This window comes from Faecalibacterium intestinale (assembly GCF_040096575.1).
Classification (GTDB): domain Bacteria; phylum Bacillota; class Clostridia; order Oscillospirales; family Ruminococcaceae; genus Faecalibacterium; species Faecalibacterium intestinale.
Map to the genome: position 1 here is coordinate 1 of NZ_JBBMEN010000001.1, position 115,343 is coordinate 115,343.

Below are 115,343 nucleotides of genomic sequence, written 5' to 3' on the forward strand. Positions count from 1 at the left end.
AGCGGAACGCCCGCAGGCGTTCCGCTACTCCGAAATCTAAAATACTAATTTCTGCTGACTATGCCCAGCAACGACGACGACCGCCGCCAGTGGCGGAAGCAGGGAGGAGTTGTTGGGGCAGCGGCCAGCAAGACGCGCGTGCCGTCCAAGGCACGATGCGGATGCTGGGTGCCGCAACCCGTAAGACGCGGAAGGCATTTTAAATCGTCCTTCTTACAATATAAACATACCGCTACTGGGCGGCGGCTCTGCTTACATCACCATGGTGATGATCAGCGCACACAGCGGCAGGGTGACGATGCTGAGCAGGGTGGTCAGTACCACGCTCCCGGCGGCAAAGTGCTCATCGTGGCCGAACTGCACCGCAAATACCGAGGTGATGGCGGCGGCCGGGCAGCATTCCAGCAGCGTTACCACCTGCGCGGCAGTGCCGTGGAAGCCCAGCACCCCGAACAGCGCCAGCGTAGCTGCCGGGATCAGCAGCATACGCACAGAGGCAAGCTTCCAGATGTGCTTGTCGGTCACGATGCTGCGCACATCACCGGCGGCAATCAGCATACCGGTAATGAGCATGGACAGCGGGGTGTTTACCCCAGCCAGCAGCTCCAGCGGCTGGGTGATCAGGGTGGGAAGCGGGATCTGCAGCAGATAGATGCCCAGCCCCACCACAATGGCATACAGTACCGGGGTGCGTACCAGACTGCGGGCAACCTCTTTTACACTGGAACCGCCGCTGACAAGGCCATAACCCAGCGTCCACAGCAGAATGTTGAACACGGTAACGTAGGCACTGGCATACAAAAGACCTTCGGAGCCGAACAGCGCCGAAATAAGCGGGAAGCCCATGTATGCTGCGTTGGAAAAAATGCAGGCGAACCGGAAAATGGGCATCCTGCTGCCAGTCTTGCGTGCCGTGAGCAGCAGAGTGATCACAGTGCCCAGCAGCACGGACAGGACGCTCATGCCGAAAGCCGCCAGCAGATTGTGCAAGATCTGGGCGCTGAACTCCATGCGGTAAGAGTTTACCACCATGGCCGGCACAATGATGTACACCAGCAGATTGGAAAGCGCCTGCTTGTTTTCCAGCTTGAGCACGCCGGTTTTGACCGCCACCATGCCTGTGCCGATCAGCAGGAACAAGACCGCGACCTGCTGCGCGGTGATGAGAGCCAGTTCCATAAAATTCTCCTCCTCTAGGCCATAACGCGTATACCACGAAAGATACAACACAGGTATAGCACAAACCCCTGCGGATAGCAAAGCTGAACGCAGGGCTTTGCAAGATTTTGCAGTTAAAGCTTACAAAATGACATTTTTGATCAGCAGGGAAATGCTGCCGTCATCGGCGTGCAGGAACTCTACCTCCGATTCGGCGTTCAACAGTTCGGTGGGGATCTTTACTTCAATGCCGTTGGCGGTGCGCAGGCTGCGGCTTTCCATCCGGCGGATGCGGGCAGGGGTCACGGTCACCGGCTGGGCGGCGCTGTCAATGACATCGCTCTTTTCCACATAATCGTCAAAGGGCACGGCGGCAAGAGGATATTCCTCTTCCAATTGCTGGCGCACCTGCTGGATGGACACCTGATTGTCGTTGTCGGCAGCCTGATTGGCAATCATCATGGCCACCTGTGCCTCCACATGGGGCGTTTCAGCGTAGTTCTCCTGCACAGCCTGCACGGCAGCTTCCTGAATGGCCTGCAGCTTTTTCTTTTCCGGCTGGGCGGTGGTGTACTGGAACACCACGGTGGAAAGGTAAAACTCCTTGTGGCCGTCAATATCGTACTTCTTTTCCAGCAGCCGCATGGAGTAATCGGTCAGGTCTACCAGTGCGCCCTCCTCCACCTTGCCGCTCTGGGTAGGCAGGCAGGCGCGCTGCTGGATGATGGAGTTCACCGGTGCGCCCTCCACAGTCTCCGTATAGTGGGTGTAGCCGTTTTTATAGTTCAACTTCAGGATGCCCAGCCACGGCGCACCGTCCCGGGTAAAATCCACCACGGCAAGGTCTGCCCCGGGGATGGTGGTGTGGGCGTGCATATAGTCGAACAGCACCCCGGCAATGCGGCAGGAAAGATCCACAAAGTCCTGATTGTGTTCCAGCTCATTTTTAAAGGCTGAGTCCGGCAGCGGGCGGCACTGGCGGATGTCGTCGCTGGCCAGCAGCTTTTCAATGTGGTTTTGCAGGTAGGCGTTTTTTTCGGCGGTCAGCTCCATGGGCCCGCCGCTGAGCACCGGCGCATCCATGGTGGTATCCAGAACGTGCAGAATGGCCTGATGAATGATGATCTCCATTGTTGCTCCTCATTTCGTGACGTAGTGTTTGCGCCCAGTATAGCACAACCGCCGGAAAAAGGCGAGAGCCGCCCGGGGATTTTGCGGATTCTACAATTTACAAATCCCGCCAAAAGGGCTATACTTATAATATCTGTGCAAAAGGAGGTGGAGCTGGTGGACGAGCAGCAGCTGGAACAGATCGAAGGCGTCGTGGAGGATATCATCTACGAGAACGAGGATAACGGCTATGTGGTGTTCGAGATCTCCGGCGGCGGGGTGCTCACGGTGGTCTGCGGCATCGTAGGCGAGCTGCACGCAGGCGAAAGCGTTATCTGCCGCGGCAGGTACGAAAACCACGCCACCTATGGCCGCCAGTTCCACGCGCAGGAATGCGAGACCGATATGCCCAAGGATCTGGAAGCGGTATATGCTTTTCTGGCCAGCCGCTCCCTGCCGTATATCGGCGCACGAACTGCGGATAAGATCATTGATATGTTCGGCGCTGAGGCGCTGGAGGTCATCGCCAACGACCCCGCCCGGCTGACCAGGATTCCCGGCATCTCGCCGGATAAGGCCGACCGCATCCAGCAGGAGTTCAAGCGGATGTTCGGAATGCGGGAACTCATCGCCTATCTGGCGCAGTTCGAGATCAGTCCCCGCAAGGCTATGGAGGTGTTCAAAGCCTTTGGTGTGGGGGCGATGCAGGCCATTGCGTCAAACCCCTATCTGCTGTGCGGGGAGCCGCTGCAGCTGGACTTCCGCCACGCGGACAGCATCGCCCAGTATTACCACATGGAAGGGGACTGTGCCCAGCGGTTGGAAGCTGCCCTGCTGCGCACTTTGCGCCATAATGCGGGCAACGGACACACCTGTCTGCCCCGGGCACAGCTGCTGGCAACTGCCTCCAACTTTATCCACCAGCCGCCGGAAAAGCTGGCGCGTGCGCTGGATCATTGCATCGAAACGGAAGAACTGTGCGTAAAAATGTTCGATGCCGTGCCCTATATCTACCTGCCAGATCTGCTGGCTGCAGAGCAGGACATTGCCGACCGGCTGAACCTGCTGGCAAAGCGCGGCAAGAACACGGCCCGGGATCTGGATAAAAACATCCAGATCTTGGAGCTGACACAGGGCTTTGCCTACGCCCCCCTGCAAAGGGAAGCCATCCGCAAGGCTATGACTGAGAACTGCCTTGTGCTCACCGGCGGCCCCGGCACGGGCAAGACCACCACGGTCAACGCCATTTTGCAGCTGCTGGAAAATCAGGCCGAGCGGGTAGCCCTGTGCGCGCCCACCGGCCGCGCTGCCAAGCGGCTCAGCGAGCTGACCGGCCGCAAGGCCAGCACCATCCACCGCCTGCTGGAGGTGGACTACACCGGCGGCGTGGTCAGCTTTATCCATAACGACAAAAACCTGCTCAAGTGTGACGTGGTCATTCTGGACGAGATGAGCATGGTGGACGTCAAGCTGTTTCAGGCGCTCATTGCAGCGCTGCGCTACACCTGCCGTATTATTATGGTAGGCGATGCCGACCAGCTGCCCAGTGTAGGTGCGGGCAACATCCTCAGCGAGGTCATCCGCTCCGGCTGCGTGCCCACCGTCTGCCTGAACGAGATCTTCCGGCAGGCAAAACGCAGTCTCATCGTGGAAAACGCCCATCACATCATCTCCGGCGAGCCGCTGCAAAAGGGCAGCAAGACCGATGACTTCTTCTTTTTGGAGTCCGACGGCGAGGCCGCCCAGCGTCTGGTGTGCGATCTTGTCACCACCCGGCTGCCCCGGAGCTACGGCTTTGACCCCATCCGGGATATTCAGGTGCTGTGCCCCACAAAGCTTGGCCCCACCGGCACACAGGCACTGAACGTGGAACTGCAAAACCTGCTCAACCCGCCCCAGAAGGGCAAGCCCCAGCTGCAAAGCGCCGCCCGGGTGTTCCGGGTAGGGGACAAGGTGATGCAGGTGCGCAACAACTACGAGATCGTCTGGAACCGCATCGGCGGTGAGCAGGGCGTGGGTGCCTACAACGGCGATATCGGCATTGTGGAAAGCATCAACGTGCGGGAGCGCTCCATGGTGGTGCGCATGGACGACCGGCGGCTGCTCTACCCGGCGGAAAACCTGAACGAACTGGAGATCGCCTACGCCATCACGGTGCACAAAAGTCAGGGCAGCGAGTTCCCGGCGGTGATCCTGCCGGTGGCGCAGGTGCCGCCAAGGCTGTGCTACCGCAACCTGTTCTACACCGGCGTTACCCGCGCACGCAAATTGTGCGTTGTGGCGGGCCGCAGGGACGTGGTGAACAGCATGATGAGCAACATCCGGCAGAACTTGCGTTACAGCGGCCTGTGCGCCCTGCTGCAGGCTGGACAGCCGCCGGAGCAGCTCAGCACAGAAGGGAAGAGCTCCTGATAAAACCGCGCAGAACAGCGGCAAAGCTTGTATACTTTTTGCCGCAACTATGTTATACTAAAGCAGTCTTTGTTTTTTTGCCCGCAGCTGCGGGCGTTACATACATGATAGAGGAACGCAGAGAAAGGATTCAGGCAATTATGGCACAGAATGATATCGGCATCGACCTTGGTACTACTACCATCATCATCGCGCAGGAGGGCAAGGGCGTGGTGCTCAACCAGCCCAGCGTTGTGGCAATGGATACCCGCAAGAACACCGTGCTGGAAGCCGGCGACAAGGCACTGGCTATGGTGGGACGCACGCCCAACTATATCTCCGCCATCTTCCCGCTGAAGGACGGCGTCATCAGCGACCACACCATGACCCGGGAGCTGATCTGCCGCTTTGTCAAGCAGGTGTACAGCTCCCACATGGTCAAGCCCCGGGTGGCAGTGTGCGTGCCCGCCGCTATTACCGGCATTGAGAGCGATGCCGTGGTAGAGGCTGTGGTGGCAGCCGGTGCCCGTCAGGTGTACCTGATCGACGAGCCTATCGCCGCAGCCCTCGGCTCCGGCATCGACATCACCCTGCCGGATGGCCGCATGATCATTGATATCGGCGGCGGCACCACGGATATCGCGGTGCTGAGCCTTGGCGGCAAGGTCAAGGCCACCAGTGTGCGCGTGGCCGGCAACCACTACGATGAGGAGATCCTCAAGCACGTCCGCAACAAATACAGCATCGCCATCGGCCAGCGCACCGCTGAAGAATTGAAAAAGCACGTTGCCTGCTGCCCCCAAAAGACCGATTTCCACGAGAGCATGGAGATCAAGGGCCGCAGCCTGCTCACCGGTCTGCCGGTGCGCGTGACCGTTTCTACCGACGACCTGTACGAGCCGGTGATGATGCTCAGCGAGCAGATCGGCACCGCAGCCCATCAGGTGCTGGAAAAAACCCCGCCGGAGCTGGCAGGCGATATCTACCGCAACGGCGTCATGCTGACCGGCGGCGGTGCCCAGCTGCACGGCCTGACCGAATATCTGAGTCAGGAACTGAAGGTGGAAGTGACGGTCTCGCCGGACCCCGTGAACTGTGTTGCACTGGGTACGGCACAGAGCCTTTCCCTCGGTGATAAGCTGGAAACCGGCTTTACGGACGCTACCCCGCGCATCGGCCGCCGCTAAGTCAGGCTCGTTTTGTCCATGCCATATCACAAAGCGGCAAAAAGAAAAATTGTTAATTTTTGTTGAAATGAATGGCAAAATACGGTATACTATATCCAAATTGATTTTCTGCTGACGATGTTGTATCGCTTGCAGTATCCAACAAACAGGAGGAAAAACCATGGACTTAGGTTTCGATGTGGTCGTTACCATTACTGGTATCGTGCTGGTGTTCCTGATCCTCGTGCTGCTGATGGCTATCATCACGCTGGAGGGCAAGATCTTCGACTCGATGAATGCCAAGAAGAAGGCCGCTAAGACTGCTGCGCAGGCACCCGCCGCAAAGCCCGCTGCCGCTCCGGTACAGCAGGCTGCGCCCGCTCCTCAGGTAGAGGAAGGCATCCCCGGTGATGTGGTGGCCGCTATTATGGCTGCTATCCATGCAATGGGCAACGGCAAGTACACCCTTAAGGCAGTGCGTCGTGGCAAAAATGGCTGGGGCAAGGCCGGCGTGAACGACACCACGGCCCCGTTTTAACACAGGAGGAAGAGCATGACACAGTTTATTGATACTCTGGTCGGTATTTTCCAAAGTTCCGGCTTTGCACAGTTTGGCCAGCCCGGCGGCTGGCTGTACGCCGTGATGATCTGCGTGGGCTGCTTTCTGCTGTACCTCGCTATCGTCAAGGAGTTCGAACCCCTGATCCTGCTGCCCATGGCATTTGGCATGATCCTTGCCAACCTTCCCGGCAGCGGCATCATCCATATGCAGTACTTCGTTGGTGACGGTCTGGAGCACCCCGAGTGGATCGAGATCCTGAACAACGGCGGTCTGGCCGATATGCTCTATATGGGCGTTAAGCTGGGTATCTACCCGCCGCTGATCTTCCTCGGCATCGGCACCATGACCGACTTTGCACCTCTGATCTCCAACCCCAAGAGCCTGCTGCTGGGCGCTGCCGCACAGTTCGGTATCTTTGGTACTTACATGGGCGCCCGTCTGCTGGCCGCTACCGGTCTGGTAGACTTCACCCAGAAGCAGTCCGCTGCCATCTCCATCATCGGCGGTGCCGACGGCCCGACTGCTATCTTCGTTACCTCCCGTCTGGCGCCTGAGCTGCTTGGCAGCATCGCCGTGGCAGCGTACAGCTACATGGCACTGGTGCCCGTTATTCAGCCGCCCATCATGAAGGCGCTGACCACCTCCAAGGAGCGCTCTGTGGTCATGAAGCAGCTGCGCACCGTCTCCAAGACCGAGAGGGTCATCTTCCCCATCATGGTCGCTATCATTGTTTCCCTCATCGTGCCGGATGCCGCCGTTCTGGTCGGTATGCTGATGCTGGGCAACCTGATGAAGGAGTGCGGCGTTGTGGATCGTATCCAGAAGACTGCCGGTAATGAGCTGATGAACATCATCACCATCTTCCTTGCTCTGTCTGTTGGCTGCACCACCAGCGCAAACACCTTCCTGAACACCCGCACCTTGTTCATCATCGTGCTGGGTCTGATCGCCTTCTCCTTCGGCACCGCAGCCGGTGTGCTGTGCGGCAAGGTCATGTACAAGCTGACCGGCGGTCAGGTGAACCCCCTGATCGGTTCTGCCGGCGTTTCCGCCGTGCCTATGGCCGCTCGCGTTTCCCAGAAGGTTGGCCAGAGCGAGAACCCCTCCAACTTCCTGCTGATGCACGCCATGGGTCCCAACGTGGCCGGCGTTATCGGCTCTGCCGTTGCTGCTGGTATCCTGATCAACATCTTCGGCTAAGCAAAACCTGAAGCACTATCCCAAGAGCCACCGCACAAGTCTGTGCGATGGCTCTTTTTGTGCAGAACGATTTCAAATGGCCGCCGCTGTGCTTTGGCCATATTCAGCGGAATTATGATTTATTATTTCGGGATAACGGAGCGTCTGCGGACGCTCCGTTATCCCATTTTCACGGGAGAGGACGTAAGAGGTAACAGCAGCCGTTTCCAGTTACGACCCCTTCTGTGAAAATGAGGTTCTGAAACGCCCGCAGGCGTTTCAGAACCTCAAATATTAAAATATACTTTCCTTGAACAATGGCCAGAGCGGCAGCGGAGGCCATTCAAAATCGTTTTTGCAATAAGGATGATAGTAACTTTTTCCTGTTTGTGTTTGTCAGTTCTTTGTGCTATCATAGAGAAAACAGGGCGCAAAACGCCCCAAAACAGGAGGGAGCCGTTATGGAAAAAATCAAGCTTGAGGTTGCAGGCATTCCGGCTGTCCTGTACGGCAAGCGCAGCCGCAGGGTCTATCTCTATGTCCACGGCAAAAACGGCAGCGCAGCCGAGGCCGCCCGCTTTGCCCGCACAGCCTGCCCGGCAGGCTGGCAGGTGCTGGCTGTCGACCTGCCGGAGCACGGCGCCCGGAAAGACAGCCCGGAAAAGCTGGTGCCGTGGGTGGTCACCCGAGAGCTGCAGGCAGTCTACGCCCGGATGCAGCCGGTGTGGAAGCATATCCGGGTGTATGGGGTCAGCATCGGGGCATGGCTTGCTATGCAGGCGTTGCAAACGCAGCAGCCGGAAAAGGCGCTGCTTGTCTCCCCGATCGTGGATATGGAAAATCTCATCCTTGACCTGATGCAGCAGGCAGGGGTAACGGAGGAGCAGCTGCGCACGGCAGGGGAGATTCCCACCGCCATGGGCGAGACCCTCTCGTGGCCGTATCTGTGCTGGGTAAGGGAACACCCCTTGCACTGGAAAGTGCCCACACAGGTGCTCTATGCCGATACAGACCCCCTTACCGGGCACACCGCTATGGAGCGGTTCCGGCAGCAGACCGGGGCGCACCTGACCATTCTGGAGGGCGGGGAACACTGGTTCCACACCGAGACTCAGCTTGCCGCCCTGCAAGGCTGGGAAAGCTGTCACATATAATAAGCAGCTTCTCTTTTCTCTAGCCTGTGAAAACGTAAGCCCGGAAGATCCGCAGATTTTCCGGGCTTACAATATGAAATACGCTTCCACAACAAAACGCCGCTGACGGCTTTGTGTATCGTCAGCGGCGTTTTGTTTATTGAAAACAGGATTGTGAATGGTGGAATTAAATCAGACCTTTGCTTCGCTGTTGTGCTCAGCCTTCTTATAAGCGGAGAAGGAGTGGAACACAATATTCAGACCCAGCACGATCAGCAGCACGGCAAGGATCAGCTGCAGGCCGTTTGCGATGAACACAGCGCCCCAAGTGGTCTCACCGGCAGGGATAGTAACAGAAGCGGCGGTGCTGATGGCCTTGACCATAGCGATCAGGCGCTGCACCAGTGCGGTAAAGGTGACGCACAGCATGATGATCAGCGGGGGGAACAGCATCTTGTTGCTGCGGCCGGTCACCTTCAGGAATACGCACAGGGTAGCCAGCACCAGTGCGCTCAGCAGCTGGTTGGCAGAACCGAACAGCGGCCAGATGTTGGCGTAGCCGATCTTGGTCAGGATGAAGCCGAACACCAGCGTGATGAAGGTGGAGAAGTACACATTGCAGAACAGCTTGCGCCAGCCCTCAGCGTGCTCCATGTCGTCCACGCTGAACAGCTCCTGGAAGCTCATGCGGCCAATGCGGGCCACGGCATCCAGACTGGTCAGAGCCAGTGCGGAAACGCACATGGTCATAAACACGGTGGCAGCGTAGGCGGGCACGCCGAACATCTCAAAGAAACCGGCAACGCCGCGGCTGAAGATCTGGAACGGGGTACCGGCGGCAGGGGTGCCGTCGGCAGCTGCGGCAGCACCGGCCACGCACAGAGCCAGAACAGCCAACAGGCTTTCAAGGATCATGGCACCGTAGCCGACCTTCAGCATATCCTTCTCGTTCTCAACGGTCTTGGAAGAAGTACCGGAGGAAACAAGGCTGTGGAAGCCGGAAACTGCACCGCAGGCCACGGTGACGAACAGGATGGGGAACATGGTGCCCAGCTTTTCGTTGGTAAAGCCGGTGAATACAGGCAGGTTCATGGTGGGGTGTGCAACCAGCAGGCCAACCACAGCGCCCACGATCATGGCCACGAACATAAAGGTGGTCATGTGGTCACGGGGCTGCTTGAGCAGCCACATGGGCAGCACGGCAGCAAAAAAGATGTACACAAAGGTGATGTAGCTCCAAGCGGCCTTGCCCAGGATCAGGGGCAGGTTTGCGCCGATGACAAAGGACAGCACGATGAACACGATGCTGATAACGCTTTCCTTCCAGCCGGAGAAGTTGAACTTTTTCTGCAGCAGGCCAAAGACAACGGCGAACACCATGAACATGATGGAAACCATACCGGCAGCGCCGTTGGTCTTGGCAGCCTCGACCATTGCGCCGTCTGCGCCAAAGGCGTTGAAGGTGCCGGCGACCATGTCCGCAAAGGCAGCGATGACGATGCCGCAGAACAGCCAGCAGAACAGCAGGAACAGCTTGCGGCCGGTCTTGCCGATGTACTTTTCGATCAGCATACCCATGCTCTTGCCGTCGTTCTTAACGGAAGCATACAGGGCACCAAAGTCGGTGACAGCGCCGAAGAAGATACCGCCCAGCAGCACCCACAGCAGCACCGGCAGCCAGCCGAAAGCTGCGGCCTGAATGGCACCGGTAACAGGGCCTGCACCGGCAATGGAGCTGAACTGGTGAGCAAACACCGTCCAGCCGTTGGTGGGCACATAGTCCCGGCCATCCTCGTGGACGACTGCCGGGGTCTTGGCTGCGGGGTCGATGCCCCATTTGTTAGCCAGCCAGCGGCCGTAAAGCACATAAGCGCCAAACAGGCACACCGCTGCGATCAATACGATGACCAGCGTATTCATAGTTTTCTACCTCTTTCCTTTTTTCACTCCGCAACAGGTTCGGAACGTTAGGCTGCCGTCCGGCAAAACGTTGCCCCGGAGCGTAAAAAACCTTCGTCCTCAGCACATGACCGATGTCCCGATCACACTCCGAAGACGAAGGCTTTTGCACCCGCCTGCCAGGGCAGATGCAATACTCCGCGGTACCACTTCGCTTGCTGTGTAAAACAGCCACTCTCCCACGCATGGTACGCTGACCATGCTGCCCGATAACGTGGGCTGGACGGCACCGTGCTACTAAGGGGCACAAAACCCGGTTCACACAGGCTGCTCCCAGGCGAGGGTCCTCTGCTCCTGACTGCCGCTTTTTCACCCGAGAAGCGGCTCGCTGAAAGAGGGTGATGCAGAAGATCATGTCCTGTTCCTTGCATTTGCTGAATGATTGTGTCCTACTTTATTCCCGTTTTCATCAATTGTCAATATTCTTGTCACAAGTTCAGAGGATGCGCCAATTCAAGCCATTTTCTGGGAATAATTTTTAGATGATTTTCTTTCATGTGTGAAGAGAATAAAACTGAATAGCACATTAATTGAAAACCATTCACCCACAGGTCTTGACTTTCACACTTTGAAGTGCTAAAGTAATAGCGTGCAGAATATTCCGCGCGGCAGCACTGTCTGCTTTGCCCGCTGCCGCCGCTGTTATAATAAGGAGAAAAACAATGGCTGAGAAAAATTCCAGAAGAAATGAGACAACGGACGCACTGTTTGATGCTATCCTCAGTCTGGAGAGCCGGGAGGAGTGCTACGCCTTTTTTGAGGATCTGTGCACTGTAAAGGAAATCTCGGATATGGCACAGCGCCTGCAGGCGGCAAAGCTACTGCTGGACGGTGCCACCTATGAGCAGATCGTTAAGGCAGTGGAGATCAGCACTGCCACCATCAGCCGTATCAACCGTTGTATCCAGTACGGCTCCGGCGGCTACCGTGATACCATCGAGAAGGTGCGCGCACAGGCAGAAAAGCAGTAACAGCCGCACCTGCCGCAGCATAGGATAGGGCACACGACCGGAAAGGAAGGTTTTGCCCTATGATGATCGATACACCCTGCGCCCGTTCTCAGTGCCCGGAAATGCCCAAGGTCAGCCTGGATCAGGCTGTTGTGGACCTGATGGAAAGCATTGCCCTGCAGGAAACGGCGCTCAGCCACATTCTGTGCGCCGAAAGCCGGAAGATGCAGAAGGCCATGGATCTGGATGGTCTGGATCTTTGCAAGCTGCTGGAGGTGAACGACTCCGCCACCAATATGGTGCACGCCGTCGCAAACCTTGAACTGGTGCTCAAGGATAAGCTGGAGTTCGTCTCCAACAACCTTTATGTCCCGGGGGACAGCAGCTGCCCATCACCTGCGCAGTAATGTTTTTTGGGGCGGGGCGCTCTCCGCTGCAATTTGACCCGTGAAAATGCAATGCCGGGCAGCCCGCAGGCTGCCCGGCATTGTTCTAATAAAATGTTTTTTCCTCTAAATAATGCCCAGAGCGCACGCGGAGGGCATTCTAAATCGTTCTATTGCAAGGGAGACTGCTGCGCATAATACGGTACAGCGGCCTCCCTTTTCAGGAAAAATCTGCATAAGAGACAGAAAAATCTTTTGTTGGAATTGCTGATGTATCAAATCTGTGCTATACTATTGGATGTATCACCATGAAAGCGAGGAATAAAACATTGCTGCATTATGATGCGATCCTATTTGATGTGGACGGGACGCTGATCGATTCGGCTCCCGGTATCATTCATACATTGCAAGAGGTTTTCTGTACCATGGGTGTGGATGTATCCGGCATAAACCTGCGCCGGTATCTGGGCCCGCCGCTGCGCAAAAGCTTCGGTGAGCACTTCACCGACCCGGCGCTGATCGAAAAAGCTACCGACCTTTACCGCACGAGCTACGCGGTGAAGGGCAGCCACGAGTGTGCCGTGTTCCCGGGCGTTCCGCAGATGCTGCAAACCCTGAAGGACGCGGGTTTTCTCCTGTGCACTGCCACCTCCAAGCCCACCAAGGTGGTCACGCCCATTCTGGAAGAGCAGGGGCTGGCACCGTATTTTGATTTTATCGGTGGTGCCTCCATGGACGAGAGCCGGGATACCAAGACCGAGGTCGTGCGTTATGTGCTCAGCCAGCCCGCCTTGCAGGGCAAGCGGGTGCTGATGGTGGGCGACCGCAACGATGATATGCGGGGCGCTGCCGACTGTGGTCTGGATGCTGCCGGTGTGCTGTACGGCTACGGCAGCCGGGAAGAGCTGGAAGCCTTCCATCCAGTGCTGCTGGCTGAAAGCTGCGCCGACCTTACCGACCGGCTGCTGGCAGCCCGGGTATGACAGGAAGTTTCATTCCTTCGGAAGGAGAATGGATAGAATATGAGAAGCAATAACCAGAAGGAGAATCAGGCGCTGACCCCGATGCAGAAGCAGGCGGTGCTGGTGTGCATCGTGTGCGCACTGGCGGCGCTGCTGACCATCGGCATCACCCTTACCATGCTCAAGCGGGGCAAGAACCCGACGGAGCAGCCGGGGGATTCTTCCATTATTACCCCCGCGCCCGCCCCGGAAGGGGAGGAGGATATCTCCGACCACTACCAGATCAACGAGACCTCCAGCGCACTGCTCACCGGGACCGCCGATGCCGGCAATGCCTATCAGGAGCAGACCCTTTTTATCGGCGATTCCAACACGGTGCGTCTGTATGCCAATGGCCTGATCTCGCTGCAGCAGTTCTGTGCCAAGGAGGGCATTGGCACCGGTGCCGCCCTGAACGAAGGCATCGTCACCTTCAAGCGTGACGATAACCGCTACACCATCGCACAGGCAGTGGCAAAAATGAAGCCCCGCCGGGTGGTCATCATGCTGGGCACCAACGATAACGGCATGAATACCGAGGATTTCATCAGCAACTACACCGCACTGGTGCAGGCCATTCAGGCCAGCTATCCTTATACCGACATCATCGTCAACACGGTGCCGCCGGTCCCGTCCAACCACTCTAATTACCCTAATATGGACCAGACCCGCATTGATGATTTCAATATGGCGCTGCTGACCATGTGCGAGCAGCTGGGCGTCAAGTTCCTCAACTCTGCCGAGGCGCTCAAGGACGCCAACGGCTACGGCAATGTCGATTACTACCAGAGCGGCGATATCCACCTCAAGCCCGCAGGTCTGAAGGTGCTGCTGAAGTATCTGCGCACCCACGCCTATGAGACCGAGGATCGCCGCCCGGATACCAATAACATCCCCACCCGCGCCGAGTATACCGCTAACCCCAGCTCTGCCGTGGAAGCACCCAGCAGCTCGGAGGAAGTCTCTTCCTCGGCCGTTGAGGAGAAAACGGAGTATCAGGCCGGTTACCGTGTAGATAAAACCGGCGGCGGCTCCCTGACCTGCGGCAATGAGAGCGGCAAGTCCCTTACCGTCAAGGTGACCAGCGCCACCCAGAGCGTTACCGTTACCGCTGTGCCGGAGGACGGCTATGTGTTCGTCAAGTGGAGCGATGGTGTGACCAAGCGCACCCGCACTGATACCAATTTTGACCAGAATGTGGATGTGACCGCTGTGTTTGCAGCCGCTTCCATCCAGATCAGCAGCAGCGGCAAGGCTATGCTGGGGGACTCCTACACCTTCAAAGCTGCCCTCAAGGGCAAGTATCTGGATGCTTCCAGCATCCGCTGGTATGTCAACGGCAGCGAGGTGACACAGGCTGCCGGCAAGACTTCCGTAAAGGGTGAGGTGGATCCCTCCATGCTGGGCAGCACCTTCCGGGTGTACGCCACTGCCAGCTATAACGACTGCACAGTGACCAGCAATAAGCTGGAGTTTACGGTCAGCGGTGCACCGTCCAGCTCGTCCACCAGCTCCAGCAGCTCTGATGCTTCCTCTAAGGAGGATAAGCCTGCTTCCTCCAAGGAAGAGACGTCTGCCTCCTCCAAGGAGGAAAAACCGGCTTCTTCTAAAGAAGAAAAACCTGCTTCTTCCTCCTCGAACGGCACCTCTGAAAGCACCGGCAGCTCCTCTAAGGCGGAAAAGCCGGCTTCGTCTCCTGCTTCCTCCAAGGAAGAAAAGCCCGTCTCTTCTTCACAGAGCAGCACCTCCTCCAAGGAAGAAACAACTGCTTCCTCTAAGCAGGAACACACAGCTTCCTCCAAGGAAGAACAACCGGCTTCTTCTAAAGAAGAAAAGCCTGCTTCCTCCAAAACGGAGGCAAGCGCCAGCAAGGAAGCCGCCAACTGAGCGCACACTCCGCTCCCGCGCCGCATAGGCTGGCGTGAGAGGAAGGTGGAGCCCTATGTACTGGCAAGCGATGCGCACGCCCGCCCTGCCCGGGGAAAATGACGTGACCGACGGCAGCGTGGACTACTACGACACCAACTGGGAAAACGTGGATAACAGCGCACTGGAGGAAGAAATGCAGAAATGCGGTCTGACGCCCTGCGAAGGAAAGGCAACGTGCCCGGACAATACCCCGGCACAAACAGACCTGTCTGCGTATGAAATCGTTTCTGAATAACGAGAAGCCAGCTCTGCCGGGGGGTGGGGCTGGCTTCTCCCTGTTGATACACCAAAGTGGGAAATGCTGAAAAGAAAGTGAGATACTATGGCAAAATACTATTGCATCCTGTTCGATGCGGACAATACGCTGCTCAACTTTGACGCAGCCGAAAACAAGGCGCTGGCCGAAACGCTGGTGAACTACGGCATCGAGCCGGACGCCGAGACCGTGCAGACCTACCGCACCATCAACGAGGAACTGTGGCGGCAGCTGGAAAAAGGCCAGATCCGCCGCGAAAAGCTGTTCGGCGAGCGGTTCAGCCGCTTTTTAAAGGCCATCAATGCCGCCGGCGACGGCGTGGAGATGAACCGCTGCTATCTGGAGCAGCTGTCCACCCACCCGGACCTGATGAGCCCGGAGGTGCTGGACGTGCTGCGGGAGCTTTCCGAGGTGGCAACGCTGGCCATCGTCAGCAACGGTGCCCAGAAGGTGCAGACCCGCCGTCTGGCGGAAAGCGGCGTGATGAACTTTATGGAAGATGTGTTCATCTCTGAAAAAATGGGCTGCGAAAAGCCCAATGCCCGCATCTTTGATGCAGCCCTGCGCGCGCTGGGTGTGGAGAACCGGGAGCACGTTCTGATGGTGGGCGACAGCCTGTCCAGCGATATTCAGGGCGGCAGCAACGCCGGGCTGGATACCTGCTGGTACAACCCCAACCACGCCGAGAACCCCGGCAAGGTGATCCCTACCTACGAGATCGCCAGTCTGGAAGAGCTGTATCCGCTGGTGATGGAGCAGGAGGAGCTGGCCAATGTTGGCCTGAAGAACCGCCGCCATCAGTGCTGAAATATGAAAAAGAACGGATAACGGATCAAAACTATGCTGATACATTTGGAAAAACTGGGTAAGACCTTTGGCGAAAAGGTGGTGTTGCACGATGTGACCGCCAGTGTCGAGCGGGAGGATCGCATCGGCATCGTGGGACAAAACGGCGCAGGCAAGACTACTCTGCTCAAGATCCTTACCGGCGAATATCAGGACTACGAGGGTGAGTTCAGCGTGACCCACGGGGTAACGCTGGGCTATCTGGAGCAAAACGCAAAGCTGGACGCCACGCTGGATATCTACGGCGAGATGCGCGCCACCTTTGCCCCGGTGCTGGACGCCATGGCGCAGATGCAGATCTTAGAGCGCCGCATGGCTGCCCAGCCCGATAACGCCGACCTGCTGGCGCAGCACGATGCTTTGCAAAACATCGTAGATGCTGCCGACGGCTACAACATGGATGTGAACATCAAAAAGGTGCTGTCCGGCATGGGCTTTGCGCAGGATACATGGCAAAAGAACATTGCGGTGCTCTCCGGCGGCGAGCTGACGCGGCTGCGTCTGGCGAAGCTGCTGCTGGAAAAGCCGGATGTGCTCATTCTGGACGAGCCCACCAACCACTTGGACTTTGCCACCATGGAATGGCTGGAGAATTACCTCAAGGGCTACTCCGGCGCGGTGCTGGTGGTCAGCCACGACCGCTATTTCCTCGATAATGTCTGTACAAAGATCTGGGAGGTATCCTTCCAGACCATGACCACCTACAAGGGTAACTTCTCGGCCTATCTGCCCCAGAAGGAAGCCGCCGATGCCCTGCGCCAGAAGCAGCACGATGCCGATGTGGCACTGGCTGAAAAACTGCAGGACTATGTGGACCGCAACCTTGTGCGCGCTTCCACCACCAAAATGGCGCAGAGCCGCCGCAAGCAGCTGGAAAAGCTGGAGATCACCGAGGCACCCAAGGACGAGACTAACCAGCTGAAATTCCGCTTTGAATATGACGTAGAGCCGTGGAACGAGCTGGTGCTGCTGAAAAACCTCAGCATCAAGATCGGGGAGCGCACCCTGCTGGAGCCCTTTACCTATACGGTCTGCCGCGGGCAGCGGCTCATCATTGCCGGCCCCAACGGTGCAGGCAAATCCACCCTGATGCAGGTGCTGGACGGCAAGCGCCGCCCCTCCGGCGGCATGGTGCGGCTGGGCACCGGGGCGCGTCCCAGCATTTTTGCCCAGCAGCAGAACCGTCTGGGGCAGGGCAGAGTCATTGATGTCATCTGGAACAAGTACCCCCGCATGACCGAGCTGGAGGTGCGCAGCCACCTTGCAAAGCTGGGGTTCCGGGGAGATACCGTGTTCAAGCCCTGCGAAGCATTGTCCGGCGGCGAGCTGGCGCGTCTGCGCTTTGCGGAGATCGTGCTGGAACGGCCGAACCTGCTGTTTCTGGACGAGCCCACCAACCACTTGGATATCTACACCCGCGAAAACCTGACCGAAGCACTGATGGCGTACACCGGCACGCTGCTGCTGGTCACTCACGACCGTCACCTGATGAACAGTCTGGCCTGTCCCATCCTCTATCTTGAGGACGGCAAGGCGGTGCTTTACCCCAGCTACGATGCCCTGATGGGACGTGCCGCCCCGGTGCAGACTGCGCAGAAGGCTGCCGAGCCCGTCAAGACTGGCTACGGCAAGGAGCAGCGCCGCCGCCGCGCCGAGCTGCGCGCCAAGATCAAGGCCTGCGAGGACGAGATGGAGGCCTGCGGTGCACGCGAGGTGGAGCTGGACAACGAGATCAACTCCCCGGAGGTATATAACGACCCTGACCTGCTGCGCCAGAAAAGCGATGAACTGAGCGACCTGCGCTTCCATCAGGAAGAGCTTTTTGCCGCATGGGAAGCCGCCATGGAAGAGCAGGAAGCCTACGAGCAGACGCAGCAGCCCGAAGAATAAAGGAGCGTATCCTCTATGCCTAAAAATCACCGCAACTATCAAAAAACACGGCACATTGCCCTGTCCGGCCTGCTGTTTGCGCTGGCCATGGCGCTTTCCTTCATCGAGGGCACGCTGGTCATCCCGGGGCTTTTGCCGGGCATGAAGCTGGGTCTTGCCAACATCGTGGTCATGTACGCCCTATTCTTCATGGGCGCTCGGCAGGCACTGGTGCTGGATGTGCTCAAGGCGCTGTTCGTCTTTCTGGTTTCCGGCTTTACGGCGGGCTTCCTCTCGCTGTGCGGCGGGCTTTTGTCCCTTGCGGTGATGTGGGTGCTGTATTATCTTTTGCCGGTGCGGCCTACATGGTTCATCCTGTCGGTCTGCGGCGCTCTGGCGCATAACGTGGGGCAGCTGCTGGGCGCAGGAGTCATCATCTCCTCGTCTTTGTCGCTGTACTACGCGCCGGTCATGCTGGTGCTGGGGCTTGTCATGGGTGCGCTCACCTCGGTCACCCTGCGGGCGCTGCTGCCCGCACTGGGCAAAATGGGCTTCAACACCCAGGAAAACCGCCCCGAATGACCGACCATTCCGGCAAGGCAGTTGCATTTTGGCCGGAAATCTGTATAATAAGGAAACAACTGTATTTTTATCTAGGGTGTATCTGAAAAGTCGAAAATTTAGTCTATTTCTACAAACACAGCTGGATTTTGCGTGAATCAGCCTTGAAATCCACAAAGGATTCCTGCGGCTATTTGCCTTAAATCCCGCTTGTGCTTGCGAAATATTCGTCATTTCCTTTGTTTTCAGATACACCTTAAAAGACCCCAAAGGATAGCGCTGCCGCAGTATAGGGATTCAAGCGGCAGTCGGGAGGTGTTTGTATATGTCTGAAAAAGTTACCATCAAGGTCGAGCGGAAGGAACTCCATCTGCCCACCATCGCACTGCGTGGGCTGGTGGTGTTCCCCAACAACCTTGTTCATTTTGAAGTCGGGCGGGAAAAGAGTATTGCTGCCGTGGAGTGGGCTATGGCCAATAACTCCAACGTATTTCTGGTAGCCCAGAAGGAGATGGAAACCAGCGAGCCCACCCAGCAGGATCTGTACACCTACGGCGTAGTAGCCGAGGTCAAGCAGGTGCTGCGCGTGTCGGACGAGCTGGTCAAGGTGCTGGTAGAGGGCAAGTACCGCGCCAAGCTGACCGAGCTGGATACCACCGGTGATTTTTTGCTGTCTGCCGTGCGCTCCGCTCCGGTGCGTGCCGCAAAACCCGAAGAAGCTGTGGAGACCGAAGCACTGCTCCGCGCCCTCAAGACTGGCTTTGACGAGTATCTGGGCATGAACCCGCGCCTTGCAAAGGACGTGGTGTTCACTATCGTTTCCAGCGATGACCCTATGTTCCTCACCGAGTATATGTCGGCAAATCTCTTGTTCCGCTACGAGGACAAGCAGGCTGTGATGAACGAGAACACCCTCAACGGCCGTTTGCAGCGCCTTGTGGAGATGCTGCGCCGCGAATGTCAGGTGATGAAGATCGAAAAGGAGATCGCGGAAAAGGTCAACGAGTCCATGGACAAGAACCAGCGCGATTATTACCTGCACGAGCAGCTGCACATCATCAACGACGAGCTGGGCGAGGGGGACGATACCCACGCCGAAGCCGATGATTACCGCCGCAAGATCCGGGAGCTGCACCTTGCCGAGGACAGCGAGAAAAAGCTGCTCAAGGAGGTAGACCGCCTTTCCCGGATGCAGAGCAGCAATCAGGAAGCCACGGTCATCCGCACCTATCTGGATACCTGTCTGGACCTGCCGTGGAACACCATGACCGTGGATGATCTGGATATCCACCGCGCCCAGCAGATTTTGGATCGGGACCACTACGGCCTGAAAAAGGTCAAGGACCGCATTCTGGAAACGCTGGCTGTGCGCAAGCTGGCACCGGACGTGAAGGCGCAGATCATCTGTCTGGTTGGCCCTCCGGGTGTCGGCAAGACCAGCATCGCACGCTCCATCGCCGAAAGCCTTGGCCGCAAGTATGTGCGCATCAGTCTTGGCGGCGTGCGGGACGAAGCCGAGATCCGCGGCCACCGCCGCACCTACATCGGTGCCATGCCCGGCAAGATCATCAGCGCCATGATCACCGCCAAGTCCTCCAACCCTTTGATGCTGCTGGACGAGATCGACAAGCTGGCAGGGGACTTCCGGGGCGACCCGGCGGCAGCTCTGCTGGAAGCGCTGGACCCGGAGCAGAACAGCACCTTCAACGATCATTTCATCGATATCCCGTTTGACCTGAGCCATGTGCTCTTTATTACCACCGCTAACGACTTGGGCAGCATCCCCGGCCCGCTGCGCGACCGCATGGATGTCATCGAGCTGCCCAGCTATACCCGCGTGGAAAAATACAATATTGCCCGCAAGCATCTGCTGCCCAAGCAGCTCAAGGCCTGCGGTCTGACCGGCAAGGTCACCATGAACCAGAGCGCGCTCTACGGCATCATCGACGGCTACACCCGCGAGGCCGGTGTGCGTAATCTGGAGCGCACCATCACCAGTGTGCTGCGCAAGTGTGCCCGCAAGATCGCTTCCGGCGAGGTAGAAAGCGTAGCCGTTACCGCTGCCATGCTGGAGGAACTGCTGGGTCCCCGCATCGTCAAGCCGGACTTCCTCAACCGTACCAACGCTGTGGGCATCGCCAACGGTCTGGCATGGACGAGTGTAGGCGGCGAGACCCTGCCCATCGAGGTGCAGGTCATAGACAACGGCACCGGCAAGATCACCGTTACCGGCTCTCTGGGCGATGTGATGAAGGAGAGCGCACAGCTGGCAGTCACTTGGGTGCGCGTCCATGCCGAGGAATACGGCATCGACCCCGAGCGGCTGAAAAAGTGCGACCTGCACATCCACGCCCCGGAGGGTGCTGTGCCCAAGGACGGCCCCAGTGCAGGCGTCACCCTGACCACGGCACTGGTATCTTGCCTGTCCGGCGTGCCGGTGCGCGGCGATGTGGCCATGACCGGCGAGATCACCCTGCACGGCAACGTGCTGCCCATCGGCGGCCTGCGGGAGAAGAGCATGGCTGCTTACCGCGAGGGCATGAAGACCGTGCTCATCCCCAAGGACAACGAGCCTGATCTGTATGACGTGGACGAGGAGGTCAAGAAGAATCTGACCTTCCTGCCTATGCAGAATCTCTCGCAGGTGCTGGCTGCTGCTCTGCTCAAGCCGAAAGCTGCCAAGAGCACCGCAGGCCGTCCCCGCACCAAAAAGTCCAAGGCAGGGGAGAGCCGCATCCCCGCCGCGCCTGAGAAAAACCAGCCGGGCGCTGTCTGCTGAAATAATAGAAAGGAACACGCAATGATCTTCAATAAAGCTGATTTTATTGCCAGCTATGGCATTTCCAGCCAGCTGCCCGAAAGCGACCGCCCGGAGCTGAGCTTTTCGGGGCGCTCCAACGTGGGCAAATCCAGCCTGATCAACAAGCTGTGCAGCCGCAAAAATCTGGCGCGCGTGTCCAGTACGCCGGGCAAAACGGCTACCATCAACTTCTATTCCGTGGACGACTGCTACTTTGTGGACCTGCCGGGTTACGGCTATGCCAAGGTGAGCAACGCCGACCGCGAGCGCTGGGACGACCTCATCAACAGCTACTTCGAGGCGCCCCGCCACCACACCCTGCTGGTACAGCTGCTGGACTGCCGCCACGCCCCCAGCGCAGACGATCTGCAGATGCTGCGCTATCTGCACTACCACCGCATTCCCTATGTGGTGGCACTGACCAAGGCGGATAAGCTGAAAAAGAGCCAGCTTGCCAAAACGCAGGAGGACTTTGAAAACATCTGCCGCCCCTATGGCTGTCAGAAGGTGGTGCTGACCAGCGGCGAAAACGGTTACGGCATCCCGGAACTGCAGGCAGTGCTCAACGCCGCAGTGGCTGCGGAAAACGAGGAAGCGGAGTAACGCCATGGCTTACAACGAATTTGCCTATTTCTACGATGAATTCAACGGCGAAGCGGACTACGACGCCCTGTACAGCCAGATCCATGCAAAGCTGGAAGCCCACGGCATCCATGACGGCATTGTAGCCGACCTTGGCTGCGGCACCGGGGAACTGACCCTGATGCTGACGCAGGCAGGCTACGATATGATCGGCATCGATCAGTCGGAGGAGATGCTCTGCGTGGTGCGGGATAAGGCCGAGCAGTTGGGGCTTTCCGGCCGCCTGCTGCTGCTCCGGCAGGATCTGCTCAAGCTGGATCTCTACGGCACCATCCGGGCGGCGGTATCCACCTTTGATACCTTCAACCACATCCCGGATCTGGATACCGCCATTGCCAACGCAGGCTTTTTTATGGAAAAGGGCGGCGTGTTCCTGTTTGATATGAACACCCCCTATAAGCACCAGAAGGTTCTAGGCGATAACGCGTTCACCTTTGAGGAAGAGGACGCCTCCTGCGTGTGGCGCAACCACTATAACGCCGCCGACCGCAGGGTGGAGATCACAGTGGATATTGATTATCACGAGACCGGCGAGCATTTCCACGAGGAATTCTGCGAGTATACCTACGATCTGGACACCATCCGTGCGGCGCTGGAAAAGCACGGCTTTGCGCTGGAAAGCGTCTGCGACGGCGAAACTTTCGGCCCGCTGACCGAGGAAAGCCAGCGCTACTTCTTCTGCGCAACAAAACAGTATACACAACTGGAGGAATAACCTATGGCAAACCTGATCCGCGGCCTGTCCGAGAACGGCGGTGTCGTGTTCTGCGGTGTGGATTCCACCGATATCGTCCGTAAAGCCGAAAAGCTTCACACCACAAGCGCCACCTGCAGCGCGGCACTGGGCCGTCTGCTCACGGGCGCTACCCTGATGGGCTCCATGCTCAAGGATGACCGCGACCGCATCACCCTGCGTGTGGCGGGCGGCGGCCCTGCGGGCGTGCTTATTGCCTGCACCGACGGCACCGGCAACGTGAAGGGCTGCATTGACAACCCGCTGGTGGAGCTGCCCGCCAAAGCCAACGGCCACCTGGACGTAGGCACTGCTGTGGGCAAGAACGGCGTGCTGACCGTCATCCGCGATAACCGCCTGCAAAAGGAGCCCACAGTCGGGCAGGTGCCGCTGGTATCCGGCGAGATCGCCGAGGATCTGACCAGCTACTATGCCTACAGCGAGCAGGTGCCCACCGTGATGGCGCTGGGCGTTCTGGTGGACAAGGATCTGTCCATCCTCTGCGCCGGCGGCTTTATGGTGCAGCTGCTGCCCGGCGCTACCGATGCCGAGATCGACCAGCTGGAAAAGAACATCAGCGCCATGCCCTCCGTCACCGAGCTGCTCCATGCGGGCAAGACCCCCGAGGACATGATGCAGATGGCACTGGCAGGCTTTGCCCCCAATGTGCTGGACGAGCGTACGGTGCAGTACCAGTGCGATTGCAGCGCCGAGCGTACCAAAGAGATGCTGCTCAGCCTTGGCCGTGCCGAGCTTGCGCGGATGCGGGACGAGGACACCACCTGTGAGGTGGTGTGCCACTTCTGCCACAGTAAGTATCAGTACGACCTCAACACTCTGCTTGCCGAGTATGATGCACAGGCCGCCGAAGCCGCCCAGTCCAAAGAATAACCACACCGAAGAAGCGATGATACGTACCCCCAATGCCGGATATCCGGTACTGGGGGTGTTTTTATGAAAAAATCAGTGTGCCGAACACTGCCAGCAAGAAAAATGCGCAGAAACGCCAGCAGGTGTAAACAAAAAGCGGACTTTTATAGAACGTGCCGGCTGTTTTGCACAAAAGAACTGTCGCTTTTTTAGCAATTCAATGTATTTGCGGGGCAAACGGTAGAACTTTGCGGTGGGATATGCTATACTATACTGTAATTGCTAGCCCCGGGAAAAGGGGCTGCCAAAGGAGAAAGGACTTGTTATGAAGATCATTCTGGTGGGCGGCGGCAAGGTCGGTACGGCTCTGGCACGCCAGCTCAGCGAGGAAGGCCACAACGTGACTGTGGTGGACACCAACAAAGCGCGCGTGGAGCACCTGACTGAAAGCTACGACGTGCTGGGCATCGTGGGCAATGGCTCGTCCATCACCACCCTGTCCGAGGCGGGCATTGAGGATGCGGACGTGTTCATTGCGGTCACCGGCTCGGACGAGCTGAACCTGCTTTGCTGTATGTTTGCCAAAAAGGCGGGTCACTGCCACGGTATTGCCCGTGTGCGCAACCCGTCTTACAGCCACGAGCTGGACTTTATCAAAAAGCAGATCGGCATTTCCGCCATCATCAACCCGGAAATGGCAGCGGCAAAGGAGATCTCTCATCTGCTGCGGTTCCCCGGTGCCAGCAAGATCGATACCTTTGCGGACGGCCGTGTGCGGCTGATCAAGTTTGCGCTGCCCGATGCACTGGACGGCGTAGCCATCCGCGAGATCCCCACCCGGCTCAAGAGCGATATTCTGGTGTGCGCGGTGGAGCGTGACGGCGGGGTCATCATCCCCAACGGCAACTTTGTGCTGCAAAAGGGAGATCAGGTCACTTTCCTTGCCACACAGGAAAAGGCGCACGCCTTTTTCCAGCAGCTGCATCTGCCGGTGCAGCCGGTGCGCAACGCCCTCATCGTGGGCGGCGGTGCCATTGCCTACTATCTCAGTCAGGAACTGCTGGAAAACCATGTGCGGGTGCGCATCGTGGAGCGGGACGCCGCCCGCTGCGTAGAGCTGGCCGAGCAGCTGCCCGGCGCACAGATCCTGAACGAGGACGGCTCCAACCGCGAGTTTTTGCTTTCCGAGGGTCTGGAATCCACCGAGGCTTTTGTGGCGCTGACCAACATCGACGAAGAGAACGTACTGCTGACCCTGTTTGCCAAAAAGCACTCCAACGGCAAACTGGTGACCAAGGTCAACCGCCTAGAATTTGACGATATTCTGGCCGGGCTGGATCTGGGCAGCGTGGTCTACCCCAAGTACATGACCTGCGACTACATCGTGCAGTATGTCCGCGCCCTGCAGAACGAGGCAGGCAGCAACATCAAAACGCTGTACCGCATTCTGGATGACCGCGTGGAGGCACTGGAGTTTACGGTGCACGAGGAAAGCGCCGCCACCGGTGTGCCCCTGAGCCAGCTGCACCTGAAAAAGAACCTGCTGCTGTGCTGCATTACCCGCGGCAGCAAGATCCTGATCCCCCGCGGCGGCGACCAGATCCAGGTGGGCGACAACGTCATCGTGGTCACGCTGGAGCATGGCCTGCACGATCTGCGCGATATCGTGGAGCACTGACGGAGGCAGACTATGAATTATGCGATCGTTTTCCGTCTGCTGGGCTATGTGCTGATGATCGAGGGCGCATTGCTGCTGCTGCCCGCCGCCGCCAGCTTAGTGTATGGCGAGTGGATGGTGCTGGGCGTGTTTCTGCTCACAGCAGCCGTCAGCGCCGGCATCGGCTACGCCCTGCACACCATCAAACCCCGCAGCAAGGTGTTCTATATGCGCGAAGGCTTTGCAGCTACCTCGCTGTGCTGGGTGTTCATCTCGGTGATGGGCGCGGTGCCCTTTGTGCTCACCGGCTGCATCCCGAACCCCGTGGACGCCCTGTTTGAGACGGTCTCCGGCTTTACCACCACCGGTGCCAGCATTCTGCCCGGCGTGGAGGATCTGCCCAAGGGCATTCTGTTCTGGCGCAGTTTCACCCACTGGATCGGCGGCATGGGCGTTCTGGTGTTCCTGCTCTCGCTGCTGCCGCTGACCGGCGGCTCCCACGTCAACCTGATGAAGGCGGAAAGCCCCGGCCCGCAGGTGGATAAGCTGGTGCCCAAGGTGCAGTCTACCGCTAAAATTCTGTACGGCATCTATTTTGCCCTCACCATGCTGGAACTGGTGTTCCTGCTGATTGGCAGAATGCCCCTGTTCGAGGCACTGCTCACCGCCTTTGGTACGGCGGGCACCGGCGGCTTTGGCTTCCGCAACGACAGCTTTGGCAGCTTTTCGCCCTACATCCAGTGGGTCGTGACCATCTTCATGATCCTGTTCGGCGTCAACTTCAACGCCTACTTCCTGCTGCTCATGCGCAAGTTCCGCCGCGCTGCTGCCAGCGAGGAGGTGCGGGGCTACTTTGTGGTCATCGCGGTGGCAGTGGGCATCATCACCGCCAATATTTATAGTATGTACAACAGCTTCGGCGAGGCGCTGCGGCAGGCCGCATTTCAGGTGGGTTCCATCATCACCACCACCGGCTTTTCCAGCTGCGACTTTGACCTGTGGCCGACCCTCTCCAAAGAGATCTTGGTCATGCTCATGTTCATTGGTGCCTGCGCCGGCAGTACCGGCGGCGGCATGAAGGTGAGCCGCCTCCTCATTCTGGCCAAGACCCTGGCCAAGGAGCTTAAGACCGCCCTGCACCCGCAGGTAGTAGCGCCCGCCCGCATGGACGGCAAGCTGCTGAACCACGAGACCATCCGCACCACCAATGTGTTTGTGGCGGCATATATCTTTATTTTTGCGGGCTCCTTCTTCCTCATCAGTCTGAACGGCTTTGATATGGTGACGAACTTTACCGCCGTGGCCGCTACCCTGAACAACATCGGCCCGGGTCTTGTCAAGGTAGGCCCTATGCAGAACTTCGGCTGCTTTGCAGACCCCGCAAAGCTGGTACTGATCTTCGATATGCTGGCCGGCCGTCTGGAGATCTTCCCCATGCTGGTGCTGTTTATGCCGGATACATGGCGGAAGTTCTGAGCCTTTTGCGGCGCGGGACAGGCAAAATATTATTTCGGAACACCGGAGTGTCTATGAACGCACCGGTGTTCTTTTTTGTAAAGAAAGCCGGAATGGCAGGTAGCAACGGTTAGAAATGCCTTGCGTTCAGCGCCGCATTGCAGTATGATTATAATATCAATTATCTGACCCTTACCCCTGAGCAGGCAGAACCTTTTTACAAACGAAATCGTTCTGCATGATAAAAAAGAAGAAAGCAAAACAATAAAACGTACAGGAGGAAATTACTATGGGTTTGATCAAAGCAGGTATGGGCGCATTGGGCGGAACTCTTGCAGACCAGTGGAAGGAATTTTTCTACTGCGATTCTCTGGATAAGGACGTGCTGATGGTCAAGGGCCAAAAGCGCACCTCCCGCCGCAGTTCCAACCACGGCGATGATAACATCATTACCAACGGCAGCGGCATTGCCGTGGCAGACGGTCAGTGTATGCTGATCGTGGAGCAGGGCAAGGTGGTGGAGGTGTGCGCCGAGCCGGGCGAGTTTACCTTTGACGCATCCACCGAGCCCAGCGTGTTCACCGGCAACTTCGGCGACAGTCTGGCAGCTACCTTCCAGACCGTAGCCAAGCGCTTTACCTATGGCGGCGACACCGGCAAGGATCAGCGCGTGTACTACATCAACACCAAGGAGCTGGGCGAGATCCTGTACGGCACCGCGACGCCCATCCCATTCCGGGTGGTGGTCAGCGAGGAGCGGGGCTATAAGCTCTCGGTGAATATCCGCTGTAACGGCAGCTTTACTTACCGCATCTGCGACCCGCTGCTGTTCTACACCAATGTGTGCAGCAATGTCTCCAACCAGTACGATGCCTCGGAGCTGGCTCCCCGCCTGAAGAGCGAACTGATGAACGCTTTGCAGCCGGCGCTGGCCACCCTTTCCGCCAACAAGGTGCAGTATTACGAGATCCCCGCCCACACGCTGGAGATCTCGGACGCCCTCAACGAGCAGCTGTCCAACGTCTGGCGCAAGAAGCGGGGTATTGAGGTGTTCTCCTTCAACATCAACTCTCTGTCCATCCCGGAGGAACAGCAGAAGAAGATCACCGAGTGGGAAGAGAACGCCATGACCACCGACCCCACCACCGCTGCCGCCCGTCTGGTGGGTGGTCAGATCGACGCCATGAAGACCGCCGCCGGAAACACCGCCGGTGCCATGACCGGTTTTATGGGCATGGGCATGGCAGCCGGTGCAAACGGCATGAACGCCCAGAATCTGTTTGCCATGGGTCAGCAGCCCGCAGCGCCCCAGCAGCAGTCTTCTGCCGCTGGCAGCTGGCAGTGCAGCTGCGGCGCTACCGTTACCGGCAAGTTCTGCCCGGAATGCGGCAGCAAAAAGCCGGAGCCGAAGCCCGCTGCCGACAGCTGGACTTGCAGCTGCGGTGCCACCGTCACCGGCAAGTTCTGCCCGGAGTGTGGCAAGCCCCGCCCGGCGGCAGCAGAGGGCTGGACTTGCAGCTGCGGTGCGGTGAACAAGGGCAAGTTCTGCTCCGAGTGCGGCAAACCCCGTCCCGCCGGTATGCCCAAATATAAGTGCGACAAGTGCGGCTGGGAACCGGCTGACCCCGCACACCCGCCCAAGTTCTGCCCGGAGTGCGGCGATCCTTTCGACGAAAACGACCGCAGCTGAATCTGCGTACAATGACCGATCACGCTGCGGGGCAGGGAAGGACTCCTTGCCCCGCAGACTATAGGAGGAAACACTATGGCAGGAATGCTGGAATATAAGTGCCCCTGCTGCGATGGTGCGATCAAATTTGACAGCACCACCCAGAAGCTGAAATGCCCCTACTGCGACACCGAGTTTGAGGTGGACGCACTGAAGGGTTACGATGAGGATCTGAAGGATGCGAAGCCCAGCAGGATGAACTGGACTACCCCCGGCGGCGGCTGGGCAGAGGGCGAGACTGCCGGTCTGCATACTTATGTCTGCAAGAGCTGCGGCGGCGAGATCGTGGGCGATGACACCATGGCCGCTTCGGCCTGCCCCTTCTGCGGCAACCCCATCGTGCTGACCGGACAGTTTGCCGGAGACCTGCGCCCCGACCTCATCATCCCCTTCAAGCTGGACAAAAAGGCAGCTAAGGAAAAGCTGCAGGAGCACCTCAAGGGCAAGACCCTGCTGCCCAAGGTGTTCCGCAGCCAGAACCATATCGACGAGATCAAGGGCGTGTATGTGCCTTTCTGGCTGTACGACAGCGATGCCGATGCCCAGCTGCGCTTTACCGCCACCCGCACCCGCTGCTGGTCGGACGATGACTACGACTATACCGAGACCAGCTACTACTCCGTGCGCCGGGACGGCGTGCTGGGCTTTGACGCAGTACCGGTGGACGGCTCCTCCAAGATGGCAGATGACCTGATGGAATCCATCGAGCCCTTTGCCATGCAGGATGCAGTGGCCTTCAACACTGCGTATCTGGCAGGCTATGTGGCCGATAAGTACGATGTGGACGCCAAAAAGAGCATCGAGCGCGCCAACGAGCGTATCCGCCAGTCCACCGAGGATGCCTTTACCCAGACGGTCACCGGTTACGACTCGGTCAAGGTGGAGAACAGCAGTATCCAGCTCCACGGCGGCAAGGCAAAGTATGCCCTGTTCCCAGTCTGGGTGCTGAGCACCAGCTGGCGCGGCGAGAATTACATCTTTGCCATGAACGGCCAGACCGGTAAGTTTGTAGGCAATTTGCCGGTGGATAAGGCCGCTGCCCGCAAGTGGACGCTGGGGCTTACGGCAGCCGTTGGCGCCGCGTCCTATGCGGTCATGTGGCTGCTGTGGCTGGCAGGGATTCTGTAAAGGAGGGAACGGAAGATGAAAAAGACTGTTACCCCGCTGCGCTCCCTCTGTGCTGCGCTGGCAGCACTGGTGCTCTTGCTGGCGCTGGCCGTACCGGCTTTTGCTGCCGAAAATGGCTTTGCTGACCTATACTACCGCCTGAACGACAGCGCAGAAGTCCTGACCGAGGACGAGGACAGCGAACTGGAAGCTTCACTGGAGGAGCTGAGCGTCCGCCAGAGCTTTGATGTGACCATTGCCACCATCGACTCGCTGGAAAGCGAGGGCTACACCAGCATGGAGGAATATGCCGATGACCTCTATGACTACTGTCAGTTCGGCTACGGTGCAGACCGTGACGGTGTACTGCTGCTGGTAAGCACAGGCGACCGCAAGTGGCACATCTCCACCTGCGGCTACGGCATCACCGCATTTACGGATGCCGGCATCCAGTACCTTGGCGAGCAGATGACCCCCGATATGGCAGACGGCGATTACGCCGCCGCCTTCCGCACCTTTATCCAGTGGACGGATTCGTATGTCACCGCCGCCCGCGAAGGTCAACCCTATGACGTAGACAATATGCCCAAGGAGCCGTTCTCTATCGTGTATCTGGGCGTGGCGCTGGTCATTGGTCTGGTGACGGCGCTGATCGTGACCGGCGTGATGAAGGGCCAGCTCAAGAGCGTGGCACCGCAGCGGGACGCAACCGATTATGTGCGGCAGGGCAGCATGAAGCTGACCAACCAGCGGGATCTGTTCCTGTACCGGGACGTGCACCGCACCGAGCGGCCAAAGGAGACCAGCTCCGGCGATTCCGGCGGCAGTTCCACCCACACCTCCTCCAGCGGCTCGACCCATGGCGGCGGTGGCGGTTCATTCTGAAAAAATATAGAGGGCTGCTGTAAACTGTCCCTCCCATAGCAATGCAACGCCGGAAGGTCTGCGGACTTTCCGGCGTTGTTCTTTTATCGCAATTTTCAATAATAGTGCCTATCAAAACAGCATATTTGCGATATGCTGTTTGCGGATGTTGTTTGGGCATTAAAAACGCAAGCTGCTATAGCCATCACTTTTCTGCCGCCCGACACAAACGACTGATTTTTTCTGCGCCTTTGGGGCTATACTTCCAGTGCAGACGATTTTATATGCAGCAAGGAGCAGACACATGGGCATTTGGAAAAATCTGGGCATGGGCGGCTACCGGGGCTTTTCGCGCCCGGCGGCGCGGCTGTTACAGCAGGCGGTGCAGCTGGCGGGTGATCTGGGCTGTGAACAGGCGGATACCGGCCACCTTTTGCTGGCAATGTTACAGCAGCAGGGCGCTGCGGCGCAGTTCCTCACCCGGAAAAACATCACCGAGCCGGAGGTGCGCCGCCAGCTGGCGCAGCGGCGCAGCGGCCCGGCACAGCGGCTGGACAGGCGGGCTATGGCACCGGATCTGCGCCGCACCATGGACTATGCGCTCATCGGGGCGCAGAACGCCCATGTCAGCCGGGCAGAGCCGGAGCACCTGCTTTGCGCCATGCTGGAAGATGACGGCTGCGCCGCCGGACTGCTGCTGGCGGAGATGGGGCTTCCGCTCACCGAGGCGGTGCGGGAGTGCCGCCAGCTGAGCGGACAGTTCGTGCTGCCCGCCCAGCCACGGGTGTCGGCCAGCATCCCCCGGGGCAGCCGTGCCAGCGATAAATATTGCCGCGACCTGACCCGCCGCGCCGCCGAAGGGGAGCTGGACCCGGTGTTCTGCCGGGAAGCCGAGCTTGACCGCATGGTGGAGATCCTGTGCCGCCGCCAGAAAAACGACCCCTGCCTGATCGGCGAGCCGGGCGTGGGCAAAACGGCGCTGGCCGAGGGTCTGGCGCTGCGCATTGCTGCCGGACAGGTGCCCAGAGCGCTGCAGGGGCGGCGGCTGCTGGCGCTGGATATGGCCAGTCTGGTGGCGGGCACCAAGTACCGGGGCGATTTTGAGGAGCGGCTGAAAAACCTGCTGGAAGAGCTGGTGCGGGATGGCACTGCCATCCTGTTTATCGACGAGTTCCACACCATTGTGGGTGCCGGTGCCGCCGAGGGCGCTATCGACGCCGCCAGCATCCTGAAACCGGTGCTTGCCCGGGGCGAATTGCAACTCATCGGCGCAACTACCAATCAGGAATTCCGCACCCACATCCAGAAGGACGCCGCGCTGGAACGCCGCTTTGGCAGGGTGCAGGTGGAGGAACCTACCCCCGCACAGGCAGTGGAGATCCTCAACGGTCTTGCGCCCCGCTACGAGCGGTACCACAATGTGCGCCTGCCGCCCCAGACCTTGCAGGCGGCGGTGGAGCTTTCGGTGCGGTACCTGCCCGGGCGCTGCCTGCCGGATAAGGCTATCGACCTTGTGGACGAAGCCTGTGCAGCGGCGCGCATCCTTGCCGAAAAGGAGCAGCGCACCCAGCCGGTGCTTACCCCGGAGGATATCGCCCGGGTGGTGGCAGCCGCCAGCGGCGTGCCTGCCCAGCGGGTGGGCGAGCAGGAGCGGGAGCGGCTGGACAAGCTGGAAAGCCGCCTGAACGCGGAGATCGTCGGTCAGCAGCGGGCAGTGGCAGCCGTGGCAGGGGCCATCCGGCGCAGCCGCACCGGTCTGGGCGAGCCGGGGCGTCCCATTGGTGCCATGCTGTTTTTAGGCCCTACCGGCGTGGGAAAGACCGCACTGGCACGGGCGCTGGCAGTCAGCTGGTTCGGCAGCGAGAAAGCGCTGCTCAAATTTGATATGTCGGAGTATCAGGAGCAGCACACCGCTGCCCGGCTGCTGGGCGCGCCGCCGGGCTACCTCGGCCACGATGAGGGCGGGCAGCTGACCGAGGCTGTGCGCCGCCGCCCGTACAGCGTGGTGCTGTTTGATGAGATCGAAAAGGCACACCCGGATATCCAGAATATCCTGTTGCAAATTTTGGAGGACGGTCAGCTGACCGATGCCATGGGGCGCAAGGCGGATTTCCGCAACACCATCGTGCTGCTTACTTCCAACTTGGGCGCACGGTTTCTGGCAGGGCAGAACGCGCCGCTGGGCTTTGCCGCCGGGGCAGAAGCCGTGTTTGAAAAGCAGTCCGCGCAGGCTGTGGAGGAAGCAAAAAAGTGGTTCCGCCCAGAGCTGCTCGGGCGGCTGGATGAAGTGATCGTGTTCCGTCCGCTGGGGGAGGAAAACCTCTGCGCCATTGCAGAAAAAATGCTCTGCCAGCTGGAGCAGCGCGCCGCCCGCAGCGGCTACCGGCTGCGCCACACCCCGCAGGTAGGAGCGGCACTGGCTGCCCGGGCTCGATCGGCCTACGGCGCGCGGGAGCTGCGCCGTCAGGTGGACAGGGCAGTGGAGCAGGCACTGGCAAACCGCATTGCTGCTGGGACTGCCTGTGTGGGACAGCACTGGACGGCAGACTGTGCCGCCGATGGCAGTATCGTTTTGCGGGAGGATGAGATCGTAACCCTATAAGAAAATAGCAAAATAGCATTTTTGCTTGCAACCGGCGCGGTTTTCGACTATTATAGAGGAAATAGAGTTACAACAGGGAGGATCCCCGATGCACACGCTGTTTCTTCTGAACCCCACAGCCGGAAAGGCCGACTGTACCCGCACCCTGCCGCAGCAGATCGCGGCGGCTGCTGCCGGTGCCGGGCTTGCCCCGGAGGACTACACCATTCGTGTTACCACCCACGCAGGCCACGCCCGGGAGCTGTCCCGCGCTGCCGCCGCTGCCGCCCAGAAGGCCGGGGTGGAGCTGCGCATTTTTACCGCCGGCGGTGACGGCACCTTCAACGAGGCGCTCACCGGTGCCCACGGCTTTGATAAGACCGCCGTGGGCTGCCTGCCCTATGGCAGCGGCAACGACTTTCTGCGCACCTACGGTACAAAGGAGGAGTTTCTGGATCTGGACGCCCAGCTGGCAGGCGGGGCAGTGCCCATCGACCTGATGCGCACCAGTCTGGGGCTTTCTGCCACCATCTGCGCCGCCGGTCTGGACGCACAGGTGGCCTATGGCATCCCCAAGTTCCGGCGCATCCCGCTGTGCGGCGGCGAAGCAGCTTATGCACTGTCCATCGTACAACAGTTGTGCGGGCATATCGGCCGCAGGGTGGAGTACGTCATTGACGGCGAGGTGCTGACCGTGGACTGCCTGATGTGCGCGGTGTGCAATGGCCGCGCCTACGGCGGCGGCTTTATGGCAGGGCCGGAGGCACAGCCGGATGACGGCTGGCTTGATGTGTTCATCGTGCGCAAGGTCAGCCGCCGGGTCATTGCAAAGCTGCTGATGCTGTACAAAAACGGTCAGCACTTTCAAAACGGCCAGCTCACCGAGGCCGCAAAGCCTTACTTTATCTATCGCCGCGCAAAATCGGTCAGCCTGCGGGCAGCAGATGGCCGCGGGCCGATCATTGCCACCGTGGACGGCGAGTGCGCTCCCTGCAAGCAGGTGTCGGTACAGGTGCAGCCGCTGGCAGGCCATGTGCTGCTGCCGCTGCCTGCATATCAGCGTTTTACCGCGAAAAAGGCAGGCGTGAAGTGACTGGAACCGAAGTGATAGCAGAATGATCGTTATCGCAAGTCAAGAAATTAGTGCAACATTCAAACAGCATATCTGCGATATGCAATGCAACGCTGTTGCTGTTGCGTTAAAAAGTTGAATTGCTATAAAATAAGAAGCCGCCAGAGTACCGTGTGATAGATATCACATGATACTCTGACGGCTTCATTTTTTCATTTTACTGGGTCAGAAAGCTCTTCACGGTCAGCGCCAGACGGTAGAAACCGTACCCATAGGCCAGCTGTGCCGGCCAAGCCCAACTAGCAATCTTTTTGCCGGTGTCCACCACAGGCTGTACATTCAGTTGCTGCATACTGCCCCACGTTGCATTGCGGATATCGGAAAGCAGCATATCGCGGAACCAGTCACCAAACAGGTAGTTGAATGCATCCAGCGCTGAACCACCAGCGATATAGACCATTTCTTCTTCGCGGAGAAGATCGTAATTGCAGGGGTATTTCATAATTCCACCTCGTGATCGTTGTTTGTTATCGCGATTTTCAAAAAAGTGCCTATAAAACATCATGCTTGCGATATGCAGTTTGCGGGTGCTGCTTAGGCACTAAAAAAGCAAACTGCTGTAGATACAAATTATCATTCCAGCCGATCATACAGCCAATGCCCGGCCGAACCGCTGCCATCGCCGCCGCTGTAAGTCTGACGGATAAGTTCCTGCTTGAGTTCTGCTTTTTTATCGGTGTATGTCTTTTTTACTTCCCGCACGATGGCAGTATCCCGACCATTTGCCTTGAGAATAGCCGTCATCTGGCTGCATATATTATTCACTTCGGCATCGCAGTCCTTTTCCATCGCCGTCAGAACATTTGTTTTTCCAAGAACGACCTGTACTTTCAAAATCAGGCTGCGCTGATCTTCTGGGTAAGCAACATACTCCTGATGTGCCTGCCGGATGATCTCCAGCAGTTCCCGTTCATAGCGCTCCTGCTGCTGGTACAGCTGCGCTACCAACGCTTCGATCTGCGCGTCGCATTTGTCCTGCTGTGGCTGAGAAGCAGCAGCGGATGTGCTCTGGCTTTGCGATACAACAGAACTGGAGACCGCAGCCGTGCTGGTATCTGCACTGGAAGCCCCCTCTGGACGGGATGAACTGGCTGCAGCAGATGCTTCGCTTCCGGCAGCGTTTTCTTCCTGTGCGGCGATCTTTTCAAGCAGTTCTTCCACTTCCGAGCTGCTCATGTTCTCGCCGTCTTGGATCAGGGTCTCCACGTCTTCTTTTGCTGTATCTGTCAACGAATTGCTTTCCGGCTCAGAGACCGCACTCTGTGCAGCCGGAGGTTCACTGACGGGCAAAGGCGATGGCTCTGTATGAGCTCTAAAATACAGCAGACCACCTGCCACTACCGCACACGATCCGATCCCACACAACGTTTTTTTCAGTGCATTCTTCATAAACGCTGCTTCCTTTTTACAAGTTGCCTTACTGCCTTACTTTACACCGGACTTCCGCAGCACTGCGCCTACGGTTTTGAACAGGATACGGATATCCAGCCAGGGGGAGACATTCTTTACGTAGTACATCTCCATGGCCTGACGTTCCCCGCTCTGATAGGTTGCATCGTTGCGGGCATACGCCTGCCAGTACCCGGTCAGACCGGGCTTGACGCTCTGAAATGCTGCGGTTTCCGCCGGAGTATAAAATTCAAATTCCCGCTCCATAATGGGCCGCGGCCCCACAAAGCTCATATCGCCTTTCAGGATGTTCAGCAGCTGCGGCAGCTCATCCAGACTGGACATCCGCAGCTTGCTGCCGATCCGGGTCACACGGGGATCGTTTTCCAGTTTGAACTCCTGCTGCAGCTCCACCTGCTGCTCCGGGGTCAGAACGATCCTCCGGTCCTGATACATTGTGCGGAATTTGTACATCTGAAATGTTTTTCCACCCTTGCCCACCCGGGTGTGTTTGTAAAAAACCGGTCTGCCGTCTTCTGATAAAATCAAAATGGCGATCACCAGAAAGAGCGGGGACAACACCGCCAGAGCCGCAAGACTTGCCAGAATATCAAAAAGGCGTTTGACTGCCTGATAGACACCTGACCTCTCCGTGCATTTGATCACGACTTTCTCTCCTTTATGCAGTGATCACCACAGTCGATATGGCAACACTTCGTTTTTGTTCAGCAGCACTACAGCTACCAGAGTTTCTGCCGCAAAGGCAACTGCCACCAACCCGGTCAGGATGCGGCGGCGGTGCGGGTCTGTTTCTGTCTGCAGCGCTTCCGGAAGCAGCAGGAACTGCGGGGCTGCATAGTAGTAATTCAACCGTTTCATCAACGGCAGCACCCCGGACAGTGCCAGTGCAAAAGTCCCTAACAAGGTCATGTTGTACCAAATAACGTAATAGGGACAGCGCTGCTTTGCTGCATTCCAGTAATGCCCGCAGAACAGCAGAACGCACAGGTTTATGACAAAGAACATCGTCTCAAAGCCGTCTTCACTCCATGCAGAACCCAGATAACGGGCATAATATCCCAGCCCGATCCGCGGCATCAGCCAGGCAGCAGCCGTACCCAAAACACCAGAACAGACCAGCACGCCTGCTGTCAGCAACAGGGCATAGCGGGGGTTCAGCTCGACCCGGCACAAAAAATAACACGGCAGCAGTACCACCGCTGTAGTGTGGAACAGCATTGCCACCGCCACGCAGGCCAGAAAAGGGAAGAGCCGCTTCTCCCGGATGAACTGTACGGCCACCAGCCCGATGCCAATGGCAATGTACTGCCGGATGATGTTCATGCTGAGGAAATAATTGCTGCTGGCTACATAGAGGTAGATAGCCAGAACCGGAGCAGAACACTGGGTGAATATGGCATAATAAACACACAAACCTATTATAACAGATGTTGCCGCGATTACAAGACGAAAGTTTCCACCCAATGCCACAGCAGCTTCCATCAAGACCCGATACCCTGGCTCGCAATTGTCCAGCACACCCAAAAAGAACTGCAAAGCAGACTCTGGACTCTCATACAGCCCCCACCGGGTAAGATCTTCGCGCATCGGCGCAAACAGCTCCTGACACAGCGCATCGCCACCGCCTGCCCGCAGCCACTGCAGAGCCCGGAATTCCGGCAGATAGGTATAAAGGAAATCTGTGCCCACGCCCCACCGCGCCGCACTTACTAATATAAGCGGCAGGGAACAGAGCACAAGTGCTCCCCAGCGCTGTTTGCTGTCAATAGCGTTCAGAGCATCGGTGTTCCGTTTTTCGCACCAGACTGCCAACAGGCAGGAGATCAGCGTGGCCGCAATATAAACCAGCATTCGTTACGGTCTCCTATATCGAATTTTACGGCTGAGAAATGCGGTGCCCTTTTTGAGCCAGTGCTGATTTTCCAAAAACACCACGGGCAGTTCCGTATACGCAATATGGTTCGTTTCCATCCAGACGTCCAGCAGCCGCTCGGCCAGAAAACCGTAAACACGGCCATTGTACGCATCATAACGGTCCGCATCGATACGCTTTTCGGCTTCTGCCAGCACATCGAACAACCATGTGCAGTATGCATCCAGAATGTCCCTGCGCATGACGAACATATTGAACCGATGCCCGCTGGTGCGCCCCATGACAGCTGCGTAGGCCGGCAGGTAGGCTGCGTATTTTTCTGCAAGGATACTCTGTACAGCATCCAGATCTTCCTTATGATGGGCGTGAATGTACTGGGTATAGGTCGTTTCGATCCAATAATTGCGCTTTTTCGGCAGGATCACAGGGGCTTTTTCCAGTGCAGCATGGATCTCGGTTCCTGATGCGATGCGGTCAAACTTTCTGCCGCCGGGCATTCTGCGGGCAAAATAACGCCGGTAATGCACCAACCCCAGATAATCTGCCTGCAGGTTTTTCCAGCCCCAGTAAAGAGCAGTCAGCTCACAATAGGATCTGTTTTTGTTTGAGATATTCTCTCCGGTGTCGTCTCTCAGCGCGTTTTCCATGCCCGGAATATGTACACCGCCCACCTGAATGGGCGCATAAACTGCATCTTCCGGCAGACAGTACGCTTTGTGCATCGCCACCAACAGCTTGATGTTCTCCATATATCACCCTGCCGTCTTACATCTTCCAGTAGTTGGCCACGGTCTGCCCTAACCGGACACCGCCGTACAGAAAGGTCGCTTTTCGCAGGAGGGACATCTGCCAGAAGTCTTTTGCCCAGTCTACCGTCGGCTGCAGGCTTTTTTGCAGCAGGCAGTTCCACACGGCAGTGCGCATACTGCCCAGAAACTGGTTCTGAAACGTATAAGCGGTCACGCGGTCAAAAACATCCAGCAAGCCGCCGCCGGATACCTCCGGCAGCTCGCCCTGTTCCAGTACAAAATACTTGGCAGGATAGTTCATTTTTCCTTTAACCTTTCGTTGTGATTTTGGTGAAGTCATTCTGGGAAAGAGGAGTGCTTTTGATCTACAATATATTTTTGCAATAAGGGTTTTATTTGCTGAAAAATAGTGATCTGTTACAGCACCAATTTCGCCCTGTCCCGCAATATAAGCAAAAGCTCTGGGTTTCAATGGATCCCAGTGCAATCATTTGTGCCCTATTGAATCATCTCATTCTGAAAGACAGAATGAGCCTATACTTGCAATAGTTTACCTCGTTTCCTGTCCTGCTGTCAAGTGTTTGTAGGATCATTGACCTATCTATGCAGACAGAAACGGGAAAATCTGTTTTCTCGGTTGTTCATATACATTGCTCCACGATCAAAAGCGTAATATAAAGATAGCACCATCGTGAGGACAACTTCTTTTTTGAAACAGGCGGTCAGTAAAAAGCGTCGCATCAAGCGGTGTGACATACCACTTTTGCCAAAGGTCTTGATTTCAAAAAAATCCATGGTATATTAAAACTGGAAAGCTCCAAACATGGAGTGGCATTACAATTTTGGAGACAAAGTGTTTTCGCTTATACAGCGAGGGTGCCTTATGAAAATCAAAGAAAGTCCATCTATCATTCTGGCGTTTCATGGGATGCTTGGCCGCAAGAAGCAGACCAGCCTATTGCTGCTTTTGCTGACACTGGTTTTCTCGTTCCTGACGGCGGCGGTGATCTACTCGGTCAGCTCTGCACAGGTATTGCAGGACACCCGCTGTGAACTATATGGCGAATGGCAGTACCTGCGTTTGTCGGATACTGCTGCGGACGCTGCACAGGCACAAAACACCTTGCCCGCATCCGCACAGGTCAGCACAGTGATCCAAAACGGAATCGTTCTCGGCGCAGACGATGGCGTGGCGGGCGGGATCGGAACGATAGACGATACCTTTGCACAGCTGGGACGTATTGTGCCGATCAGCGGTGATTTCCCCACGCAGCCCGATGAGATTGCCATGACGACGACTCTGCTGGATGCGCTGGGCTGCTCCTATGACGTAGGGCAGACGGTCACGCTGAAGGTCGCTGCCAATGATTACGACCCGCTGGCAGGCTCCGGCGCAGTGATGGAAAAAGCCTATACCCTGTGCGGTGTTTTGCCTGCCTATGATGTTTATTGGAATCTGAACGGCAATCTGACCGTCAGCGGCATTGTGACAGAGCCGCTTGCCTTGGACGGGCAAAAGTTCCAGACGTTTTATTACCTGAATACAACCGCACCCGTGACCGCTTCGACCGACCCTGCTTTAGTGGCAAACGAGTATGCCTACCCGCAGGAGGATACCGTCTCGTCCTCCCTGCGCTTTTTGCTGGTCGCAGCGATTCTGGTCAGCTTTTTTGCAGTGGCGCAGTATTTCCTGATCGTTCTGCACAAGCGTGTACATACTATCAATACCTTCCTGACGCTGGGGGCTAAAATCGGGATCTCCGGCTCATGTGCCTGTGGGAAGCGCTTTTTGCCGGGCTTGCAGCAGTTGCTGCAGGGTTTGCACTGGGCTGCGGTGCTGCGGCCGTCGGTCTGGGGCTGCAGAAGCACCTTTCGTTCTTGGTGATCCCCGCTGCATCTCTTGCGCCGCTGGCAGTGCTGTTTCTGCTCTCCGTACTGCTGGGCGCACTTTTGCCTGCGGTGCTGGTTCGCCCGCAGACCGCAAAACCCAAAGAGAAGCCTGCAAAAAAATTCCGCTTGGCACAGCTGCCGCTTGCACCGCAGATCGGTGTCGGCTGCGCGGTATTGCTGATCGCCGTCAGTTGTCTGTATGTCGGCTGGCGTGTCATGCTGCCGTATGATCTGGATGCACCGTATGCCTGTTTGTCCATCAAGATGAACGGAACCTCCGGGATGCCGTTTTCTCTGAAAGAGGATCTCGCTGCATTGCCCGGTGTGGAAGAGGTTTCCGCTGCAATTGATCTGACCGATACCTATACCGTGACATCAGACAAGATCCAGTCCAGCCAAATGCTCGCCGATATCTGGGTCAAGGACAACGGCAAAATCCCGAGTTTATTAATGCACAATGCCTCAAAAGGAACACTAAATACGACAGTCTGTGCTTTGCCGGATGATGAACTACGCCGCATTGCCGCAGATGCCGGCGTTTCGGACGAGGAAATAGAGACGCTGCTGGCAGGGGATTCTGTTTTGACCCTGTGGAGAGATTGCTATTATGACCCCGCTGCGGATGAGTATTATCAGGGCTTCCAACCGGATGGCAGTACGTTGGTTGAACCGGTTTTCGCAGCCGGAGACAAGTTGAGCATCCAATACCAGCGTTATACAGGGCAGGATGAAGCCGGGAATGAGGTCTACCGGACGTACACCGCCCAGCTGCCCATTGCCGGGGTCGTAAAGTCTGCAAGCAATTACACACTGCTGACAACAGACCGGATCCTTTTCAGCGGCACGATTTTTGTCAGTACGGCTCTTTACCATAAAATGTTTGAGAGCGCAGGCAGCTACTTTATGGAAAAGGAAGGATACAGCAGCCTGAACGTGAAACTGTCCGCTGACAGCAATTTCTCGTTGCGGCGGTCTATTTCCTCCATTGCGACGCGCAGGAATGGTATCCTGCGTGCAGATAACTACGACCTGATCAGCCAGAGCTACACCGAGGGCACACAGAGCGCTTTCCTTGTCGGCATCCTTGCGGTATTCGGGGTCCTTCTGGGGTGTGCGCTGCTGGTGGTTTTGAATCTTTCGGCTTATGAAGTCCAGCAGCAGCGGCTGTCGCTTCTCCTGACGCTGGGTGTTTCCCCGAAAAAACTGGTGCTGTCCTATGCAAAGCTGCTGCTCCCGGTCATCGTTGGGACAACGCTGCTTGTGAATATCGTTGTCTATGCGGCGGTCTCGCGTATCGTTCCGATCCAGAGCATTCTCGACCTGATCCGTATCCATACAAGCGGACGGGTGTTTGAATTCCATAAACCCGTGGGAAGTCAGATCATGGTCAGCATTCTGCTGATGGTATTCTGGCTGTCCGCAGCATTACTGCCGATCTTCTCCTTTATTCGTAAAAAAGCATCCAAGGGGGATATCTTATGAAAGATAAAATTCTGGAAGCGGTGCAGATCTCTAAAACCTACGGGGAAGGAGAAAGCGCTGTTCACGCCCTCAGAAATAGCGACCTGACCCTTGAAAACGGTACATTTGCGTCCATCATCGGTTCCAGCGGCAGCGGAAAATCTACGCTCCTGAAAATTCTGGGAGGACTTTTGCCGCCCACCACCGGTAAGGTGCTGCTGGACGGTCAGGACATTTATGCAATGAATGCGGAGCAGCTGGCACAGGTGCGGCGGCAAAAGATCGGCTTTATTTTTCAGGATTTCCGCCTGTTCCCGGAGTACACGGTGCAGGATAATATTCTGACCCCGTTTTATCTGGACCATAGAGCACCGGATGAACAGATGCTCCATAAGCTGACCGGAATCTTGGGCATTGCGGGCAAGCTGCATTCCCGCCCCGCACAGCTTTCCGGCGGACAGCAGCAGCGTGTGGCAATCGCCCGTGCGCTGATTGCAAAGCCCCACATCGTTTTTGCAGACGAGCCTACCGGAAATCTGGATACGCGGACGGGTGAGGATACGATGCGGCTGCTGATGGAATGTGCTGCGGAGTTCGGGCAAACGCTTATCGTTGTCACGCATAACCCGGAAATTGCGCAGAAGGCGCAGCAGGTCATTCGGATCGAGGATGGGCGGATCTTTTATAGCGCAATACTACCAATGAGTGTTAAGTCTCGCGGGAATAGCGGGGTATAAGAAAGGGGAATGGATATAGGTTTTGATCAGTGGCGCAAGGTGATGCAAAAATAGCACGGTGCATTTCTGTATCGTGCTAAAAATGGACAAACAAAAACCACGGTGCGTGTGCATCGTGGTTTAATCAAACGGAAGATATTTCTGCGCAAGACGTTTTTGCTCGGATATAAAGCCAAAAGCCGCCGCACCCTGCCCGGAAACTCCGGCAGCAGAATGCGGCGGCGTACTGTTACAAAAAACTTACTTGGAGATCTTCTGGCCGATCCAGATGCAGATGCAGGCACCGATCACCGAGATGGCAAAGGAAGAAAAGCTGCCGGAAGCGTGGATGCCCAGCAGGCCGAACAAAAACTCGCCCACAAAGCTGCCCAGCACACCCATCAGGATGTTGCGGCCAAGGGAAGTTTCCGTGCCCATAAAACGCCCGGCCAGATATCCGGCCAGTGCACCCACCAGTACGCCCACAAAAAGGGAAGCCAGCACGCCTACCAGCGACAGCAGACCGGTCAGACAGCCCACCAGTACACACAGCAGGGCAACGATAAGTAAAATGGTTAAGGTGATCATAGATTATACCTCCTTGAAAATCACGGCTCTGCCTGCTGCCCGGCGGCTTCGCGGGCGGTGCGGCAGATGTCTTTCAAACAGCATTTTTCGCATTCCGGCTTGCGGGCATTGCACACCGCACGGCCGTGCATCACAAAGCGGTGGCAAAGGTCGCTGCCTTCCTCCGGCGGGATGATCTTCCACAGGGCCATCTCCACCTTCTGCGGCTCCTTGATGCCGTCCACAAGGCCGATTTTATTGCACAACCGGATGCAGTGGGTGTCGGTAACGATGGCGGGCTTGCCGAACACATCGCCCATGATCAGGTTTGCGCTCTTGCGCCCCACGCCGGGCAGGGCAAGCAATTCGTCAAAGGTGTCAGGCACCCGGCAGTCGTACTTGTCCCGCAGCATCCGCATACAAGCCGAGATGTCCCGCGCCTTGGAGTGTCCCAGCCCGCAGGGCTTGACGATGGCTTCAATGTCCTCCGGTTCGGCGGCAGCCAGCGCCGCCACACTGGGGTATTTTGCAAACAGCTCTTCCACCACAATGTTCACCCGGGCATCCGTGCACTGGGCGGCCAGCCGCACGCTGACTAGCAGCTGCCATGCGTGGTCGTAGTCCAGTGTGCACCCTGCATCTGGGTATTCAGCCTTGAGACGCCGGATGACTTCCAGCGCCAGCGCTTTTTTTGCGGTAAGGTCCTCCGGGGCCTTTTTTCGTACCGGCATGGGACAAACCTCCTTTGAAAGGGAATACTTGAATCATACCATGTTTGACAGGATTTGTAAATGTTTACGGGACATTATCTGAGAATGATTTTCAGAAAAGCCCTTGTCCTCCTTTTCTAAATGCGTTATACTATATAAAAAGTGCCTTGCGGGCAGGGAAGGAGAAACCACCATGAACGAACCTCTTGCGCAGCGCCTGCGTCCCAAAACGCTGGCGGATGTGTGCGGGCAGCAGCATCTGCTGGCCCCGGGGCGGGTGTTCCGCCGCACCATCGAGAGCGGACGCATTCCCAACATGATCTTTTACGGCCCCTCCGGTACCGGAAAGACCACGGTGGCACGTATCATTGCCGAGAACAGCGGCATGACCCTGCACAAGCTCAACGGCACCTCCTGCGGCACAGGGGATATCAAGGCGGTGCTCAAGGATATCGGCACGCTGGCAGCGGCGGGCGGCATTCTGCTGTATCTGGACGAGATCCAGTACCTGAACAAAAAGCAGCAGCAGAGCCTTTTGGAATGCATCGAGGACGGCAGCGTCACCCTGATCGCCTCCACCACCGAGAACCCCTATTTTTACATCTATAATGCCCTGCTTTCCCGCTGCACTGTGTTTGAGTTCAAGCCCCTTGCCGCAGCGGATGTGGAGCGCGGGGTGCGCAACGCCGTGCAGCGCCTTTCCGAGGGGGAGCAGGTGCCGGTGTGCATGGACGAGGACGCCTGTGCCTATCTGGCCGAAAGCGCCGGGGGCGATCTGCGCAAGGCGCTGGGCTGTCTGGACTTTGCAGTCACGGCAGCACCGGTGGAAAACGGAGAAAAGCGCATTACTCTGGATATGATCCGGCAGGTCACCCGCCGCACCGCCATGCGCTACGACCGGGAGGGCGACGACCACTACGACATCGTTTCTGCCTACCAAAAGTCCATGCGCGGCTCCGACCCGGACGCGGCACTGCATTATCTGGCACGTCTGTTGGAAGCGGGAGATCTGCCCTCTGCCTGCCGCCGCCTGATGGTGTGCGCCTGCGAGGATGTGGGGCTTGCCTACCCGCAGATCATTCCCATCGTCAAGGCGGCGGTGGATGCCGCCAACATGGTGGGTCTGCCGGAGGCGCGTCTGCCGCTTGCGGACGCGGTCATTCTGGTGGCCACCAGCCCAAAATCCAACAGCGCCCACGACGCCATCAACGCAGCCATTGCGGATGTGCAGGCCGGGCGCACCGGCCCCATCCCACGCCAGCTGCAAAACAAGCACTTTGATGGCGAGGATGCGCTGGTGAAGGGGCAGAACTACAAATATGCCCACAGCTACGCAAACCACTGGGTACAGCAGCAGTACCTGCCGGATGTGCTGAAGGATACCAAATACTACACCTTTGGCGACAACAAGACCGAGCAGGCCGCCCGGGCGTACTGGGCAAAGATCAAAGGGGAAGAAAACGTCTGAACCGTGTAAAAAAGGAGGATGGATATGCGCTACTCAAAACAGCGGGAGCTTGTCATGCAGACGGTGGAGCGGCTGTGCGACCACCCGACTGCGGAAGAGATCTACGATAAAGCCGCACAGGAGTGCCCGAACCTGAGCCTTGGCACCGTGTACCGCAACCTGAACAGTTTGGTGGAGGCCGGGCGGGTGCGCCGGGTGTCCATTCCCGGCAAGGCCGACCGTTTTGACCACACCCTGCCGTGGCACAGCCATTTGTACTGCACCGTCTGCGGCGGCGTGACCGATGCAGATGTGGACGGAAAACAGGTGATGGAACTGGTCAAAAACCAGAAGGGCAGGGTGCAGGACTGCGCCGTGGTGCTGCTGGGCGTGTGCGAAGAGTGCTGCCGCAGACAGGATGCAGAGGTTGCAGCGGCCAAACAGGCATAAAATTTGCGTGTTTCCTCTTGCCCGCAGCGGCCAAACAGGGTATACTAAAGAGTGTCTTTTATAAAATAACAGAAAATAGAGTTTCGCCGCATGGGGCTACCCTGCCCGGCGGAGAAGGATGGTTTTTTTGGAATACATTAACTTTGAACATAATACCGTTGCCGCCGAGCTGGTGCGGCAGACCTACGACACCCCGCCGCTGGCCTTTGTGCACAGCTACGGCTGTCAGCAGAACGTCAACGACGGCGAGCGCATCAAAGGCGTGCTGGTGGATATCGGCTACGGCCTGTGCGATAAGCCCGAGGACGCCGACCTGATCCTGTTCAACACCTGCGCTGTGCGTGAGCACGCCGAGCAGCGGGTGTTCGGCAACGTGGGCGCGCTGAAGGGGCTCAAGGAAAAAAAGCCCGGTCTCATCATCGGCCTGTGCGGCTGCATGGCTAACCAGAAGCACGTTGTGGAAAAGCTGCGCAAGAGCTACCCCTATGTGGATCTGGTGTTCGGCGTGGACGGCATCGACACCCTGCCGCAGCTTGTTGCCCAGAAATTGCAAAAGCATAAGCGGGTGCTGCTGGACCCTGCCCAGCGTCCGGTCATCGTGGAGAATATCCCCATCCGGCGCGAGAGCGAGTTCCGCGCATGGCTGCCCATCATGTACGGCTGCGACAACTTCTGCACCTACTGCATCGTGCCCTACGTCCGCGGCCGCGAGAAGAGCCGCAAGCCCGGCGATATCCTTGCGGAGTTCCGCAGCCTTGTGGAAGCGGGCTATAAGGAGATCACCCTGCTGGGTCAGAACGTGAACAGCTATGGCAAGGGTCTGGAAGAGCAGATCGATTTCTCCGACCTTCTCAACCTGCTGTGCACCGTGCCCGGCGATTATCACATCCGCTTTATGACCAGCCACCCCAAGGACGCCAGCCATAAGCTCATTGATACCATCGCCGCCCAGCCGAAGCTGTGCAAGCACCTGCATCTGCCGGTGCAGTGCGGTTCCGACCGGCTTTTGCAGCAGATGAACCGCCACTATACGGTGGAGCAGTATCTGGAGCTCATCGAATACGCCCGCAAGACCGTGCCCGGCATCACCTTCTCCAGCGATATCATCGTGGGCTTCCCCGGCGAGACCGAGGAGGACTTTGTAAAAACGCTGGAACTGGTGCGCAAGGTGGGTTATATGCAGCTGTTCACCTTTATCTACTCCAAGCGTACCGGTACCAAGGCTGCCGAAATGCCGGACCCCACCCCCCGCAAGGAAAAGACCGACCGCATGACCCGCCTGCTGGCTACGCAGGACGAGATCGCCATGGCGCTGGTCAAGGCGCAGGTAGGGCAGACTGTCCGGGTGCTGGTGGAAGGTTACGGCCGCAACGAGGGCACCCTTTCCGGCCGACTGGACAATAATTTGACCGTGGAGTTTGCCGCCGACCCGGCACTGCTGGGCAGCTACGCGACCGTACATCTTACCGGTGCCCGCGCCACTGTGCTGCTGGGCGAAGTGGAAGCATAAAAACGTGATTCCGGGGTAAACTGCCCCAGAAAGAATAAAAACAACAAGGAGAACCCAATCATGGATTGCATTGATCTTTTCAAGCGTGCCGCTATGGCACTGCAGACCGACCCCCGCTACGTCATTCTGGATCAGGCCCGCAAGGCAAACGATAAGGATGAGGAGCTGCAGAACCTGATCGGCGAGTTCAATCTGGCCCGCATGGATCTGAACAATGAGATCGGCAAGAACGAGCGCGACGATGCCCGCATCGCTGAGCTGAACGAGAAGGTGAACAGCCTTTACGGTCAGATCATGGGCAACGAGGGTATGGTGGCATATAACGAGGCCAAGCGCGAGTGCGAGAATCTGGTCAACTATATCGACGCCATCATCAACACCGCCATGAACGGCGGCGACCCCATGACCGTGCAGGAGCCTTCTGCCTCCTGCACCGGCAGCTGCTCCACCTGCGGCGGCTGCCACTGAGCAGAGTTTTCATCGGAACGCGGCTGTGCAACACAGACCGCGTTTTGTTTGCACCGGCGGTTACAGCCCGCAAACCGGCTGACGGAACCATACAAGGGAAAGAGGAAAAACCATGGCAGAGCTTTCGCCCATGATGCAGCAGTATCTTGAGATCAAAAATCAACACAAGGACGAAATTCTTTTTTACCGCATCGGCGATTTTTACGAGATGTTCTTCGATGATGCCGTCACGGCGTCCCGGGAGCTGGATCTTACCCTTACCGGCAAGCAGTGCGGCCTTGCGGAGCGCGCCCCCATGTGCGGCGTGCCCTTCCACAGCTACGAGGGCTATGTGGCGCGCCTGATCGCCAAGGGCTATAAGGTGGCCATCTGCGAGCAGGTGGAGGACCCCGCTAAAGCCAAGGGGCTTGTCAAGCGGGACATCATCCGGGTGGTCACCCCCGGCACGGTCATTGAAAGCAGTATGCTGCAGGACGACCGCAACAACTACATTGCCAGCCTGTACCTCAAGGGCAAAAAGGCCGGTCTGTGCTTTGCGGATGTTTCCACCGGTACGGCGCATATCACCGAACTGACGGCGGATAAGATCGCCCCGGCGGTCATTACCGAGCTGTGCCGCTACCACCCCAGCGAGGTACTGCTGAACCCCGGTCTGCTGGACTGCCGCGAGGTGACCGCTTACATCAAGAAGAATATGAACTGCTCGGTGGAGCTGGTCGAGGACGAACGCTATGCGCCGGGGCTGGTGGCGTCTGCGCTGGAAGAGCAGTTTGGCCGCGACTGGCCGCAGACCACCGGCATAGCTGCCGAGGGTCTGGTGCGCTTTGCCATGGCCGCGCTGCTGGAATATCTGCACGATACCCAAATCAAGGGCGTGGAGCGGCTAAAGACCGTCATTACTTACAACGAAGCCCAGTTCATGCGGCTTTCACCGGTCACCCGGGCAAACCTTGAGCTGACCGAGACCCTGCGCGGACGCGAAAAGCGCGGCACCCTGCTGTGGGTGCTGGATAAGACCAGCACTGCCATGGGCAAGCGGATGCTGCGCAGCTGGATCGAGCAGCCGCTTATTTCCAGCCCGCTCATCAACCACCGCCTGAACGCCGTGGAGGCACTGGTGCGCCAGACCATGGTGCGCGGCGATTTGACCGAGGAACTGCATTACATCGCGGATCTGGAGCGCCTGATGACCCGCACGGTGTACGGCTCTGCCACCCCCAAAGAGATCTACACCCTTGCCCAGACCTGCGACCGTCTGCCCGGTCTGCGCAAGCAGGCGGAGGGCTGCAGCTGCCCGGAGCTTTCCGAGCTTGCCGCCAGCATCGACCCGCTGGAGGATATCAAGGCGCGCATTTATGCCGCAGTAGACCCGGACGCACCCTCCACCCTCAAGGATGGCGGCGTCATTGCCAAGGGTTACCATGCCGAGGTGGACGAGCTGCGCTCCATCCGCGACAACACCAAGGGGGTGCTGGCGCAGCTGGAAGCCCGCCTGCGGCAGGAGACAGGCATCCCCAAGCTGAAGATCGGCTATAATCATGTGTTCGGCTACTTCATCGAGGTGAGCAACTCCTACAAAAACCTTGTGCCGGAGACCTATATCCGCAAGCAGACCCTCACCTCCGGCGAGCGGTACATCACGCAGGAGCTGAAGGAGCTGGAAAGCAAGATCCTTGGCGCACACGAGCGGCTCATCTCGCTGGAGCGCCGCCTGTTTGACGAACTGCTGGAGAGCATCGGTGCCCAGCTGGACCGTATCCAGCGCACCGCCAATGCTATCGCCCAGCTGGATGTACTGGCTGCGCTGGCGCAGGTTGCAGCGGAAAATAACTACTGCCGCCCCATGGTGGACGACAGTGATGTGCTGACCATCACCGAGGGACGTCACCCGGTGGTGGAGCAGGTGCTCAAGGGCAGTATGTTCGTGCCCAACGATACCACCCTCAACTGCACCACCGACCGCTGCCTGATCATCACCGGCCCCAACATGGCGGGCAAATCTACCTATATGCGTCAGAATGCCCTCATTGCGCTGATGGCACAGATCGGCTCCTTTGTGCCGGCTGCCAGCTGCCATGTGGGCGTGGTGGATGCCATTTTCACCCGCATCGGTGCATCGGACGACCTTGCCGCAGGCCAGTCTACCTTTATGGTGGAGATGACCGAGGTGGCCGAAATTTTGAAAAACGCCACCGCTAAGAGCCTTGTGGTGCTGGATGAGATCGGCCGCGGCACCTCCACCTTTGACGGCATGAGCATTGCCCGCGCTGTGGTGGAGCATATCGCAGACCCTGCCAAAGGACTGGGCTGCAAGACCCTGTTCGCCACCCACTACCACGAGCTGACCGAGCTGGAAGGCACCGTAGAGGGCGTAAAAAACTACAACATCGCGGTCAAAAAACGCGGCGAGGACATCACTTTCCTACGGCGCATCGTGCGCGGCCCCGCCGACGACAGCTACGGCATCGAGGTGGCAAAGCTGGCCGGTCTGCCCGGCAGCGTGACCCGCCGCGCCCACGAGGTGCTGCGCACGCTGGAAGCATCTGCCCCCAAAAACAAGGTGGAGCAGATGGATTTTGACGCCTTGCAGGAGTACAATTCCCCGGCAGTGCCCAGCGAGATGATGGAAAAGCTGGAGACCGTGGATGTGGAAACGCTTACTCCCATTGAAGCGCTGAACTTTTTGTACGAGCTGAAAAAGACCCTCAAGGGCAGCCTGAACGGCTGACCATAAAATCAACCACAGGGGAGGGAAAATACCATGGCAGTCATCCATGTTCTGGATAAGCATACCGCTGAGCTGATCGCCGCCGGTGAGGTGGTGGAGCGCCCGGCATCGGTGGTCAAGGAGCTTTTGGAAAACTCCATCGACGCCGGTGCAACGCAGGTTACCGTCAGCATCGAGTCCGGCGGCGTAAAGCTGATCGAAATCAGCGATAACGGCACCGGCATTGATGCTGAGTATATCCCGACAGCCTTCATCCGCCACGCCACCAGCAAAATCGAAAAGCCGGACGACCTGAACAGCATCCATACGCTGGGCTTCCGCGGCGAAGCACTGGCTTCCATTGCCAGCGTGGCGCGGGTAGAGCTGCTCACCCGCACCGAGGTGGACGAGTTTGCCACCTGCTACCGCATCGCCGGCGGCGAGGAGCAGGGCAGGGAGCCTGCCGCCCGTGCTGTGGGCACCACCATCCGGGTGCAGGACCTATTCTACAATACCCCCGCCCGCATGAAGTTCCTCAAAAAGGACTCCAGCGAGGGCACCTTTGTGGCAGATAACGTAGGTCATGTTGCACTCAGCCACCCGGAGGTCAGCGTCAAATTCATCCGGGAGGGCAAGCTGCAATATGTCACCCCCGGCGATGGTCAGCTGCGCAGCGCCGCCTATGCGGTGCTTGGCCGGGAGTTCAGCCGCGACCTCATCGAGGTGCACTCCGAGGAAGGGTTGTACCGGGTCAGTGGTCTGATCACCCCGCCCAAAAGCTGCCGCGCCAGCCGCAGTATGCAGCATTTCTACATCAACGGCCGCTATGTGCGCAACCGCACCATCATGGCGGGCATGGAAATGGCCTTTAAGGGAACGACCATGCAGGGCAAGTTCCCGGGCGGCATCCTGCTGCTGGAAATGCCCACCGATCTTGTGGACGTCAATGTCCACCCAGCAAAGATCGAAGCCCGCTTTGCCCGGGAAAACGACGTGTTCGATGTCGTTTATCATGCGGTCAAGCTGGCACTGGCACAGCCCGGCACCGGGGAACGCCGCTTTACCTTTGAAGCGGACAAAAATGAGAAATCCGAAAAAGAAAACGATACAAAGAACGAAAATTCTGTAAAGAATAATCACTTTACGGGATTTTCTGCCGTGATTCCGGGTCAGGCAGACCCCGGTACGCTGCCCGCGCAGCGCTGGGAAGCCCCGGCTTTTACGGCAGATACCCCGCCGGTACAGCCCGCACAGCCTGCCCGCGTGGCTGCTGCTGTGCCCTCGTGGCGGCAGTCTGCCCCCGCAGAGGACATTCTGGATCCTGTGGTCACCCTCCACAGCCCGGAAAAACCGGATGCAACCGAAGTCCAGCCCGCGCTGCAGCCCTTCCGGGCAGCTGCCGGTGAAGCGCAGCTGGATGTGCACCCGGAAACGGACACCGCAGCCGACCCGCTGCTGGATCACATGGCGGCATGGAACACCGTACCCGCCGCTCCGGAGATCGAAGCCGCCACGGTGCCCTATCAGCCGGAAGAACCCGAACAGCCGGAACAGCCGGAGCAGCTGGGCTTTGATGTACCGCAGGGAGAAGAGCCGCTGCGGTATGTGGGCGAAGTTTTCCGCACCTATATTCTGGCCGAGCGGGGTGACGAGCTGTGCCTGATCGACAAGCACGCCGCCCATGAGCGCCAGCTGTACGAAAAACTTGCTGCCAACTACGGCAACGTGCCCAGCCAGCTGCTGCTGCAACCCGCCGCCATCGACCTTTCCGCAGAGGAAAAGCAGGCGCTGCTGGAAAACCAGCCCCTGCTGGAAAACGCCGGGCTGGATGTGGCGGACTTTGGCGGCAGTACCGTGCTGCTGCGCGCCGTGCCTGCGGACGTAGAGCCGCAGAACGCCGAGGACTTGCTGGTGGAGATCGCCGACCGCCTGCTCAAGGGCAGCCGGGACGCACTGAACGAGCACACCGAGTGGGTGCTGCACTCCATCTCCTGCCGCGCCGCCATCAAGGCGGGGGACAAGTCCTCCCCGCAGGAGCTTATGGCACTGGCCGAGAAGATCCTCTCCGGCGAGGTGCCGCCTTTCTGCCCCCATGGTCGTCCCTGCGTGCTCAAACTTACCCGAAAGGAGTTGGAAAAGCAGTTTGGACGCATCGTGTAATGCAAAACCCGCCGTGGTGGCTGTGGTAGGCCCCACCGCCACCGGCAAGACCGCGCTGGGCGTTGCGCTGGCGCAGCGGTTCTCCGGCGAGGTCATCAGCGCCGACTCCATGCAGATCTATAGAGGTTTGGATGTGGGCACTGCCAAGATCACCCCGCAGGAGACCTGCGGCATCCCGCACCACGGCGTGGACATCCTCACCCCGGAAAAGACCTTCAGCGTGGCGGATTTCACCGCGCTGGCAGGGGAGTATATTCAGGATATCACCGCCCGGGGGCATCTGCCGCTGCTGGTAGGCGGCACCGGACTGTATGTGCAGAGCCTTTTGTACGGGGTGCGCTTCACCGCCGAAAAAGCCCCGGACGGCCTGCGCGAGCAGCTGACCGCCGAGTTGGAAGCCATCGGCCCGGAAGCCATGTATGCAAAACTGCAAGCCGTGGACCCGGAAGCCGCCGCTGCCATCCACCCCAATAATAAGGTGCGGGTGCTGCGGGCGCTGGAGCACTACCGCGCCACCGGCAAGCGTCTTAGCGAACAAAAGGCCGATTCGCTGCCGCCGGAGCGTCCCTACCGCAGCCTTGTGCTGGGACTGGACTTCCCGGACCGTGCAGCGCTGTACCGCCGCATCGACCTGCGGGTGGACAAAATGCTGGAAGCCGGGCTTTTAGCCGAGGCGGAATACGTCTGGCACAACCGCGAAGCCTTCCGCACCGCCGCACAGGCCATCGGTTATAAAGAATTTTTTCCGTATTTTGAGCAGACTGCAGCGCTGGATGCCTGCACTGAAAAACTCAAACAGGCTTCCCGTAACTACGCCAAGCGCCAGCTGACATGGTTCCGCCACATGGACGGGGTCACATGGCTGGATGCCGGGGCTGAGGACGTGCGGCAGACCGCCCTGCGCCTGACCCAAGACTTTTTATCGAAAGGATGATCCTTATGCCGGAAACCCCTCAGGAACCGCGCCACAAGCTCTCTGCGCTCACCACGCTGGCAGTTGTGATGGCCACCTTTTTGCTGGCGGCGGCAGTGTATGTCTGCTGGCAGGCGGCGCACATCCTTTTCCCTCAGAACGTCTACGAAACGGCGCTGCCCATCACCATCTCCGATACCATTGAAGCGGACGGCGTGCTGCTGTTTGACGAAACCTGCATTTCCGGTAACGGCAATCTGGGCTACCTTGTCTCGGATGGCGAGCGGGTGTCGGCGGGCACTGCCGTTGCAGAGCTGTACACCGACGCCAATCAGGCGGTGCTGCGCCAGCAGCTGACCCAGCTCACCAGCCAGATCGATCTGTTGCAGCGCTCCCAGAATACCGCAGCCACCCAGCTGGACGGTCTGCTCAAGGAGCGCTCCGGCGCACTGTACGATCTGCTGGATGCATTGGACACCGACCGCTACAGCGATGTGGACAGCAGCGCCGATGCTTACCTGTTGGCGCAGAACAAGCTGTGGATCACCACCGGCGATACCGCCGGCTTTGCGGATCAGATCGCGCTGCTTGCCCAGCAGGCACAGACCGTGCAGGCCCAGCTGGGCAACCCCACCCAGATCACCGCCCCCACCACCGGCTACTTTGTCCGGGCTGCCAGCAGCGGACGGCTGAACGCCGGTGCTGCGGACATTCTGGCGCAGAGCCCGGAGCAGCTCAAGGCCTATCTGGACTCCGACCCCGAGATGCCGCTGGATGGCTGTGTAGGCAAGCTGGTGGCCGGGTTCAGCTGGCAGTACGCCGGTGTGTGCTCGGCAAAGCAGGCCGAAAAGCTGCTGGGTTCGGACGGCAAGCCCCTGCGCACGGCAGTGGAGATCAGCTTTCCCGGCCAGAGCGATGCCGCCTTGCGCGCTACCGTCACCGAGGTGACCGTTGATGCAGAAAAGGATGTTGCCCGCTTTGTGCTGCACTGCAATTCCATCAACGGCGACGTGCTGTGTCTCAACCACGCCCGTGCCCGCATCAGCACCGGGGAAAGCACCGGTCTGCGGGTGCCTGCTGCAGCGGTGCACTACCTGAAGGAGGACGGCACCGAGGCCGAAACGCAGGGCGAAAACTATATCCCCGGCGTGTATGTCAAGTACGGCAACATTGCCCGCTTCTGTAAGATCGACCCCGTGGATGCTGACCATCCGCTGGTCACGGAAGGGGATTACATCCTTGTTTTGCCCAAGGGAACGGACGGTTCTGTCAGTCAGGTAAGGCTTTATGACGAAATAATCGTCTCGGGACAAAATTTATATGACGGAAAACTTTTGTAGTTATTGACATCTGCTGCAAAAAATCAGATAATAGTAAAAGCTATTTGCATTCTTTTTGCAAAGAACGCCAGGCAGCCGGGCGCTGCCCGAATGAAAGGAGCAGATAATTATGTCTTTGCTGGATAGCATTAAAAAGGGCCTGATGGGTGAAGGGGACGAGTACGAGGATCAGTACATCGATGACGGCCCCCAGATGGTGAACAACAACAGCGGCGTCGGCATCGGGATGGATGAAGAGACCGAAGAGCCTGCCGAGGGCACCAGCAAAAAGAACAAGGTGGTCAATATCCACGCTACCACCCAGCTCAAGGTGGTTTTGGTCAAGCCCGAGCGGTTCGAGGATGCCAGCACCATTGCCGACCATCTGAACAACAAGCGTACCGTGGTGCTGAATCTGGAGTCCACCAACAAGGAAGTCTCCCGCCGTCTGGTGGATTTCCTGTCCGGCGTGGCTTATGCCAACAACGGTCAGATCAAGCGCGTAGCCAACAGCACCTTTATCATTACCCCGTACAACGTGGATATCATGGGTGACCTGCTGGACGAGCTGGAGAACAATGGCGCATTCTATTGATCCGGCGGCCGGTGCGGTGCGCGGCTTTGTGCCCGCCCGCAACGATGAGGAACGCTATCTCATGCGGCATATCGAGGATCTTGCCGATGCGGCTTTTTCCCGCGGCATAGCCCGGTACTCCGCGTTCCTCAGCGACCGGGAACAGGATCTTGCCCGGGCGGCACTGGGGCGTGCCGGTGTGCGGGACGGCTGGCGTTTTGATGGCGGCTGGCCCGAAGCCGAGCGCCGGGTGCTTTGTCTGGAGCCGGAGTACAGCTACGGCGAGTGTCCGGTGCGCTGCGTACAGCTGCAGTGCCGGGCGCTGCCCGGTGCGGCGCTTCCGGCGCACAAGGACTATCTGGGCAGCCTGATGGGGCTTGCCCTCAAGCGCGAAGCACTGGGCGATATCCTGCTGCCCGCCGATGCGCCGGGCACAGCCTATGTGTTTGCGCTGGAGCCGGCGGCAAAGCTCATCTGCCGGGAGCTGTGTCAGGCGGGGCGCACCGAGGTGTCCACCCGTCTTTTGGAGCCGGAAGAGATCCCGGCTTTCCCGGCACCGGAGCGGCAGCTGCTCACTGCCACCGTGTCCTCCCTGCGGCTGGACGCGGTGCTTTCTGCCATGCTGCACGTCAGCCGCGGTACTGCTGCGGAGCTGATCGAAGCGGGCAGGGTAGAAATCAACCATCTGCCGGTAGAAAAGCCCCATGCCCCCGTATACGAGCAGGATGTGTTCACCGTGCGCGGCAAGGGCCGCTTCCGGCTGACCGCATTGCCCGGGAAAAGTAAAAAAGATCGTTCGATCATTGAGTTCTTTCAATATTAAAAGCTATGGGAGGAAATGACTATGCTGACTCCGCAGGATGTCCGCTCTGTACAATTTGAAAAAAACCTCCGCGGCTACCGTACAGAGGACGTGGATCGTTTTCTGGACAAGGTCGAGGAGCAGCTGCAGCAGAACGATGCGCAGGCAGAGCAGCTGCGCAAGCAGATCGCAGATCTGACCGCAGAGAATCAGAAGCTCAAGGGCGAGCTGCAAAGCTTTGAGGCTGACGGCGATATGCTCAAGAGTGCGCTGATCAATGCTCAGCGCATGGGCGAAAACGTGATCCGCGAAGCAAACCAGAAGGCTGAGGAGATCATCCACCGCGCAAATCTGCGGGGCGACGATATCATCCGCGATGCCAACGAGCTGCTGCAAAAGGCAAGCGACCGCGCAGACGAGATCGAGAACGAAGCTAATGAGAAGCGTATGGCGGAGGAACGGGAGTACGACCGCGTCCGTCTGGAGGTCACCCGCTTCAAGGCCGATGTGCTCAATTTGTACCGCAGCCATGTGGAGTCTTTGAGCCGTCTGCCGGAGTTCCAGAAGGAAACCAAGGAAGCTGCACAGGACGCCCCCGCACAGGACGCAGAGCCTGCGCAGGAGACTGCCGCAGAGCAGCCCGCCGCACAGCCTGATGCTGCCCCCGCAGCCGACGCTGCAGCAGCTCCGGCCGAGCAGCCTGCCGAAACGACCAAAACCACCGAACCTGCCGCCCCTGCCGATGACGACAAGGCGGCTGACAGCAGCGAGGATTTCTGGGCAAAGGACGAAAGCCAGCTCAAGCTGGACCCGCCTCCTGCTGATATGAAGCCGGACGAGCCGGACTATGATGCTTTTCAGGGCGTCAAGTTCAGCGAGTAAGGCACCCAACGCAAAAATAGAGGAGAGTGTAAACCATTGGCTAAGAACAAATCGCAGTACGACAGTACGTTGAATCTGCCCAAGACCCTGTTCGAGATGCGTGCCGGCCTGCCCAAAAAGGAACCGGTCATGCTCAAGGATTGGGACGACAACGACCTGTACAACCAGCTCATGAAGCACAATGAGGGCAAGCCCCAGTTCATTCTGCACGACGGCCCTCCGTATGCAAACGGCAATATCCACATGGGCACTGCCCTGAACAAGATCATCAAGGATATCATCATCCGCGAAAAGAACATGGAGGGCTATCAGGCTCCCTATGTGCCCGGCTTTGATACCCACGGCCTGCCCATTGAGCTGAAGGCTCTGTCCTCGGTCGGCGACAAAAAGAAGGACATCTCCAAGCTGGAGCTGCGCCAGATCTGTGAAAAGTTTGCCACCGAGCATATCGACATCATGAGCGACCAGTTCAAGCGTCTGGGCGTTATCGGTGACTTCGAGCACCCCTACCTGACCCTGAAGCCTGAGTTTGAAGCGCGTCAGATCGAGATCTTCGGCGAGATGGCCAAGAAGGGCTACATCTACAAGGGTCTCAAGCCCGTGTACTGGTGCCCGGACTGCCGCACCGCGCTGGCAGAAGCCGAGATCGAGTACGGTGAGGACGACTGCGATTCTATCTTTGTGCGCTTCCACGTCTCGCAGGATCCCAACGGTGTGCTGGCAAAGTACGGCATCCCCATGGATAAGACCTACTTCGTCATCTGGACCACCACCACCTGGACCCTGCCCGCCAACGAGGCTATCTGCCTGAACGGTCAGTTCGAGTATTCCTTCGTCAAGATCGGCGAGGAGTACCACATCATGGCCACCGATCTGGTCAAGAGCGTCATGGACGCCTGCCACATCGAGAACTACGAGATCGTGGGCGAGCCTGTTTCCGGCGCTGAGTTCGAGCTGATGCGCTACAACCACGTCTACCTGCCCAAGGAGGGCTGGGTCATTCTGGGCGACCACGTCACGCTGGAAAGCGGTTCTGGTTGCGTGCACACCGCAGGCGGCCACGGCGTGGACGACTTCAACGTCTGCCAGAAGTATCCGCAGGTGCCTATCACCGTGCCTGTGGACGACGGTGGTTACCTGACCGAGCTGGCCGGCAAGTACGCTGGTCAGCGCGTGTGGGCAGCCAACAAGACCATTCTGGCCGACCTGACTGCTTCCGGCGCTGTGATGGGTCAGGTGCACATCAAGCACCAGTACCCCCACTGCTGGCGCTGCCACAACCCCATCATCTTCCGCGCTACCGAGCAGTGGTTCTGCTCCATTGCCAAGTTCCGCGAGGACGTGTACAAGGCAATTGATACCGTCACCTGGATGCCGGATTGGGGTCATGACCGCATGACCGGCATGGTGCGTGACCGCAACGACTGGTGCATCAGCCGCCAGCGCACTTGGGGCGTGCCCATCCCCGCCTTCTACTGCAAGAAGTGCGGCACCTACCACATCACCGACGCTACCATCAAGGCTGTCAGCGCCCTGTTCCGCAAGGAAGGCTCTGACGCATGGTATAAGTACGATGCCGAGCAGATCATCCCCGCAGGTGAAGTGTGCGAGAAGTGCGGCGCTTCCGAGTGGGAGAAGGACACCGACATCATGGATGTCTGGTTCGACTCCGGCTCTACCCACGCCGCCGTGCTGGACGAGCGTCCCGAGCTGCGTTTCCCCGCCGATATGTATATGGAAGGCGGCGACCAGTTCCGCGGTTGGTTCCAGTCCAGCCTGCTGACCAGTGTTGCAAGCAAGGGCTGTGCACCCTATAAGTCCGTGCTGTGCCACGGCTGGGTGGTGGACGAGCAGGGCAAGCAGATGCACAAGAGCGCCGGCAACGGCGTGGAGCCCAGCGAGATCATCAAGGACTACGGCGCCGATATCATCCGCCTGTGGGTGGCTTCTTCCGACTACACCGTGGACGTGCGCGCCGGCAAGAACATCTTCAAGCAGCTCAGCGAAGCTTACCGTAAGATCCGCAACACCGCCCGCTTTATTCTGGGCAATCTGGACGGCTTTGACCCCAACACCGATTGTGTGGCAGACGACCAGCTGCAGGATATCGACCGCTGGGCACTGGCTGCGCTGGATGACCTGATCGTCAACACCAACGCAGGCTACGCTGTGTACGACTTCAACAAGGTCTACCACGCCGTGTACAACTTCTGCGTGGTGGCTATGTCCAACTTCTATCTGGACGTCACCAAGGATCGTCTGTACTGCACCAACGGCACCGCCCGCAAGGCAGCCCAGACCACTATGTACAAGATCCTTGTCGCTTTGGACAAGATCATTGCCCCCATCCTGTGCTTCACCAGTCAGGAGATCTGGGACTTCATGCCCAAGACCGAGGGTATGAACAAGTATGTGGTGTTCGAGCAGATGCCCAAGGCCGGCCAGTACGCCGCCGACGATGCCTTCAAGGCAAAGTGGGCACAGCTCATCGCCGTGCGCGACGAGGTCAAGAAGGTGCTGGAGCAGGCCCGTGCTGAAAAGCTGATCGGTGCTTCTCTGGAAGCTTCCGTCACCCTGTACTGCAACGATGCCGTCTATGACCTGCTGAACAGCATCCCCATGGACGAGCTGGCCGACCTGATGATCGTCTCCCATGTGGAGCTGGTCAAGGGTGAGGGCGGCGCTGCCAGCGCTGTCGAGGGCTTGGGCGTTGCAGCTGCACACGCCACCGGCGACAAGTGCGAGCGCTGCTGGAAGTACTCTGCTTCCATCGGCAGCCATCCTGCACACCCCACTCTGTGCGCACGCTGCGCCAGCGTTGTGGAAGCATAAGCGTCCCGCATCAATACAAATCTGTTTTGTAAAAGGGCGGCGCTCCCTTGACCGGGGAGCGCCGTTTTTTATAACAGAAACGAGGTAGCTAATGGCATTTGTTCTCTTTAATCTGGCGGCTGTGGCGGCACTGGTCGGCATCGACCAGCTGATCAAACTGTGGGCGGTGCAGGCGTTGCAGCCGGTAGGCGCTATGCCGCTCATCCCCCATGTGGTGGAGCTGCGGTTCGTGCTCAATCAGGGCATGGCTTTCAGCCTGCTCAGCGGCAAGCAGCTGTTCCTTATCATCGCCACCAGTGCGGCGCTGCTGGCAGTGGCCTATGGGCTGTTCTTCCGCAGCCGCGGCAAGCGCTTGCAGCAGGCAGCACTGGTGCTGGTGCTGGGCGGTGGTATCGGCAACCTGATCGACCGTGTGCTCAACGGCGAGGTAGTGGACTACATCAACCTGCTGTTCATGCGGTTTGCTGTGTTCAATTTTGCGGATATCTGTGTTTGCGTGGGCGTGGCACTGTGGGTGCTGGTGATCTTTCTGGATGAGCTCCATGCCGATGATGCCGCCAAGGAGCAATAAACCATGGAACAGCGTGAATTTATCGTAGAGCAGGAGACTGCCGGGCAGCGCATCGACCGCTTTCTCAGCGGCGAGGACACCGGCCTGTCCCGCTCGGCGCTGCAAGCGCTGGTGGCCGAGGGTCATGTGCAGTGCAACGGCAAGGCTGTGGCCAAAAGCCTGAAACTCAAGGCAGGAGACACCGTGCTGCTGGAGATCCCTGACGCAAAGCCCATCGAGGCTGTGCCGCAGGATATCCCGCTGGATATCGTCTACGAGGATGCCCACCTGCTGGTGGTCAACAAGCCCAAGGGCATGGTGGTGCACCCCGCACCCGGCAACCCGGACGGCACGCTGGTCAACGCCCTGCTGTGGCACTGCAAGGGCAGCCTTTCCGGCATTGGCGGCGAGATCCGCCCTGGCATCGTCCACCGCATCGATAAGGACACCAGCGGCCTGCTGGTGGTGGCAAAGGACGACGCCACCCACATCGGCCTTTCCCGGCAGATGGCGGTGCACAGCGTGGAGCGTGCCTATCAGACGGTGGTCTACGGCGGCTTTGCGCAGGACGAGGGCTTTGTGGAAGCAAACCTTGGCCGCAGCAAGACCGATCGCAAAAAAATGGCAGTCTACCCGGCCAGCGAGCCTCACACCAAGTACGCCTACACCGGCTACAAGGTGCTGGAGCGGCTGGGCGAGTTCACCCTGCTGGAATGCCGCCTAAAGACCGGCCGCACCCATCAGATCCGCGTACACATGGCCTCCATCCACCATCCGGTAGCGGGGGACCCGGTGTACGGCCCTCACAACTGCATCACCAGCCTGCACGGCCAGTGCCTGCACGCCAAAACGCTGGGCTTTATCCACCCCATCACCGGGGAGCAGCTGCGGTTCGATTCCGAGCTGCCGGACTACTTTACCCATTTTCTCGCAACACTCAGGAGGAAAAACACATGAACGATTCTCTGGCATCCACTCTGGTGCTTTGTGATCTGGATAACCTGCTGCTGGGCGAGGATGGCAATCTGACCCAGGTGGTGCGGGATGTTTTGCAGCTGTTCAGCAGCCGCGGCGGCAGACTGACTGTTTTTTCGCAGCGCTCTCCGCGCGCCGTGCGCTCCATTCTGGGCAGCGTGCGTCTGGCAGCGCCTGCGCTGGTGTGCGGCGGCACCATGGCCTACCACTATGCCGACGGCAACCGGGTACCCCTGTGCAGCTTTGCCCAGCAGCAGGAGCTTTTTACCTGCCTGCCGGATACCCCCGGCGTGGGTGTCGCCGTGCAGATGCAGGACGGCACCACCCGGGTGCTGCGCATGAGCAATGCGTTGGAGCGCCATCTGCGGCAGGAGTGGACCCCGTATCTGCTGGCAAACGCCGCCGACATCCGCCCCGAGCAGGTGCTGCGGGTGCTGCTGTATCAGGACAGCAAGTCTGTGCCCCTGATCTCGCTGGCTGAAAAGGCCATCGGGGATCGTGTTGCCCTGCTGGGCGAGCGTATCGCCCCGGACACTCTTGTTCTCACCCCGAAGCGAATCTCTGGCCGGGAAATGCTGGACACCGTCTGCGCCATGGCGCAGGTGGGCGCGGAGCAGGTTCTTGCGCTGGCGGGCGGTCAGCCCATGCTGGAACTGGTGCAGGCTGTAGAGCATAGCGCAGTGGCAGCCGATGCCCCGGCAGAGCTGCGCCTTGCCGCCGAGCAGATCACCCTGACGGATGCCGCCGGTGGCGCTGCTGTGGAGGTTTTGTACCGCATGGTGCGTGCTGCTGAAAAATCCGTGTAAAATTTGTGCAAAGCCCTCTGCTATTTTCCCGCAGAGGGCTTTCTTTTTAGCAAAAAATCAGGTAGAATGGGGAGGAGGACCTATGCCGAACCAAAAGCACCGCGAGGGGCTGTTTCTTCTGCTGTGCCTTGCCGCCGCAGGGATCTGTGCAGGGCTGGCGTTCCGGTTTGCAGTGCCGCTGCAAGCACAGACCCCGCAGACACTGCCGGACACAAAGGCGCTGGCGGAGTACACACAGGTGGAGCTGAACACAGCCGATGCAGATGCCTTGTGCACCCTGCCCGGCGTCGGTCCCCGCAATGCACAGGCTATTCTGGACTACCGGGCGCAGTACGGTCCGTTTGCACAGGTGGAGGATGCCGCGCAGGTGCCGGGCATTACCCAAGCAATGGTGGATTCATGGGCAGGGCAGGCGTATGTCCGCTAGGGCGCAGCCCGCTTTCTGCCTTGGTCAAAGAGGAAATACGGAGATATATTGTTATGAGTGACGAATCGATCTTTATCAACCGCGAACTGAGCTGGCTGGATTTCAACCGCCGCGTTCTGGCGCTGGGCAAGGACAAAAACGTCCCGCTGGGCGAGCGGATCAAGTTTCTGGCAATTTACGGCTCCAATCTGGACGAGTTTTTCATGGTGCGCGTGGGCTCCTTGCAGGAGCGCGCAAACCTTGAGCAGAGCAAGACCAAAAAGGAAAAGCGGGAAAACAAGACCAACATGACCGCCGCCGAGCAGCTGGCCGCCATTATGCCCAAAACGGCGCAGCTGCAGGAGGAATGCGATAAATTCTACGCAAAGGCGCTGGAAAATCTGGCAGAGAACGGCTACCATAAGGTGGATTTCGACCACCTGACCAAGGAAGAAGAGCATCTCTGGAAAAAATACTTCCAGTCGGAACTGTTCCCCATCCTCAGCCCGCAGATCGTAGATAACCGCCACCCGTTCCCGTTTTTGCGCAACAAGGAGATCTACCTTGGCGTGCTGCTCAAGGAAAAGCACACACAGGAGCAGAGCCTTGGCATCGTGCCCATCTCCAGCCAGATGGAGCGGATGCATTTTATCAAAAAGGACGGCGCTGTGCAGTTTGCCCTCACCGAAGAGCTGGTGCTGCACTATGCGTCCAGCATCTTCGGCAAGGATTCCATTCAGGAAAAATGCCTGTTCCGGGTCACCCGCAACGCGGATATCGACGTGAAAGAAGGTATGATGGATCACGATATTGATTATCGCGAGATCATGACCGAGCTGCTCCGGCGCCGCCGCAAGCTGGCCGCTGTCCGTTTGCAGATCACGCCCGCCCCCGCACCGGAGGTGGAGCGGCTGCTGTGCAGCCGTCTGGAACTGACCCGCAAGCGGGTGTTCTTGCAAAAGAGCCCGCTGGACCTGAGCTTCTTCTTTAAGCTTTCCGGCCGCATGGAGGCCGAGGGCCACCCGGCGCTGTTTTACACCCCCGCACGCCCCATGCTGCCGCCGCCGGACTATGATCTTGCCACCGAGGTGCAGAAGCATGACGTGCTGCTCAGCTATCCGTACCAGTCCATCCGTCCCTTTATCACCATGCTCAAAAAGGCCGCACAGGACCCGGATGTCATCTCTATCAAGATGACCCTCTACCGCATGGCGCGGGAGTCCCAGATCGTGCAGGCGCTGATGGAAGCCGCCGAAAATGGCAAGGAAGTAGTAGCGCTGGTGGAGTTGCGCGCCCGCTTTGACGAGCAGAACAACATCGACTGGTCCAAGCAGCTGGAAAGCGCTGGCTGCACCGTCATCTACGGCTTCGAGGACTACAAGGTGCACTCCAAGCTGACCCTCATCACCCGCAAGGGCGCAGAGGGCTACTCCTACATCACCCAGATCGGTACCGGCAACTACAACGAAAAAACCAGCGAACTGTATACCGATTATTCCTTCATCACCGCAGACGAGCGCATCGGCGAGGAAGCCTCCAAAGTGTTCCGCAATCTGGCCGTGCAGCAGCTCACCGAGGAAAGCGACAAGATGCTGGTTGCCCCGCTGCGCTTCAAGAGCGTGCTGCTGGACGAGATGGATCACGTCATCGCTGCCGCCCGCATGGGCCGCCCGGCTTCCATGATCCTGAAAAACAACTCCATCAGCGACCGGGATATCATCCTGAAATTGCAGGAAGCCAGCTGCGCCGGGGTGCGCATTGATATGATCGTGCGCGGCATCTGCTGCGTGCGCGCAGAGGTGCCCGGCAAGACCGAGAATCTGCACATCCGCAGTCTGGTGGGACGGTATCTGGAGCATGGCCGCATTTACAGCTTCTTTGATGGCACCCACACCCGCATCTACATTGCTTCCGGTGACTTCCTCACCCGTAATACTGAGTGCCGTGTGGAGGTAGGCGTGCGGGTGGAGGATCCTGTTCTGGTGCAAAAGCTCACCGATATCCTTCAGCTGCAGCTGCGGGATAACGTCAACGCCCGGGTCATGGATGCCAGCGGCAGCTATCAGAAGGTGAAGCCCGCCGAGGGTGAGCCGCTGGTCAACGGCCAGATGGGTATGTACGAGCTGCTGCGCAACGACTGGCAGCGCCCCGAGCCGTGGAAGTGCACCACCTCCGCCCCGGAAACGGAAAAACCGGCGGCAGTCTGTCAGGAAGTTACCGTGGAACAGCTCAAACAGGAGCTGCCCCATGTGTTCCAGCCCGCACCGGAAAAGACAGAGAATGCCGCCCCGGCGGCGCAGCAGCCCGACCACTACGAGGCACTGGAACAGATGCTGAACAACAAGCCCCGCTCTGCGCAGCCCGCGCCGAAAACGCCCGCTGCACCCCGCCCGGCTGCAAAGCCTGCTGTCATCGCGCCCAAGAAAAAGAGCCTGCTGGAACGCATCGGGAGCTTTTTCCGGCGCTGATCTGTAAAATCATATAAACAAAAACCAGAGCTGCTGCGCAGAAATTTGTGCGGCGGCTCTTTTTTGTTTGTATTCTCCTGCCTGCCGCTTGTGCATACACTTTTCAGGATAGGGGGGACAGCGTATGCGGGCAAAACGGAGCGGACAGGCAGCAAAAATACGCAGACGGCGGTGGGGTATCATGGCACTTGTGCTGGCAGGGCTGGCACTCTGTCTGCTGGCAGCTTTGCCGGTGCAGGCTGCCCGGAACACGCAAAAGCACTGCTTTCCGCTGGATACCACGGCGTGGCGCGTCTCGGACGCCTACGGCGCGCGGACAGACCCCTTTACCGGCAAGTCTGCGTTCCATCGGGGACTTGACCTTGCCTGCGCGGCGGGCACGGCAGTGCAAGCGGTGCAGGGCGGGGTAGTGACTGCAGCGGCATACAGCCCAAGCTACGGCAACCATCTGCGCATCCTGCACCCGGACGGCTGCGAGACCCGCTACGCACACCTGCAATACCTCTATGTCCGCCCGGGAGAGGTGGTGCAGGCCGGGCAGACACTGGGCACAGTAGGGCAGACAGGCCGCGCCACCGGTGCGCACCTGCATCTGGAACTGTGGCAGCAGGGCGCTGCCTGCGACCCCGCCGCCCTGTTGGAGAATGCCCCGTGAACCGGCTGCGGGTGGGGAAGCTTGTATTCCGGGACCCGGTGCTGCTGTGCGGTGTGGTGTACCTGCTGCTCTACTTTGATGCCAGTGGCTTTCTGCGGCTGGGACTGCTGGCGGCTGTTTTGCACGAGCTGGGGCACATCCTTGTCTACTGCATCCAGCAAAGGCGTCTGCCGGTCATCGAGGTGACCATGACCGGTTTTTGTATGCGTACGGCAGGGGAGAGGTTCTCCCCACTCCAGAGGTTCGTGCTTGCTGCCGCCGGGCCCGCAGTCAATTTTGCCCTTGCCGGGGTATGGGCGGTGCGTTTTGCGCAAGCTGCCACCATCCGCGGCAGCGCGTTCTGGGCAGCGAATCTTCTGACGGGACTGTTCAACCTTTTGCCAATCCCGCCGCTGGACGGTGCACAGATGGCGGCGTGCGCAGGGGCGCTCTGGCGGCAAAAATACGGAAAGTGTACACAAACCGCCGGAAACGATTGCAAAACCGGCACATTTGGGGTAAAATAAAAAGAACGCAAAAAACGGATTGTTTATGGAGGACCCGATGTTTGATCCCAAACTGAAAGAAGCGCTGGGACGGGTGCAGAAGCCCGGCCGCTATACCGGCGGCGAGCCCGGCAGTATCTATAAAGAAAAGGATAAGGTGGATGTGCGTTTTGCCTTCTGCTTCCCGGATACCTACGAGGTGGGAATGTCCTTTCTGGGCGAAAAGATCCTGTACGAGCTGCTCAACAGCCACGAAAACTGGTGGTGTGAGCGCGCCTTTATGCCCTGGCTGGATATGAAGGCAGAGATGGAGCGCCTGCAGCTGCCGCTGTACACCATGGAGAGCAAAGACCCTCTTACGGCCTTTGATGCTGTGGGCTTTACCTTGCAGTACGAGCTTTCCTATACCAATATCCTTGCCATGCTGGACTTGGCTGGCATCCCGTTCTATTCCAAAGACCGTGACGACCGCTGGCCGCTGATCGTAGCGGGCGGCCCCTGCGCCTGCAATGCGGAGCCTATCGCGGATTTCTTTGACGTCATCCAGCTGGGCGAGGGCGAGAACCAGCTGCCCGCCATCTGCGCCGAGATCGAAAAGGCGAAAAAAGAGGGCATCTCCAAAAAGCAGCTGCTGCTCAACATTGCAAAGATCCCGGGCGTGTACATCCCGGCTTTCTACGATGTCACCTACCACGAGGACGGCAGAGTAAAGGCCATCACCCCCAACGAGCCGGGCATTCCGACGCGCATCACCAAGGCCATCATCAAGGATCTGAACCAGTTCGCCCCGCCCACCAACTTTGTGGTGCCCATGGTGGGTGCCATTCAGGATCGCGCCAGCATCGAGGTGCTGCGCGGCTGCGTGCGCGGCTGCCGGTTCTGTCAGGCGGGCTTTCTGTACCGCCCCATGCGCCAGCGCGATGCCAGTTTGCTGAACAAGGCCGCACAGGATCTGTGTGCCAACACCGGTTACGAGGAGCTGAGTCTTTCCAGTCTTTCTACCTCCGACCACGGTCAGCTGGAAGAGCTGCTGGATGATCTGAACGAGTGGGCACCCAAGGAGCACGTCAGCCTGTCGCTGCCCTCCCTGCGCGTGGACAACTTCTCCCAGAGCCTCATTGAAAAAACCACCAAGGTGCGCAAGAGCGGACTGACCTTTGCCGCCGAAGCCGGTACCCAGCGTCTGCGCAACGTCATCAATAAAAACGTCACTTGGGACGAGATCGAAAAGACCTGCACCATCGCTTTCAATGCGGGCTACACTTCGGTCAAGCTCTACTTCATGATGGGTCTGCCCACCGAGACCATGGAGGATATCGAGGGCATTGCCGAGACCGCCCAGAAGGTGGTAGACCTCTACTACAAGAACACGAACCACGCCAAGGGACGCGGCGTGCAGGTGACCATCAGCTGCGCCTGCTTTGTGCCCAAGCCCCACACCCCCTTCCAGTTCGTGCCCATGGATACCGCCGAGACCCTGCAGGCCAAGCAGAAGCACCTGCTGGAAAGCGTGCACAGCCGCAAGATCAAGGTGAACTACCACGACAGTACCACCAGCTTTTTGGAGGGCGTGTTCGCCAAGGGCGACCGCCGCCTTGCCCCGGTCATCGTGGAGGCTTATAAGCGCGGCTGCTACTTCGACGGCTGGGAGGAGTGCTTCAAGTACGATACCTGGATGCAGACCTTTGCAGATCTGGGCATCGACCCCGCCTTCTACTGCCAGCGCCCCATCGCGCTGGACGAGGTGACCCCGTGGTCGCATATGGACTACGGCATCACCCACGAGTATCTGGTGCGGGAGTACAACAAGGCTCTGGCTGCCCAGACCACCCCGCCCTGCAACCGTGCCTGCAACGCCTGCGGTGCCAACCATCTGTTAGGAGGTCCCTGCTTTGATTACAGTCAGAATCTCGTTTGAAAAGAAAAATGAAGCCTCCTATATCTCCTTGCTGGACTTGCAGCGGGTGATGCAGCGGGTGCTCAAGCGCAGCGGTCTGCCGGTGTGGCATACGCTTGGCTTTAACCCCCATATCTACATGACCTTTGCCTGTCCGCTCTCGCTGGGGCAGGAGAGCGAGTGCGAGTGCGTGGACGTCAAGACCGAAGCCGAAGCCCCGGATTTTGCCCAGTGGCAGTCCGCCCTCAACGCCATCATGCCCGCCGGTATCCATGTTACCCGGGTAGCTCCGGTGGAGATGAAGGCGGACAGCATCGCCTTTGCCTGTTACCGCATCAGCTACCCGGCGGCTGCCGCTGCGGTGCTGGAGCAGTATAATGCACTGGAAACAGCCCCTGTGGAAAAGCACAGCAAGCGCGGCAAAAAGATCATAGACCTTAAAGAGCATATCCCGCAGCTGCGCTATACCGCACTGGGGGACACTGTGCAGCTGGAACTTTGCCTGCCCGCCGCGCAGGAGCTGAACCTGAACCCCTCGCTGCTCACCGGTTTTCTGGAAGAAAAGTTCGGCCTGCCAGCCGCAAGCGCCAATATCCTGCGCACCAAATTTTTGACGGCAGACCGGCAGCTATTTGCCTGAAGCGGCGCAAAAGTCCGTCTATCAGGCAAAACAGAAAATTTTTGCAAGATTTTTCGCCAAATTGCTTGCATTCAAGCCGGTTTTGTGCTATCCTATTAGGGCGTTAGTGTCCGCTGAGACCACAGCGGGGTTAATGACAAGTATTTATCATTAAACGGGCGGTCCTCTGACGGCTATGCCGTGCATGAACGTCTAAAAACAAATGGAGGATTCAAAAATGGACGCACTGAAGATTATTTCTGAAGGCAGCATCAAGGCTGAAAAGCCTCAGTTCAACGTTGGCGATACCGTCCGCGTTGATGTTCGTATCAAGGACGGCGACCGTGAGCGCATTCAGGCCTTTGAGGGCACTGTCATTGCTAAGAAGCACGGCGGCGTTGCAGAGACCTTCACCGTTCGCCGCGTGGCTTACGGTGTCGGCATCGAGCGTGTCTTCCCCGTCAACAGCCCCTTCGTTGAGAAGGTCACTGTTGTCCGCAAGGGCAAGGTCCGCCGCGCAAAGCTGTTCTATCTGCGTGGCCGTACGGGCAAGGCTGCCAAGGTCAAGAGCGATATTTGATCATCCCCGATTTGAAACCGGGAGAAAAGGGACAACTTGTTGTCCCTTTTTTCTTTTTCAAAGCCCGGGCGTATGTGTAAAATCAGGAAAGGCTGGTGGCTAAGCTATGGAAAAACAGCAGCAGTCTGCCCCCGCAGTGCGCGGACAGGGCATACTGGAATGGTACGAAGCGCTTATCTCCGCAGCGCTGGTGCTGGTACTGATCTTTTCGTTTTTCTTCCGCATCATTCAGGTGGACGGGCGCTCTATGGTGCCCACCCTGACCCACGGCGATAAGCTCATTGTCTGGGCGGCAGGCTACACCCCGCAGCGGGGCGATGTGGTTATCGTGGACAGCTACACCGTCTACGGTAAGCCGTTGGTCAAGCGGATCATCGCCAAGGGCGGCGACACCATCAGCATCGACTACGACGCCGGTACGGTCACGGTGAACGGCGAACTTTTACAGGAGGACTACATTGCAGCCCCTACCTATCTGGGCTACGATGTGCAGTTCCCGTTCAAGGTGCCGGAGGGCACCCTGTTTGTGATGGGGGACAACCGCAACGAATCGCTGGACAGCCGCTCCTCCTATGTCGGCTGCATTGACGAGCGTGATATTCTGGGCAAGGTGCTGCTGTGCTTTATGCCCTTTACAGATTTTGGGGTGGTAAAATGAACGAAATGGATACCCGGTTTGCAAACCAGTACAATATTCAGTGGTTCCCGGGCCACATGACCAAGACCCTGCGCATGATGGAGCAGGAGATCCAGCACGTTGATGCCAGCCTTGTGCTGCTGGATGCGCGCATTCCGCTTTCCAGCCTGAACCCGGAGATCGAGCGCATCACCGACCGCAAGCCAAAGCTCTATGCGCTGAACAAGGCCGACCTTGCCGACCCGGCTGTGACTGAGGAGTGGATCCGCTACTTCCACGCTGCAGATGCCGGCTGCGTGGCCATCAGCGCCAAGCAGAAGGGCGGCGCAAACGCCGTGAAGGCGGCTATTGAAAAGGAACTTTCCGGTCTGCTGGAGCGCCGCCAGAACCGCGGCATGGGCGGTGCCAAGACGCAGGTGATGCTGTGCGGCATCCCCAACGTGGGCAAATCCACCTTTATCAACACCTTTGCAGGCTCTGCCCGCGCCAAGGCGGCAGACCGCCCCGGCGTGACCAAGGGCAAGCAGTGGGTCAGCACCGAAAAGTTTGATCTGCTGGATATGCCCGGCGTGCTGTGGAAAAAGTTCGATTCCAAGACCATCGCCTCCAATCTGGCCTTTATCGGCTCCATCAAAGACGACATTCTGGATGTGGAAGAATTGGCCATGAACCTGCTGGACGAGGTGCGCCGCAACTATCCCGACCTTGTGGCACAGCGCTACAAGCTGGATGCCGAAACGCTGGCACTGCCGCCCTACGAGCTGCTGGAGACTATCGGCCGCAAGCGCGGGCTGCTGGTGCGCGGCGGCGAGGTGAACACCGAGCGCTGTGCCATCATGCTGGTGGACGAGTTCCGCGCCTGCAAGTGGGGACGCATCTCTCTGGAGCGCCCGCCGCAGCGGGATGATCTGGCCGACTTTGCCGAGGAGGACGAGGAATGAAGCGCCGCTCGGATGAGGAGATCTCGGCTCCGCTGTACGCCTTTGACGCTGAGGTGCGCAGCCAGTACGGCTGCTTTGCCGGTGTGGACGAGGCTGGGCGCGGCCCACTTTGCGGCCCTGTTTGCGTAGCGGCCTGTATTCTGAACCCGGAAAACCCGGTGTACGGCATCAATGATTCCAAAAAGCTGACCGAGAAAAAGCGCGAAGCACTGTTTGATGAGATCTGCGAAAAAGCGCTGGCCTACCGCATCGTTTTTGTGGGGCCGGAGGTCATCGACCGGGAAAACATCCTGAACGCCACCATGGGCGGGATGCAGCAGGCAGTGGAGCAGCTGGACATCGTGCCCAATCTGGTGCTGGTTGACGGAAACCGCACCCCCGCAGGCTTGCAGATCCCGGCACAGCCGGTGGTCAAGGGCGATGCCACCAGCGCCAGCATCGGCGCAGCCTCGGTGCTGGCCAAGGTCAGCCGTGACCGCTATATGCTGGAACTGGATAAGCAGTACCCGCAGTATCAGCTGGCAAAGCACAAGGGCTACCCCACAAAGCTGCATTACGAGCTGATCGCGAAGTACGGCATCCAGCCGTTCTACCGCCGCAGCTTCCTTAAAAAGCAGGGCTACTGGCCGGAGAGCGGCAAATGAACCGCGCCGAGACCGGCCGCAGGGGAGAAGCTGCCGCTGCCCGCTGGTATCAGAAACAGGGCGCGCAGCTGCTGGCACATAATTATCATACCCGCATGGGAGAGCTGGATCTTGTGCTGCGGGAGCCGGATGGCACCATCGTCATCTGCGAGGTAAAGACCCGCAGCCAAGGGATGCTGCAACGGCCCGCTGCCGCCGTAGACCCGGCCAAGCAGCACCGGCTGATCTGCGCTGCACAAGGGTATTTGCAGCAGACCGGCCAAAGCGAAGAACCGGTGCGTTTTGACGTTGCAGAGGTAGTTCCTCTTGACAGCGGGCGCTGGATGGTACATATTATAAAGGGTGCCTTTCTCTGCGAGACCTAAGGGTGTATCTGAAAAGTCGAAAATTTAGTCTATTTCTACAAGCACAGCTGGATTTTGCGTTAAAGAGCCTTGAAATCCACAAAGGATTCCTGCGGCTCTTTGCCTTAAATCCCGCTTGTGCTTGCGAAATATTCGTCATTTTCTTTGTTTTCAGATACACCTTAGGCAGAAACCGTGGCACCGGTGGGAAGTATGCGGCAGAACGAGGGTTTTGCCGTACAACCGGGAACGTGCCCGGCACGTTCCGTGGCGAAAAGGAGCGATGACCATGCAGTTTTTCAGTACCAGAGATCAGAACCGCAAAGTAACCTCTTCTCAGGCAATTGCACAGGGACTGTCCGATGAAGGCGGTCTGTTTGTGCCGGAAAGTTTTCCGCAGGTGGATGTAAAAGCCCTGTGCGGGCTGGACTATCCCGCGCTGGCAGCAGCCGTTGTGCGGGAGTACCTGACCGACTACGACCCCGCTTTCCTGACCGACGCCACCCGCAGCACCTACGGCGCTGCTTTCGGCGGCAAGGCAGGCTATCTTGCCCCGGTGGAAGGGGACACCTATGCCCTGGAGCTGTGGCACGGCCCGACCTGCGCCTTTAAAGATTACGCCCTGCAGCTGATGCCCAAGCTGCTGGTGGAAGCCAAAAAGAATCTGGGACGCACCGAAAAGACCCTGATCCTTGTGGCTACCAGCGGCGATACCGGCAAGGCTGCGCTGGACGGCTACCATGATATCCCCGGTGTGGAGATCGCTGTGTTTTACCCCACCGGCGGCACCAGCGAGATCCAGCGCTTGCAGATGGCAACGCAGGAGGGCGCTAACGTTGCTGTGTACGCCGTGCGCGGCAACTTTGACGATGCCCAGACCGGCGTGAAGAAGGTGTTCGGCGATAAGGCCATCGCTGCCGAGCTGGAAAAGCGGAACATCCGTCTTTCCAGCGCCAACTCCATCAACTGGGGCCGCCTTGTGCCGCAGATCGTCTACTATTTTGCCGCCTACGCCCAGCTGCTCAATGCCGGCAAGATCACCTTCGGTGACGAGGTGGACTTCTGTGTGCCCACCGGCAACTTCGGCGATATCCTTGCCGGTTATTACGCAAAGCAGATGGGTCTGCCTGTGGGCAAGCTGGTCTGCGCCTCCAACGAGAACAACGTGCTGACTGATTTCCTCACCACCGGTACTTACACCGCAAAGCGGGAGTTCTTCAAGACCACCTCGCCCAGCATGGACATTCTGGTGTCCTCCAATCTGGAGCGCCTGCTGTACCATGTGACCGGCAGCGATGCCGAGGTGGCAGGCTTTATGCAGCAGCTGGCTGCCACCGGCAGCTACACCGTCCGTCCCGAGACGCTGGCCGCTATTCAGCAGACCTTCTCCTGCGGCTGGAGCAGCGAGGACGAGGTGGCAGGGGAGATCCGTGCCCGCTACGAAAAGGATGGCTACCTGTGCGATACCCACACCGCCGTGGCCTTCCATGTGACTGCACAGAAAAAGCGTCAGGGCGTGCCCATGGTGGTGCTTTCCACCGCATCGCCCTTCAAGTTCCCCCGCAGTGTGCTGAGCGCACTGGGCAAAGCTGCCCCGGAAAACGATTTTGAAGCCATGCAGCAGCTGGAGGCTGCCACCGGTCATGCCGCACCGGCAAGCCTTGCCGCTCTGCGCAGCAAGCCGGAGCGCTTTGATACCGTCATTGCCCCGGAACAGATCGCCGAGGTGGCGCTGGGCTATCAGGCATAAGCTTCTGCGGACAGACAGAACAGGAGTAAACAGACTATGGCACTTTTTGTGCTTGGCGATCCCCATCTTTCTCTGGGCGCATCCAAGCCGATGGATATCTTTCCCGGCTGGAACGATTATGTGGACAGGCTGGAGAAAAACTGGCGCAAGCTCATCACCCCGCAGGATACCATCGTGCTGGCGGGGGATATCAGCTGGGCTATGCGCCTGACCGATACCCGCAAGGACTTTGCCTTTTTGCAGCAGCTGCCCGGGCAGAAGATCATCATGAAGGGCAACCACGATTACTGGTGGTCCACCGCCAACAAGATGAACGCCTACCTCAAGGCCGAGGGCTTCGATACCCTGCATATCCTGCATAACAATTCTTACAGTGTGGAGGGGTACGCTATCTGCGGCACCCGCGGCTGGTTGTTCGATGTGGGCGAGCCCCACGACGAAAAGGTGATGAACCGCGAGATCGGCCGTCTGCGCATGAGTTTGCAGGCTGCGGAGCCCGGGCTGGAAAAGCTGGTGTTCCTGCACTATCCGCCGGTCTACACCGGCACCAGTGCCCCGGAGATCGTAGCCACCCTGAAGGAGTTCGGCATCAAGACCTGCTTCTACGGGCATCTGCATGGCAACGCCATCCGGTTTGCCGTACAGGGCGAGGTGGACGGCATCCGGTACAAGCTGGTAAGTGCCGATGGCCTGCGTTTCTGCCCCTACCGCATCAATTAACGGTGATAGAAAAGGGCAAAAACGACAAAATTTAAAAATTTGGTATGGCAATTGTGTCCAGAGCGTGCTATAATAAGTTTTGACGCGATTGTTGCACCCAATTGAGCGCGCGCGTCCCCGCATTCCGTGTGCATACAGCAAGGACGTGGTGCGCGGTTGCCCCGGGCAAAAACTTCCTGCCCTGAGCAATAGAATATTTGAGTGGAGGATAAACAAATGAATCTCATCAAGTGTGAAAAGCTCGAGAAGAGCATGGCAGAACTGCAGTTCTCCATCGATGCAGAGGCCTTCAAGAAGGCTGTTGCCGATGTTTTCAAAAAAGAGGGCAAGAAGTACCCTGTGCAGGGCTTCCGCAAGGGCAAGGCTCCCAAGGCTCTGATCGAGAAGATGTACGGCGCAGACGTCTTTACCTACGACGCTATCAACGAGCTGTTCCCGGAGACTTTTGAGGCTGCCGCTAAGGAAGCCGGTGTGGAGCCCGTGGGCCGTCCTGAGGTCACCGTGGATTCTGCCAGCGAGGCAGAGGGCGCTACCCTGACCGTTAAGGTCGCCGTGAAGCCCGAGGTCAAGGTTGGCAGCTACAACGGTCTGACCGTGGAAAAGACTGTCCATACTGTTACCGACGAGGCTGTGGACGCTGAGCTGAAGCGTGTGCAGGAGCGCAACGCCCGTGAGCTGACCCGTGAGGGCGCTGCTCAGAATGGCGATATCGCTGATATCGACTTCGAGGGCTTTGTGGACGGCGTCGCATTCGAGGGCGGCAAGGCTGAGCACTACAACCTGACTCTGGGCAGCGGCAGCTTCATCCCCGGCTTTGAGGAGCAGGTCGTTGGCCACTCCGCCGGCGAGGAGTTCGACGTGAACGTCACCTTCCCCACCGAGTATCAGGCTGCTGAGCTGGCTGGCAAGGCTGCTGTCTTCAAGATCAAGCTGCACGAGGTCAAGTACAAGGAGCTGCCCGCTCTGGATGACGAGCTGGCAAAGGACTGCTCCGAGTACGACACTCTGGACGAGTTCAAGGCTTCCATCCGCAAGAACAATCAGGAGCAGCTGGACAAGCAGGATGATCTGGCTGTCGAGAATGCTCTGGTCGATCAGGTCATCGAGAGCATGGAGGGCGAGATCCCGCAGGCTATGTACGATGTCCGCATGGACGAGATGGTCAACGACTTTGCTTTCCGTGTGGAGCAGCAGGGTCTGCGTCTGGAGGACTACCTGAAGTATATGGGTCAGTCCATGGAGCAGTTCCGCGCCGCTTTCATGCCGCAGGCTGAGAAGCAGGTCAAGATCGGTCTGGCTCTGAAGGCTGTTGCTGCTGCTGAGCACATCGAGGCTTCCGAGGACGAGATCAATGCCGAGATCAAGCGCATTGCTGACCAGTACAAGATGGAAGAGGACAAGGTTCGTGAGCTGATCAACCTCGAGGATCTGAAGCAGGATCTGGCTCGCACCAAGGCCATCGACTTCATCAAGAGCCACGCCAACATCGTGGAGAAGCCCGCAGAGGCTGAGAAGGCTGCTGACGCTGAGTAATCAGTGCCGGGCCCTGTAAAGCGCCGCAGGCGTTTTATCAAAGGTTGTTAAAATTGACCGGTACGGCTGAACTTTACAGGGAACCCGTATCGGTCAATTTTGCCAATAAACTTAAACCATTTTCAGGAGGCGAACTTTATGAGTTTTGTTCCTTACGTTGTCGAGCAGTCGGCGCACGGAGAGCGTTCCTATGATATTTTCTCTCGTCTGCTGAACGATCGCATCATCGTGCTGAGCGAGGATGTCAACGATACCACCGCAAGCCTTGTGGTGGCGCAGCTGCTGTATCTGGAAGGGCAGGACCCGGATAAGGACATCAGCCTGTATATCAACAGCCCCGGCGGTTCCATCAGTGCCGGTATGGCCATCCATGATACCATGCAGTATATCAAGTGCGATGTTTCCACCATCTGCATGGGCATGGCTGCCTCTATGGGCGCATTTCTGCTGGCAAGCGGCACCAAGGGCAAGCGCTTTGCGCTGCCCAACGCCGAGATCATGATCCACCAACCGCTGATCGGCGGTCAGGGCGGCGGCCTTTCCGGCCAGACTACGGATATCAAGATCCATGCTGAGCACATGGTCTATATCCGCGATAAGATGAACCGGATGCTCAGCGAGTACACCGGCCAGCCGCTGGAAAAGATCCAGCAGGACACCGAGCGCGACAACTACCTTACCGCGCAGCAGGCAAAGGAATACGGCCTGATCGATGAGGTCATTGCCCACCGGTAAACCGCTATAATCTATCCAGGATAAGGAAAAACAGCTATGGCAAATAACAATTCCGGCAAAAACGAAAAGGATCTGGTTTGCAGCTTTTGCGGCAAGCATCAGGACGAAGTGGAGCGCATGATCATTGGCCCCGGGGTCAATATCTGCAGCGAGTGCATCGGCCTGTGCCACGATCTACTCTCTGACAAGCCGGATCAGCCCAAAAGCGCCCGTCCGGGACGCGGAAGCGCAAGCCGCGCCCATGTCCAACCCGCTGCCGCAGATCTGGATATCAACATCATGACCCCGGCCGAGATCAAGGATGGTCTGGATCAGTATGTCATCGGTCAGGACGAGGCAAAGCGTGTGCTGTCCGTTTCAGTCTACAACCACTATAAGCGCATCCTCAGCGGCAAGGGCGGCGACGTGGAGCTGCAAAAGTCCAACGTGCTGCTGCTGGGTCCCTCCGGCGTGGGCAAGACCCTGCTGGCACAGACACTGGCCAAGATGCTGGGCGTGCCCTTCGCCATTGCGGATGCCACCACCCTTACCGAGGCCGGTTATGTGGGCGAGGACGTGGAAAACATTCTGCTCAAGCTGATCCAGGCGGCGGATTTTGACGTGCAGAAGGCACAGATCGGCATCATCTACATTGATGAGATTGACAAGATCACCCGCAAGAGCGAAAATCCCTCCATCACCCGCGATGTGGGCGGCGAGGGTGTGCAGCAGGCGCTGCTGAAGATCTTGGAGGGTACTGTCAGCAACGTGCCGCCGCAGGGCGGCCGCAAGCACCCGCAGCAGGAGTTCATCCAGATCGACACCACCAACATCCTGTTCATCTGCGGCGGTGCCTTTGACGGACTGGACAAGTATATCCTGCGCCGCACCGATAAGTCCGCGCTGGGCTTCGGCAGTGCGCTGAAGGATAACTCCACCGAGGCCGAGCGCGCCTTGCTGCGCAAGGTAGAGCCCCACGATCTGGTCAAGTTCGGCCTGATCCCGGAGCTGATCGGCCGTCTGCCGGTCATCACTGTGCTGGATGATCTGGACGAGGATGCACTGGTACGCGTGCTCAAGGAGCCCCGCAACAGTCTGGTCAAGCAGTACAAGGAGCTGCTGGGCATGGATAACGTGGAGCTTACCTTCACGGACGAAGCCCTGCACGCCATTGCCCGCAAGACCATCGAGCGCAAGACCGGTGCCCGCGGTCTGCGCAGCGTGATGGAAAGCATTCTGCTGCCCATCATGTACGAGGTGCCCAGCGATGCCACCATCATCCGCGTGACCGTGGATGAGGACACTGTGGAGGGCGGCGAAGCACATCTGGAATACGGCGCTGTGCGCAAACGCTATAAAAATCAGGTCGCTCTCAGCTGACGGCATTGCCGCACAGCAGGGGAGCGCACCCGCCTGAAAGCCCTGTTTCGAAAGCTTTTTGCTTTTGGCAGGGCTTTTTGCTTTCAAATTCTTGTTTCTGACAGGAAAATGTACTATAATAGTAAAATGTGGAGCGTGCGGCGTGTGTTCTCTGGCAGGGGCATACCGCAAAAGACGAGCCATAGAATTGGGTAATAGGAAGTACTATAAAGGAGTGTGTATTCAATGGCAAATTATCACGAGATGGATCGCGCTGCGCTGACCGCTGAAAAGGCAGCGCTGGAACAGGCTTATAAAGAGTTTCAGGCAAAGGGTCTGAAGCTGAATATGGCACGCGGCAAGCCCGGCCCCCACCAGATGGATCTGGCAATGGACCTGCTGAAGATGACCGACTACACCACGGATGCAGGCACCGATGCCCGCAACTACGGCGAGCTGGAGGGTCTGAGCGAGGCCCGCGCCCTGTTTGCAGATGTGTTCGGCGTAAAGCCCAACGAGGTGTTCGTGGGCGGCAACTCCAGCCTGCAGCTGATGTATAACCTCATCAACATCGGTTATGTGTTTGGCTTCCCGGAGTCTCCCTGCCCTTGGTCTCAGGTGGAAAAGCGCAAGTTCCTCTGCCCGGTGCCCGGCTATGACCGTCACTTTGCCATCACCGAAGAGTTCGGCTTTGAGCTCATCAGCGTGCCCATGACCCCCAACGGCCCCGATATGGACGTTGTGGAAAAGCTGGTGGCAGAGGATGATACCATTAAGGGTATCTGGTGTGTGCCGCAGTACTCCAACCCCGATGGCTACACCTACAGCGATGAGACCATCGAGCGCTTTGCCAAGATGAAGACCGCAGCCCCGGATTTCAAGATCTTCTGGGACGAGGCTTACATCGTCCATCACCTGACCGAGGAGATCATCGAGACTCCTGTTCTGCTGAACGTGAGCAAGAAGTACGGCACGCAGGATCGCGTGTTCATGTTCACTTCCACCAGCAAGATCACCTTCCCGGGTGCCGGCGTTTCTGCCATTGCCTGCAGCGACAACAGCATGAAGTATATGTGCAAGCGCTTTTCAGTGATGATCATCAGCTACGATAAGATGAACCAGCTGCGCCATGTCCGCTTCCTGAAGAACAAGGAGGGCGTTCTGGCACACATGGCAAAGCACCGCCGCCGTCTGGTGCCCTGCTTCGATGCCGTCAAGACTGCCTTTGCCGCCAACCTCACCCCCTGCGGCGATATTGCCCACTGGACCAACCCCAAGGGCGGCTACTTCATCAGCCTGTATGTCATGCCCGGCTGCGCCAAGCGCGTGGCAGAACTGTGCAAGGATGCAGGTCTGGTGCTGACCGGCGCAGGCTCTGCTTATCCGTACCACAAGGACCCGCAGGATTCTCACCTGCGCATTGCCCCCACTTACCCCAGTCTGGACGAGGTGGAGACCGCTTCCGAGCTGCTGTGCGTCTGTGTGCGTCTGGCCGTTGTGGAAAAGCTGCTGGCTGATATGGCCTAAGGCTTGAAATAACTTGTATATTCTCCTCTGCGGGGCTCTTTGCAGGGCCGGCAGGGGAGTTTTATCACAGAAAGGCCGGCACGACGGCTGCTCTGTGAGGAGAGGAGCCGTTGGCAAAACTTGCGGTTCACAACAAAAACGGCTGCGGCTGCACAGCCGCCGCTTTTGGAGGTTCCCTGATTTATGAAAACAAAAGGCAAAGCATGGCAGCTGGTCGTTACCGCGCTGCTGATCGTTGTATTTGTCTACACCGCCTTTTTTGGCGTAGCGGCAAAATACGGCGATGTGACCACCACCTATATCAAGGGTGCAAAGGATATCCGCTTTGGTGTGGATATCAAAGGCGGCGTCAACGTCACCTTTGTGCCCTCGGATGGCTACGATGCCACGGACGAGCAGCTGGATGCCGCCCGTCTGGTTATCGAGAACCGTCTGGTCGCGCTGAACGTGACGGACTACGAGCTGTATGTGGACAACAATTCCGACAGCCTGATCCTGGAGTTCCCGTGGCAGTCCGGCGAGACGGATTTTGACCCCGAGTCCGCCATTCAGGAGATCGGCACCACCGCCTACCTGACCTTCCGCGAGGGAGCCAGCAAGGACGGCGAGCTGATTTTGGACGGCTCTATGGTCGAAAGCGCCTCGGCGCAGTACGGCGCTGTGAGCAACGGCGGCAGCTCAGAGTATTACGTCGCCCTCAAGTTTACCACCGAGGGTGCCAAGGCCTTTGGCGATGCCACCACCAAGCTGGCCGCCGATAAGGGCAGCATCAGCATCTGGCTGGACGACGAGAACGTGAGCACCGCCACCGTCAACACCGCCATTACCGATGGACAGGCCATCATCACCAGTTCGGCTTCTAATCCCTTTACGCAGGATGCCGTGGTCAAGATGGCACGCCAGATCAACTCCGGTGCGCTGCCCTTTGCCCTAAGCGTGGACAGCTACTCTACCGTGAGCCCCAGTCTGGGCGAAAACAGCCTTGGTGCCATGGTGCTGGCAGGTCTGATCGCTTTTGCCCTCATCGTGGTGTTCATGACGGTGCTGTACCGTCTGCCGGGCTTTCTGGCCTGCATCGCGCTGGCGGGTCAGGTGGCGGCTACGCTGGCCTTTGTGTCCGGCTACTTCCCGGTATTTGAAAGTTTTACCCTGACCCTGCCCGGCATCGCAGGTATCATTCTGGCCATCGGCATGGGCGTGGATGCCAACGTCATCACCGCCGAGCGCATCAAAGAGGAGCTGAAAAACGGCAAATCTCTGGACGGCGCCCTGAAGAGCGGCTTTGCCCGCGGCCTGACCCCTATCATTGACGGCAACGTGACTATCGTCATCGTGGCCATCGTGCTCATGGGTGCCTTCGGCCCCTCGGATGGCCTGTTTGCCAAGGCACTGCACTTTGTATTCTTCGCCTTCGGACCCTCTACCGCAGGCACCATCTACGCCTTCGGCTATACGCTGCTCACCGGCGTGCTGCTGAACTTCGTGTTTGGCGTATTCGCTACCCGTGTGATGATCCGCGGCGCAGCTGCCATCAAGGCACTGCGCAACCCGTGGCTGTACGGTGCTGCAAAGCCCGGGCAGGAAAAGGCGGAAAAGAAGCCGGTGGATTTCGTGTCCCTGCGCAAAAAGTTCCTGACCATCTCCGCCTGCCTGATGGCAGCCATTCTGCTGTGCGCCGTGGTGTTCGGTGTGCATCTGGATACCGAGTTCACCGGCGGTGCTATGATCACCCTGTCCTACGAGGGCAGCTTTGACCAAGCCACTGTGCAAAAGACCGCTGCAGCGGCGCTGGAAAACACCGGTCTGACCCTGCAGACCGGCGAGAACGTAGCCACCGGCGACCAGACCCTGAAGATCTCCATGCCCGGCACCGAGACCGTGACCACCGAGCAGGTGGAGAACCTGCTGGATTCCTTGAATGAGAACTACCCGGACAATCAGTTTGCCCAGCTGTCCCTGAGCAATGTCAGCGCAGCCATGGGCACCAAGTTCCTGCAGAAGAGCTTGGTGGCTGTGCTGTTTGCACTGGTGCTCATTCTGCTGTATATCGCCCTGCGCTTCAAGAACATCGGCGGTCTGACCGGCGGCATGATGGCAGTGCTGGCGCTGGTCAACGACCTGATGGTGGTGTTCGGCACCTTTGCGCTGCTGCGCACCGCACTGGACGGCAACTTTATCGCCGCTATGCTCACCATCCTCGGCTACTCCATCAACGATACCGTTGTGGTGTACGACCGTATCCGCGAGAACCGCGCCCTGATGGGTAAAAAGGCTGGCTTTGAAGAGCTGGTCAACCAGTCGGTCAACCAGTCTGCCCGCCGCACCCTGATCACCACCATCACCACCGTGATGGCACTGGGCGTCATGTGCATCGTGGCAAAGCTCTACGGTCTGGACAGCATCTTTACCTTTGCGTTCCCGCTGATGATGGGTATGATCAGCGGTGTGTACACCTCTCTGTGCGTTTCCACCTCGGCATGGGTGCTGTGGAGCGAGCGCAGGAAAAAGAAAGACTAAGGCGGAGGAACAAACGATGAAGTGCCCTTATTGCGGTGCGGAGGAATCCAAGGTGATCGACTCCCGCCCGACTGAAGACAACGAGCGCATCCGCCGCCGCCGCGAGTGCCTGAACTGCCATATGCGCTTTACCACCTATGAGGTGGTGGAAACGGTGCCGCTGGTGGTCATTAAAAAGGATAACTCCCGCGAGCCCTTTGACCGGCAGAAGTTGCTCAATGCCATGCTGCGTGCCTGCGCCAAGCGTCCTGTCAGCTATGAAGCACTGGAGCACGCCGTCAGCAGCATCGAACAGTCTCTGTTCAGCTCCTACGACCGCGAGATCCCCAGTGTGCGCATCGGCGAGCTGACCATGCAGGAACTGAAAAAGATCGACGAGGTGGCCTATATCCGCTTTGCATCGGTCTACCGCCAGTTTGCGGATGTGGAAAGCTTTCTTGATGAACTGAAAAAGCTTGTGGGAGACCGCAAGGAAAAACAGTAAAATACAACCCGGAGGGGCTGTTGCACAAAGTGATGTGCAGCAGCCCCTTTTTTGTGTGCTTATTTGAAACGAAATCTCCTTATAAGAAGAGAATGCAGACAGGAACGCAACAAAGCGCCACAAAAGCGTACACAAAGCATTGATATGCAAGATAATGTATAAAAATCCGATAATATACACTCTGGTAGGCATCGGAACAGCCCGGAAAGTGTGCGGAAGCTGTTGCACTTGGCTGATTTTGAAGAGAAGCGCAACACAACTGTAACGTTTTCGGAGCTTTTGTTACGCTTGAGTTGCGGTAAAAGAACGGGAAAATTTTAAAAAATCTGTATTTTTTCTGCAAATTAGCCTTTGAACCTCTTGACGTCTGTATGGTTTTGTGATACTCTTGTGACACAAGAGTTGCAGATGTGATACGACAGAGTTGCAAACGAGTTGCAGCATACAACATCACACTGTATAAGGCAGCAGACCGGAGGCAATCTTATGAAGCGTGCAATGAGTACCATGAAGAATATCGCAGCAGCCGCTATGACGCTGGCTGTGGTTTTTGGTTTTGCAGGCTTCAAGCCCGTCACCGCAAACGCAGCACAGGCTGCCGTGCCTGCTGCCGCTTCCGTGGAGGAAGAGAACTCCTACTTTGAGGAAGACGCTTACCAGCGCAGCTTCCTGACCCTGATCAATAACGAGCGCGCACAGGCTGGTCTGGCTCCCGTTGCTCTGGGCGACAGCAGCCACAATGCCGCTGCAATGGAGCGTGCCGAGGAGCTGGCAGTTTCTTACTCCTACGTTCGTCCCAACGGTCAGCGCGATTTCACCGTTCTGGCAGAGAACGGCATCAGCGATGTTTCCACCGGCGAGAACTACATGGCCGGCTGCTCCACCCCCGATGCCGCAATGGATCAGTGGATGGCTACCGATTTTACCCGCGAGCGCATCCTGAACGCCGATGCCACCACCGTGAGCGTTGGCCACTACGAGGGCGGCGTCTACAACAACTACTGGGTGCTGATCTTCTCTTACCCCGAAAATTCTCACACCGAGGACTACCGTCAGGAAGTTCTGGATCTGGTCAACGCCCAGCGTGCAAAGTACGGTCTGACTGCTCTGGAAATGGGTGATGACAACCTGACCGCCGCTGCACAGACCCGCGCCGAGGAGATCGCCGTTGTAAACTCTCACGTCCGCCCCGATGGCTCCAAGTGCTTTACCGTCCTGAAGGACTACGGCGTTACCGATACCCCCACCGGCGAGAATGCCGCATGGGGCAGCGTCTCTCCTGAAGAGGTCGTCAACGCATGGATGAACTCCGAAGGCCATCGCGCCAATATCCTGAACCCTGAGGCTCGCAAGATGAGTGTTGGCTACTACTACAACAGCAACAGCACCTGGGGTCATCAGTGGATCCAGATCTTTACCAAGTGATCAACTGCTTTCTTCTTATAAAAGACTGACGGGGCCGCAAGGCTTCGTCAGTCTTTTTATTTGCGCCCGTTTGTGTTATACTTATTCTGAGTTATTATCAGGAGGATCTAACGTGGAGGATTACCGCACCGTCCGGGGCACGGCCACCGGCGAATACGAAGAGAAAAAAAGCCGCTTTATCGCACAGCTCTCCTTTGTCGACAGCGAGGAAGCCGCCGTTGCCTTTCTGGAGCAGGTGCGGACGGCTAACCGCACCGCGCGGCACAATGTTTACGCCTACCGCCTTCGGGCGGGCAACCGCGAGCGCTATTCTGATGACGGTGAGCCGGCAAAGACCGCCGGTACGCCCGCATTGGAAGTGCTGCAGCATAGTGGTCTGACCGACCTGATCGTGGTGGTCACCCGCTACTTTGGCGGGGTGCTGCTGGGCACCGGCGGTTTGGTGCGCGCTTACACCACCGCCACCGCCCGCGCACTGGAAAACGCGGAGGTCGTCACAGTGCGCAGTGTGGTGGAGCTGCAGGTGACGGTGGATTACGCCCTTTACGAACGTGCGTCCCTGCTCATTGATGCCGCCGGGGCAAAACAGGCACCGCCGGAGTTTGCAGACCGTGTCACCCTGCGCTGGCAGATGCCGGAACACACCGAAGCCCCGCTGCTGGAGCAGCTGCGGGAGCTGACCCGGGGCAGCGCTCAGGTAACGGTGTCTGACCCGTTCTACGCACCATTTTAAAAAACAAAGTCTTTTTTGCAAACCGACACCGAACTTCCCCCTTCGACACGGCCGATGTGCTACAATTGCTGCAGCGCAGCAATTGGGATCGGCTGCGCGCAGAGGGGAGGGGAGAAACCCGAAAAACAAAAGGAGGATCTGTATGGATGTGCGCCGGAGAACCGAAGAGATCGAGCACCTCACCTTTGCGCCTTGGGCGACCTTCAGCGATGCAAGCCGCGGCAGAGCTGTGCCGGAGCCGCAGGATCCGCTGCGCCCGGTGTTCCAGCGGGATCGCGACCGGGTGCTGCACTGCAAGGCATTCCGGCGTCTCAAGCAGAAAACGCAGGTGTTCCTTTCGCCGGAAGGCGACCTGTACCGCACCCGGCTGACCCATACGCTGGAGGTCTCGCAGATCGCCCGCACCATTGCCCGTGGCCTGCGCCTGAACGAGGATCTGACCGAGGCCATCAGCCTTGCGCATGATCTGGGACATACCCCCTTTGGTCACGCGGGAGAAAAGGCACTGGATGCTCTTTGCCCGGACGGCTTCCGCCACTATATGCAAAGCCTGCGTGTGGTGGACCGGCTGGAAAAGGACGGCGAAGGGCTCAACCTGACATGGGAGGTGCGGAACGGCATCGTTACCCACACCAAGGGCACATGGGCAGCTACCCCGGAAGGACGCATCGTGCGCTTGGCGGATCAGATTGCCTTTGTCAACCACGATATCGAGGACGCTGTGCGCGCCGGAGTGCTGGACGCTGCCACCCTGCCCAAGGACTGCACGGCAGTGCTGGGACAGACCAAATCTGCCCGCATCACCACCATGATCAACAGCATTCTCACCCACAGCGAGGGGGATGTCCGCATGGGCACGGAGGAATACGAAGCGTTCCTTGCTCTGCGGGATTTCATGTACACTACCGTGTATGTGGATAAAAACGCCAAGCGTGAGGAGCAGAAGGTGGACAAGCTTATCGCGGAGCTGTACGAATACTACCTGACCCATGTAGACCGGATGTCCAACTTTTATGTGCAGCTGGCCTATCAGGAGGGACGGGAGCGCGCCGTCACCGACTACATTAGCGGTATGAGCGACGAGTTTGCCATCCGCACCTTTGAAGAACTGTTCGTGCCCCAGAAATGGCACGTCCTTTAAAACTGGAGAGGTCGTTTAAAACAACATGATCCCACACGAATACATCGAGGAGCTTACCCGCCGCACCGACATTGTGGAGCTGGTGGGCAGCTATGTGCAGCTCAAACGCAAGGGACGGCTGTACGGCGGGCTGTGCCCTTTTCACAGCGAAAAAACGCCGTCCTTTTATGTGTACCCGGACACCCAAAGCTTTTACTGTTTCGGTTGTCAGGCAGCCGGAGATGCCATCAGCTTTGTCAAAAAGATCAACAATATCAGCAGCGGCGAAGCCATCAAGATGCTGGCTTCCCGCGCCGGGATGCCGGAACCGCAGGAGGACGATAAGACGGGACGCCTGCGCAGCCGGGTGCTTTCCATGAACAAGGAGGCCGCCCGCTTCTTCCATGCCTGCCTGAACTCTACCGTGGAGGAGGCGCGGCAGGCGCGCGCCTACTGGCGGCGGCGCGGACTGGACGATAAGACCATCGTCCGGTTCGGGCTGGGCTATGCCCCCAACGATGGGCAGGCGCTGTACCAGTACCTGCGGGATAAAGGCTACAACCAGCAGGAGCTGGATGCCAGCGGCCTGTTCAAGCGCAGCCAGTCCGGGCGCATCTACTGCCTGTTCTGGAAGCGTGTCATGACCCCCATCTTTGACCTGCGCGGCAACATCATTGCCTTTGGCGGGCGCGTGATGGACGACTCCAAGCCCAAATACGTCAACAGCCCGGAGACGCTGGTCTACCACAAATCCGAGACGGTATTTGCCATGCAGATCGCAAAGCGCAGCGCCTCCCGGCGGTTCGTGCTGTGCGAGGGCTACATGGACGTCATCAGTATGCAGCAGGCGGGCATCGACACTGCCGTCTGCGCCTGCGGCACCGCGCTGACCCCCGGGCAGGTGCGCATCATCAGCGAGTATGCCGACGAAGTCATTCTGAGCTACGACTCGGACGAGGCCGGTCAGAAAGCGACCCTGCGCTCGCTGGAGCTGTTCCGCAACAGCCCGGTAAAGGTGGGCGTTTTGCAGATCCCCGGTGCAAAGGACCCGGACGAGTATATCAAAAAATATGGTCCGGAGCGCTTTCAGGCACTTCTGGACGGGGTGGGCAACGCGCTGGACTTCCGGCTCAAGCGCCTGCGGGATCAGTACGATCTCTCGCAGGATGCGCAGCGGCTGCAATATGTAAAGGAAGCTGTGGAAATGCTGGCCGAGCGCTCTAACCCCACCGAGCAGGAGGTGTACGCCGGGCGGCTGGCAGAGGAAACTAATATTTCCAAAACCGCCATTCTGGCGCAGCTGGGCACCGCAGCAAAGCGGGCAGGCGGCAAGTACCGCCGGGAGAAAAACCACGAGCGGCTGCATTCCGGCGAGATGGATCAGATCAAGGTACCATACAGCGCAGGCGGCAGTCAGGCACTGGGCATCGCCAGCGCCCAGCAGCGGCTGCTGGCGGCCATCCTGCGGGAGCCGCGGTATCTGGAACTGGCTAAACAGCAGCTGACGGCGGAGCAATTCATCCAGCCGCAGCAGAAGGAACTATACGAAGCGATGCTCAATTGCAGCCGGGAGGGCGTGGAGCTCAGCCTGACGGCACTGCGGGCATTTGTAAGCGAAGAAGCATTGAATGAACTGAGCCGACTTGCGGCACAATACAGCGATGTGAACTGCACCCCGGAGGATATCCATCTGTATCTGGACAGGATCGCCCGGGGGATGCCGGTCGCAAGCAAAGCTGCTGCAATGTCCGGCGATGAAATCACACAGTATCTTCAGTCGATGCGCGAAAAAAAGCAGGGGACGCTGCCCGAACAAGACTGATCCCTGTTTTCCCTCCGGCTGGAGCTGGAGAGAAAAGGAGCAGGAATCATGCAGAAATTGTCGCAAACGGAAGAACTTGCCCGCAGCCTTGCCGCAAAGGCGCGGCGCCACACCCTGACCCCGGAGCAGATCAGCCGCGCCATGGAGGAAACGGATTTTGATGTTGCGCAGCTGGATGAACTTTACGCTGCGCTGGAGCAGCGGGGCGTCCATCTGGCAGAGGAAGAGTCTGCCGAACTGCCTGTGCTGGACGATGCACAGATCGGCAGGCTGGAGAATGAGCTGTCCTCAGAGGGAGTGGCGCTGGATGACCCGGTCAAGACCTATTTAAAGGAGATCGGCCGGGTGCCGCTGCTGACCGCCGGACAGGAGATGGCACTGGCAAAGGCTGCCCGCGCCGGCGATGCAGATGCCCGCCGCGCTTTGAGCGAAGCAAACCTGCGGTTGGTGGTATCGGTAGCCAAGCGCTACGCCGGGCGGGGACTGCCTTTTCTGGATCTCATTCAGGAAGGCAACCTTGGCCTGATGAAGGCGGCGGAAAAATTTGAGCCGGAGCGTGGTTTCAAGTTCTCTACCTACGCAACGTGGTGGATTCGTCAGTCCATCACCCGCGCCATTGCGGATCAGGGACGCACCATCCGTATCCCGGTGCATCTGGTAGAGAGCATCAACCGGGTCAAGAAAACGGCGGGCGACCTGCTGCATAAAAATGGACGGGAGCCCACCGTTGAGGAGATCGCTGCCGCACTGGATATGGAACCGGACAAGGTGCGGGAGCTGCTGCAATTGTCGCAGGAGCCCATCAGTCTGGAAACGCCGGTGGGGGAGGAAGAGGACGCCCATCTGGAGGACTTTATTCAGGACGAAGATGCCGGTGTCCCGGTGGACGAAGCCGGGCGTCAGCTGCTGCGGCGGGAGCTGCTGCACGTCCTTAAAAGCCTGACGCCCCGGGAGGAGCGGGTCATCACCCTGCGCTTTGGTCTGGAGGATGGCCGTGCCCGCACGCTGGAAGAGCTGGGCAAGGAGTTCAACGTGACCCGGGAACGGGTGCGGCAGATCGAAGCAAAGGCGCTGCGCAAGCTGCGCCACCCCAGCCGCGCAAAGCTGCTGCGGGATTATCTGGACGAGTGAATCGCATAAAATTTTCAGGACGAGACTGCTGCACAGCATTTTGTGCGGCGGTCTCTTTTTTTGCGGCAGGGAAGTGCAAAAGTCACACTTCCGGGCACAAGAGTAAAGATAGACAAATTGCACAAGGGTGTTATGAACAGGAACGTGCAAAATAAAAAAATCAAGTACTTGGCAGACAAACAGCTACACGCTGCCGGGCGTGCGAAAACAAAGTGAAAATTAAATTTATTTCGGCAAAAAACTGAAAAATGGCTTGACAACAGGGGTTTTCGGGTGTATACTGCATTAGTATCACATAATGGACTAGTGCGCCAAAAAGGGAACTGCGATGGCTGCCGCTTGAGGGCTTGCCCCGAAAAGTTTGTGCAAAACGCCGGAACGTTCCGCAGGACGCGGGTCGAATTATGTGTGTCTGCTCAAATTTGACCCGTGTATACGACATCCCGTAGAATATAAAAGTAAGGAGTGGTTGATTTTATGATGAAAGTCAAGCCCGTTAAGCTCGGCAAAACCGAGCGCATGAGCTTCTCCCACATCGACGAAGTCATCAGTATGCCGAACCTGATCGAGGTGCAGAAGAACTCGTATCAGTGGTTTCTAGATGAAGGCCTGAAGGAGGTCTTCCACGATATCGGCACCATTGAGGACTACACCGGCAATCTGGCACTGAGCTTTGTGGACTTCCGGCTGGATAAGGAGCCGAAGTACAGCATCAAGGAGTGCAAGGAGCGCGACGTTACCTTTGCAGCCCCCCTGCGCGTCACCGCCCGTCTGCTGAACAAGGAGACCGGCGAGGTGAAGGATCAGGAGATCTTCATGGGCGATTTCCCCCTGATGACCGACGCAGGCACCTTTGTCATCAACGGTGCTGAGCGTGCGATCGTCAGCCAGCTGGTCCGTTCTCCCGGTGTGTTCTACGGCCATGCCAAGGATAAGGTGGGCAACGACCTGTACAGCGCCACCATGAACCCCAACCGCGGTGCATGGCTGGAGTACGAGACCGATGCCGCTAATGTGTTCTATGTCCGTATCGACAAGAACCGCAAGCTGCCCGTCACGGTGCTGTGCCGTGCACTGGGTCTGTCCTCTAACGAGGACATCCTGAACTACTTCGGCGAGGACGAGCGCATTCTGGCCACGCTGGAAAAGGATACCACCAAGAACCGCGAAGAGGGTCTGCTGGAGGTCTACCGCAAGCTGCGCCCCGGCGAGCCTCCCACGGTGGAGTCCGCTACCAGCCAGATCGATATGCTGTTCTTCGATCCGCGCCGGTACGACCTGTCCCGCTTCGGCCGCTATAAGATGAACAAAAAGCTGTCTCTGGCACGCCGCATCATGAACCATGTGGCTGCAGAGAACGTGGTGGATCCCTTCACCGGCGAGATCCTTGTCGAGGCCGACAAGAAGATCGACCGCAAGCTGGCTGAGAAGATCGATGCCGCCGGCGTGGATCTGGTCGTGCTGAAGATCGATGATCCCATGAAGGATCAGCCCCACAAGGTCAAGGTCATTACCAACGGCTGCGTGGACGCACAGGCCATCATTGATAGCTACTACCCCGCATTCAAGGGCGTGGATGTCAAGGAGTGCGGCATCAACGAGCGCTGCAACCTCAAGGAGCTGCGCAAGATCCTTGATAACGCTTCCAGCGCCGAGGAGGTCATGGAGAGCCTGAAGAAGGATCACGACCTGCTCATCGGCCGTACCGTCACCATCGACGATATCCTGTCCTCCATCAACTACTTGAACGGTCTGGGCTACGGCATCGGCACCACCGATGATATCGACCATCTGGGCAACCGCCGTATCCGCAGCGTGGGCGAGCTGCTGCAGAACCAGTTCCGCATTGGCTTCTCCCGCATGGAGCGCGTCATCCGTGAGCGCATGACCCTGCAGAGCCAGGATCAGAGCGTCATCACTCCGCAGGCGCTGATCAACATCCGTCCTGTGGTGGCAGCTATCAAGGAGTTCTTCGGCTCCTCTCCGCTGTCTCAGTTCATGGACCAGAATAACCCTCTGGCTGAGCTGACCCACAAGCGCCGTCTGTCTGCTCTGGGCCCCGGCGGTCTGAGCCGTGACCGCGCAGGCTTCGAAGTCCGCGACGTTCACTACAGCCACTACGGCCGTATGTGCCCCATTGAGACCCCTGAAGGCCCCAACATCGGTCTGATCTCCTATCTGGCATCCTACGCCAAGATTAACGAGTACGGCTTTGTGGAGGCTCCCTACCGCAAGGTCAAGAAGGTCTACGACGAGAACAACAACCTCATTGAGCAGGTCGTCACCGACGAGGTGGAGTATATGACCGCCGATGTGGAGGACGAGTACGTTGTGGCACAGGCCAACGAGCCGCTGGACGAAGGCAAGCACTTCGTCCGTCCCCGCGTGTCTGCCCGCCGCCGCGACGAGATCCTGGAAATCGACGCAGAGAAGGTCGATTACATGGACGTCTCTCCGCGAATGATGGTCTCTGTTGCTACCGCCTGCATCCCCTTCCTGGAGAACGATGACTGTAACCGTGCACTGATGGGCTCTAACATGCAGCGTCAGGCAGTGCCTCTGATGGTCACCCAGCAGCCCATTGTTGCTACCGGTATGGAGTACAAGGCTGCTACCGACTCCGGCACCGCTGTGCTGGCCAAGAGCAACGGCGTTGTGGAAAAGGCCGATGCCGACCACATTGTTGTGCGCAACGAGCAGGGTGCTCTGGAGGAGTACTCTCTGATCAAGTTCGCCCGCTCCAATGCAGGCACCTGCATCAACCAGCGCCCCATCGTGGAAGTGGGCGAGACCGTCACCGCCGGTCAGGTGCTGGCCGATGGCCCCGCAATGCGCAATGGCGAGATCTCTCTGGGTAAGAACGCCCTGATCGGCTTCATGACCTGGGAGGGCTACAACTACGAGGACGCCGTTCTGCTGAACGAGAAGATCGTGCGCGAGGACGTGTACACCTCCATCCACATCGAGGAGTACGAGACCGAGAGCCGCGATACCAAGCTGGGACCCGAGGAGATCACCCGCGACATCCCCAACGTTTCTGAGGATGCCCTGAAGGATCTGGACGAGCGCGGCATCATCCGCATTGGTGCCGAGGTCAAGAGCGGCGATATTCTGGTCGGCAAGGTCACCCCGAAGGGTGAGACCGAGCTGACCGCCGAGGAGCGCCTGCTGCGCGCCATCTTTGGTGAGAAGGCACGCGAGGTGCGCGACACCTCCCTGCGTGTGCCCCATGGCGCATACGGCATCATTGTGGATGTCAAGGTCTTTACCCCGGAGAACAGCGATGAGCTGCAGCCCGGTGTGCGCGAGGTCGTCCGCTGCTATATCGCCCAGAAGCGTAAGATCAGCGTTGGCGATAAGATGGCAGGCCGTCACGGTAACAAGGGTGTCGTTTCCCGCATCCTGCCGCAGGAGGATATGCCCTACCTGCCCGACGGCACTCCGCTGGACATTGTGCTGAACCCGCTGGGCGTGCCTTCCCGTATGAACATCGGTCAGGTGCTGGAAGTCAACCTCGGCTACGCTGCCAAGGCCTGCGGCATCAAGGTCATGACCCCCGTCTTTGATTCTGCCCGTGAGAACGACATCGGAGATACCTTTGATACCGCCCGCGAGATGTGGCACGGCGAGAATGCACCTGCATACCCCACCAAGCTCCCCAAGATCATGGGCGAGAAGGGCCACATCATCGACTTCTCCAAGATCGAGCTGGATCGTGACGGCAAGACTACCGTTTACGACGGCCGTACCGGTGAAAAGTTCGATAACCGCGTTACCGTTGGTTATATGTACTACCTCAAGCTGCATCATCTGGTCGATGATAAGATCCACGCCCGTTCCACCGGCCCCTACTCTCTGGTCACCCAGCAGCCTCTGGGCGGCAAGGCGCAGTTCGGCGGTCAGCGCTTCGGCGAGATGGAGGTCTGGGCACTGGAAGCTTACGGTGCCGCTTACACCCTGCAGGAGATCCTGACTGTCAAGTCCGATGACGTGGAGGGTCGTGTCAAGACCTACGAAGCCATCGTCAAGGGCGAGCCCATCCCGCAGCCCGGCATCCCCGAGTCCTTCCGCGTTATGCTGAAGGAACTGCAGTCTCTGGGTATGGACGTGATCGTGCAGGATAAGGACGGCAACGAGATCGATATGCGCCAGAACTTCGACGACGAAGAGACCGGCTTTGATATGCGTGATGTTGCCGGCACCGAGACTGTGGTGCAGGAGAGCGAACTGACTGATTACAACATCAAGGACGCCGATGCAGGTTTCGATGATCCCTCTGTGCTGGAGGATGACAACTCTGTCTCTGCAGAGTCCGCTTCCTCCGATGAAGTGGATTTTGACGAATAAACCCCTTATAGGCTGTTTTCCCGCTGCGGTGCGCGTGCTGCCGCCGCAGACAGGGGAGAGCAGCGGGTTTTATAGGTCGCCTGTCATCATCGAAACAACTAGAGATTAAGAAAGGGTTCGTTTCATGGAAAACAACGTTTTCGATTCCATTAAAATCGGCCTTGCCTCCCCGGAGCAGATCCGCGCATGGAGCTACGGCGAGGTCAAAAAGCCCGAAACCATCAACTACCGCACCCTGAAGCCGGAGCGTGACGGCTTGTACTGCGAGCGCATTTTTGGACCTACCAAGGACTGGGAGTGCCACTGCGGCAAGTATAAGCGCATCCGTTACAAGGGCAAGGTGTGTGATCGCTGCGGCGTCGAGGTCACCAAGGCCAAGGTTCGCCGTGAGCGTATGGGTCACATTGAGCTGGCCGCTCCTGTGAGCCACATCTGGTACTTCAAGGGCATCCCCAGCCGCATCGGCCTGATGCTGGACATCAGCCCCCGTCTGCTGGAAAAGGTGCTGTACTTTGCAAGCTATATCGTCACCGATCCCGGTCTGACCCCGCTGGACAAGAAGCAGCTGCTGACCGAGAAGGAATACCGCGAAATGTGCGATCGCTACGGCGACGAGTTCGAGGCTGCCATGGGCGCTGAGGCTGTCCAGACTCTGCTGAAGGAGATCGATCTGGATCAGTTGAGCGCTGAGCTGACCGCCGAGGTGGAGAAGTCCTCCGGCCAGAAGCGCGTGCGCATCCTCAAGCGTCTGGAAGTTGTCGAGGCTTTCCGCATCTCCGGCAACCGCCCCGAGTGGATGGTCATGGATGTGCTGCCCGTGCTGCCGCCTGACCTGCGCCCCATGGTCCAGCTGGACGGCGGCCGTTTCGCCACCTCCGACCTGAACGATCTGTACCGCCGCGTCATCAACCGCAACAACCGTCTGCGCCGCCTGCTGGAGCTGGGCGCTCCCGACATCATCGTGCGCAACGAGAAGCGTATGCTGCAGGAGGCTGTGGACAGCCTGATCGACAACGGCCGCCGCGGCCGTCCGGTCACCGGCCCCAACAACCGCGCACTGAAGAGCCTTTCCGATCTGCTGAAGGGCAAGCAGGGCCGCTTCCGTCAGAACCTGCTGGGCAAGCGTGTTGACTACTCCGGCCGTTCCGTTATCGTTGTCGGCCCTGAGCTGAAGATGGATCAGTGCGGTCTGCCCAAGGAGATGGCTCTGGAGCTGTTCAAGCCCTTTGTCATGAAGGATCTGGTGGAGAAGGGCATTGCCAACAACATCAAGTCCGCCCGCAAGATGGTCGAGCGCGCAAAGCCCGAAGTCTGGGACAGCCTTGAGACCGTTATCAAGGGTCATCCCGTGCTGCTGAACCGTGCACCTACCCTGCACCGTCTGGGCATTCAGGCCTTCAACCCCGTGCTGGTGGAAGGCCGTGCCGTCAAGCTGCACCCGCTGGCTTGTACCGCATTCAACGCCGACTTCGACGGCGACCAGATGGCAGTCCATCTGCCCCTGAGCGAGGATGCCTGCCGTGAAGCCAAGATGCTGATGCTGGCTTCCGGCAACCTGCTGAAGCCCTCTGACGGCGCACCTGTTACTGTGCCTACGCAGGATATGATCCTGGGCAGCTACTACCTGACCACCGTCCGCGAAAACGACGAGGGCGCAGGCAAGGTGTTCCGTGATGAGAACGAGGTTCTGATGGCTTACGCCGAGCACGTCATCACTCTGCACGCACCCATCAAGGTGCGCCGCACCATGACCATTGACGGCGTGGAGCGCACCGGTCTGGTGGATGCCACCGCCGGCCGCATCATCTTCAACAATCCCATTCCCCAGAATCTGGGCTATGTGGATCGTACCGATCCCGAGCACTGGCTGGAGTACGAGGTCAGCTTCCGCGTGACCAAAAAGACCCTGCCCGAGATCATCTCCCGCTGCATGACCCGCAACGGCACCCGCAAGTGTGCTAAGATGCTGGATGCCATCAAGGCACAGGGCTACAAGTACTCCACCCTGTCCGCTATCTCCGTGGCTGTGTGCGACGCTGTGATCCCGCCCCAGAAGCAGGAACTGATCGCCGAGGCCGATAAGGAGATCGCCAAGGTCGGCAAGCTGTTCAACCGTGGTCTGATCTCGGATAACGAGCGCTACAACAAGACCATTGATATCTGGCAGAAGACCACCGATAAGGTCTCTAAGGCTCTGGCAGACAACCTGCCCAAGGACAACGAGATCTATATGATGGCAGACTCCGGTGCCCGTGGTTCTATGAACCAGATCAAGCAGTTGGCCGGTATGCGCGGCCTGCTGGCAAACACCGCCGGTCACACCATCGAGATGCCCATTCGTGCTAACTACCGCGAAGGCCTGAACATTCTGGAATATTTCGTTTCTGCCCGTGGTGCCCGTAAGGGTCTGGCTGATACCGCTCTGCGTACCGCCGACTCCGGTTACCTGACCCGCCGCATGGTCGACGTTTCTCAGGACGTCATCGTCCGCGAGATCGACTGCGGCACCACCGATGGCCTGTGGGTCTCTGAGATCCACGAGGGCAAGGAGAAGATCGAGAGCTTCCGCGAGCGTCTGATCGGCCGTTTTGCCGTGGGCGATGTGGTCAACCCCATCACCGGCAAGGTCATCGTGCCCGAGGGCAAGATGATCGACCTGTACGACGCCAACGAGATCGAGGCCGCCGGTATCACCCGCCTGAAGATCCGCAGCCTGCTGACCTGCCGTGCTAAGACCGGCGTCTGCGCACGCTGCTACGGCTCCGATATGGCCAACGGCGAGCCGGTCCGTCTGGGCGAGTCTGTCGGTGTTATCGCCGCAGAGTCCATCGGCGAGCCCGGTACTCAGCTGACCATGCGTACCTTCCATACCGGCGGTATCGCATCTGCTGAGGATATTACACAGGGTCTGCCCCGTGTTGAGGAGCTGTTCGAGAGCCGCCGTCCCAAGAGCATGGCTATCATGAGTGAGATCTCCGGTGTGGTCTCTCAGGACGACACCAAGAAGAACGTGGTCATCAAGGTCACCGGCAAGGACGAGAACGGTGCAGAGGAAGTCAAGAGCTACTCCATCCCGTTCACCCAGCATTCCCGCGTGATGCCCGGCGACCGTGTGGAGAAGGGCGACATCATCACCCGCGAGGGCGTGCTGTACCCGCAGGATATTCTGGCCATCAAGGGTCTGGAGGACGTGCAGAACTACCTGATCAACGAGGTCCAGAAGGTCTACCGTCTGCAGGGCGTTGAGATCAACGATAAGCATATCGAAGTCATTGTCCGTCAGATGTGCCGCAAGGTGCGTGTGACCGACTCCGGCTCCTCCAACCTGATCGGCGGTGCTCTGGCAAGCCGTCTGGAGGTGGAGAACATCAATGCAGATCTGCAGAAGCGCATTGATGCAGGCGAAGAGGGTCTGAAGCTGGTGGAGTACCAGCAGGTGCTGCTGGGCATCACCAAGGCTGCTCTGGCCAACGACTCCTTCCTGTCCGCTGCATCCTTCCAGGAGACCACCCGCGTGCTGACCGAGGCTGCCATCAAGGGCAAGGTCGACCCGCTGTCCGGTCTGAAGGAGAACGTCATCATCGGTAAGCTGATCCCCGCCGGTACCGGTCTGCCGGAGGTGCGTGAGGATCTGAAGAACCGTGAGGCTGAGCGCGATGCCGAGGTCGCAGCCGAGCTGGCTGCCTCCGCACAGTAAGCGCAGCATCCGTCAGGATCTGGTCAGTTAAACAAAACCGCTCCGTGGGCGAAAGCCTGCGGGGCGGTTTTTGCGTGCGAAAAGCAGCGCAGCAGGGGAGGGAAAAGGCACTTTTTCTGCCGAAAATTGCCCGAAAGAAAAAATCTGGAATAAATACAAAAAAATTTGCAAAAACTGTTGACATCCGGCTGCAAAGCGGGTATTATATAACTGTTGCGCGTCCCTCATGGGGATAGTGCGGCTAAAAAGTCGGAAAATGCTTCCGATGTTCATCATTAAGAAAGGAGAAACAAAATGCCTACTTTTAACCAGCTTGTACGCAAAGGCCGTGAGGTCCTGACTACCAAGAGCACCGCTCCCGCTCTGCAGAAGACTTATAACTCTCAGAAGAAGCAGTACTCTGATCTGAGCAGCCCCCAGAAGCGTGGTGTCTGCACTGCAGTTCGTACCATGACCCCCAAGAAGCCTAACTCTGCTCTGCGTAAGGTTGCTCGTGTCCGCCTCACGAATGGTATCGAGGTCACCTCTTACATTCCCGGTATCGGCCATAACCTGCAGGAGCACTCCGTCGTGCTGATCCGTGGCGGCCGTGTTAAGGACCTGCCCGGTGTGCGTTACCACATCATCCGTGGTACCCTGGATACTCAGGGTGTGGCAGGCCGTAATCAGGCCCGCTCCAAGTACGGCGCAAAGCGTCCTAAGGCCGGTGCTGCAAAGAAGTAATTGAGGACAACCGCCATAAACGGCTTTCCTTTATATAAATAACAAGTCCGCTTAAAAGCGGAGGGTAACGGTTTATGTAAGGTCAGCTCTTTGTGACACAACGGGAGTTTTATTACTTTCGAGTACCGATGATATCATTCTGTGAAGGAGGGAAGAAAGATGCCTAGAAGAGGTAACATTGCTAAGCGCGATGTCTTAGCTGATCCTATTTACAATTCCAAGATGGTCACCCGCCTGGTCAACAGCGTCATGCTGGATGGCAAGAAGGGCGTCGCTCAGAAGATCGTTTACGAAGCTTTCTCCATGATTCAGGAAAAGACCGGCAACGATCCTCTGGAGACTTTCGAGAAGGCGATGGAGAACATCATGCCCAGTCTCGAGTGCAAGACCCGCCGTGTTGGTGGCGCTAACTACCAGGTTCCCCTGGAGGTCAGCCCCGCTCGCCGCGAGACTCTGGGTCTGCGCTGGCTTACTGCCTACAGCCGCACCCGTGGTGAGAAGACCATGGCACAGCGTCTGGCTGCTGAGATCATGGATGCTGCCAACAACACTGGTAACGCCGTGAAGAAGCGTGAGGATACTCACAAGATGGCAGAAGCTAACAAGGCTTTCGCACATTTCCGTTATTGATCTGTTCTGTAGGAGGTTAATTTCATGGCTACACCCAGAGAAGTTTCTCTTCAGATGACGAGAAATATCGGCATTATGGCCCATATCGATGCTGGTAAGACTACGACTACCGAGCGTATTCTGTACTACACTGGCATCAACCACAAGATCGGCGAAGTTCATGATGGCGGCGCTACCATGGACTGGATGGTTCAGGAGCAGGAGCGTGGTATCACCATCACTTCCGCTGCTACCACCTGCTACTGGAGCCACTCTGAGACCCAGAAGGATCCGGTCGCATTCAAGAAGAACCGTCACCGCATCAATATCATCGACACCCCGGGCCACGTGGACTTCACTGTTGAGGTTCAGCGTTCTCTGCGCGTGCTGGACGGTTCTGTGACCGTTCTGGCTGCTAAGGGCGGTGTCGAGCCCCAGTCTGAGACCGTTTGGCGTCAGGCTGACGAGTACAAGGTTCCCCGTATGGTCTACGTCAACAAGATGGATACCATGGGTGCCGACTTCTTCCGCTGCATCAAGATGCTGCACGATCGTCTGCACGCTAACGGCGTAGCGATCCAGCTGCCTATCGGTCAGGAGGATACCTTCCGTGGTATCGTTGACCTGGTCGATATGAACGCTGAGGTCTACTACGACGATATGGGCAACGATATGCGCACCGAGCCTATCCCCGAGGATATGGTCGAGCAGGCTGAAGAGTACCGTAACATTTTGGTCGAGGCTGTTGCCGAGAACGACGAAGAGCTGATGGAGAAGTACCTCGAGGGTGAGGAGATCACCCGTGAGGAACTGAAGGCTGCTATCCGCAAGGAGACCATTGCAAATACTCTGGTTCCCGTTGTCTGTGGTTCTTCCTACAAGAACCGCGGCGTGCAGAAGCTGCTGGACGCTATCGTTGACTATATGCCCGCACCTACCGATGTCGAGGACATCAAGGGTGTGAATCCTGAGACCGAAGAGCAGGAGACCCGTCCTTCTTCTGACGATGCTCCGTTTGCTGCTCTGGCTTTCAAGATCGCTACCGACCCGTTCGTTGGTAAGCTGGCATACTTCCGTGTGTACTCCGGTAAGGTTGAGGCAGGTACTACTGTCTACAACTCCGTGAAGGACAACAAGGAGCGTATGGGCCGCATCCTGCAGATGCACTCCAACCACCGCAAGGATATCGACTGCTGCTACGCAGGTGATATCGCTGCTGTTGTCGGTCTGAAGAATACCACCACTGGTGATACTCTGTGTGATGAGGATCATCCCATCATTCTGGAGTCCATGAAGTTCCCCGAGCCCGTTATCCGCGTTGCTATCGAGCCTAAGACCAAGGCTGGTAACGAGAAGATGGGTATCGCGCTGGCAAAGCTGGCCGAAGAGGACCCGACCTTCAAGACCTACACCGATGAAGAGACCGGCCAGACCATCATTGCTGGTATGGGCGAGCTGCATCTGGAGATCATCGTTGACCGTCTGCTGCGTGAGTTCAAGGTTGAGGCAAACGTGGGCGCACCCCAGGTTGCTTACCGTGAGACTATCCGCAAGGAGGCCAACCAGGAGACCAAGTACGCACGTCAGTCCGGTGGTAAGGGTCAGTACGGTCACGTTAAGATCAAGATCGAGCCCAATGAGCCCGGCAAGGGTTACGAGTTCGTCAACGCTATCGTTGGCGGCGCTATCCCGAAGGAATACATCCCTGCTATCGACAACGGTATTCAGGGTGCTATGAAGGCTGGCGTTCTGGCAGGCTATCCTGTTGTTGATGTCAAGGTCACCCTGTGGGATGGTTCTTATCATGAGGTCGACTCCTCTGAAATGGCCTTCTCCATCGCTGGTTCTATGGCATTCAAGGATGCTATGCGCAAGGCTGATCCTATCATCACTGAGCCCATCATGAAGGTTGCTGTTATCGTTCCCGATGAGTATCTGGGCGATGTTATCGGTGACCTGAACGCTCGCCGTGGTCAGATCCAGGGCATGGAAGCTATGGCTGGTACCCAGCGTGTCAACGCATTTGTGCCTCTGGCTCAGATGTTCGGCTACGCTACCGACCTGCGTTCCAAGACTCAGGGTCGTGGCCAGTATGTTATGGAGCCCTCTCACTACGAGCCGGTTCCCAAGAACATTGCTGACCAGATCATTGCTGGCCGCACCAAGGGCTAAGCGCTGTAAAGCATAAGAATTTTGCCGGGGTAGTGTAACTCCGGCAAAATTTCCTGTAAAAGCACTTGATTTTACAGGACAAATTTAGTAGAATAGCCTTGCAATGCAATGTCTGCATTTTGCAGGGTTGTTGTAACCAATATCAAAACCTAAATTAAGGGAGGATATTCCAATGGCTGAAAAGGCAAAGTTCGACCGTTCTAAGCCGCATGTTAACATCGGCACCATCGGTCACGTTGACCACGGCAAGACCACTCTGACCGCTGCTATCACCAAGTACCTGGCTCTGAAGGGTGATGCAGAGTTCATGGACTACGCTAACATCGACAAGGCTCCTGAGGAGCGTGCTCGTGGTATCACGATCAACTCCGCTCACGTTGAGTACCAGACCGAGAAGCGCCACTACGCTCACGTTGACTGCCCGGGCCATGCTGACTACGTTAAGAACATGATCACCGGTGCTGCTCAGATGGACGGCGCTATCCTGGTCGTTGCTGCTACCGATGGTCCCATGCCCCAGACCCGTGAGCACATTCTGCTGGCTCGTCAGGTCGGCGTGCCCTATATCGTCGTGTTCATGAACAAGTGCGATATGGTCGACGACGAGGAGCTGCTGGATCTGGTCGAGATGGAGATCCGTGAGCTGCTGAGCGAGTACGACTTCCCGGGCGACGACACCCCGATCATTCGTGGTTCCGCTCTGAAGGCTCTGGAGGCTCCCAACGATCCCGAGGATCCTGCTTACGCTTGCATCAAGGAGCTGATGGACGCTGTTGACTCCTACATCCCCAACCCGGATCGTGAGGAGGATAAGCCCTTCCTGATGCCCATCGAGGACGTCATGACCATTTCTGGCCGTGGTACCGTTGCTACCGGTCGTGTTGAGCGTGGTATGGCCAAGGTTGGCGATGCTATGGAGATCGTCGGCATCAAGCCCGACCGTCTGAACACCACCATCACCGGTCTGGAGATGTTCCGTAAGTCTCTGGACTTCGCTGAGGCTGGCGATAACATCGGCGCTCTGCTGCGTGGTGTTGATCGTACCCAGATCGAGCGTGGCCAGGTTCTGGCTAAGCCCGGTTCTGTGCACCCCCACAACGTCTTTGAGGCTCAGGTCTACGTCCTGACCAAGGACGAAGGCGGCCGTCACACTCCCTTCTTCTCCAACTATCGTCCTCAGTTCTACTTCCGTACCACTGACGTGACCGGCATCATCACCCTGCCCGAAGGCACCGAGATGTGCATGCCCGGCGATAACGTCATGATGCACGTTGAGCTGCTGACCCCTGTTGCTATGGAAGAGGGCCTGCGTTTCGCTATCCGTGAGGGTGGCCGTACCGTTGGTTCCGGCGTTGTTGGCAAGATCATTGAGTGATTTTGTCCTTGAACGTAAGTTCCAAGGCTAACTAGCAATTTATAAAGACCTTCCCGTTCCGGAGAGCGGGAAGGTCTTTTTGTTTTGTTTATGGCAGTTGTAAGCGGTTCAGTTTCAAAGCTCTTTTACCGTGTCAGGGTGTTGTAGCAGTCTGCAAAGGCGTGCAGAAAGGCGGTCAATTCCTCCTCTGTGGTAAGGTGGCTCAGGCTGATGCGCCAAGAGGAAAGGGCATTGCGCCGGTCCTGACTGACTGCCAGCACTGCCCGGGAGGGCAGTCCGTCGGACGAACAGGCGGATTTGACCGAGACACACACCCCGCGTGCGTCCAGCTCCCGCTGGAACACGGTGCCCTTTACACCCTGCACGCTCAGGTTCAGGATATGCGGCACAGCGTTTGCGGGGCTGTTGACGCGCACTTTTGGATAGCGGGAAAGCTCCGCACGCAGCCGGTCGTTCAGGCTGCGCACGGCTGCGGCGCGGGCGGGCAGCTCCGCAGTAGCCTTTTCCAAGGCCAGCGCCAGCGAGCAGGCAAGAGCTACGGTAGGTGTGCCGCTGCGGTAGGGGGTAGTGCTCTCTCCGCCGTGGATGATGGGCGGCAGTGCCAGCCCCAGCCGCTTTACAAGCACACCGATGCCGTTGAGCCCGTAAAACTTATGGGCTGTCAGGCTCATGGTGTCCATGCCTTCAAACTGCACAGGAATTTTCCCCACAGCCTGTGTGGCGTCCACATGAAAATGGCAGTTGGGATACGCCTTTAAAAGCTCTGCGATTTTTGCAATGGGCTGCACTACGCCCAGCTCGCTGTCCACGGCGGTCACTGCCACCAGAACGGTGTCCGGGCGTAGTCGCCTTTTCAGGTCTGCAAGATCCACCGTGCCGTCCGACCGGATGTCCAGCAGCTCCACCTCGTACCCCTGCTTTTGCAGCGCCTCCAGACTGCCGATGACGGACGAATGCTCCAGCGGGGTAGAGAGGATGTGCCTGCCCGCTGCACCTCCCAGCGCCGCTAGCCCCTTTACAGCAAGGTTGTTGGCTTCGCTTGCGCCGGAGGTATAGATGATACCTGCAGGCGGTGCGCCCAGACAGCGGGCGATGCTGCGGGTCACCTCGTTTATAGCGGCTTTCGCGGCAGTGCCTGCCTGATGGTGGGCGTTGGCATTGCCCGGGTAGCGCCGCTCTGCTTCACAGAAGCATCGCAGCACTTCCTCGTCCACAGGGGTATTGGCAGAATAATCCAGATAGAGCATAGAGCCTCCTGTAATATCAACACATTATGATAGTAGGAAATAAGAACAGGCTCTATTATAGGGCATTCCGCCCAAAAGCGCAACCCCCGCAGCCCACGGCGCAGTGTAACCGGCAAGAAAAAGCTGTCAACACCTTGCTGGAAAGCCCAAAATCTGCTATACTTATCAAAAAGGCTGCGGCGTTGCCGTGCCCTTGCCGGAGCGGTTCCGGTTGTTGGAAGGAACACAAAAAGAAGGGGAGGAGCACAATGTTCAAGCGTGAGCGACTGCATAGCGGCTTCTTTCCCGTTTTTGTGTGGAGGTCTTGTTCCTGAAATTCAGAGGCACTGCTGTTTCAACGGCAATGCCTCTTTTTTTGGGAATAACAGTACAGGAGGTTTTCTATGAGCGAAAAGATCGATTACTCCAAAGGCGTATACGACGCCAAAAAGCTGGGCACAGGCCGGATGTTCATTCTGGGTGTGCAGCACATGTTTGCCATGTTCGGCGCAACGGTTCTGGTGCCGCTGCTCACCGGCCTGAGCGTTTCCACCACTTTGCTATGTGCCGGTCTGGGCACCTTGCTGTTCCACCTTATCACCAAAAAGAAGGTCCCGGCATTCCTCGGCTCCTCCTTTGCGTATCTGGGCGGCTTTTCCATCGTGGCTCCCATGCTGGCTGATGCCGACGGCAACCTGACCATTGCCAACACCAAGATGCTGCCCTATGCCTGCGCTGCCATTGCATTCTCGGGTTTGGTCTATCTGGTGGCCAGCCTGCTGATCTCCACCTTTGGCATCCGCCGCATCATGAAGTTCTTCCCGCCGGTGGTCACCGGCCCCATCATCATCTCCATCGGCCTGATCCTTGCACCCTCTGCCGTCACCAACTGCCAGTCCAACTGGCTGCTGGCTTTCGTGGCACTGGGCACTGTCATCGTGTGCAACATCTGGGGCAAGGGCATGGTCAAGATCCTGCCCATCCTCATCGGCGTGCTGGTCTCCTACGCTGTGGCTCTGGTCACCGGCGCAGTGGACTTCCAGAAGATCTCCGAAGCCGCTTGGCTGGGCATCCCCCTGCACAAGGAGGCTATGGGTCTGTTCGCCATTGACGGCAGCCCGGAGTTCATCAGTGCGCTGTTCACCATCATCCCCATTGCACTGGCTACCATGATGGAACACGTTGGCGATATTGCCGCCATCAGCGCCACCGTCGGCCACAACTATATCAATGACCCCGGCCTGAACCGCACCCTGATGGGCGATGGTCTGGCCACTACCATGGCTGGTCTGCTGGGCGGCCCCGCCAACACCACCTACGGCGAGAACACCGGCGTGCTGGCACTGAGCAAGATCTACGACCCGCTGGTCATCCGCATTGCAGCTGTGCTGGCCATCATCCTGAGCTTCAGCCCCAAGTTTGAGGCCGTCATCAACACCATTCCCACCGGCATCATCGGCGGTATCAGCTTTGTGCTGTACGGCATGATCTCTGCCATCGGCGTGCGCAACGTGGTGGAGAACCGCGTGGACTTCACCAACAGCCGTAACCTGATCGTTGCCGCCGTCATTCTGGTGTGTGCACTGGGCTTCAACTCTGTAGGCGGCGTTGGCTTTACCGTTGGCAGCGTCACCATCAACCTGTCCGGTCTGGCTGTGGCTGCTATCGCAGGCATTCTGCTCAACGCCATTCTGCCCGGCAACGACTACGAATTTGACGCCACTGCCGGTACCGATGCTGCTACCAGCGGCAACCTGCAGGTCTGATTCCGGTAATGCGCCCAGTTTTCTGCAGTGGAATTTGGACATTCTGCCAGATTTTAATAAGTAGGAATAATTCTTAAAAATATACTTGACTAACTAGGAATTATTCGCTATAATAGAGCCATGGAAAGGGAAGTGCACAAAGCACAAAACTTCTTTCCATGGCTCTTTCTATACCCGGCAGCGCGGCTGCCCAGCATAGAAACAACAGGCGGGTGGTTTCCGTCCTGTATCATTTTTAACAGATCGAATGGAGGTAAATTCTTATGAAGAAATACGTTTGCACCGTTTGTGGTTATATCGCTGAGGGTGAGATCCCCGCTCAGTGCCCCGTTTGCAAGGCTCCCGCTTCCGCTTTTGTGGAGAAGAAGGGCAACACCTACGTCACCGAGCACGTTGTTGGCATCGGCAAGGCAGAGGGCGTGCCGCAGGAGATCGTTGATGGTCTGCGCGCTAACTTCGAGGGCGAGTGCAGCGAGGTCGGTATGTATCTGGCTATGGCTCGCGTGGCAGAGCGTGAGGGCTACCCCGAGATCGCCGAGGCCTACAAGCGTTATGCTTACGAGGAAGCTGACCACGCATCCCGCTTTGCAGAGCTGCTGGGCGAGGTCGTGACCGACAGCACCAAGAAGAACCTGATGATGCGTGCCGAGGCCGAGTGCGGTGCCTGTGCCGGTAAGATGGATCTGGCCAAGAAGGCTAAGGCGCTGAATCTGGATGCCATCCACGACACCGTCCACGAGATGGCAAAGGATGAAGCCCGTCACGGCCGCGGCTTCGAGGGCCTGCTGAAGCGCTACTTCAACACCGAAGTCTGATAAGGGTTCCCCAGTTATCTATGCTGCCCGCTGCAAGGACATTCCGCCTTGCAGCGGGCTTTTTTGACGTTTCAGGCTTAAAAAGCGGCGCAGAAACTCCGCAGATTTCCCCCTACATAACGCAATAAATTAAGCTGTTTACAGAATAAATGTTCAAATCTGTTCTTAACTGTTTTTATCGGTTGAGAACAGATTTTTTTGTATTGTGGGCAAATTGTGGGCAAACCCCGCTGATTTGGCCGCTTTTTACCTCTTTTTTTGAATTTGCCCACAAAAAGTCTGAAAGTTGGCTTGTGGCCTAGAAAAATCGGCTATAAATATAATTCTCGATGTGGGCAGACTATTTGACTGTTATCTGTAAAGATGCCATTTCCGGTAACGCCCTCCCGCTTGCAAATATAAAATATTTTTTCCTCTAAAGATGCGCAAAGCGAACGCGGCGCGCATTCAGAATCGTCCTGCTACAAAAAAGGCAGCTGCGCAGAAATCCACGCAGCTGCCTTTTGCATTTTCGCCTTACTGAATGCCGGTAACAGGATAATCCTGTGCTTCCACGGCCTTCTTCAGCACCTCATCCTCTACTTCGGCGTTCAGGGTGACGATGGCAGTACCGGCTTCGTGGCTGACAACAGCCTTGTCCACCTGCGGCAGAGCCTCCAGCGCCTTCTTGACGCGGGCTTCACAGTGGGGGCACATCATGCCTTCTACGGTCAGGGTCTTTTTCATAGCGGTCTCCTCCTTTTGATTAGATGCAGTTGTATCTTCCTCCGCTGCGGGCTGCACAAGGGCAGCGGGCAGGGCAGGGACGTGTTTGGGCGGGTGGTCACGCTTTGCGCTGTGCAGGTCAAACAGGTTCAGCCGCAAGGCGTTGCTCACCACGCAGAAGCTGGAAAGGCTCATGGCAGCTGCGCCGAACATGGGGTTCAGCGTCAGCCCCAAGGGAATGAACACACCGGCTGCCAGCGGGATACCGATGATGTTGTAGATAAACGCCCAGAATAGGTTTTCGTGGATGTTGCGCAGGGAAGCGCGGCTCAGCCGGATGGCGGCGGGCACGTCCGAAAGCTTGGAGTTCATCAGCACTACGTCCGCAGCGTCAATGGCTACGTCCGTGCCTGCGCCGATGGCAATGCCGGTGTCGGCGCGGGTCAGGGCAGGGGCGTCGTTGATGCCGTCACCTACCATGGCAACCTTGCCGTACTTTTGCAGCTGCCGGATAACGGCTTCCTTGCCCTCCGGCAGCACCCCGGCAATCACCTCGTCCACACCGGCCTGCCGGCCAATGGCTTCGGCGGTGCGCTGGTTGTCTCCGGTCAGCATCACCACCCGGATGCCCATATTCCGCAGCTCCCGGATGGCCTGCGGGCTGTCCTCCTTGATGGTATCTGCAACCGCGATAACGCCCAGCAGACGGTGAGCGCCGCCAAAGAAGAGGGGAGTTTTACCCTGTGCAGCCAGCGCAGCAGCCTGCGTTTGCAGCGCAGCAGGGATAGCGACCTTTGCACCGATAAAGGCAGCATTGCCGCCAAAGATCTCCTTGTCCTCCAGCTTGGCGGTAAGGCCGTTGCCCGGCAGGGCGGTAAAATCGGTAACAGAGGGCAGCTCCAGCTGCTTTTCCTCCGCATAGGCCAGCACTGCCCGCGCCAGCGGGTGCTCGCTGCGGCCCTCCAGCGCGGCAGCCAGCGTGAGCAGCTCGGTTTCGGTCACGTCCGCAGCGGGCAGAAGGTCGGTGACAGTGGGCTCGCCGCAGGTGATAGTGCCGGTCTTGTCCAGCGCTACGATGCGGGTACGGCCAGCTTCTTCCAGCGCCGCAGCGGTCTTGAACAGGATGCCGTTCTTCGCACCAAGGCCGTTGCCCACCATAATAGCCACCGGCGTTGCCAGACCCAGCGCACAGGGGCAGCTGATGACCAGCACCGAGATGCCCCGCGCCAGCGCGTAGCCCACATCCCGCCCCAGCAGCAGCCAGACAAGGGTGGTGACCACCGCAATGCTGATGACCGCAGGCACGAAAAAGCCGGATACGGTATCGGCGATCTTTGCAATGGGGGCTTTGGTGGCGGCGGCATCGCTGACCATGCGGATGATCTGCGCCAGCGTGGTGTCCTCGCCCACGCGGGTAGCGCGGCACTGCAAATAGCCGGACTGGTTGGTGGTGGCGGCGCTTACCTTATCGCCCACGGCCTTGTCCGCCGGGATGCTCTCGCCGGTCAGGGCACTCTCGTTCACGGCGCTGCTGCCCTCCAGCACAATACCGTCCACCGGGATGTTCTCGCCCGGGCGCACCACAAAGATATCTTCTTTCTGCACCTGTTCAATGGGTACGGTCACCTCGGCGCCGTCCCGCAGCAAGGTGGCAGTCTTGGGGGCAAGCTTCATCAGGCTCTTGAGTGCATCGGTGGTCTTACCTTTAGAACGCGCCTCCAGCATCTTGCCCACGGTGATAAGGGTCAAAATCATGGCGGCGGACTCAAAGTAGAACTCCATCATGTAGTGCATGACTAGTTCCTCGTTGCCGTGCAGCTGCGCATCGGTCATGGCAAACAGGGCGTAGGTACTCCACACAAAGCTTGCCATCGAGCCCATGGCTACCAGTGTATCCATGTTGGGGGAGCGGTGCACCAGCCCCTTAAAGCCGTTGATGAAAAACTTCTGGTTGATCACCATCACGATGCCCGCCAGCAGCAACTGCACCAGCCCCATGGCAATGTGGTTGCCGTCAAACCAGCGGGGCAGCGGCCAACCCCACATCATGTGCCCCATGGAAAAGTACATCAGCACCAGCAAAAAGCCCAGCGAGGCGATAAGCCGCCGTTTCAGCTTGGGCGTTTCGTGGTCAGCCAGCGCGTCCAGCTCTGCGCTGGTGCTGGCGGCTGCGGCGGCCTTTTTGGGGCTTGCACCGTAACCTGCCTGCTCCACGGCGCGGATAATGGCGGCATCCTCTGCGGTGCCCTCCACGCCCATGGAGTTTGTCAGCAGGCTTACCGAACAGCCGGTGACGCCCGGCACGCTCTTTACGGCCTTTTCTACCCGGGCAGAGCAGGCCGCGCAGCTCATGCCGGTAACGTTGAATTGTTCCATTGCTATTTCTCCTTGTGGTCAGTTTGCCCGGCGGGCGGTCATTTCATCAGCTTGGGCAGCAGTCGGAGCAGTTCTTCCAGCTTTTCGTCGCTGCCGGCACGCAGGTCGTCCGCCACGCAGCTGCCGATGTGCTGCGCCAGCAATTCCCGGGAAAAGCTGTTCAGCGCCGCATTGGCTGCAGCTACCTGTACCAGAATATCCACGCAGTAGGCTTCCTTTTCCAGCATCCCGCGGATGCCGCGTACCTGCCCTTCAATGCGGTTCAGGCGGTTGAGCAGGGCCTTGTATTCCTCCGGGCTGCGCTCTTTGTGGCGGCAGCAGCAGGGGACAGCAGCATCTGCCGCAGCGTCCGCTTCCGGCGCATTATCGCAGCAACAACAGTGCTTTTGGTTCTCTTCCATCTCGGAATCGCTCCCTTCATAAACCCCCATGGGGTATATTTTGCTTGCAACAGCAGTATAGCACACAATATCCGACAATTCAAGTAGGAAATGAAATATAAATGGTGCTGCAAACAAAAAATGGTTCAGAAACGCCGCAGGTGTTTCTGAACCATAAATTTAAAAGTAAAATTCCGCTGCACATAAGAAAACGAGGGAAGCCCCGCAGGCTTTCCCTCGTTAAAATTCTTACTTTACTTCCAGAATGCGCGGTGCAAACAGGCTCCACATCTTACCCCACCAGTACCAGTCGTGGGAAACGTCACCGCCCCAGATCTCCAGATGTGCGGGCATTCCCTGATCCTTCAGCAGATCGGCCAGTGCCTGCGTATCGTCCAGTGCGTCGCCCTCGTAGGCACCCTGACCGGCGCAGAGGATCAGGCAGTTTTCTTCTGCCTTGGCCAGCGCAGGCTTGTTGGCAATGCCGCTTTCCTGCAGATAGGCAAGGGGAGAGCAGCGCAGCACCATGTCGTCGCTGTCGGTGCCCCAGAAGCGGGTCAGGTCGTAGATGCCGCCCATGCCCACAGCACCTGCAAACAGGGTGGGACGGCGCAGACGGCAGTGGACGGCGTGGTAAGCGCCCAAGTCCACACCGGCAGTCCAGATCCGGGTGCCCTTTTTGGCGTTGTTCAGGGTCAGAATACGGGGAGCAAGCTCAGCGGTCAGGTAGACGAAATACTTTTCCTGCAGCTCGGCGCGGCGGCGCTGGGGCAGATCACCGTTCAAAAGGCCCTCGCCGTCCATGGCATCTGCGCAGAACAGCTGCACCTTGCCCTCGTTCAGCAGCTGGGCAATGGCATCGGGCATCCCGTTGTTCTCCCAGTCGTAAAAACGGCCGCCGCGGGCAGGCAGTGCCAGCACCGGCACACCGGCATGGCCGTACACCTTAAACTCCATCTCACGGCCAAGAACCGTGCTCCACTCTTTGTAATAGGTACCCTGGATCATAAATCAAGCACTCCTTATTTTATCATTCACCGGCTCGGGCACAGTCGCTGCGCACCGGTGCCGGATTTGGAAGCTATAATCAGATAAACTGGTTGCGCTGCGGGTCGTAATCGTAGCCCACAGCGTGCAGCTTTGCGCACAGACCGGCCTTGTCGGCCTCCAGATCCTCGCACAGCGCATCGAGATCTTTATACTGATCCCGCAGTTTCAGGTTCACCACGCTCAGCAGCATGATGGGATCAACAGGCAAAGACATTTTATTCCACTCCTTGCGGCAAATAAAAAAGCCGGCCACTCGACAAAGTGACCGGCCACATACACCAAATTAGACAGCGCGGGTAACTTTGCCAGCGCGCAGGCAACGGGAGCATGCGTAGACATACTTGGGAGAGCCCTCCACGACCGCCTTGACACGACGGACATTCGGCTTCCAGGTACGGTTGGAACGGCGATGAGAGTGAGAGACCTTGATACCAAAGGTAACACCCTTGCCGCAGCATTCACACTTAGCCATGGTAATTGCACCTCCTACAGTGAAGTATGGAATCAAAATAATCAGCTTGACTATTCTACCAGAGATGCAGAGAAAAAGCAAGCCTTTTTTTAAATTTCCTGCAGCTTTTTGTATTCCCGGCGCAGTGGGGCTTGTGCAGGGCACAAAAAAATAGTATTATAAAAGAAGAAATTCATTTTGACAGGAGATTTACATGACCGCACAGGCAACCTATTATATCATCCGCGCACTGGTGGCGCTGGTGGCCATCCCGTTCCACGAAGCCGGCCATGCGCTGGCAGCATGGCTGCTGGGCGATGCCACCGCCAAACGCGAGGGGCGGCTTTCGCTGAATCCATTTGCCCACTTTGACCTGCTGGGCACCTTATGCATGGTGTTTGCGGGCGTGGGCTGGGCAAAGCCTGTGTCCACCAATCCCCGCAACTTCAAAAACCCCAAGTGGGGCATGGCGCTTACGGCGCTGGCAGGCCCTGTGGCAAACCTTGTGCTGGCTTACCTTGGCATGGTGGCATGGAAGGTGATGTACTACTGGGCACCGGTCAATAATGCCACCATCTACATTGCCATGTTTTTGCGGTATCTGGTGCTGATGAACGTGAGCCTTGCGGTGTTCAACCTGATCCCCGTGCCGCCGCTGGACGGCAGCCGCATTTTGCTGGTGGTGCTGCCGCAGCGCATCTATTTTGGCCTGATGCGGTACGAAAAATATATCATGATCGTTATGCTGGCGGCGGTTTGGGGCGGCTTTCTGGATGTGCCGCTGTACTACCTGAACAACGCGGTGTGGTCGCTTTTGGGTGCGGGCACCGGGTATATCGATAAAATCGCCTACGCCGTTTACGCCAGCAGCCTTGGGGCGGTGATCTGAGTGGCAGAGGAATTGACCTTCCATCTGGAAGATTTTGACGGCCCGCTGGAATTATTGCTGGCGCTGGTGGCCAAGCATAAGATGGATCTGCACAACATCCCCATTTTGCAGCTCATCGACCAGTACACCCGTACCGTGGAGCAGGCCGACCCCGACCCCGAGACTGCCAGTGCCTTCATTGAGATGGCGGCGCATCTGGTGGAGATGAAAAGCTTTCTGCTGCTGCCCCGCAGCGAAGAGGGTGAGCGCATGAAACAGGAACTCACCGGTCAGCTCATCGAGTACGACCAGTGCCGCCACATGGCGGCTCTGCTGCGCGCAAAAGGGGAAGCTGCCCCGGTATTCGTGCGCCGTCCCATGGAGATGGAGCTGGACAACACCTACGCGCTGCACCACGCCCCGCAGATACTGGCCGACTACTGGCAGGCACTGGCAGGCCGCACTAAAACCCGCCGCGTGCCCACCCAGCAGCAGTTCGAGCCGCTGGTCACCGCGCCCATGGTATCGGTCACCAGCCGGGTGGTGTACATCCTGCGCCGGATGCTGGGCGGCACCGTGGCAAAAATGGAGCAGCTGTTTTCCCGCAGCCAGAGCCGCAGCACCAACGTAGCCACCTTTCTGGCGCTGCTGGAGCTGGTGCGCGGCGGACGCATCGCGTTGGATGACCGGGGAGAACTGACCATGCGCCGCACCCGCCCGGAACGCAATAAGGAGAACCCATGAACCAGAAACAAATCCTTGCCGCCGTGGAGGCCATGCTTTTTGCCTGCGGCGATCCCATAGGGGCCGATAAGCTGGCACAGGCAGTGCAGCTGCCCCAGTCCAGCGTGGATGCTGCGCTGGAGACCCTGCACACCCGCTATCAGCGGGAGGACAGCGGCCTGTGTCTGCTGCATCTGAATACCCGGTGGCAGCTGGCCACCAAGACCCAGTGGGCAGACTGTGTGCGCCGCGTGCTGGACAGCCGCCGCGCCGTACCGCTTGGCCCTGCGGCCATGGAGACTTTGACCGTCATCGCCTATAACCAGCCGGTGTCCCGCGCTTTTATTGAGCAGGTGCGCGGCGTAGATTCCTCCTCCAGCGTGTCCGGTCTGCTGGAAAAGGGGCTGATCGAAGAAGCCGGACGTCTGGACCTGCCGGGTCGTCCGGTCAGCTTCCGCACCACCGATACATTTTTGCGTGTGTTCGGTCTGTCCAGTCTGGCAGACCTGCCGCCGGTGCACAGCGATGCACCGGCAGATGATCCGACCGAAAGTGAGGGCTGACCCATGGGCATGGTTCTTTCCGCAGTGGGCGCTTGTCTGCTGTTCATCCTCAAGGCGGTGGGCATCCTGCTGCTGATTTTGTTGGTGCTGGCGGCGCTGTTGCTGCTGTGCCCCTTCTGTGCGGATGTCTGCTGGCAAAACGATACGCTTACCGTAAAAGCCGGGGCACTGGGCATTACCTTCCCGGTGTTCCAATACCCAAAGCCGGAACCTCCCGCCCAGCCGGAAGAACCAAAGGGCTTTACCGGCAGGCTGAAAGCAAAATTCCGCGCATGGCGTGCAGAGCGCAAGCACAAAAAGGCTGAAAAAAAGGCTGCGCAGCCCGCAAAGCCTAAAGCCGAAAAGCCGCCCCGCAAAAAGGCAAAGCTCACGCTGGATGTGATCTGCACTATGCTGCGGGGCGCAGGTACGCTGCTGCGGGCGGTGTTTGGCACCATCCGTTTTACAAAGATCTCGGTCTGCCTTGGCGTGCGCGGGGACGACCCCGCCGCAGCTGCCCGCAATTACGGCAAGCTGCAGGCGTGGCTTTACCCGACCCTTGGCGTGTTGGATCACTGTTTCTTTCTGGAATTTGACCAGCTGCGCGTTCTGCCGGACTTTGGCAGCGCCCAGCCCACTGTGCAGGATAGAGTGTCCTTCCGGGTCAGTGCGCAGGCGCTGTTCATCGTCATTGCCGCTGTGCGGGTGCTTTACGAGTTCTGGCGCAAAAAAGTATTGGACATTTTTATTTGAAGATGATACACTAAATCTATATCAGAATGCTTTCCGGCGGGCGAGTGCCTGCACGGATGAATAAAGGAGAGTTGTTTTATGGCAGAGCATCCTATTCAGGGCCTGATGAATGTTACGATGGAAAAGATCCACCAGATGGTGGACTCCAACACCATTATCGGCAAGCCCATCACCACCGAGGATGGCATCACCATCCTGCCGGTGTCCAAGGTGAGCTTTGGTTTCGCTTCCGGCGGCACCGATTTTAACGGAAAGAACGCTGCCAACAAGGATCTGTTCGGCGGCGGCTCCGGTGCCGGTGTCAACATCCAGCCGGTGGCATTTCTGGTCATCAAGGATGGCTGTGTGCGCACCATCCAGCTGTCGGATAGCTCCAACAGCATTGATCGCGCCCTGACCATGCTGCCCGAGCTGGTGGAAAAGCTTACCGCTCTGGTCAAAAAGGACGATAAGGCACCCGCAGAGGAGCCCAAGGCAGAGTAACCCTTTATACAAATCAAGCCGCAGCCGCAGACCTTTTGGTCTGCGGTTTATATAGCCGCGCACCGTGCCCTGCAAAAGCAGGGGAGCGGTGCGCGTTTTGAGCGCCGTGAGGCGCACAAGGAGTAATATTATGGCAGAAGAACGTATTCAGAAGATCATGGCCGAGCAGGGTCTGTGCTCCCGCCGCGCCGCCGAGCAGATCATTGCTGAGGGCCGCGTCAAGGTGAACGGCCACCCGGTAAAGGTGGGCGACAAAATGGACCCCAACCGTGACGTGCTCCATGTGGATGACGAGCGCATCTACATCCAAAAGAACCAGCAGCTGTATTATCTGGCGCTGTACAAGCCCCGTGGCTATGTGACCACCGCCAGCGATGAACTGGGCCGCAAGACCGTGATGGACCTAGTCAGCGACATCCCCGCCCGTCTGTACCCGGTGGGGCGTCTGGATAAGGACAGCGAGGGTTTGCTGCTGATGACCAACGATGGTGCCTTTGCGCAGGCTGTCACCCATCCGTCCGGCGGCATCTCCAAGCTGTACCGCGTTACCGTGCAGCCCCGCGCCGATGAAGCCACCATCCTCAAGCTGAGCAGCGGCGTCGTGCTGGATGACGGTACCAAGACTATGCCCTGTGCCATCAACGTGGTCACTGATGAGCCCGGCCGCACCGTGATGGAAATGACCCTGAAAGAGGGCAAGAACCGCGAGATCCGCCGGATGTGCGAGAGCGTGGGTCTTGAGGTGGTGCGCCTGAAGCGCAACGCAGAAGGCGTGGTAAAGCTGGGCATGCTCAAGCCCGGCACCTACCGCGAGCTGACCAAGGCCGAGGTGAACGGTCTGCGCGCCGCAGCCGTCAAGGGCCGTGCACAGACCCGCAGTGCTGTCCAGCAGTCCAAGGCTGCCGAGCGCCGTCCCCGCGGCCCTGTGGGTAAAAACGCACCCCGGAAGCAGAAGTAAGGAGTTATCGGATCATGGAACGAGAAACTCTGAAATCCCGTCTTGGCTTTATTTTGCTTTCCGCAGGCTGCGCCATCGGCATCGGCAATGTGTGGAAGTTCCCGTATATCGCCGGTCAGGGCGGCGGCGGTGCTTTTGTACTGTTCTACCTGATCTTTCTGGTCATTCTGGGTCTGCCCATCATGACCATGGAGTTTGCCGTGGGACGCGCCTCCCGCAAAAGCCCGGTGCGGGCGTATCAGGCGCTGGAAAAGCCGGGGCAGAAGTGGCACATCCACGGCTACTTTACCCTCATCGGCTGCTACCTGCTGATGATGTTCTACACCACCGTAGCGGGCTGGATGCTGCACTATTTCTACATGACTGCCGCCGGCAAGCTGGCAGGGCTCAACGCAGAGCAGGTAGCTGGTAAGTTTACCGAAATGCTGGCCAGCCCCGCCACCATGACCTTCTGGATGGTATTCGTGGTGGTAGTGGGCATTCTGGTGTGCGCTAAGGGGCTGCAAAGCGGTCTGGAGCGTGTGACCAAGGGCATGATGATTGCCCTGCTCCTCATTATGGTGGTGCTGGCTGTCAACAGCCTGTTCATGCCCGGGGCAAAGGAAGGGCTTTCTTTCTTCCTTGTGCCGGACTTTACCCGGATGCAGGAAGTGGGCGTGGTCAACACGCTGGTCTCCGCTATGAATCAGGCCTTCTTCACCCTCAGCCTTGGCATCGGTGCCATGTCCATCTTCGGCAGCTATATCGGCAAGGAGCACTCCCTGCTGGGCGAGTCTGTCCGTATCGTGGTGCTGGATACCTTCGTAGCTATCACCGCTGGTCTGATCATTTTCCCGGCCTGCTTTACCTACCATGTGGACCAGACCAGCGGTCCCAGCCTGATCTTTATCACCCTGCCTAACATCTTTGCTAATATGTCCATGGGTCGGCTGTGGGGCAGCCTGTTCTTTTTGTTCATGGCCTTTGCAGCCATGTCCACCGTGCTGGCAGTGTTCGAAAATATCATCTGCTGCGGC

At 58.1% G+C, this 115,343-nt stretch carries 98 protein-coding genes (1 of these 98 running past the window's edge); 81 read left to right on the forward strand and 17 right to left on the reverse strand.

Annotated elements, in window-relative coordinates:
• Positions 1–252: 252 nt before the first annotated feature.
• The gene (locus WMO20_RS00005; RefSeq protein ID WP_316540748.1) at positions 253–1,179 is read right to left on the reverse strand and encodes an AEC family transporter; all 927 of its coding nucleotides are present in this window, start codon (positions 1,177–1,179) and stop codon (positions 253–255) included.
• A gap of 120 nt (positions 1,180–1,299) precedes the next feature.
• The gene (locus WMO20_RS00010; RefSeq protein WP_112091796.1) at positions 1,300–2,289 is read right to left on the reverse strand and encodes a nucleoid-associated protein; all 990 of its coding nucleotides are present in this window, start codon (positions 2,287–2,289) and stop codon (positions 1,300–1,302) included.
• Between the two features lie 156 nt (positions 2,290–2,445).
• Between WMO20_RS00010 and recD2 the strand changes: the two genes are divergently transcribed.
• The 5 genes from recD2 (at position 2,446) to WMO20_RS00035 (ending at position 8,720) form a co-directional block, all read left to right on the forward strand.
• The gene (gene recD2, locus WMO20_RS00015) at positions 2,446–4,680 is read left to right on the forward strand and encodes an SF1B family DNA helicase RecD2 (protein ID WP_308562822.1); all 2,235 of its coding nucleotides are present in this window, start codon (positions 2,446–2,448) and stop codon (positions 4,678–4,680) included.
• A gap of 140 nt (positions 4,681–4,820) precedes the next feature.
• Entirely contained in the window at positions 4,821–5,846 is a 1,026-nt protein-coding gene (locus tag WMO20_RS00020) for a rod shape-determining protein (protein ID WP_112091794.1), read from the forward strand.
• Between the two features lie 160 nt (positions 5,847–6,006).
• Positions 6,007–6,363: an OadG family transporter subunit gene (locus WMO20_RS00025; RefSeq protein ID WP_005923971.1), complete on the forward strand. Its 357-nt coding sequence runs from the start codon at positions 6,007–6,009 to the stop codon at positions 6,361–6,363.
• Positions 6,364–6,378: 15 nt separating this feature from the next.
• Positions 6,379–7,587, forward strand: a complete 1,209-nt coding sequence (locus WMO20_RS00030) for a sodium ion-translocating decarboxylase subunit beta (RefSeq protein ID WP_349185453.1) — start codon at positions 6,379–6,381, stop codon at positions 7,585–7,587.
• Between the two features lie 440 nt (positions 7,588–8,027).
• A complete protein-coding gene (locus tag WMO20_RS00035; RefSeq protein WP_349185454.1) occupies positions 8,028–8,720 on the forward strand; it encodes an alpha/beta hydrolase in 693 nt (230 codons plus the stop codon).
• A gap of 171 nt (positions 8,721–8,891) precedes the next feature.
• Here the strand turns inward: WMO20_RS00035 and WMO20_RS00040 are convergent, their stop codons facing one another.
• On the reverse strand, positions 8,892–10,619 hold the full coding sequence (locus tag WMO20_RS00040) for a carbon starvation CstA family protein (protein ID WP_097785966.1): 1,728 nt from the start codon (positions 10,617–10,619) through the stop codon (positions 8,892–8,894).
• 701 nt (positions 10,620–11,320) lie between these two features.
• On the opposite strand from WMO20_RS00040, the gene WMO20_RS00045 reads away from it, so the two are divergent.
• The 19 genes from WMO20_RS00045 to WMO20_RS00135 all read left to right on the forward strand — a co-directional run bounded on the left by WMO20_RS00045 (position 11,321) and on the right by WMO20_RS00135 (position 33,987).
• On the forward strand, positions 11,321–11,629 hold the full coding sequence (locus WMO20_RS00045; RefSeq protein ID WP_005923988.1) for a YerC/YecD family TrpR-related protein: 309 nt from the start codon (positions 11,321–11,323) through the stop codon (positions 11,627–11,629).
• 59 nt (positions 11,630–11,688) lie between these two features.
• The gene (locus tag WMO20_RS00050; protein WP_097785967.1) at positions 11,689–12,015 is read left to right on the forward strand and encodes an alpha-helical endospore appendage domain-containing protein; all 327 of its coding nucleotides are present in this window, start codon (positions 11,689–11,691) and stop codon (positions 12,013–12,015) included.
• Between the two features lie 287 nt (positions 12,016–12,302).
• Positions 12,303–12,977 (forward strand): HAD hydrolase-like protein, encoded by a 675-nt coding sequence (locus tag WMO20_RS00055; protein WP_242914980.1) that lies wholly within the window; start codon positions 12,303–12,305, stop codon positions 12,975–12,977.
• Between the two features lie 39 nt (positions 12,978–13,016).
• Positions 13,017–14,882 (forward strand): GDSL-type esterase/lipase family protein, encoded by a 1,866-nt coding sequence (locus WMO20_RS00060; protein WP_316544282.1) that lies wholly within the window; start codon positions 13,017–13,019, stop codon positions 14,880–14,882.
• Positions 14,883–14,937: 55 nt separating this feature from the next.
• Complete coding sequence (locus tag WMO20_RS00065; RefSeq protein WP_349185455.1) at positions 14,938–15,159, forward strand: hypothetical protein; 222 nt, start codon at positions 14,938–14,940, stop codon at positions 15,157–15,159.
• An 87-nt stretch (positions 15,160–15,246) separates the two neighbouring features.
• Positions 15,247–15,987, forward strand: coding sequence for a YjjG family noncanonical pyrimidine nucleotidase (locus tag WMO20_RS00070; protein ID WP_112091787.1), 741 nt, complete (start codon positions 15,247–15,249; stop codon positions 15,985–15,987).
• Positions 15,988–16,020: 33 nt separating this feature from the next.
• Complete coding sequence (locus tag WMO20_RS00075) at positions 16,021–17,916, forward strand: ABC-F family ATP-binding cassette domain-containing protein (RefSeq protein WP_349185456.1); 1,896 nt, start codon at positions 16,021–16,023, stop codon at positions 17,914–17,916.
• Between the two features lie 15 nt (positions 17,917–17,931).
• Entirely contained in the window at positions 17,932–18,477 is a 546-nt protein-coding gene (locus WMO20_RS00080; protein ID WP_349185457.1) for a Gx transporter family protein, read from the forward strand.
• Between the two features lie 304 nt (positions 18,478–18,781).
• Entirely contained in the window at positions 18,782–21,235 is a 2,454-nt protein-coding gene (gene lon, locus WMO20_RS00085; RefSeq protein WP_349185458.1) for an endopeptidase La, read from the forward strand.
• A gap of 21 nt (positions 21,236–21,256) precedes the next feature.
• Positions 21,257–21,859 carry a ribosome biogenesis GTP-binding protein YihA/YsxC gene (gene yihA / locus WMO20_RS00090; RefSeq protein ID WP_005924021.1) on the forward strand — a complete coding sequence of 201 codons (603 nt, stop codon included), beginning with the start codon at positions 21,257–21,259 and terminating at the stop codon, positions 21,857–21,859.
• Positions 21,860–21,863: 4 nt separating this feature from the next.
• Positions 21,864–22,613, forward strand: coding sequence for a class I SAM-dependent DNA methyltransferase (locus tag WMO20_RS00095; protein WP_112091783.1), 750 nt, complete (start codon positions 21,864–21,866; stop codon positions 22,611–22,613).
• 3 nt (positions 22,614–22,616) lie between these two features.
• The gene (hslO, locus tag WMO20_RS00100; RefSeq protein ID WP_349185459.1) at positions 22,617–23,522 is read left to right on the forward strand and encodes an Hsp33 family molecular chaperone HslO; all 906 of its coding nucleotides are present in this window, start codon (positions 22,617–22,619) and stop codon (positions 23,520–23,522) included.
• Between the two features lie 304 nt (positions 23,523–23,826).
• Positions 23,827–25,179 (forward strand): Trk system potassium transporter TrkA, encoded by a 1,353-nt coding sequence (gene trkA, locus WMO20_RS00105; protein WP_097783619.1) that lies wholly within the window; start codon positions 23,827–23,829, stop codon positions 25,177–25,179.
• A 12-nt stretch (positions 25,180–25,191) separates the two neighbouring features.
• Entirely contained in the window at positions 25,192–26,634 is a 1,443-nt protein-coding gene (locus WMO20_RS00110) for a TrkH family potassium uptake protein (protein ID WP_097783620.1), read from the forward strand.
• Between the two features lie 268 nt (positions 26,635–26,902).
• Positions 26,903–28,303: an SPFH domain-containing protein gene (locus WMO20_RS00115; protein WP_349185460.1), complete on the forward strand. Its 1,401-nt coding sequence runs from the start codon at positions 26,903–26,905 to the stop codon at positions 28,301–28,303.
• Between the two features lie 75 nt (positions 28,304–28,378).
• Positions 28,379–29,470, forward strand: a complete 1,092-nt coding sequence (locus tag WMO20_RS00120; protein WP_349185461.1) for a TFIIB-type zinc ribbon-containing protein — start codon at positions 28,379–28,381, stop codon at positions 29,468–29,470.
• A 15-nt stretch (positions 29,471–29,485) separates the two neighbouring features.
• Positions 29,486–30,334 (forward strand): TPM domain-containing protein, encoded by an 849-nt coding sequence (locus WMO20_RS00125; protein ID WP_308562792.1) that lies wholly within the window; start codon positions 29,486–29,488, stop codon positions 30,332–30,334.
• A 283-nt stretch (positions 30,335–30,617) separates the two neighbouring features.
• A complete protein-coding gene (locus WMO20_RS00130) occupies positions 30,618–32,915 on the forward strand; it encodes an ATP-dependent Clp protease ATP-binding subunit (RefSeq protein ID WP_349185462.1) in 2,298 nt (765 codons plus the stop codon).
• A gap of 88 nt (positions 32,916–33,003) precedes the next feature.
• Positions 33,004–33,987, forward strand: a complete 984-nt coding sequence (locus WMO20_RS00135) for a diacylglycerol/lipid kinase family protein (protein ID WP_112091775.1) — start codon at positions 33,004–33,006, stop codon at positions 33,985–33,987.
• Positions 33,988–34,183: 196 nt separating this feature from the next.
• Here the strand turns inward: WMO20_RS00135 and WMO20_RS00140 are convergent, their stop codons facing one another.
• The 6 genes from WMO20_RS00140 to WMO20_RS00165 form a co-directional block, all read right to left on the reverse strand.
• Positions 34,184–34,468 (reverse strand): hypothetical protein, encoded by a 285-nt coding sequence (locus WMO20_RS00140; RefSeq protein ID WP_112091774.1) that lies wholly within the window; start codon positions 34,466–34,468, stop codon positions 34,184–34,186.
• Between the two features lie 131 nt (positions 34,469–34,599).
• On the reverse strand, positions 34,600–35,415 hold the full coding sequence (locus WMO20_RS00145) for a hypothetical protein (protein WP_349185463.1): 816 nt from the start codon (positions 35,413–35,415) through the stop codon (positions 34,600–34,602).
• 36 nt (positions 35,416–35,451) lie between these two features.
• Positions 35,452–36,081, reverse strand: a complete 630-nt coding sequence (locus WMO20_RS00150; protein WP_242983276.1) for a sugar transferase — start codon at positions 36,079–36,081, stop codon at positions 35,452–35,454.
• A 24-nt stretch (positions 36,082–36,105) separates the two neighbouring features.
• Entirely contained in the window at positions 36,106–37,287 is a 1,182-nt protein-coding gene (locus tag WMO20_RS00155; RefSeq protein WP_349185464.1) for an EpsG family protein, read from the reverse strand.
• A gap of 3 nt (positions 37,288–37,290) precedes the next feature.
• Positions 37,291–38,058, reverse strand: a complete 768-nt coding sequence (locus WMO20_RS00160) for a DUF4422 domain-containing protein (RefSeq protein ID WP_349185465.1) — start codon at positions 38,056–38,058, stop codon at positions 37,291–37,293.
• 16 nt (positions 38,059–38,074) lie between these two features.
• Complete coding sequence (locus WMO20_RS00165; protein ID WP_112091769.1) at positions 38,075–38,359, reverse strand: hypothetical protein; 285 nt, start codon at positions 38,357–38,359, stop codon at positions 38,075–38,077.
• 582 nt (positions 38,360–38,941) lie between these two features.
• On the opposite strand from WMO20_RS00165, the gene WMO20_RS00170 reads away from it, so the two are divergent.
• Genes WMO20_RS00170 through WMO20_RS00180 form a run of 3 tightly spaced genes read left to right on the forward strand, consistent with a single transcriptional unit; the run spans position 38,942 to position 42,146 of the window.
• Positions 38,942–39,943: a hypothetical protein gene (locus tag WMO20_RS00170; RefSeq protein ID WP_349185466.1), complete on the forward strand. Its 1,002-nt coding sequence runs from the start codon at positions 38,942–38,944 to the stop codon at positions 39,941–39,943.
• Between the two features lie 29 nt (positions 39,944–39,972).
• Complete coding sequence (locus tag WMO20_RS00175; RefSeq protein ID WP_349185467.1) at positions 39,973–41,430, forward strand: hypothetical protein; 1,458 nt, start codon at positions 39,973–39,975, stop codon at positions 41,428–41,430.
• Positions 41,427–42,146: an ABC transporter ATP-binding protein gene (locus WMO20_RS00180; RefSeq protein ID WP_349185468.1), complete on the forward strand. Its 720-nt coding sequence runs from the start codon at positions 41,427–41,429 to the stop codon at positions 42,144–42,146. Before WMO20_RS00175 ends, WMO20_RS00180 begins: the two co-directional genes overlap by 4 nt.
• Positions 42,147–42,386: 240 nt before the next feature.
• Here the strand turns inward: WMO20_RS00180 and WMO20_RS00185 are convergent, their stop codons facing one another.
• On the reverse strand, positions 42,387–42,713 hold the full coding sequence (locus WMO20_RS00185; protein ID WP_112089788.1) for a GlsB/YeaQ/YmgE family stress response membrane protein: 327 nt from the start codon (positions 42,711–42,713) through the stop codon (positions 42,387–42,389).
• A 20-nt stretch (positions 42,714–42,733) separates the two neighbouring features.
• The gene (locus tag WMO20_RS00190; protein WP_112089789.1) at positions 42,734–43,423 is read right to left on the reverse strand and encodes an endonuclease III domain-containing protein; all 690 of its coding nucleotides are present in this window, start codon (positions 43,421–43,423) and stop codon (positions 42,734–42,736) included.
• Positions 43,424–43,595: 172 nt separating this feature from the next.
• Here WMO20_RS00190 and WMO20_RS00195 point away from each other — a divergent pair, with 172 nt between their 5' ends.
• The 45 genes from WMO20_RS00195 to tuf all read left to right on the forward strand — a co-directional run bounded on the left by WMO20_RS00195 (position 43,596) and on the right by tuf (position 101,231).
• Positions 43,596–44,870 carry a replication-associated recombination protein A gene (locus WMO20_RS00195; RefSeq protein WP_015538564.1) on the forward strand — a complete coding sequence of 425 codons (1,275 nt, stop codon included), beginning with the start codon at positions 43,596–43,598 and terminating at the stop codon, positions 44,868–44,870.
• 24 nt (positions 44,871–44,894) lie between these two features.
• Positions 44,895–45,299: a Fur family transcriptional regulator gene (locus WMO20_RS00200; protein ID WP_112089790.1), complete on the forward strand. Its 405-nt coding sequence runs from the start codon at positions 44,895–44,897 to the stop codon at positions 45,297–45,299.
• 118 nt (positions 45,300–45,417) lie between these two features.
• Positions 45,418–46,809: a tRNA (N6-isopentenyl adenosine(37)-C2)-methylthiotransferase MiaB gene (miaB, locus tag WMO20_RS00205; protein ID WP_316540278.1), complete on the forward strand. Its 1,392-nt coding sequence runs from the start codon at positions 45,418–45,420 to the stop codon at positions 46,807–46,809.
• A gap of 60 nt (positions 46,810–46,869) precedes the next feature.
• Positions 46,870–47,277, forward strand: coding sequence for a YlbF/YmcA family competence regulator (locus WMO20_RS00210; protein WP_005925591.1), 408 nt, complete (start codon positions 46,870–46,872; stop codon positions 47,275–47,277).
• Positions 47,278–47,389: 112 nt separating this feature from the next.
• A complete protein-coding gene (gene mutS, locus WMO20_RS00215) occupies positions 47,390–50,005 on the forward strand; it encodes a DNA mismatch repair protein MutS (protein ID WP_349185469.1) in 2,616 nt (871 codons plus the stop codon).
• Positions 50,006–50,038: 33 nt separating this feature from the next.
• Positions 50,039–52,144, forward strand: a complete 2,106-nt coding sequence (mutL, locus tag WMO20_RS00220; RefSeq protein WP_349185470.1) for a DNA mismatch repair endonuclease MutL — start codon at positions 50,039–50,041, stop codon at positions 52,142–52,144.
• Positions 52,145–52,157: 13 nt separating this feature from the next.
• On the forward strand, positions 52,158–53,078 hold the full coding sequence (gene miaA, locus WMO20_RS00225; RefSeq protein ID WP_435387751.1) for a tRNA (adenosine(37)-N6)-dimethylallyltransferase MiaA: 921 nt from the start codon (positions 52,158–52,160) through the stop codon (positions 53,076–53,078).
• Between the two features lie 5 nt (positions 53,079–53,083).
• On the forward strand, positions 53,084–54,397 hold the full coding sequence (locus WMO20_RS00230; RefSeq protein WP_349185472.1) for a biotin/lipoyl attachment domain-containing protein: 1,314 nt from the start codon (positions 53,084–53,086) through the stop codon (positions 54,395–54,397).
• Positions 54,398–54,506: 109 nt separating this feature from the next.
• Complete coding sequence (locus tag WMO20_RS00235; RefSeq protein WP_005925611.1) at positions 54,507–54,971, forward strand: cell division protein SepF; 465 nt, start codon at positions 54,507–54,509, stop codon at positions 54,969–54,971.
• Positions 54,955–55,773, forward strand: a complete 819-nt coding sequence (locus tag WMO20_RS00240; RefSeq protein WP_112120717.1) for a YlmH family RNA-binding protein — start codon at positions 54,955–54,957, stop codon at positions 55,771–55,773. Before WMO20_RS00235 ends, WMO20_RS00240 begins: the two co-directional genes overlap by 17 nt.
• Positions 55,774–55,794: 21 nt before the next feature.
• Positions 55,795–56,634, forward strand: a complete 840-nt coding sequence (locus tag WMO20_RS00245; protein WP_238066678.1) for a DivIVA domain-containing protein — start codon at positions 55,795–55,797, stop codon at positions 56,632–56,634.
• Positions 56,635–56,670: 36 nt separating this feature from the next.
• A complete protein-coding gene (ileS, locus tag WMO20_RS00250; RefSeq protein WP_349185473.1) occupies positions 56,671–59,466 on the forward strand; it encodes an isoleucine--tRNA ligase in 2,796 nt (931 codons plus the stop codon).
• Positions 59,467–59,557: 91 nt separating this feature from the next.
• A complete protein-coding gene (gene lspA / locus WMO20_RS00255) occupies positions 59,558–60,037 on the forward strand; it encodes a signal peptidase II (protein WP_112089798.1) in 480 nt (159 codons plus the stop codon).
• A gap of 3 nt (positions 60,038–60,040) precedes the next feature.
• Complete coding sequence (locus WMO20_RS00260) at positions 60,041–60,973, forward strand: RluA family pseudouridine synthase (protein WP_349185474.1); 933 nt, start codon at positions 60,041–60,043, stop codon at positions 60,971–60,973.
• Positions 60,970–61,797 carry an HAD hydrolase family protein gene (locus tag WMO20_RS00265; protein WP_112089800.1) on the forward strand — a complete coding sequence of 276 codons (828 nt, stop codon included), beginning with the start codon at positions 60,970–60,972 and terminating at the stop codon, positions 61,795–61,797. Before WMO20_RS00260 ends, WMO20_RS00265 begins: the two co-directional genes overlap by 4 nt.
• An 82-nt stretch (positions 61,798–61,879) precedes the next feature.
• A complete protein-coding gene (locus WMO20_RS00270; protein ID WP_349185475.1) occupies positions 61,880–62,224 on the forward strand; it encodes a ComEA family DNA-binding protein in 345 nt (114 codons plus the stop codon).
• A gap of 53 nt (positions 62,225–62,277) precedes the next feature.
• Positions 62,278–64,671: a polyphosphate kinase 1 gene (gene ppk1 / locus WMO20_RS00275; RefSeq protein WP_435387746.1), complete on the forward strand. Its 2,394-nt coding sequence runs from the start codon at positions 62,278–62,280 to the stop codon at positions 64,669–64,671.
• A 124-nt stretch (positions 64,672–64,795) separates the two neighbouring features.
• Complete coding sequence (locus WMO20_RS00280; protein WP_349185476.1) at positions 64,796–65,326, forward strand: M23 family metallopeptidase; 531 nt, start codon at positions 64,796–64,798, stop codon at positions 65,324–65,326.
• The gene (locus WMO20_RS00285; protein WP_349185477.1) at positions 65,323–65,832 is read left to right on the forward strand and encodes a metalloprotease; all 510 of its coding nucleotides are present in this window, start codon (positions 65,323–65,325) and stop codon (positions 65,830–65,832) included. The genes WMO20_RS00280 and WMO20_RS00285 overlap by 4 nt, the downstream gene beginning before the upstream one ends.
• Before the next feature lie 37 nt (positions 65,833–65,869).
• Positions 65,870–67,729 (forward strand): TIGR03960 family B12-binding radical SAM protein, encoded by a 1,860-nt coding sequence (locus tag WMO20_RS00290; protein ID WP_349185478.1) that lies wholly within the window; start codon positions 65,870–65,872, stop codon positions 67,727–67,729.
• Complete coding sequence (locus tag WMO20_RS00295; RefSeq protein ID WP_308562748.1) at positions 67,704–68,348, forward strand: TIGR03936 family radical SAM-associated protein; 645 nt, start codon at positions 67,704–67,706, stop codon at positions 68,346–68,348. Before WMO20_RS00290 ends, WMO20_RS00295 begins: the two co-directional genes overlap by 26 nt.
• Before the next feature lie 217 nt (positions 68,349–68,565).
• Entirely contained in the window at positions 68,566–68,907 is a 342-nt protein-coding gene (gene rplS / locus WMO20_RS00300) for a 50S ribosomal protein L19 (RefSeq protein WP_015538550.1), read from the forward strand.
• 106 nt (positions 68,908–69,013) lie between these two features.
• A complete protein-coding gene (lepB, locus tag WMO20_RS00305) occupies positions 69,014–69,565 on the forward strand; it encodes a signal peptidase I (protein WP_349185479.1) in 552 nt (183 codons plus the stop codon).
• Positions 69,562–70,485 (forward strand): ribosome biogenesis GTPase YlqF, encoded by a 924-nt coding sequence (gene ylqF / locus WMO20_RS00310; RefSeq protein ID WP_349185480.1) that lies wholly within the window; start codon positions 69,562–69,564, stop codon positions 70,483–70,485. Before lepB ends, ylqF begins: the two co-directional genes overlap by 4 nt.
• Entirely contained in the window at positions 70,482–71,129 is a 648-nt protein-coding gene (rnhB, locus tag WMO20_RS00315; RefSeq protein ID WP_349185481.1) for a ribonuclease HII, read from the forward strand. The genes ylqF and rnhB overlap by 4 nt, the downstream gene beginning before the upstream one ends.
• Positions 71,126–71,494, forward strand: coding sequence for a YraN family protein (locus WMO20_RS00320; RefSeq protein ID WP_005925658.1), 369 nt, complete (start codon positions 71,126–71,128; stop codon positions 71,492–71,494). Before rnhB ends, WMO20_RS00320 begins: the two co-directional genes overlap by 4 nt.
• Positions 71,495–71,756: 262 nt before the next feature.
• A complete protein-coding gene (gene thrC / locus WMO20_RS00325; protein WP_349185482.1) occupies positions 71,757–73,223 on the forward strand; it encodes a threonine synthase in 1,467 nt (488 codons plus the stop codon).
• 36 nt (positions 73,224–73,259) lie between these two features.
• Positions 73,260–73,943, forward strand: coding sequence for a metallophosphoesterase (locus WMO20_RS00330; protein WP_097783957.1), 684 nt, complete (start codon positions 73,260–73,262; stop codon positions 73,941–73,943).
• 216 nt (positions 73,944–74,159) lie between these two features.
• A complete protein-coding gene (gene tig, locus WMO20_RS00335) occupies positions 74,160–75,476 on the forward strand; it encodes a trigger factor (RefSeq protein ID WP_349185483.1) in 1,317 nt (438 codons plus the stop codon).
• A gap of 138 nt (positions 75,477–75,614) precedes the next feature.
• Positions 75,615–76,211: an ATP-dependent Clp endopeptidase proteolytic subunit ClpP gene (gene clpP, locus WMO20_RS00340; RefSeq protein ID WP_015538544.1), complete on the forward strand. Its 597-nt coding sequence runs from the start codon at positions 75,615–75,617 to the stop codon at positions 76,209–76,211.
• Positions 76,212–76,247: 36 nt separating this feature from the next.
• Complete coding sequence (gene clpX, locus WMO20_RS00345; RefSeq protein ID WP_349185484.1) at positions 76,248–77,570, forward strand: ATP-dependent Clp protease ATP-binding subunit ClpX; 1,323 nt, start codon at positions 76,248–76,250, stop codon at positions 77,568–77,570.
• Between the two features lie 225 nt (positions 77,571–77,795).
• Entirely contained in the window at positions 77,796–79,076 is a 1,281-nt protein-coding gene (locus WMO20_RS00350; RefSeq protein ID WP_249254368.1) for an aspartate aminotransferase type Ic, read from the forward strand.
• A gap of 183 nt (positions 79,077–79,259) precedes the next feature.
• A complete protein-coding gene (gene secF, locus WMO20_RS00355) occupies positions 79,260–81,593 on the forward strand; it encodes a protein translocase subunit SecF (RefSeq protein ID WP_349185485.1) in 2,334 nt (777 codons plus the stop codon).
• A gap of 16 nt (positions 81,594–81,609) precedes the next feature.
• Positions 81,610–82,077, forward strand: a complete 468-nt coding sequence (nrdR, locus tag WMO20_RS00360) for a transcriptional regulator NrdR (protein ID WP_112089814.1) — start codon at positions 81,610–81,612, stop codon at positions 82,075–82,077.
• A 486-nt stretch (positions 82,078–82,563) separates the two neighbouring features.
• Positions 82,564–83,502, forward strand: coding sequence for a CAP domain-containing protein (locus WMO20_RS00365; RefSeq protein WP_349185486.1), 939 nt, complete (start codon positions 82,564–82,566; stop codon positions 83,500–83,502).
• A gap of 112 nt (positions 83,503–83,614) precedes the next feature.
• Complete coding sequence (locus WMO20_RS00370; RefSeq protein WP_349185487.1) at positions 83,615–84,235, forward strand: IMPACT family protein; 621 nt, start codon at positions 83,615–83,617, stop codon at positions 84,233–84,235.
• Positions 84,236–84,377: 142 nt separating this feature from the next.
• On the forward strand, positions 84,378–85,376 hold the full coding sequence (locus WMO20_RS00375) for a deoxyguanosinetriphosphate triphosphohydrolase (RefSeq protein WP_349185488.1): 999 nt from the start codon (positions 84,378–84,380) through the stop codon (positions 85,374–85,376).
• Between the two features lie 25 nt (positions 85,377–85,401).
• On the forward strand, positions 85,402–87,177 hold the full coding sequence (gene dnaG, locus WMO20_RS00380) for a DNA primase (RefSeq protein WP_308562727.1): 1,776 nt from the start codon (positions 85,402–85,404) through the stop codon (positions 87,175–87,177).
• A 48-nt stretch (positions 87,178–87,225) separates the two neighbouring features.
• A complete protein-coding gene (rpoD, locus tag WMO20_RS00385) occupies positions 87,226–88,308 on the forward strand; it encodes an RNA polymerase sigma factor RpoD (protein WP_349185489.1) in 1,083 nt (360 codons plus the stop codon).
• A 477-nt stretch (positions 88,309–88,785) separates the two neighbouring features.
• Positions 88,786–92,655, forward strand: a complete 3,870-nt coding sequence (gene rpoB / locus WMO20_RS00390) for a DNA-directed RNA polymerase subunit beta (protein WP_349185490.1) — start codon at positions 88,786–88,788, stop codon at positions 92,653–92,655.
• A 124-nt stretch (positions 92,656–92,779) separates the two neighbouring features.
• Positions 92,780–96,352 carry a DNA-directed RNA polymerase subunit beta' gene (gene rpoC / locus WMO20_RS00395; protein ID WP_112089820.1) on the forward strand — a complete coding sequence of 1,191 codons (3,573 nt, stop codon included), beginning with the start codon at positions 92,780–92,782 and terminating at the stop codon, positions 96,350–96,352.
• 294 nt (positions 96,353–96,646) lie between these two features.
• Complete coding sequence (gene rpsL, locus WMO20_RS00400) at positions 96,647–97,075, forward strand: 30S ribosomal protein S12 (protein ID WP_005926182.1); 429 nt, start codon at positions 96,647–96,649, stop codon at positions 97,073–97,075.
• A gap of 159 nt (positions 97,076–97,234) precedes the next feature.
• Positions 97,235–97,705, forward strand: coding sequence for a 30S ribosomal protein S7 (gene rpsG, locus WMO20_RS00405; RefSeq protein ID WP_005926179.1), 471 nt, complete (start codon positions 97,235–97,237; stop codon positions 97,703–97,705).
• A gap of 24 nt (positions 97,706–97,729) precedes the next feature.
• Complete coding sequence (gene fusA, locus WMO20_RS00410) at positions 97,730–99,856, forward strand: elongation factor G (protein WP_112089821.1); 2,127 nt, start codon at positions 97,730–97,732, stop codon at positions 99,854–99,856.
• Positions 99,857–100,028: 172 nt separating this feature from the next.
• A complete protein-coding gene (gene tuf / locus WMO20_RS00415) occupies positions 100,029–101,231 on the forward strand; it encodes an elongation factor Tu (protein WP_112089822.1) in 1,203 nt (400 codons plus the stop codon).
• A gap of 125 nt (positions 101,232–101,356) precedes the next feature.
• Here the strand turns inward: tuf and WMO20_RS00420 are convergent, their stop codons facing one another.
• Entirely contained in the window at positions 101,357–102,478 is a 1,122-nt protein-coding gene (locus tag WMO20_RS00420; protein WP_349185491.1) for a cysteine desulfurase family protein, read from the reverse strand.
• Between the two features lie 383 nt (positions 102,479–102,861).
• Here WMO20_RS00420 and WMO20_RS00425 point away from each other — a divergent pair, with 383 nt between their 5' ends.
• Together WMO20_RS00425 and WMO20_RS00430 are read left to right on the forward strand one after the other, a co-directional pair.
• Positions 102,862–104,223 (forward strand): uracil-xanthine permease family protein, encoded by a 1,362-nt coding sequence (locus WMO20_RS00425; protein ID WP_349185492.1) that lies wholly within the window; start codon positions 102,862–102,864, stop codon positions 104,221–104,223.
• A 263-nt stretch (positions 104,224–104,486) separates the two neighbouring features.
• Positions 104,487–105,038, forward strand: coding sequence for a ferritin family protein (locus WMO20_RS00430; protein ID WP_249239983.1), 552 nt, complete (start codon positions 104,487–104,489; stop codon positions 105,036–105,038).
• A gap of 516 nt (positions 105,039–105,554) precedes the next feature.
• Here WMO20_RS00430 and WMO20_RS00435 read toward each other — a convergent pair.
• The 5 genes from WMO20_RS00435 to rpmB all read right to left on the reverse strand — a co-directional run bounded on the left by WMO20_RS00435 (position 105,555) and on the right by rpmB (position 110,021).
• Positions 105,555–108,119, reverse strand: coding sequence for a heavy metal translocating P-type ATPase (locus WMO20_RS00435; protein ID WP_349185493.1), 2,565 nt, complete (start codon positions 108,117–108,119; stop codon positions 105,555–105,557).
• Positions 108,120–108,157: 38 nt separating this feature from the next.
• Positions 108,158–108,520, reverse strand: a complete 363-nt coding sequence (locus WMO20_RS00440; RefSeq protein WP_308562713.1) for a metal-sensing transcriptional repressor — start codon at positions 108,518–108,520, stop codon at positions 108,158–108,160.
• A gap of 228 nt (positions 108,521–108,748) precedes the next feature.
• Positions 108,749–109,507, reverse strand: coding sequence for an esterase family protein (locus WMO20_RS00445; protein ID WP_349185494.1), 759 nt, complete (start codon positions 109,505–109,507; stop codon positions 108,749–108,751).
• Positions 109,508–109,586: 79 nt separating this feature from the next.
• Entirely contained in the window at positions 109,587–109,763 is a 177-nt protein-coding gene (locus WMO20_RS00450) for a DUF4250 domain-containing protein (RefSeq protein WP_080545322.1), read from the reverse strand.
• A gap of 69 nt (positions 109,764–109,832) precedes the next feature.
• Positions 109,833–110,021 (reverse strand): 50S ribosomal protein L28, encoded by a 189-nt coding sequence (rpmB, locus tag WMO20_RS00455; protein WP_080545321.1) that lies wholly within the window; start codon positions 110,019–110,021, stop codon positions 109,833–109,835.
• Between the two features lie 193 nt (positions 110,022–110,214).
• Between rpmB and WMO20_RS00460 the strand changes: the two genes are divergently transcribed.
• The 7 genes from WMO20_RS00460 to WMO20_RS00490 all read left to right on the forward strand — a co-directional run.
• Positions 110,215–110,889, forward strand: a complete 675-nt coding sequence (locus WMO20_RS00460) for a site-2 protease family protein (RefSeq protein WP_112089828.1) — start codon at positions 110,215–110,217, stop codon at positions 110,887–110,889.
• Positions 110,890–111,612, forward strand: coding sequence for a segregation and condensation protein A (locus tag WMO20_RS00465; RefSeq protein ID WP_349185495.1), 723 nt, complete (start codon positions 110,890–110,892; stop codon positions 111,610–111,612). It begins immediately after the preceding gene.
• Positions 111,609–112,154, forward strand: coding sequence for an SMC-Scp complex subunit ScpB (scpB, locus tag WMO20_RS00470; RefSeq protein WP_005926122.1), 546 nt, complete (start codon positions 111,609–111,611; stop codon positions 112,152–112,154). Before WMO20_RS00465 ends, scpB begins: the two co-directional genes overlap by 4 nt.
• A gap of 3 nt (positions 112,155–112,157) precedes the next feature.
• Positions 112,158–112,886, forward strand: a complete 729-nt coding sequence (locus WMO20_RS00475) for a DUF2953 domain-containing protein (protein WP_349185496.1) — start codon at positions 112,158–112,160, stop codon at positions 112,884–112,886.
• 78 nt (positions 112,887–112,964) lie between these two features.
• Complete coding sequence (ytfJ, locus tag WMO20_RS00480; RefSeq protein WP_097780192.1) at positions 112,965–113,369, forward strand: GerW family sporulation protein; 405 nt, start codon at positions 112,965–112,967, stop codon at positions 113,367–113,369.
• A gap of 130 nt (positions 113,370–113,499) precedes the next feature.
• Positions 113,500–114,327, forward strand: a complete 828-nt coding sequence (locus tag WMO20_RS00485) for a pseudouridine synthase (protein WP_097780193.1) — start codon at positions 113,500–113,502, stop codon at positions 114,325–114,327.
• A 14-nt stretch (positions 114,328–114,341) separates the two neighbouring features.
• Positions 114,342–115,343, forward strand: partial view of a sodium-dependent transporter gene (locus WMO20_RS00490; RefSeq protein ID WP_349185497.1) — the 5' portion only. It continues 369 nt past the right edge of the window; 1,002 of the gene's 1,371 nt are visible here — the first part of the coding sequence; the start codon lies at positions 114,342–114,344; its stop codon lies off the right edge, out of view.

Bases quoted from the DNA above. Each gene is read 5' to 3' on its own strand.
- WMO20_RS00005 (WP_316540748.1), bottom strand. From the start codon at position 1,179: ATGGAACTGGCTCTCATCACCGCGCAGCAGGTCGCGGTCTTGTTCCTG.
- WMO20_RS00010 (WP_112091796.1), bottom strand. From the start codon at position 2,289: ATGGAGATCATCATTCATCAGGCCATTCTGCACGTTCTGGATACCACC.
- WMO20_RS00020 (WP_112091794.1), top strand. From the start codon at position 4,821: ATGGCACAGAATGATATCGGCATCGACCTTGGTACTACTACCATCATC.
- WMO20_RS00025 (WP_005923971.1), top strand. From the start codon at position 6,007: ATGGACTTAGGTTTCGATGTGGTCGTTACCATTACTGGTATCGTGCTG.
- WMO20_RS00030 (WP_349185453.1), top strand. From the start codon at position 6,379: ATGACACAGTTTATTGATACTCTGGTCGGTATTTTCCAAAGTTCCGGC.
- WMO20_RS00035 (WP_349185454.1), top strand. From the start codon at position 8,028: ATGGAAAAAATCAAGCTTGAGGTTGCAGGCATTCCGGCTGTCCTGTAC.
- WMO20_RS00040 (WP_097785966.1), bottom strand. From the start codon at position 10,619: ATGAATACGCTGGTCATCGTATTGATCGCAGCGGTGTGCCTGTTTGGC.
- WMO20_RS00045 (WP_005923988.1), top strand. From the start codon at position 11,321: ATGGCTGAGAAAAATTCCAGAAGAAATGAGACAACGGACGCACTGTTT.
- WMO20_RS00050 (WP_097785967.1), top strand. From the start codon at position 11,689: ATGATGATCGATACACCCTGCGCCCGTTCTCAGTGCCCGGAAATGCCC.
- WMO20_RS00055 (WP_242914980.1), top strand. From the start codon at position 12,303: ATGAAAGCGAGGAATAAAACATTGCTGCATTATGATGCGATCCTATTT.
- WMO20_RS00060 (WP_316544282.1), top strand. From the start codon at position 13,017: ATGAGAAGCAATAACCAGAAGGAGAATCAGGCGCTGACCCCGATGCAG.
- WMO20_RS00065 (WP_349185455.1), top strand. From the start codon at position 14,938: ATGTACTGGCAAGCGATGCGCACGCCCGCCCTGCCCGGGGAAAATGAC.
- WMO20_RS00070 (WP_112091787.1), top strand. From the start codon at position 15,247: ATGGCAAAATACTATTGCATCCTGTTCGATGCGGACAATACGCTGCTC.
- WMO20_RS00075 (WP_349185456.1), top strand. From the start codon at position 16,021: ATGCTGATACATTTGGAAAAACTGGGTAAGACCTTTGGCGAAAAGGTG.
- WMO20_RS00080 (WP_349185457.1), top strand. From the start codon at position 17,932: ATGCCTAAAAATCACCGCAACTATCAAAAAACACGGCACATTGCCCTG.
- lon (WP_349185458.1), top strand. From the start codon at position 18,782: ATGTCTGAAAAAGTTACCATCAAGGTCGAGCGGAAGGAACTCCATCTG.
- yihA (WP_005924021.1), top strand. From the start codon at position 21,257: ATGATCTTCAATAAAGCTGATTTTATTGCCAGCTATGGCATTTCCAGC.
- WMO20_RS00095 (WP_112091783.1), top strand. From the start codon at position 21,864: ATGGCTTACAACGAATTTGCCTATTTCTACGATGAATTCAACGGCGAA.
- hslO (WP_349185459.1), top strand. From the start codon at position 22,617: ATGGCAAACCTGATCCGCGGCCTGTCCGAGAACGGCGGTGTCGTGTTC.
- trkA (WP_097783619.1), top strand. From the start codon at position 23,827: ATGAAGATCATTCTGGTGGGCGGCGGCAAGGTCGGTACGGCTCTGGCA.
- WMO20_RS00110 (WP_097783620.1), top strand. From the start codon at position 25,192: ATGAATTATGCGATCGTTTTCCGTCTGCTGGGCTATGTGCTGATGATC.
- WMO20_RS00115 (WP_349185460.1), top strand. From the start codon at position 26,903: ATGGGTTTGATCAAAGCAGGTATGGGCGCATTGGGCGGAACTCTTGCA.
- WMO20_RS00120 (WP_349185461.1), top strand. From the start codon at position 28,379: ATGGCAGGAATGCTGGAATATAAGTGCCCCTGCTGCGATGGTGCGATC.
- WMO20_RS00125 (WP_308562792.1), top strand. From the start codon at position 29,486: ATGAAAAAGACTGTTACCCCGCTGCGCTCCCTCTGTGCTGCGCTGGCA.
- WMO20_RS00130 (WP_349185462.1), top strand. From the start codon at position 30,618: ATGGGCATTTGGAAAAATCTGGGCATGGGCGGCTACCGGGGCTTTTCG.
- WMO20_RS00135 (WP_112091775.1), top strand. From the start codon at position 33,004: ATGCACACGCTGTTTCTTCTGAACCCCACAGCCGGAAAGGCCGACTGT.
- WMO20_RS00140 (WP_112091774.1), bottom strand. From the start codon at position 34,468: ATGAAATACCCCTGCAATTACGATCTTCTCCGCGAAGAAGAAATGGTC.
- WMO20_RS00145 (WP_349185463.1), bottom strand. From the start codon at position 35,415: ATGAAGAATGCACTGAAAAAAACGTTGTGTGGGATCGGATCGTGTGCG.
- WMO20_RS00155 (WP_349185464.1), bottom strand. From the start codon at position 37,287: ATGCTGGTTTATATTGCGGCCACGCTGATCTCCTGCCTGTTGGCAGTC.
- WMO20_RS00160 (WP_349185465.1), bottom strand. From the start codon at position 38,058: ATGGAGAACATCAAGCTGTTGGTGGCGATGCACAAAGCGTACTGTCTG.
- WMO20_RS00165 (WP_112091769.1), bottom strand. From the start codon at position 38,359: ATGAACTATCCTGCCAAGTATTTTGTACTGGAACAGGGCGAGCTGCCG.
- WMO20_RS00170 (WP_349185466.1), top strand. From the start codon at position 38,942: ATGAAAATCAAAGAAAGTCCATCTATCATTCTGGCGTTTCATGGGATG.
- WMO20_RS00180 (WP_349185468.1), top strand. From the start codon at position 41,427: ATGAAAGATAAAATTCTGGAAGCGGTGCAGATCTCTAAAACCTACGGG.
- WMO20_RS00185 (WP_112089788.1), bottom strand. From the start codon at position 42,713: ATGATCACCTTAACCATTTTACTTATCGTTGCCCTGCTGTGTGTACTG.
- WMO20_RS00190 (WP_112089789.1), bottom strand. From the start codon at position 43,423: ATGCCGGTACGAAAAAAGGCCCCGGAGGACCTTACCGCAAAAAAAGCG.
- WMO20_RS00195 (WP_015538564.1), top strand. From the start codon at position 43,596: ATGAACGAACCTCTTGCGCAGCGCCTGCGTCCCAAAACGCTGGCGGAT.
- WMO20_RS00200 (WP_112089790.1), top strand. From the start codon at position 44,895: ATGCGCTACTCAAAACAGCGGGAGCTTGTCATGCAGACGGTGGAGCGG.
- miaB (WP_316540278.1), top strand. From the start codon at position 45,418: ATGGTTTTTTTGGAATACATTAACTTTGAACATAATACCGTTGCCGCC.
- WMO20_RS00210 (WP_005925591.1), top strand. From the start codon at position 46,870: ATGGATTGCATTGATCTTTTCAAGCGTGCCGCTATGGCACTGCAGACC.
- mutS (WP_349185469.1), top strand. From the start codon at position 47,390: ATGGCAGAGCTTTCGCCCATGATGCAGCAGTATCTTGAGATCAAAAAT.
- mutL (WP_349185470.1), top strand. From the start codon at position 50,039: ATGGCAGTCATCCATGTTCTGGATAAGCATACCGCTGAGCTGATCGCC.
- WMO20_RS00230 (WP_349185472.1), top strand. From the start codon at position 53,084: ATGCCGGAAACCCCTCAGGAACCGCGCCACAAGCTCTCTGCGCTCACC.
- WMO20_RS00235 (WP_005925611.1), top strand. From the start codon at position 54,507: ATGTCTTTGCTGGATAGCATTAAAAAGGGCCTGATGGGTGAAGGGGAC.
- WMO20_RS00240 (WP_112120717.1), top strand. From the start codon at position 54,955: ATGGCGCATTCTATTGATCCGGCGGCCGGTGCGGTGCGCGGCTTTGTG.
- WMO20_RS00245 (WP_238066678.1), top strand. From the start codon at position 55,795: ATGCTGACTCCGCAGGATGTCCGCTCTGTACAATTTGAAAAAAACCTC.
- lspA (WP_112089798.1), top strand. From the start codon at position 59,558: ATGGCATTTGTTCTCTTTAATCTGGCGGCTGTGGCGGCACTGGTCGGC.
- WMO20_RS00260 (WP_349185474.1), top strand. From the start codon at position 60,041: ATGGAACAGCGTGAATTTATCGTAGAGCAGGAGACTGCCGGGCAGCGC.
- WMO20_RS00265 (WP_112089800.1), top strand. From the start codon at position 60,970: ATGAACGATTCTCTGGCATCCACTCTGGTGCTTTGTGATCTGGATAAC.
- WMO20_RS00270 (WP_349185475.1), top strand. From the start codon at position 61,880: ATGCCGAACCAAAAGCACCGCGAGGGGCTGTTTCTTCTGCTGTGCCTT.
- ppk1 (WP_435387746.1), top strand. From the start codon at position 62,278: ATGAGTGACGAATCGATCTTTATCAACCGCGAACTGAGCTGGCTGGAT.
- WMO20_RS00280 (WP_349185476.1), top strand. From the start codon at position 64,796: ATGCGGGCAAAACGGAGCGGACAGGCAGCAAAAATACGCAGACGGCGG.
- WMO20_RS00290 (WP_349185478.1), top strand. From the start codon at position 65,870: ATGTTTGATCCCAAACTGAAAGAAGCGCTGGGACGGGTGCAGAAGCCC.
- rplS (WP_015538550.1), top strand. From the start codon at position 68,566: ATGGACGCACTGAAGATTATTTCTGAAGGCAGCATCAAGGCTGAAAAG.
- lepB (WP_349185479.1), top strand. From the start codon at position 69,014: ATGGAAAAACAGCAGCAGTCTGCCCCCGCAGTGCGCGGACAGGGCATA.
- ylqF (WP_349185480.1), top strand. From the start codon at position 69,562: ATGAACGAAATGGATACCCGGTTTGCAAACCAGTACAATATTCAGTGG.
- rnhB (WP_349185481.1), top strand. From the start codon at position 70,482: ATGAAGCGCCGCTCGGATGAGGAGATCTCGGCTCCGCTGTACGCCTTT.
- WMO20_RS00320 (WP_005925658.1), top strand. From the start codon at position 71,126: ATGAACCGCGCCGAGACCGGCCGCAGGGGAGAAGCTGCCGCTGCCCGC.
- thrC (WP_349185482.1), top strand. From the start codon at position 71,757: ATGACCATGCAGTTTTTCAGTACCAGAGATCAGAACCGCAAAGTAACC.
- WMO20_RS00330 (WP_097783957.1), top strand. From the start codon at position 73,260: ATGGCACTTTTTGTGCTTGGCGATCCCCATCTTTCTCTGGGCGCATCC.
- tig (WP_349185483.1), top strand. From the start codon at position 74,160: ATGAATCTCATCAAGTGTGAAAAGCTCGAGAAGAGCATGGCAGAACTG.
- clpP (WP_015538544.1), top strand. From the start codon at position 75,615: ATGAGTTTTGTTCCTTACGTTGTCGAGCAGTCGGCGCACGGAGAGCGT.
- clpX (WP_349185484.1), top strand. From the start codon at position 76,248: ATGGCAAATAACAATTCCGGCAAAAACGAAAAGGATCTGGTTTGCAGC.
- WMO20_RS00350 (WP_249254368.1), top strand. From the start codon at position 77,796: ATGGCAAATTATCACGAGATGGATCGCGCTGCGCTGACCGCTGAAAAG.
- secF (WP_349185485.1), top strand. From the start codon at position 79,260: ATGAAAACAAAAGGCAAAGCATGGCAGCTGGTCGTTACCGCGCTGCTG.
- nrdR (WP_112089814.1), top strand. From the start codon at position 81,610: ATGAAGTGCCCTTATTGCGGTGCGGAGGAATCCAAGGTGATCGACTCC.
- WMO20_RS00365 (WP_349185486.1), top strand. From the start codon at position 82,564: ATGAAGCGTGCAATGAGTACCATGAAGAATATCGCAGCAGCCGCTATG.
- WMO20_RS00375 (WP_349185488.1), top strand. From the start codon at position 84,378: ATGGATGTGCGCCGGAGAACCGAAGAGATCGAGCACCTCACCTTTGCG.
- dnaG (WP_308562727.1), top strand. From the start codon at position 85,402: ATGATCCCACACGAATACATCGAGGAGCTTACCCGCCGCACCGACATT.
- rpoD (WP_349185489.1), top strand. From the start codon at position 87,226: ATGCAGAAATTGTCGCAAACGGAAGAACTTGCCCGCAGCCTTGCCGCA.
- rpoB (WP_349185490.1), top strand. From the start codon at position 88,786: ATGATGAAAGTCAAGCCCGTTAAGCTCGGCAAAACCGAGCGCATGAGC.
- rpoC (WP_112089820.1), top strand. From the start codon at position 92,780: ATGGAAAACAACGTTTTCGATTCCATTAAAATCGGCCTTGCCTCCCCG.
- rpsL (WP_005926182.1), top strand. From the start codon at position 96,647: ATGCCTACTTTTAACCAGCTTGTACGCAAAGGCCGTGAGGTCCTGACT.
- rpsG (WP_005926179.1), top strand. From the start codon at position 97,235: ATGCCTAGAAGAGGTAACATTGCTAAGCGCGATGTCTTAGCTGATCCT.
- fusA (WP_112089821.1), top strand. From the start codon at position 97,730: ATGGCTACACCCAGAGAAGTTTCTCTTCAGATGACGAGAAATATCGGC.
- tuf (WP_112089822.1), top strand. From the start codon at position 100,029: ATGGCTGAAAAGGCAAAGTTCGACCGTTCTAAGCCGCATGTTAACATC.
- WMO20_RS00420 (WP_349185491.1), bottom strand. From the start codon at position 102,478: ATGCTCTATCTGGATTATTCTGCCAATACCCCTGTGGACGAGGAAGTG.
- WMO20_RS00425 (WP_349185492.1), top strand. From the start codon at position 102,862: ATGAGCGAAAAGATCGATTACTCCAAAGGCGTATACGACGCCAAAAAG.
- WMO20_RS00430 (WP_249239983.1), top strand. From the start codon at position 104,487: ATGAAGAAATACGTTTGCACCGTTTGTGGTTATATCGCTGAGGGTGAG.
- WMO20_RS00435 (WP_349185493.1), bottom strand. From the start codon at position 108,119: ATGGAACAATTCAACGTTACCGGCATGAGCTGCGCGGCCTGCTCTGCC.
- WMO20_RS00440 (WP_308562713.1), bottom strand. From the start codon at position 108,520: ATGGAAGAGAACCAAAAGCACTGTTGTTGCTGCGATAATGCGCCGGAA.
- WMO20_RS00445 (WP_349185494.1), bottom strand. From the start codon at position 109,507: ATGATCCAGGGTACCTATTACAAAGAGTGGAGCACGGTTCTTGGCCGT.
- WMO20_RS00450 (WP_080545322.1), bottom strand. From the start codon at position 109,763: ATGTCTTTGCCTGTTGATCCCATCATGCTGCTGAGCGTGGTGAACCTG.
- rpmB (WP_080545321.1), bottom strand. From the start codon at position 110,021: ATGGCTAAGTGTGAATGCTGCGGCAAGGGTGTTACCTTTGGTATCAAG.
- WMO20_RS00460 (WP_112089828.1), top strand. From the start codon at position 110,215: ATGACCGCACAGGCAACCTATTATATCATCCGCGCACTGGTGGCGCTG.
- scpB (WP_005926122.1), top strand. From the start codon at position 111,609: ATGAACCAGAAACAAATCCTTGCCGCCGTGGAGGCCATGCTTTTTGCC.
- WMO20_RS00475 (WP_349185496.1), top strand. From the start codon at position 112,158: ATGGGCATGGTTCTTTCCGCAGTGGGCGCTTGTCTGCTGTTCATCCTC.
- ytfJ (WP_097780192.1), top strand. From the start codon at position 112,965: ATGGCAGAGCATCCTATTCAGGGCCTGATGAATGTTACGATGGAAAAG.
- WMO20_RS00485 (WP_097780193.1), top strand. From the start codon at position 113,500: ATGGCAGAAGAACGTATTCAGAAGATCATGGCCGAGCAGGGTCTGTGC.